Genomic DNA, 114,075 nt, shown 5'->3' with positions numbered 1-114,075 from the left:
GAAGTGAAACAGAAACTTTGAGATTCTTTTGATTCTTGTAAGAATTACTAGATTTATCGTTTGCCACCTTGTTTCTTTTCGTAGAACTAATATTTATGACGGTCCGTAACAAGGAAGATCTGAAAGCATTACGAAAGATAGGCAGGATCACTGCAGATACTTTAGTTCAGATGAGAGAAGCTGCTAAGCCTGGCATTAGCACTAAAGAATTGGATCAAATTGCGTATTCTTATTTTTCCAAGTTCGGAGCAAGAAGTGCTCCGCAACTCATGTATAAATTTCCCGGATATACTTGCATCAGTTTGAACACAGAGATTGCTCATGGTATCCCGAGCGATAGGATCTTGAAAGAAGGGGACCTTCTCAATTTGGATGTTTCTTTGGAGCTGAACGGATATTTTGCGGACACAGGTTTTACTCTGATTGTTGGAAAAGACGATAAAGGTTTAAGTAAACTTTTAGATGTTTCTTCAGAAGCGTTAAAGCTCGCTCTTTCCGGAGTGAGAACCGGACAAAAATTGAATTCGATCGGCAGAACGATTGAGAACACTGCAAAGAAGAATGGATACAAAGTGATTCGTACCTTATGCGGACATGGAGTAGGCAAGTCTCTTCATGAAGAACCATTCGATATTTGTAATTATTATGAACCTAGAGATAAGCGAATTTTAAAATCGGGACAGGTCATTGCGGTCGAAACCTTTGTTTCAACAGGAGCAGAAGACTTTGTAGAAGGATCGGACGGATGGACATTAAAGACTCCTGACGGTTCTTTTACGGCTCAGTTCGAACATTCAGTGGTTGTGACGGAGCTTGGACCGATCATTCTAACAGCGGCATAAAAACAAAAATGATAACTATAATTTTAAACGTTCTTCCTATTCTTATTTTCATTCTGGTATTCTTCTATTCTCTTTGGGATCGCAAGAAGAAGGAATCTTTTTCCGAATTCCATTTTCATACGTTTTTACCGACAATCCTTCGAGGTAAATTAGATCCTTCTTTGGATTTTAATCAGGTAGGTAAACTCTTGGAGAAGGCGGGTTACTCTGTCCAATTGAAAGAAAATAAATTGCTCTTTCAAAATGCTTCCACTTTGCCAAAGTATAGGAATTGGCTTTGGTCTTACGGAGTTGCAAAGAAGTCTTCGGATTCCATTCAATTCAAATTGTATGTGAATACCGGCGCGGCGATTACTGTTCCTGCTGCGTTATTGGTCGTCGGATTTTACGGTCTACTAGTGCAGAATAATCTGCCTGAAGAAAGAGTTTCAATTTATCCTTATTTCTTTTTAGGTTTTGCTTTCTTCTTTGCGATTGCGAGTTTCATCTCTCAAACGATCAAAGAGAGAACGTTCATTAAGAACGTCTTGAAATAAAATTAGAAAATGCTAATACGGACCCTTCTCATTCTTTTATCCTTATCTTCCATGCTCGGTCTGGGAATGAGGATCGAAAAGAAGGAGATCGGTTCCTGGACCAGATTTGCTCCTATCCTTGTATTTGCATTCTTTTGGAATTTCGGAGTACTACCGTTTTCGGCCTTTTATTTAGGCAAGGTTCTTTCTATCTCCGAGTTCGCGATGATCTCCATCTTTCTTTGTGCCGCTTCTCCTGGGGGCGCATCTGGCGGATTGTTCGTGTTGAGTGCTCAAGGAAATCCTGCTTTAGGCGGACTACTGATCGCGATCTTGAACGGAGCAAATACATTGCTCACTCCTCTTATCTTTTCGATCTACCAAGGTGGAAGCGGATTTAATTTCGATCTATTCCTCAAACTCTTTATGATCGGATTCTTTTTGCAGGGATTACCCTTGCTTATCGGTTTGGGATTCAGGTATTTCTTCTCAGGGATTGCGGACAATTCTTCCAAATGGGTAGAAAGGTTTAGCACATTTTGCTTGGTTGCCTCGATCTTAGTTTTGATCTTTCAATACGGGGAATTCGCTTTGAGCCTCGGACTTTTTATTTGGATCGGAGCTGTAGGAACCGTCTTAATCTCCCTTCTTCCGGGATTGTTTTTATTTAAAGAAGAAAGAGAAGCCAGGGCCTCTCTCTCCATGGTGTCCGGAATACGAAGTCTTTCTTTAGCCTTGCTTCTTGCAGAATTGCACGTAAAACAAAAGGAAACCTTACTCACGATCCTGATGTATGGACTAGTCATGTATGCCTTGGCTGCGCTCTTTTCTATGGTTTGGAAGGAAAGAAAGTCCGCTTAAAGTTTTGTTTGATTCACGGATGAAAAAATAATTTCCGAATTTTCGCAAGAAAGGATAGAATTCGGAGCAAGGGAAGGTCGGATTTTTATGCGCCGAAATCTTTTATACGTATTTATCGCGGGATTTATCTATACATCCTGCCAGTCGGTGCGAGTAGAATACCCGTATTTTGCCCAAACAAAAGAAGGCAGGGAGCTTAGGATCTTCTTGAAAGGAGTGCGAAATGTAGGCCTCGCAGTAGAGCCTCCTAAATCCGATGTCTGGGCGGAGGATTATGACGTTAGTCGTTCCTTTCTTGCTGTAGTGCCTGACAAGATCTTCGAAGCATTCTCGAATGATTCTTATTTCAAATTGATAGATTTGAGTAAGAGGGCAGACGTTTTAAATGAGCAAACATTTACTCTGACTGGGATCACTCAGAATAGGATCCAAGTAGGCAATCTTCTAGGCGCTGAGGCGATATTGTATATCTCAGTAGCAAGACCGGCTTCCGAATGTACAATAGAGATGAGAGCTGATTATTGGGCTATGGGAGTTCAGGTTCTTCAGGTTGCCGCAGCCGCAAATCAAAGCAGAAGGCATCGTTCTTATGGTGGCGGTGGATATGGGGGACAGCAGGCACAACCTGTAATGAGGCCAACTGGAGTACGAAGGATCCTTTTACCGATTGAGGCAAGTCTTGTGAGAGTAGACACTGGAGAAACGAAGAAGGCAGTCATCACTAAACCGGTCGTAGTAGATAGCGGAGCGGGAGATACAAATTGTTCTGCTATGTTAGAATCTCTTTCGAAAGCGTTAGACGAAACTATTCCAGAGATAGAGGCGAGACTTTCTCCGCGAGTCAAAACGGAAAGCGTCTCTATCTTTACCAAGGATGAAGATCCGGAGATAGAGTCTTTTTTAACAGACGGATACGAGGAGATCAAGGGAGAGACTCCTAGCTTTCAAAGAGCAAAAGCAGCTTGGGAAAAGGCGGATCAAAAAGCAAAGGGTAAGTCCTGGGCAGCAAAAGCAAACTTGGCTACGTATTATTTTTCCCAAGGAGACTTTGAGAAGGCCAGTGAATTGTATGACCAAGCAGCAAAATTAGGTGGCCCGGAAGAATCTTATTTGATCGATCTCCGGAAATTAACCGCTTCCGCAGCAGAAGCGATCGAATAAGTCAGAAAGGCCTTAGTATCTTTAGGCCGACAGTCTTCAAAAAAGGATTCTATTTTTAGAATATAGGTCGGGGTTATCCTCGACCTTTTTCTCCTCTTCTCAAGAACGCAGGAATATCATAATCTTCCTTCATATTTGCAGAAGGATTCTTTGCCTTCAAGGCTCTATAGGTTTCTGCCTCGTTGATCCTTTCCGGTTCAGACTTAAAGTTTTGGTATTGCTCTTCCATCTCCATTCCGACTGCTTTTCTTTGAGGTTGGATCTGTTGTTTCGGACTAGAACTTAATCCGGAAGTACGTTTGTGGAATCCGGTTGCGATTACAGTAATGCGGATCCTCTTTTCTAATTCTTCGTCTTCTGTTAAACCGATGATAATATTCGCATTCGGATCTACTTGAGAAGTGATGATCTGAGATACTTCGTTCCAATCGGAAATGGTTAGATCGTTTCCGCCAGTCACATTGATCAATAGAGAAGTCGCTCCTGCGATAGAGCGAGAATCCAACAGAGCGTTGTCGATGGCGAAGTTCACTGCTTGAGAGACCTTGTTCTCGCCGGAACCTTCTCCCACTCCCATGACTGCGTCTCCTGTATCTCTCATGATCGCTTTGACATCCGCAAAGTCCACGTTGATGATCCCAGGATTATTTACGATATCGCTGATCCCTCTAACCGCATTTAATAGAATATCATCTATCACTCTAAATGCTTGATCGATAGGAGTATCTCTCTCTACAACTTGAAAGATAGACTCATTGTTTACTAAGATCAAAGTGTCCACGTGGGATCTTAGCTGATCGATTCCGCGTTTTGCGAATTCCATTCTTCTTTTTCCTTCGAAGGAGAATGGAATGGTGACCACACCTACTACTAAACATTTCTGTTCTTTGGCGATTTTTGCCACGATAGGAGCTGCACCTGTTCCGGTACCTCCTCCCATTCCTGCAGTAACGAAGACCATATCTGCGCCTTGGATTACGGAAGTGATTCTCTCTCTATCTTCTTCAGCTGCCTTTGCGCCTAAGTCCGGATCTCCTCCGGCGCCCATTCCTCTCGTAGTCTTGGAACCTAGGGCGATCTTGTTTTCTATATTAGAACGTCTTAATACTTGCTCGTCAGTATTCATGATGACGTATTCCACTCCTCTCAGACTGGAATTTGCCATTCTGGCGACTGCGTTCATTCCGCCTCCGCCGATACCTAATACTTTAATGACTGCAGGACTTGATTTATCTTCTTCTTCGAAACGCAGCATGATTCACTCCTTAGAGGTTTTCCTCTATCCATCTCCGGATTTTTTTACCCCAGGTTTCACTTCTATCCTGGGATTTTCTTTCCATATCCCCTAATCGAGATGCGTATTTAATAAGTCCAACTGCGGTTGCAAATTCAGGAGAAGAGACTCTGTCCGCTAATCCGGATAATCCCGCCGGGCGAGCTCTAGTTACCGTTAGACGAAATACGTCTTCTGCTAGGCTTTCTATTCCTTCCAAAAGACTTCCGCCTCCGGTTAGGATCACTCCTCCAGCCAAGAAGGATTTCTTTCCGGATTTGACTAGCTCGGCATCCACCATCTCGAAGATCTCTCTCATTCTCGGCTCGATCACATGCACTAATTCTTCTCTAAGAACGGAACGCGCCGGCCTTCCGCTGATGGGCGGGATCTCTACGGTCTCAGTGGGATCTATCTCTTCTAAGGAACAATGACCGTATCTCTTCTTCACTAATTCTGCAGTTTCAATCGTGGTCTTCAATCCGATAGAAAGATCGGAGGTAACATTATATCCTCCGAAAGGAATCACTGCAGAATAAGAGATCCCTCCGTCTATGTAAACGATCAGATCGCAGATGCCTGCGCCTATATCCAATACAGCAGTGCCTAGATCCTTTTCACCGGAAGTCAAAACTGCATCAGAAGAGGCCAAGCTAGAAAGCACTCTGGTCTCTTCTGCCAGGCCTGCGGCTTCAATACATTTTTCTAAATTATGAAGTGCTGTTATACCTGCGGTTACAATATGTACCTCAGCTTCTAAGCGGACACCTGTCATTCCGATCGGGTCCTTGATAGAAGACTGATCGTCCACAGCGAATTCTTTGGATAGAACATGAAGGATTTCCTGGTCTGCAGGAACTCTTACCGCTTGAGCTGCTTCTATCACTCGGACTACATCAGGCTCGGTGACCGCTCTATCTCGATTCGTGATTGCAACAACTCCTTTCGAGTTGTCAGCCTTAACCGATTTGCCGGTTACATTCACCACAACGTAACCGATCTCTTGTCCGCACATGAGTTCCGCTTCGCTAACAGCTTCTATGATAGAGCGAGTGGTTGCTTCTATATTGACTATGGAACCGTTCTTGATCCCGGAAGAAGGAAAGACCCCTGTGCCTATGATCTCTGTTTCGTATTCGGAGACTGGACGTCCCACCACCACTTTTGTAAGGGAGGATCCTAAATCCAGAGCTACGATTGTTCTTTCTGAAGATTCCATATTCTTAATGGTAGACCGCGTCTTCTCCTCGTATATCCACGAGTTTGGGTCTGACTCTTTCTTTTTCAAGATATGCTAATACAGCGTATAGCTTTCGAACCTGTTCGGTTTGGAATAAGGTTCCCACTTGAACGCTTACTGAGTTTGGAGTGTCTGCATATACAAAGATCTCTCCATCTTCATGAAGGGAAACTTCTGAGATCCGATTTTTTAATGCAGGATAAGAACGAAATGCATTCTCTACGGAAGTGTGAAGGTCTTTGAAAGCGGCTCCCGCCATAGATCCTTTTTCTCTGGGGAAGGTTCCGGAAAGCAAAGTCAGGCCGGGAGTTCGGACATCATCCATGGAAAGGATCTTTAGTTCTGAATCTATTTCGAAAAGATGACCGTCTGAGTTCACGATATACGTAGGTTTTCTTTCCGTGATCTCTACCAATAACTGATCGTCGGTTTTTTTTTCCAGATGAGCGGCTTTGATTCTGGGATGAGAGGTCAGTCGGTGTTCCATTTGGCTCAGGTCGTAATTTTCGAAGGAGGTCCCCGGTTGGATTCCCATGATCTGAACTATTTCTTCGGTCTTGAGTGTCTCGTGTCCGGTCAGTATGAGCTTATTCAGCTCCTGGGGGAGAGATCCTCTCCGAACCCCCCATCCTAGCATACTGGCTAAAAGAAAGAGGAAGGCCAGAAGCCACCAACTCGTTCTTTTTTGAACGGATTCTTTCAAAAAGTCAATTATATTATGTCTCATGATGCCCTATATAGGGTTTTTTCTTCTTTCTATTTAAGTCTATCGGGAATTTGACCTTACTACTGTTCAATTTTCTTAAGAACCTAGGTTTTAGTTGATACGAATCGGGAGGAAGTGTATCTAAGAGTAGAAAGCATGAAGTTTCCGATCCCTTCTCCATTGCATCTAGGCATTGCCTTTTTCTGCGCCTTCTTCTTTCTTCTCTATCATTCTGTGATCGAGAGATCAGGATCGGAAGAGGACTATCCCTTTACTTTAAAGATTTATTATCCAAAGTCCCAGGGTATTCGGCCTGGAACTCCAGTCAGCATCTTGGGAGTGGAAAGAGGGATTGTAAGAGATGTGGACGTGGTTTCGATCGAAGAGGTCCCGGACAAACGATTCTTGGACAAGAATCGGACCAAGGCGGTTGAGCTTACGATCAGACTCGCCGAGCCGATCACTCTCTATTCGAATTATAATATTAGCTTTAAGACTGCATCCTTGCTAGCGGGTCGTACCATAGATATCGATCCTGGAAACGCAGAAGAAAATCCGAAGACTACATTCTTTAGACCCACCTACAAGGAAGAAGAAGGATTTCGTCCGGATTTCGCGCCTTCTGCCAGATACTATGATGATTTCTTTGCGGCTTCCACAGGTGTGATCCGGGAGAATCGGAATGATATCATTCTTCTATTCCAAAACATGGATGAGATCACGTACAAGTTAAAAGGAAACAGAGGCTCTATTCCTAGATTTATCAATGACGCGGATACCTATGATAATCTATCCGAGACTGTTTCGGATCTGAGAGTATTCGGAGACGATGCCAGAAGATATGTAGAAGGTTATAGAAAAATAGAGCGCAGTGCTCCGATTCCTTTCTCAATCAACCTGTATCGCAGAACGACCCTGATCGGAAACGTTTCCAGCGATTTCTACCTGAACCGACTCTAAGAAGTAAGTCTTTTCCCAGCTTCTCCTTTCGGAAAAGGCGGGGACAAACCAGGCAGTCCTGCCGATCCTAGCATTTATGAAAGTCGCAGTGATTCATGATTGGTTGAACGGAATGAGAGGAGGAGAAGTAGTCCTCGATTCTATTCTGAAAGTCTATCCGGAGGCAGATCTATTTACTCTATTTTATGAAAAGGGAAAGTTAAACGATAGAATAGAGAATCGAAAGATCGTAACTGCGTTCACCGATAGACTTCCTTTCAAATCCAAATACCGTTGGTATCTTCCTCTTTTTCCGACTGCGATAGAATCCTTGGACCTACGAGGATATGATCTTATTCTTTCTTCTTCTCATTGCGTAGCAAAGGGAGTCATCCCGGATCCAGATGCAATTCATATCAGTTATGTACATTCTCCCATGAGATATGTCTGGGATCTTTACTATGATTATTTTCCGAATCGAAGCGGATTGAAATTCTTCGCATTCGAAGCGGTTTCGAATTATCTCAGAACCTGGGATTCTGTTTCTGCAAATCGTGTGGATGAGTTTCTTTGCAACTCCGCATTTGTATCTCGCAGAATCCAAAAATTTTATAGAAGGAACGCAAAGGTAGTCTTCCCCCCTTGCTTGCCACAAGGCTTTAAGGTTCAGTCTTCTAAAAAAGAAAACTTCGATCTTATCGTTTCCGCATTTGCTCCTTATAAGAGGATAGACTTAGCGATCGAAGCATATCGCAAGAACGGAAGACCTCTGAAGATCTTAGGAAGCGGTCAGGAATATAAGAAATTAGTAAAAAATCTTCCTTCTAATGTGGAGATCCTTCCTCATAGACCTAGAAAAGAAGTAGAAGAGTATCTTTCCAAGGCCAAGACCTTTATCTTTCCTGGAATGGAAGATTTTGGGATCGCGCCGGTAGAAGCGCAAGGGCATTGTACTCCTGTGGTGGCATTTGCCAAGGGAGGAGCCCTCGAAACTGTGGTATCCGGCAAGACTGGGATCTTCTTCCAAGAGCAGACAGTGGACTCTTTGAATGAGGCCTTGGCCCAAGCGGATCGCAAAGATTGGAAATCTAAGGATTTTCAGGCCTCTGTAAACCGGTTTACGGAGGAAAAATTCATCATCCAAATCCGCAATACGGTCGAGACTATTAAAAAGAACTCTCACGGGAGGAGAGGCGGTTGATTACCTTACACCGATTGAAAGGGACGGAATTCGTTCTAAACGCCTCTCATATAGAATGTATCGAAGCGAATCCGGATACTACGATCACTCTGTCTAACGATAGAAAATATGTAGTTCAGGAAAGTATACCCCAGGTAATCGAAAAGATTATCGAGTTCAAAAAGCGCGTGTTGGTGTTTCCATTGGGTTCCGCGCCGGATCAATTTAAGAGGGCAGATTAAGCGATCATGGATATAGCAACAATCATCGGTTTTGGTTCTGCAGTAACGGTCTTCATTTTCGGGATTCTCTCCGCGGGTTTGAATCCCTTGGATATTGTGGATATTCCCTCCATCTTGATTACCTTCGGGGGAGCAACCGCTTGTACGGTAATGGCGGTCCCTTGGCAAAATACATTGGACCTGGGCAAGGTAACACGTAAGGCATTTCGCGAAGAAAAAAGCGATTTGATCGGACTCATTAAGACACTCGTTTCCTTCTCCGAGAAAGCAAGGAGAGAAGGACTACTCGCGTTAGAAGATGACGTGAACGAACTTCCGGAGGAATTCCTAAGAAAGGGAATTACTCTCGTGGTGGACGGAACAGATCCTGAGCTTGTTCGAAACATCATGGAAACGGAGATGAGTAATATTTCCTCTCGCCACAGTGCAGGAAAAGCATGGTGGGAAAACTGGGGAGCTCTCGCTCCCGCATTCGGGATGATCGGGACTCTGATCGGTCTCGTGCAGATGTTGAAGAACCTTGGATCCGGAGACGCGAGTGCGATCGGAACAGGGATGGCGGCTGCGTTGATTACCACACTGTACGGATCCATGGGTGCGAACATGGTCGCGATCCCGATCATGAAGAAGCTCATGCGTAAATCCGAAGACGAACTATTAGTAAGACAGATCATGATCGAAGGAACTCTTTCCATTCAGTCAGGAGATAACCCTCGTATTGTTAAGGATAAGCTCGCAAGTTATCTTCCTCCGGGAGAACGCGGAGTGCTCAAGGACGAGAACGATTAATTGAGGTTTTGGTAGAAGGTCATGGCTCAACAAAAATGTCCAGAATGTATCCAGAATATTCCCGAGTACATGCTTACGTACGGGGACATGGTGACCCTTCTTCTTTGCTTCTTCATCATGTTATATCGTACTGGTAAGACGAATGCGATCGAGATGCAGATCATTCTCTCCGCGTTCAAGACTACCACAGGTTTCTTTGATGGAGGCCAAACTCTTTCTAAAGGAAAGTTAGAAGAGATGGGAATGAATATAGAAAGTCTTCCTTCCATGACTACTGGGAAGGCTCTCTCTAAGTCCAAGAAAACTGCTACTGAATTATTCAAGCCTGAGATCGAAGCAGGAAAAGTAAGAGTCACCGAGGACGAAAGAGGTCTTGTGATCAGTCTTGTCGGTGCCGATTATTTTAATCCAGGGTCCGCGATCTTGCAGGAACCGATCAAGGGAACATTGAAAAAGGCCAGCGGACTCATCAAAGGACTCGAAAGATTCGTGAGGGTAGAAGGTCACTGCGACGCGGATGCTGTCTTGCCCGGAGCCAATCCGAATCGGGAAGAAAGAACGTATTTGAATAACTGGGATCTTGCAGGAGCCCGAGCGATCAACTCCACCGATTATATAGTGGGAGTAGGTAAATTGGATCCAAGTTGGTTCCAAGCAGTGAGCTTTGGATCTTATAGACCTTTGGTCGTAGAGAATCAAGGAACGCCCGAAGCAAAGGCATTCAATAGAAGAATAGACATTGTAATCTTAACGGAAAAATCCACCAAACGTAGTGAATACGAATCGAATTTCGGCCTGCCTAAGAGCAGAGTCCCCGGTTCGGAATCTTCCACTGATAGTGGACTGTAGAAGAGGAAAAGGAGAATACCCATGGGTGATCCCGAAATAGACGAGGAAGAAGGCGGTTTACCCGCGGCGGATGCCGGCGCCGGCTCGTCTCCCCTTATCAAATGGCTGATATATATAGCCGGTGCCGTATTTGGAATTATCATAGTCGTACTTGTTTCCATGTTCGTTGCGAAACAGGCTGCGACTAGCACGTTCAGAGAAATGAAGAACGTTGCCTTGGTAAAACCTCCTCCGCCATTGATGACTTTCCAGTTTCAGGATGAATTTAGGATCAATACCGCAGACAAAGGAGAGACTCACTTCGTAAAGATGAAGTTGTCCTTCGGGGTCGCGAGAGACGATGCTAAGATCACTGCAGAACTTGCGGAACGTATCGCTCAGATGAGAGACTTGGTGAACCTGATCATAGGAAGAAAGACCAAGGACGATCTAATCGATGTAGAAGATCAATTGGATCTAAGAGAAGAGATCAAGGCTCAGATCAATCATATTCTCACAGACGGAAAGATCCAAGAAGTCTACTTCACAGAATTCATTGTGAATTGATGACGGGACCCAAAGTACTCGGGGTTATTCCCGCAAGATTCGGAAGTTCTCGATTTCCAGGCAAACCGCTTGCGATGATCGGGAACCTTCCTATGATCGCTTGGACATATAAGAATTCTCTAAAGTCTTCCTTATTGACAGAAGTAGTTGTCGCAACCGACGACGAAAGGATACGAAAAGCAGTTTTAGACAACGGCGGAAAAGTAGCCATGACTTCTCCCGATCACCCGTCCGGAACCGATCGCATCCGAGAAGTTGCACTTCAGTATCCTGACTTCGGAACCATTATCAATGTACAGGGAGACGAGCCAGGAATAGAATCCGAGCTCATCGATGGAGTCGCCAAACTCAAGTTAGATCGAAAGGACTGGGCAATGAGCACCGCTGCGGTTCTTTTAGAAGAGAAAGAGATCACGGATCCGAATCGGGTCAAGGTGGTAATGGACAAGAACGGAAGAGCATTGTACTTCTCTCGTTCCCCCTTGCCTAGCCAATTTAAAAAGACAGTTCCTGCATACAGACATCTTGGGATCTACGGATATGATAGGGATTTTCTATTTGGATATCCTGAACTTCCTCCCAGCCCTTTAGAAGAGTCCGAATCCTTAGAACAATTAAGAGCGATGGAAGCTGGTCATTCAATCGGAGTGTATATCGCCGCAAAGGCCGCGTTAAGCGTGGATACACCCGAAGATCTGGATATTGTAATAGAAGATTTTAAGAAGAAGGGACTGATCTAAGAATGATCAGCTAAGAGCTTCTTGCAGGGTGTTGTGGATCAGAACGAAATCCGTTAGGCCCACAATATCCATCACCTTGCGGAAATGATCGTTTAACCCTGCAAATTCGATCTTGGAAGAAGACTCACTTGCTTTTGTGATCAAACTGATCAATGTAGCAAGCCCCGCCGAATTAATGTAAGACGTTCCATGGAAATTCAATATGACTCGGCTTCTGCGTTGTTCAGGAACCGATTGGTATTTTCCAATGATCTCATCATCCGCCTCGGAAGTGATTTCACCCGAAATATGGATCACAGGAACGTTGGGTTCTAAATCCACGATTATTTTGAATTCGTCAGACATCTGCCTTATTTAGCACAAAAGACATTCCTTACTAAAGACAGTCAATCCCGTTTCTGACCGGAAAAGAGACTATCAGGTCCTAGAAATGCGTTTATTAAACGTAGTGCTCTAATTCCTCCGGAGAAAGTCTATCAAAGGTTTGGCCGCATTTGGAGCATTGAAACGAAACGGAAGTAGGTTTAGACGAGATCCCAAAGGAAATCAAAAACCAAGCCCATTTGCCATACGTTTTCACTTCTCTCATTAAGGGGGAATTACGGTCGGTCCCACAAGAATCGCAATGTGGTAGGGATGAAGAGGATTTATTCATCACGTTTACTAGCTTGAAGTGAGCCCATAAAACTTCCAGAAGAAAAGAGGGAATTTGGGGTTTTTGAAGGATGGATTTTTCCGAGAGCCCAAATTGGACTCTCGGAAATAAAAGATCAGTTTTGGTTCAAATATACTACGTACTTAGCTACGAGTTTTAATTTCTCTTCGCCCAAATACTTGAATGCAACCATCACTTGTGGATTTCCTGGAATACCATTGTTCAGGGTCTTGAGAACTCCTGCTTCGGTAGGACCATTTTTCCATTGGTTTGCTGGTGCTTTATAATTTCTAGGTTTTGGATTTAGGCTCGCAGCTGCAACACCGTCTCCGGCGCCTTTTTCACCGTGGCAGGAAGCGCAGTTTTGCACAAAGATTTCTTTTCCTTGTTCTAGTTCAGGACTCAATGCGGAAGAGGCTGCTGCAGGTGCTGCTTCTTCTTTCGGCTTTTCTTTATCTCCACAGTTCAAAACGAAGAGGAGGGAGAGGATGGAAACGGATAGGGAAATCAGGATTGCCCGAGTTTTCATGAATAACTCCTTTGTAATGATCCAATTTTTCTTTTTCAGAAAGAGAATGCAAAGGATTTTTTTGTCACGGTATTGTCCGGCAGTCCAAGCAAGGGATGAGAAAAGTCAAGAAATTGGAATAGATCCATCTTTTGTTAGAGATGATTCTTAGTATCGTTTGGATAGGAGAAGGGAAGATGCGGGGAAAGAACTTCCCCGCAGAAGGAACGTTATGCGGACTTGAATATGAATCCTGTTTTTTCTTCCGTTCTTAGGAATTGCACAGGCATATCGATCGCAACCGATTCAGTGATAGGTTTACCTTGGTATTCTCCTTCGATAAGTCCCATGGTCTTAGCACCTTCTTCCAATTCGATAACCGCTAAAACGTAAGGAGCTCTCGAAGCAAGATGGCCGAATCCTACATGAACCACTGTGTAAGTGTAGACCTTTCCCTTGCCGGAAAAAGTCTTTGGTTCCACATCTTCCGAACCGCAACTAGTGCAGGAAACGACAGGATCGGTAGCTTCGAATCCGCAAGATTTGCATTTCTTTCCAGTGAGTGCGTTTAATTCTGCAGTTTGCATTCTTATTCTCCTCTCTGTAAGATATGAACGATGCTGACAGCGCCTGGGCCGCCCAATACATGGGTCAGCGCAGTGCGAGCGTTTTCGACCTGACGCTTATCGGATTGTCCTCTCAATTGAAAGGTCATCTCTACGACTTGGCCGACTCCGGTAGCTCCTACTGGATGTCCTTTTGCTTTTAAGCCTCCTGAAGTATTTACAGGAAGTTTTCCGCCAAGGCGAGTGTGACCGTCTTTAGTAAACTGTCCGCCTTTTCCTTTTTCTACGAAGCCTAGATCTTCGATATTGATGATCTCGGTGATGGTAAAGCAGTCATGGCACTCTAGAACGTCTATGTCCTTTCTTTCTACGCCTGCCATCTTAAATGCTTCGGTCGCCGCTTGTACGGATGCAGGGAAGCTGACGGAATCCTTTTTAAGAGCTACGTTGAAATAGTCGCCTCCGATCCCGGAACCTTTCACGACAACGTAATCTTTTCTGAGGGACTTGGCTTTTTCTTTAGTAGTGATCACAACCGCAGCGGATGCGTCGGTCACCAAAGAAACATCATGAAAACCGAATGGAGTAGTAACCATTCTCGCTCTCATAATATTATTGAAGGAAATTTCCTTTTGCTTATGAGCGAAAGGATTCAGGCTTCCGTGATAGTAGTTTTTCTCTGCGACTGTTGCGAGCATTTCTTTGGTAGTTCCGAACTCATGCATGTGACGGATCGCATTCAAAGCAAACCCGGAAGGTCCGGAGATGCAATAGCCTCCTTCTACATCCTGGTCTTGGCCTCTTGCTACGATCTCCATGGTGGTTTCAGGATCCAGGCCGTTCATTTTTTCCACACCTAGAACAAGAACCGTATCATACAGACCGGAAGCAACTGCTAAGACTCCTTGGCGCATTGCGATCCCTCCGGATGCGCAGGCTCCTTCGGTGCGGATTGCAGGTTTGTCACCTAATCCTAGTAAGTTGGCTGCATAAGATCCCATTGTATTTTGAGCGTTGAATTCATTCCCCGCATAATTTCCAACATACACCGCTTGGATCTCTTTTCTATCGATTCCAGAATCCTTGATCGCTCCGTTACCTGCTTCGGTAACCAGGTCTCTGAGAGTTCTGTCTTTTAGATTTCCGTGGACCGTTTCATAGGCCCCTATGATTGCTACTTCTCTCATGATACTTCCTCTTACATTCCTATACCGGCGCCGCCATCCACACGGAGGAATACGCCGGTGATATAGGAAGCCTTGTCGGATAAAAAGAATTCTACTGCGTTAGCGATCTCTTGTTGAGTTCCAGGTCTCTTAAGAGGAATGAACATAGGATCTGTGAGTTTTTTCTGTACTTCTTCCGGAAGAGAAGCAGTCATGTCTGTTTGCACATAGCCAGGGCAAACTGCGTTAACGAGGACTCCTCTACCGGAGAATTCTCTTGCTGCCACTTTGGTTAATGCGATCACAGCCGCTTTAGAAGAAGAGTAGTTCGCCTGACCTGGCTGTCCGCTCAATCCAGAAAGAGAAGAGATGTTTACGATCCTTCCGGATGGAGCCTTCAGAAGAAGTTTGGAAGCATATTTGGTCATTAAGAAGACGCCTTTCGCGTTCACGTCCATTACGAAGTCGAATTCTTGCTCGGTCATTCTAATGAAAAGATTGTCTTTTAAGACTCCGGCGTTATTCACTAAGAAATCCAGTTTACCGAAAGTATCTTTTACAGAAGAGATGACTGCATCGCAATCGTCAGGCTTGGTTACGTTAGCGGCAACTCCTAGCGTTTTTACTCCGAATTCTTTAGCGATCTCTGCAGCTGCTTGCTCGATATGTTCCTTGTTCAAGTCGACTACAACGATGTCTCCACCGTCTTTTGCGATCGTATTTGCGATCGCTCTTCCTAAACCTCTGGGGGAAGCGGCTCCAGTTACTAATGCGACTTTGCCTTCAAATTGTTTTGCCATTGGATTCCTCTGATTTCCTTAAATATAAAACTTTAGATATTGCGAATCGATCGTCTAGGATCCGGTTCGCTTTAAGCAGAACGATTGTTCTGGTAAAAGATGGATCCAGTAGGCATTCCCGACAAGGAAAAATTCCCCCATATAACAGAGCACAAAACAGTGTTCGGCTATATTGAACAATTGTTCTCAATATAGCTTAGGGGAAGAATGTTGAGATTTGCATCCTGAGAAACCTGTATGTATCGGCAATTTTGCTTTTATGCGCGGCCCATTTTATTCGTAAGCAAGGGGATCAGGTTTTGTAAGAACGGTAAAGTGTCTTTCTGTATAGAATCTTTTTCGTTGTGATAGATATATATTAAATTATAATAATGTGGTTTGGTTTTTGATTTGATAAATTTGGATTCAAAAGTATTTAGAATCAAGGCGATCCGTATCCCAAATAGAATATAGAAATTGTATTTTACAGTTTCTGAATGTATGAATTCGGAAAATATGTGGAACTTTTTGTCAAGAACCTGTCCGTCCTCTCCGGTTGCCAAGTATATAGATTAAAAATTCTAAATATGTTTTTGCGCAGAGGTTTGTTGCAAAAACGTCTGATGAGGAAATATGAAAAAAACCATATATATGTTGGGATTCTTGACCGCTCTCGCATTAGGAAATTGTGCTGTATTGGATCCGATCGGGATCTCTTCGAACAGAGTTAAAGGATCAGCTGCTAGAAAGCAGATCAAGGACGCTGTGACGCAAACGGATACATCCATACTGAGTTTTTCTGGAGCTCCTTCTTCTGTTGCTGCTCAAGTAGCACTATTGGATTCTACCATTGCAGCATCACTTGCTAAAGTAGATGATGGCAAATACTACAAGAAAGACGATGTAGATGGTTGTGTGAAAGAGATCAACACTGTCGGTTTCCTGTTTTTAGGCGCACTGAACACTGTCGTTTTGGATAGCAAATGTGATCTGAAGGCTGATGGAATCGTTATTTAAGTTTTAAGATTTTGCCTTTAAAAAGCAAGGTTCTTCGTAAATGAAGGAGGAAGCCTTGCTTTTTATATTTATAGAATCTACTGAGAAAAATTACTAAGCAATAAACCTTATTCTTTAAAATAAGAAGAGGACAATCTCATTCTCTTGTATTCTTACCAGCCAAAGAAAGGATTCGGAGCGATGATCCGATTGTAGATCCTGACTTCATCCACACTTCCTTGAAATAGAGCTCCTGAAAGATCCGAAAAGCCAATGTAAAAGCTTCCTCCGACGGCCCAAGGCCGAAAGCTTCCAATTGTACTTACCGTACTTGGATTTACGGTTTTCATTAATATTCCGTTAACAAAGAGTTGAGCGGTTAAATGAGGCATGTCCCAAATAAAAACCACATTATACCAGGCATCGTCTTTGCCATACGTGCAAGAAGTTGCTAGGTCGGCGTCGCCTGTTCCGCCATTGTTCGTAAAGACACGGATTGCATTCGTGCAGGCGGCACTGGAATTCGAATAGTATTGCATTCCATATCCACCGGCTTGCGCTATAAATATTTCCGTGCTTCCGGATGAGCCCTGTAGGAAGCTTCCTCTTACCCAGGCGCTGACGGTGAAGGAAGAGGTATCGCCAGCGAGGATTTGATCTCCGACTGCAGACGATGCGTGATAAGATTGACCATCTCCAGGATAATAGTATGCGCCTCCAGCAAGACCATGACGGTCACTTGTAAGGACTGGCCCTCCGCTTGCAATTAGATGCAGACCTCCCACTTTATCCTCAGCGTCTCCGTCTAACGGCCAGTAATGGATTAGACTCGCATTTGTAATCGTGAACATGTCTATGACTAAGCTATTGTATGTTTTGCTTTGGTTGTTCAGTTCTTCTAAATAGAGATACGTCCCACAGTTTTGAAAGAGAATAGAAAGTATAAATGAAAGAAGGATTCGATAATGAAGGAGACAAGTTTTCATTTCAGCTTAGAAACTTCTTACCAAACTTCAGATCTCTTTGTCGCCAATGCAATAAAATATTGCTTGTTTCGAATCTTCTCCTATCTTAAATAAAAAGAATTCGTAATATTCTTTGGAGCCTTTTTCCAAGGCTTGGCCTTCTTCGATATGGACTCGATTTTTTGCCGAATTATGGATTTGCCAATTTAGAACCCATTCTTTAAAAGGAATGTATGCCCAATGAAATCCCTTTAATCCAAATCGGACCTATAAAAGCTGCCTGCATTCCAGGAAATCCCGAGGGTCCATTCGTAATCTTCTTACATGGATATGGAGCGAACGCTTACGATCTTCTTCCCTTGTATTCTTATATGGATGTTCCGGAAGGCACGAATTTCATTTTTCCGGAAGGTATCTTAGAAGTTCCTATCATGCCAGGGTATAATGGAAGGGCCTGGTTCCCTATAGATATGGAAGCCTTGCAGAAGGCTATGGTTGCCGGCGGTTCTAGGGAGCTTTTTGAGCGTTATCCGGCAGGTCTTGAGGAAGCCAGAGAAAAAGTGGAAGCGATGATCCAAGCATTGAATGTGCCTATGGACCGGATCATTCTGGGTGGATTCTCTCAGGGCTCTATGCTTGCCATGGATCTAACGCTTAGGGCTAAAGAAAAGCCGAAGGGACTTGTCATTCTGTCTGGGACCTTGCTGGATGAAACGAATTGGTCCAAACTTGCCTCCGAAACTCCAGGCTATAAATTTTTTCAAAGTCATGGTAGAATGGATCCTGTTCTGGGTTACCCAGCCGCTAAACGATTAGAAACAGTGTTAAGAGAAGCGGGTTGGGTAGGGGAATTATTGGCATTTCCGGGTGGACATGAAATCCCTGAGGTAGTATTACACGGTATGAACCGCTATTTGCGAGAATCCTTTGCATGACTTATCTAATAGAAAAATACGTCGCCCTCAAGAATAAATATCGCAACTACGATACCAAGGAAGCGTTAAGAAGAATGCAAGCCTGTCGTATCGCTTTGAAAGAACTTGAGGACAAAGGGTTCAGAACCGGGGTGGAAATCCTAGGTTCGATCAATTTCGGGATCGTAGAACCTTCTTCAGATATTGATTGTATTCTATTACATTATTGTGATTTACATAAGGACCAGGAATGTCCTGAATACTGTCCTAATTTTTTATACGAATCCGAAGAGATCAAGGCTACTCTTCGTAGAAAACTGAAGAATGAAAATCTAAAAGTCGAATTCTTGGATTGTATTAACCTGAGAATGGTAGAAAAAGCCTTGGATTCCGGAAATTGGAAAGACCACGAAGTTCTTAGACGGCTTTTATTTTATCGAACGATCGGGCGCCCGGTCAATCGTCCTCTATTCATTCCATACGCAGAGAAGCTGGAGGAAAATGACGAATACATTCGGGACATTTTGGAATGGGGTTCCGAAGCATTGAGCGTTTACTTAGGAACTTCCCGTCATAGATTTTCATTCAGTAAATATAATGAAAGGATAGAGAGTTCCGGGTTGCAACTTCCTCATGGGTTAAAGGAAGAATTAGAAAGTTATTTAGAGCAAGGGGAAGGATCGGGGCCGACCTCTCCAGAACCTGCTCATTATAGAGAGTGAGGGTATTCCTTTGTTTCGTTCTTTTCTTGCATTGATCTTATTCGTTTCACTTGCCGCTTGTGCGATCAAAACTACAAATCCGGGTGATCCCTCTAGTGCCGATTTTTTTAAAAATGAGATCATTAGTTGTCTGATCGAGAGCTGCAATCAGGAGATACTTATTTCAGGCGGATCCATAGTTCCAGAAGAATCTTCTCTTACTCTTTCCATTTCTTTACCGAAAGCTCCTAGTAGTTCTGCAAGTTATAGTTTTAGCGTAAGCAATCCTTCTTTAGGATCTGTTTCTCCTAGTACCTTGATCTTTACTGCCGCCAATTTTAATATTCCTCAAACGATTACGATCCTAGGAGCCGCAGACGATACGGATACTGTGGATAATTTCTTTGTACTGGATATCTTGGATCCAGAGGATCAGAGCATTCATTATAGTCTGAAGCAGAAGGATAATGATAGATTTCTTTTCGCGACAAATCCTACGTATGCAGGAAATTTTTCTATAACGTTTGCAGATGCGATTTGTGCTGGAGAAGTTTCCGGTCATATTGGCTTACCTTCCGGGACGTATAAGGCTCTTGCAGTTTCAGGAACTTGGAGAAGGGCGTCTGCTCCTCAGATCAGTTGGGTTTTGAAGCCGAATATGCAATACTGGGACATTGGTAGTTCTTTGAAGGCATACGATACGGATGCGAGTTCTTATTTTATAGATTCTTCAGGGAATGGGATCTCTTCTGCGGGGAGCAATTTCTGGACAGGATTGAATGGAGACTGGACAACAGGAAGCGATTGTTTGGGTTGGAGTTCTGGTGCACCTACGGATCAGGGTAGTGCTGGAAATCCGAGCAATCCGACCCTAAGTGGTATTTCTTCAGGGCTCGTATATTGCAATAATGTACAGTCCTTGATCTGCGTGCAGCAGTGAACTATGTAATCTTAGTAGTCTTCTCGGTTACTTGAACCGGATCTGAAAGATGTCGTATATCCATTCCGGTGTTTAAGCGAACTAATTCTTCTGCAATGTTTACTGCATAGTCTCCGGCTCTTTCGATCCCGAGTATCATACGATATAGGTCGGCAAATTGATTCTTATCTAGCCGAGGATCCAATACAAATTTGAGAAAGGCAGCATGGCATAGATTGTTTAGCTCCTCTTCGACCGTATGAACAGAACCGTAGAAGCGGTTTTTCTCTTCTACCAAAGATTCTACTGCCATTCCGATGAGAGTTACGACCCTAGATAACATTTTGTCCAAAAGCTCTTCTTCTCTAAAGAAGCCTTTGGGTAAGAGTCCCCGTCGATAGCAAGTCGCACAGTTCACGATTTGATCGCCCATTCTCTCTAAGCTTCGATTGATTCGAATCGCAGAAAGGGCAAAGCGAAGTGGATCTCGTTTCAAGATCACCTCTCCATCGATCTGATCCATTCCTAATAGGTTTCTATTGGCAACGGCTTCTAAGATTGCATTTTGAGAAAGGTTGTCATTTTGCTTTTCTAAACTGTCGATCAGATCATCTCTTTCGATGACTTGTTTTGCGAGATCGGAGTTTTCTTGTTCGATTGCGTCATCTAAGATCAGGATCTGCTCCAGACAAAGCTCCGCCATAGCGTACAGATTTTTACGGAGATAATCGAACTTGGATGCCATTGAATTTCCTTCGAAGATTTACTTCAAATGTACGCTTTGGTCAAGAGGTTTTTTAATACACGGACTGAAGAAGGATCACAAGCATATAAGCGAAGCAGGCATATTGGATGAGAAATCCGGTAAATCTTACGTTTACGTTCCATTCTCCTCCTCCGCTTAGATGAGCGGTCGTTTGCAACACTCTTCCTCCGCATACGATCATGGACAGAACGTCGAAAAGATGGCTTTGATAACCGATATCTAATGCAATTAGCACCAAGACCGCAAATACCGGAAGACTCTCAATGCAGTTTACGTGGGCACGATGGATCCTCCAATAAAAATCACTGCCATGTTGGGTCCAAGCTGGGAATTCGTTGGATTTCTTTTTTCCCGCTAAGACTTGAGCCACTCTAAAACCTGCTACGACTAAGACGAGGATTATGGTCCAACCGGTGAAAAAGATAAGAGAGTAAAGGGAACTGATCATAGCCGGTTAGGAAAAAATGAAATTTTATCTTTAGCAAGGATTTTTTGCTGAGATTGAGAATTTGCGAAAAACGGAATGTTATTCAATCACAACCCGTCCTGGGGTTAGGACAGCTTTTATACTTCACCCGTCCTCATAGCAAGAAGGGCGAAGTATATTATTCTTTTGAAATGTTCTTTTAGTCTCCGTCGTTCGCAGAAGGAAGGTTTGGAACTCCTAAAGCGGAGAAAACATCCACAGTAAGCAGAGTTTTTAACGCTGTTGCAAGTTGCCAAACCGGTTTTACGTTATTCGTCACACTCGTTCCGCCTGCTGCTCCCCCATCCGCATCGATTTCCGCAAAAAGATCTCCGGAGGATTTCTTAGTATTCAAGGATGTTTTCAATGCGGTGATCGCATTCTGGATATCTGTATCCAAGCTTGGATTCTGGGCTTGGATCAGGGTGGAGATCGAATGAATTTCTGCATCCGCCGGATTCCCAAGGTATGCTAGTTCTATTCCTGAAAGATTATAGTACAGATCTGCATACGCATTTCGAGAATAGATCGTTTCCGTGGAGAATGCGTTGGAACTAGGAGAAGCCAAAGAGGTACAGGAATTACTTAAGCAGGCGGGAGTTCCTAGTTTTAACTCTTCCATTTGAACGGCCAAGTTTCCTACAGACTGCATATACGTATCAAAGGATTCAGCAGGACTACGGAAGTAGGTTCCTGTTCCGGCGATATAACTTTTTACAAAGTTACTCCCAGTAGGGGACCAAGTAGTATAGAGCGTTGTCGCATCTTGTGAGATCAGACCTGCAAGCGCTTGCAGATACGCCATTCTTCTCGTAGAACCGGTATTTGCAGTATTGATCAAGCTTAAACTTGTACTGGTTGTAGGATCTCCATCATTGTCGAAGATGAGCATCTCTAATGCCTCGAAGCCTTTGTATTTAAATGCACATAAGGAGAGAGCCGAGGTGTCTATCGTTCCGGTCGCACAAGGATTGGATCCTGGGTTTGTAATGACTTGGTTGACATTCGTCCAAAGAGGACGAGTGCTCGAACCCTTTTCGAAACCATCTAGCTTAGTATAGTAGCTTGCGCTAGATGGGAGAGAAGCCGGACCGAAATAGAAAGTTTCCGTTTTCTTTAAGGAAATGCGAGCTTGGATCCAAGCAGCTCGCAATGCATTGAGATTTGTGCCTGCATCTGGAGAGCCAGCATACGTATTCGCAGCTGTAGCCAATGCAGCACTGTCATCTTGCAAACTTTGAAGAGTAGGGATGATCAGATTCTCTCCCGAGTATTTTAGAAAATCCGTATATCCGGAACCGGATTGAAATAGAAGTGCGAGCCCAGACATATTCGAGCCTCCGCCGCCTCCGCAACTCACTCCTATAAGTAAGAGAGTGATCCCTAATAAAATTCTATCGATCTTGCTTTTTTGAATAATTGCATTCATTCTATTTTCCCCCTTATAAGGATTCCAAAAATTGAATTAACTGTTGCCTTTGGGTTGCGGTTAAGACTTGGAAATTCTGTCGAGCTGTTTGTGCTTCTCCTCCATGCCAGAGGATTGCTTCTTCTATTCCATTTGCTCTTCCATCATGAAGAAGCTTGGTATGTCCATTGACTGTTTGGATCAGACCGATTCCCCAGAGAGGAGCTGTTCTCCATTCTTGTCCGGTTGCATCGAAGTCTTGGCGACCGTCCGCAAGGCCGGGACCCATATCGTGCAATAGAAGATCTGTATAAGGTTTAATATATTGATAGGAAAGCTCCGGGAATCCGGAAACATATCCTGTTTGAACGAGAGTTTTATGGCAGCTATCACAGCCTACGCTGGAGAATAACGCCTTACCCGCTACTACATCCGGATCACTTACATTCCTTCTTGCCGGAACTCCTACTAATTTATTATAGAAGATGACTGCAGTCGCAAGACTTGCAGTTATCTCAGGATCCGGACTTCCACTCGAGGCTGCTAAGCAAGCGGTCTGCGCAGAAGGACAATTGTCCACAGGAAAGAGAGGACTGGTAATTCCAATATCCCCTTGAAATGCACCCTGGGTTTGTTGGAATAGAGTAGGCTCATTTGCCTTCCATCCGAAACGGCCGATCTTTTTAGCGTTAGCCGTAACATCCCAGACTTGGTTGATCTTTCCCGAAATACCATCTCCGTCTAGATCGCTCGGGTCGGCCCAACCTTGGATGATCGAATCTGGGATTGCTTCTAAAAGACCTAAACCAGGAATGATCTGAGCAGTCCTTGGAGAGAAATGAAATCCTTCTCCAGTGATGGTCGGATCTCCGAATAAACTGTTCCAAGTAAATGTATAAGAAGGTTGGCTTAAGGTTATATCGGTTCCTTCCGGATATGTATGACTTCCACTCGGATAATTCGGAGCCGCTATAGTAGAATAGGAAATTGAGACTGTGCCTTCTGGTGGAGTGAAGTTTGCTCCAGCCACGCTTCCCGATCCGGTATCACAATCGAAGTTTGCGCCAGTATATACAATCGGATTGCAACCGATTCCCTTATGATTCAGCTGAAGTCCGTAATTTGTAAGACCGACAGGTCCTCCCGTTGTAGGATTGGTTCCGTCTTTTGATAAGCGAAATAGAATTCCAGGAGTATTATTAGCAGTTCCGGAACTAGGAGGAGCTCCTCTTCCGTCATGTAAATGACAGTTTTGGCAAGAGTTGGTATTGAAGGTTGGTCCTAATCCGAAGGCAGCACTACTTCCTTCTGCGGCCCAGTTTCGATTGAAGAATGCATTGCCACTATTGAACTCGCTTGCTCCACCGTAACGTAGGTTGGCTGCACGCACGTCAAATGCACTTACATTCGTGATGAAATTGGTAGTAAAACCGCCCGAATAAACTTCACCCGGATCTGCAACATTAGCCGAAAGATTATTATTCAAGACCCCGATGAGAGCGGCAATTTCCTGATTTCCTTTAGATTGTTGGCAATCAGAAAGAAGAAGTCCGAATACGAGTAAGGGAATCGCCTGGACAAGACGATTCCCTTTTTTGTTTTGTAATGTTTTGGAATTTCTTCCGAAACCTTTGTTGGTATCACAGTTCATTTTTATTTCTTATATTATATTTTTTGAATTTATTACGGTGTCAGATCGACTCCCAATTTAGTTGCGGCAGAAGCGAAGTCTCTTGCTAAACGATCCGAGATCAGAGTTTGCAGATTCTCCAGAGCAGTATGCTGAGAATCAGAAGGATTGATAATGATCTGATCATAGCGATGAGTTATCGAACCGCTTGGACAATGAGTCGTATAATTCGGATCTGTGGTTTCGTCGTCTAAATTGATACAGAAAGTATCTCGAGCCTTGCTTGCATCCGAGAGAACGTTTACTCTGTTCTTAGCGCTAAGTAGATCGGAGAGCCCAGGACCTGTGCTGATGTTTACGTTTTTCTTAACGGAGTAATTTCCACTCCAAATATTCACGAATCCTTGTGCGTCGTAGTAGAAATCCGCTTTAGTAGTATCACTGAAGCAAGAGTGTTCGTCTTCTTGGGATTGGCTTGCGATACCTGCTAAACGATCTCCTCCCCATTCGGAAGCGACAAACTCTCCCATTCCCTTGAAAACATTCGATAGAGAAGTGCTTTCATTTCCTGAAGAAAGAAAAGTCACCGCTCTAAAGTTAGAAGCATCCGTGCTTACCCATTGGTCTCTGACTTGGGTTAAGTGGCCTATCAAACCTACTGTGACTTCTGAGAGGAATTTTAATCTCTTTGTTCCATTGGTAGCGTCTTGGAAATAGGAAGCAGTCCTCTGGCCTGGAACATTGTTAATTGCTCCTCCAGGTCCGGTGCCGCTATCGTCTTTTCCCCAAAGCAGATACTCGATCGAATGATATCCGGTCATTACGACTTTATCCGGATCTCCTTCGGAACCGGCAGCGAGAGTAGAGTCCCCGTTCTTAGAATAAATATTTGCGAATGTAATGGAACCGATTGCGGTAGCTCCGATATAATTATCGATTACATCTTCATCCAAAGGCCAAGAGTTCAGAGCGCCTTCGCATTCGTCAGTTCCTGAATAGGGAGCGGATCCACCGCAATAACCTGGATCTAAATCAATCGGTCCTTTGCTAAAACGGAAAGCTTCAGTTACCAAGTAGCTGGAACGAGCAACTACCCAAGCATTTTTAACCGCAGTTAAATTTGTATCATTGGGTGATCCGTTAAAGGTAGCAATCGCAGTTTGCAAGCTAGTTGCATCAGTAACTGCTTGGTTATAAGATTCGTATGCTAAATCCGCATAACGTGTTAACGCTTCCGTGGTCGTTGCAGAAGGGGGACTATCTGCCAAACCCATTAGGGCAAGGCCTGACATATCGGATCCGCCGGACCCGGAACATTGGTAGAAAGAGAACCCGAATAAAAGGCTAAAAAGAAGGCTGAAAACTTTTCGATGTAAGTTCCGCATGTAAAACTCCTTATCCACTGAAAAATCCCCGGTCCCAACGATTTCGTCGGACCGGGGCCAGAGATGAACTGTGGGGATGACTCCCTCCGGTGCCTGGGACAGGCATCGGCTTGATTCTGCAAGTGAGAATTATTCTCAAATATAGTCAAGAATGTTTCTAACACTGGAACCATTCATCTCGGCCCAAAATCAGAGAAATGCTTAGAAATCCCTGATTCCATATCGTTTATGCAGCCTTTCGTGAATTTTAATAAAGGCTATTTAAACGAAAATGAGGCTGACTCTCAAAATTCTTTAGGGTGGGAACTTGGTCAATTCGAAAAAGGTCGGGACCAAGACTTTATTTATCATACTTCGATCTTTAAACCGTGGGAAGAGTCTTCGGTTAAGATCTCGAAAGCGGCATTTCTGGACGCAACCAACCGGAGCGGGGAAGTCTCTCCCTTTCTTTGTACCAGAAGTTCAGCTCTCGCGATCTTACTGTTCAAACAGTATTTCCAACCTCCGGGAGGATTCGCATAACGTAAACAGGCAAAGTCTTTTTTATCTGCGTGGATCCTTCCTTGGATGCTTATCTCAGGAGAAGATGCCTGAAATTTCCAATCGAAATATTTGTACTCGGCTCTTTGAAAAGAGGAGAAGAGACTGTTTAGTAAAAATTCTTCTCCTTGAAGGCGAAATACAATGGGAGTGATTTCGGGGGTCCAAAAGGGGCCGATTTTCAGTTTTGCGCTGGCTAATTCTAAAAAGGAATCCTTGTCTCCATCGAATCCAGCCACTTGGCCCCAAGCATATTGGTCCGTATGTTTGGATCCCCAGTTATGATTCTGGCTACCAAGCCAATCTTTAATATCTACTTTATGATTTCCGAATTTTATAAATCCTTTAAGTTTTGCGGAAGGGTTTCCCACGAGCACTTTTGCCTTAGGGAATTTCGTTTCGTATAGATTTTCCGGAAAGAGGAAAAGAGGTTTGTCCCCGCCTGAAAATTCCAGATCCCATTCCATGGGAACAGATCCGGGCTTTGTGCCGCAACTTCCCTGGATCCTAGATTTAGTATAAACAGAGCTACCTATCTGGATATGGAACGGTTCAGATTGAAACTTACAGTCTTGGATGGGAAATTCGGATTTGGAAACATAATGTTTTCCTTCTTCTCCATCGAAATAGATGGCCCAGAGTTCACCTATTGAGTCTTGCGGAGAACCTTTCGGAGAGAATATTGTGTATCGTATCCAGAGTGCCTGAGCCTGGGTTGGATGATTTCCTCGTACGAACCAGCTTTCGTAATGCCCCGATTTGGATCTAGGATCGAATCTTGGAAAATCATAATCCGTTCTTATATTCATGCGGGAAGATATTCGGAGAAAGCCTTAGACGAAGCAACTAGAATCCGATCTTACACTAGCTAGAATGGAAGAAGGAGAGAAACTTCTACTTTTCTTCCTTAAAAATCCGCTTGGGAATATTTATAGAGTCGACGAGGCGGAGAAAAATCCATATCTTCGGAATATGGAAATTCCTACTTATTCTCCCTCGGAATGGAGAGCCGCGGTTTCTCGGTATGCGAATGAGATCCTTCGCATAGGACATGAAAAATCCCCTTTCTGGTTAGCGGTCCGTACTTTTGTCTCCGCTTCTTGCGAGTCGGATGATCCTGAGCCTTTTTATGATGACTTGGATTCCGGGTTTAAAAGAGAATTAACGGAAGAAGACGAAGAGCGTTTGGATCAGGTGCTCTCTTCTTTCTTGGATCATGCGACTGCGGTGCTGATTGCTATTTCCGAAGCCTATAGCGATGAGGACGAAGACAAAAGCGAGGAGATCACAGACGAAGCGATTTCCGGGCTTCTCTCCGGATTGAACGATGCAGGCGTTAAGACGATGTCCGACAACGAGCTATTAGAAATCGCCGTAATCGTCCTGAATACTCGATTAAATTTCCATAATGTTCCAGCAGAAGAGAAGTTCAGCCTTAAGACCTTGAACGCGATCCCTGATATGGAAGAGAGAAAGATCTTAGAGCCTTTTGCCACATTTCTTTTAGAAGACTACCAAGCAGTAGAAGATAGAGAGGAGAGATTCGCATTGTTGATGCAAATCTTATTCGATACTTTGTGGGCCTTGTTTTACTTAGGGTTAGAAGAAGACGAAGAAGAAAGTTAAACTCTTTCGACGGCTATCAAGCTGATATCGTCCTGAGGCTGAGCATTTCCGAGCCAGGTTTCAATGTCCCTGATCACCAAGTCGGGGATTTCCTCAATCGGCTCCTCGGCCAATTCGGAGAGGCGAGTTCTTAATCTTGTTTCGCCCCAAGCCTCTCTCTTAGAATTAAATTGTTCGAATACTCCATCCGAGAATAAGAACATCCTATCTCCACTCGAAAATACTTTCTCTACGTTCTCGTATGTTTTATTGTTTTTTAATCCTACAATTGCTCCGGTCCTTCTCAATGTAAGAACTTCGGAAGAAGTGAAAAGTACCTGATCTGGATGTCCTGCCGACGCATAGATCAATCGGTTCTCTCTCGCATAAATATCCACGATGATGGAAGAAAAGATCGTACCTAAAGAGGAGAATTTTCTTTGAAACTTGTCATCTAAAAGGTCCAAGCAAAAACCTGGGTCCTTGGCTCCGAATTTGATCCCCTCATACTCCGCTTTGATAGCCATGGTGACTAAAGCGGCTTGTACTCCGTGGCCGGTCGCATCCGCTAAGAAGATCCTATAAACTCCAGGTGATATTTCGAATATATCGTAGAAGTCGCCACCCACTTCGTCTCTGGGAAGATACTTTACTGCATATTTTAATTCTTTGTAAGACTCTGCATTCTCCGGAAAGAGTTTCATTTGGATCCTTTGAGCCACTAAGAGATCCTTTCTGATCCTTTCTAAAGAATGATTTAGTTCGGAAGTCTTTTCTCTCACTAAGACTTCTAGATTGTCTTTCAGTATGTTGAGAGCGCTATTTGTGATCTTTAAATTTTCACTCAAGACTTCAGATTTGCGAAACGCTCTGGCAATCCTTCTAGATAGAATCAAGGATTGGAACATCGTAAATATGAGAAGGCCATAAGGAGAGGTATTCATTCCTCGTATATTCAAACGATCCAAGAGAAGGTCCGTAACGACTGTGGAACCTAGAGAGAAGAAACCGGCTAAGAACAAGAAGGAATCTTCTCTCTTTCTCCAGACTCCCATACATGCAGTGACTAAAACATAGATTACCATGATCCCTGCTACGATCTGAAAGGGAGCAAGTATCGTGGTGAAGAAGGAAACGTTTAATAAAAGTGTAATATCATATCCGATCGCCAAAACCCAGGCACCATAAACCACTGCTCTATGAGTTTCTTTCGGAAAAAGAGATCGGTGGAATAATAGGAATACCGGAACGGAAGTGTAAAAGGAAAAGAATTCCAAACGAAAGAGTGATTCCCAAGGAAAATTCGGAAATAGTTCTAATACTAATCGGCTTCCTACTAAGACATTTCTGAGGGCTAAAAGAAATGCGAATAGTGCAAAATACAGTGCGGACTTTTCTCTTCTTCTGAATAGGAATAATCCTATATGATAGAGTCCGATCATCAAAAGTCCGCCGAATAGAAAGGCCTCTCTGATCTGAGTGATCAGTTTTTCCCGATTCATTACGGATAAGGTTCCTATCTTGGGAACTTGCCAGAAGCCTCCAAAATTATTGATCCAATTCGAACCGTGTAATACTAACTCCGCTTCTTCTCTTTCAATTCGTAAAGGGATATAGGCGGATTTGATCTTTGGAATTTCAGTCTCCGATTTGAAACTTGGAGTTCCCGAGGAGTATATTAATTTACCGTTATAATAGAGTTTGTATGCGGATGCGAAATCCGGAAGAAAAAGCTCTACATCTTTGCCGATATCTTCCTTGGGAAATTTAAGAACCAAGCGCAATGTAGCAGCCCCTTCTCTTGGAAGGATCTTATCTCGGCTCTGTCTGCCCTGCCACGATTGAGGGATGGGCAATATTTCCCAACGATTGAATTTAGAGGTATCCTTCGGTTCAACAAATTCGCCATACGCGAATTGCCAGTCTCCATCTAACGGAAACGCTTCCTGATTTTCCTCCAGTGACTTTTCGGAAACGGAAACCACTCCATTTTCAATAGGAGAAGCGGAAATAGAACTAACGCAAGCCCACGTTAGTAGAATGATGAGATATGTAAGAAGCCGCCCCACAGCCGGTAGCATAGAAAAGCAAATCGCGTTGTCGAATATTTTTTAGAATTGTCAGACAACTGCGTATCTTCTTTGTAAAAATGAACGAAGAAATTCCTTCGTAAAAACACAGGGAATTCAAACTTGAAATAGGGAATTTGGACTAAATCAGGGAGTCGAAGTCTCTTTTAAAACGGAGTTCAATCGATTCGGATAATCACTGATGATCCCGTCCACTCCCGCGCGGATCAATCTTCTCATTTCTTCCGCATCGTTTACAGTCCAAGGTATAACACGAATTCCTAATGAATGAGCCTTGGCTACGAAATCATGAGTCACATATAAGAAATACGGAGAAATGATATCCGCCTTCAATTCCTTAGTCTTATCTAATACCTCTAGCCTACGAGAATCTCCAAAACCTAGTTTCATTGCGGCACCTTGGGGATAGGTGAGAGAAAATAAGGCAGCGGTCTTGATCCTAGGATTCTTTTTCTTAGCCACACTCAATGCAGGAAGATAAAAAGACTGCACAGTACTTCTGTCGACCATTCCGGCTGCTTCGATCGCTTTTAAGAGAAGGTTTATATGAGCCTCCACAATCTCTGAAGAAATCGTAGAATCAGCATCATTCGGAAATTTGGTCTCTATATTGAACTTAGGAAGCTTCGGACGTTTTCCGGTTCTTTCCCAAGTCTTAATCTTATCGAAGAATTCGCTAAGAGTCAAAAGCTCAGTGCCAGGAACAGGGATCTGCTCTGGAAAATTAATATTCTTCTTGGATCCGCAATCTAAGTCCTTGAGCTCGGCTAAGGTAAGGTCATACAAAGACGTCGAAGAAATTTCCGAACCGTCCTTCTTTGTGCAGATTGCAGGATTGGTATTCGAATCATGGTGTATTATAATTTTATGATCCTTGGTTAATACCGTATCTAACTCGATAGTAGTCACACCGTGTTGCAAAGCCTCTTCGAATGCAGGCCAAGTGTTTTCCGGTTTTAAGCCTCTGGCGCCTCTATGTCCTTGGGAATCCAAGACGCCGTCTATCGGTTGGTTGCGGATCTGATCTCCTCCACAACTTAGAAAAAGAAAAGAGAGAAGTAGGCTAGATGCTTTAAAAAAGAAATGTTTCATGTGCTTTGTGACTATATTCGATCTTAGACTTTTTAGTATTACGGTTCGAAAAATACTTTGAGTAAAAATCCCCCTAAGGCTCCTCCTGCAAGGGGAGCCACGATAGGAAGCCAGGCGTATTGCCATCCAGAGGGACCTTTATTAGGGATCGGTAAAATAGAATGTGCAAGTCTAGGACCCAAATCTCTTGCCGGATTGATTGCATATCCAGTGGTCCCTCCCATAGAAAGTCCGATCGACCAGACTAAGATCCCTACAGAGAGAATCCCCATTGGAGTGGTAAGATCCGTTATTTGAGGAGAGAAGATGGAATAAACTCCGAGTACTAATACGAAGGTACCTAAGAACTCGCTGATAAAATTCGAGCTTTTATGTTCTATCGCAGGGTCTGTTGAAAAAACTGCGAGTATCTTGCCCCGATCCTTTGTTTCCTTCCAATGAGGAAGATAATGCAGATAGACTGCCGAGGCACCAAAAAAAGCTCCCAACAATTGAGCGGGAACGTATGTTAGAATTTTAGAATAATCTCCAGATTGTACCGCAAATGCTAAAGTGATTGCAGGATTTAGATGAGCGTCCGGGCTACCGAATGCCTTTGAGACGAAGATGCCCATGATTACCGCAAATGCCCAGGCAGAAGTGATCACCATCCAGCCTGAATCTTTTGCTTTAGATTTTTCTAATAATACTCCAGCGACTACACCGTCACCCAACAGGATCAATGTAAAAGTACCTAAAAATTCTCCGAAGAAAGGGGATAACATCTCTAACTCTACCTCGCGTTCTCTTTTATCTTAGATTCTTCGTGCACTAAGAGTTTGTTTCTTTCCTGCACCATGACGTTTACGGATTTTCGGACATAGTCCAGTATGATCTTGAGTTCGTCTGCCGTGTATTCGGACAATTGTTCCCACACGGATCTTCCGAGGCCTTCGAACAAGACACCGACTTTTTCCAGAAGATTCATATCCTGGGTCAGAAAGATCCTGACCTTTCTTCTATCATTCGGATCGTTTTTGCGTTCTACGAGACCCTTTTTTTCCAAGCGATCAATGAGGGAAGTCACCGCTCCGGTGCTCAAACCCATTGTCTTAGCGATCTCTCCTGCGGTTTGGGGTCCGTTCGTAAAGAGTAGATCCACGCATTTATGATCGGTTATATGCAGTCCCAGACGATCTGCAACGGTTTGGTGAAATAATATAGATACCGTTCCCAGGTTTCGGGACTCGTTTAAGATCGATTCTAAGAGTTCTGCCTTAGTTTTTGGAATTTTTTTGTCTTGCAATTATTTTAACCGTCGAATATCTCGATTATCAAGATAATTAATCATCGAGTTAATTAATCTTAGGAGAACAAATATGCAAGAAAATAGCAACTACGATTTACAGGACTTTCCTTGGTATTCCTGGGGTTCCCCCATCGGATTGGGTATAGCAGCCATATCTGCAGCAACCTCCCTGGCCATTTTGGCGTATTCCTTCGCTTACGTTCTTTCGGCTTGGAAAGGAATCGGAGGCTAGTATGGCCGGAAAGAGAGAAAGTTTCACAATCGCCGGCGCAGGAATCGCCGGCCCTGTTCTGGCTCTTTTTCTAAAGCGGGCAGGTTATGAGGTTCGTCTGATGGAGTCCTATCCTCGTCCGGCGGAAGACATTGGCGGTGCTTTACAAATAGCACCTAACGGTATGAAGGTGATCCGAGCTCTAGGTTTGGTAGAAGAATTACTGAAAATAGGGACTCCTTCCGACGAGATGATCTTTAGGAATCATAAGGGAAGGCTTCTCGGGATCATACCCAACGGCTCACCTGAAAAATTCGGAGAAGAAGCAATCGTAGTATCTAGATCTTCTTTTCATCTTCTGCTTTTAAACGCAGCCAAAAGAGAAGGGATTCCAACTGAGTATGGAAAAAGATTCCTATCAGCTGAATTTCCATTGGATGGAGGAGTAGTATCTAAGTTTGAGGACGGGACCTTGGCCTATAGCGATTATTTGCTAGGAGCGGACGGAACTCATTCGAAAGTTAGGAACTTCTTATTTCCGAACTTTCCACAACCTGAATATACTGGGATCGTGAATGCAGGAGGTTTTGTTTCTGCGGATGTGATTCCGGCGAAATATGCAAGAAGAGGGCCGATCCATTTTACTTTCGGACCGGAAGGATTCTTCGGATTTGCAGCTTGTGGAAAGACACGAGATACTTCCTGGATGTGGTGGAGCAATCTTCCGAGAGAAAAGGAATTCACGCGGGAAGAATTGGAGTCTATGGATCTGGAAGCCTGGAGAAACCATCTATTAGAATTACATAAAGGATGGTATGAGCCGATAGAGTCCATTATCAAAGCCAGTCATTCCATACTAAAAGGAAATGTTCACGATCTTAGGAGCCTGCCTAGTTGGGGAACAGAAAAGGTTCTTTTGGTAGGTGATGCTGCTCACGTAATGAGTCCTCATACAGGGCAAGGTGCATCGATGGCATTGGAGGATGCGCATAGTCTTTCCATTCTATTAGAACGTTCTAATACTGTTTCGGATGCGTTTCGCGAGTTCGAAAGAATTAGAAGGCCAAGGGTAGAGCGGATCATAGAACAATCTAGAAGGAACGGAAACCATAAGAAAAAACTGAGTCCGATCGGCTGTTGGATTCGGGATCGGATCTTGACTATCGTACTTCCTAAATTTGCAGTAAAAGGACAGGATTGGTTGTATCAATACGATGGTGTATGATCGGAACGAAACTGTCAGAAAGAGATTCACAAATTGAGAACTTCCTTTGGTCTGGGCCCGACCATCGGAAGTTTTCAGAGATCGGTTAAGCCTTAGCGCTTTTCCAACTCATTTGTGACAGAATGAGTAAGCCTAATAGAGAGATTGCAAACGAGGAGTAAGAACAAAGTAAGAAGAATAATTTATACGCGGTAAATATCCCGCTGATCGAAGCCAAACCTGAATTTAGATCCGGAAACGTATAAACATGGATCAACATACAAATATTTTCTAATATATCGAATAACAGAAAACCGAAAGGGATAAGACCCCAAGATTTTGAGATCCCGATCCGGCTGGCAAATAAAGAAACAGTCGCTCCTATCGCAAAAGCCAAAGGAGTAGGAAAGATCATATCGATCAAATCCATCCAGATATACAATTCCCTTCCTCTTTCGCCGTATGCAGAGAATACTGATTGCAGATCGGAAATGGACGAGAAGGGAAGAAAGTCCGGTTTTACAGGAAGCTTTGCTTCTTCTCCCATTGGGATGAATTTTTCTAAGACCTGCATGCAGATTGCACAGAACATCCCTAACATAAAAAGTGAGAGTATGCTTTTTGCGGAGCTAAAGCGGACTAGTTGTCGCTTCAGAGAATTCAGCCAAACATCTTGGCTTGCGTCTAAAAGCAGAAAGGTTACTAAGAGACTAATAGGCAAGATTGCCGCATGAGGAAGATACTTGAGTATCATCGTGGAACCGATCATGAGAATCGGAAGAATCAGAAAAGCTAAGCCGAGAGTTTTTCTTTCTCGAATGATCTTTCTTCCAATTAAGATTGCTACGATCAGTAAGATCAGAATAGAAGGCGCCTCTATCCAACGAAATCCTGCTGTTCTAAATCCTTCTCCTGCAAATCCGGCAACCCAATAAGCCAGGAAATTTCCGAAAGCTGCAATAGATAAGAATATAAAGAAAACCTTAAATTCCTTTTTGGCTTGTTCGGGAATTCTGCCTAGCTCTTTCAGTTCTTTGAGTCCGAATAAGATCCCCAGGTATACAGGTAAAAATAACCTGCCAAAAAAATAATAGTCCGAGCTCTCCGGAAAATTGGTCCTTCTGATATCCAAGATCCCTTGGATATTCGCTTGGATCTTCCATACCAAAGTAGGAGAATTTTCTGCATTCCAGATATAGGATTGGATCGGAGCCAGAAAAATACATAGAAGGCTCCCGAATAGACTGAGTAAATAGATCGGTTTCATAAGACCTCTTGGTTTAATTGATGTGAAGAATCTTGATATCAAGATATATGAGGCTTATATCCTTTAATTATCTTGACGTCAAGATAAAAATGGGGTTTCTTGCCTTGTATGGGACAAAAATCCGAAAAAGATCATTTGGATATGATCCGAGAACAGTGGGAAAAGGAAAGGCCCGACTTGGATTCTGAAGCGATCGCTACTGTTGGAAGAATCCATAGACTTTCTCAGAGTATCTTTTTTCAAATTCACAAACCACTCTTCGATCGGCATGATCTGATCCAACCTGACTTCGATGTGCTTGCTGCGCTTCTAAGAAGTGGGAAGCCCTATAGCAAATCTCCAGGGGATCTTCTTTCTACATTAATGATCACTTCGGGAACGATGACGAATCGTATAGACCGATTGGAGTCGGCAGGATTTGTCCAAAGAACTTCGGATCCGAATGATCGAAGAGGTGTGTTGATCCGTTTGACTTCGAAAGGAAAGGAGATTATCTCCAAGGCATTGGAGGATCATGTGAAAAGTGAAACAGAATTACTCAGCGTTCTGAATCCAAAAGAAAGAAGTGATCTTTCTAAGATCTTGAAAAAACTCTTGCTCAGTTTAGAAGGATGAGCCGCTCTGTTTTTAAGCTTTGCAGAGGATCATCTCTGATCGTTTTATTATGAAACTATACAAGACAGACAAACAAGAATCTCTCTCCACTTGGTGGCTGAGGTTTCGTTTAAATTATTGGCCTTGCATTTGGTGTACTGGAGGCAAGATTCAATTTCTTTCTTCCGATTACAAAGAGCTGCATGTAGGTTTGAAAAAGAATATTCGCTCTCTCAATCGGGTAGGCACAATTTATGGAGGCAGTATTTATAGCTCTGTCGATCCATACTTCATGCTTCTTATGATGTGGATACTCGGCCCTGAATACGTAGTGTGGGACAAGGCCGCAAAGGTAAAATTCGTAAAGCCTATCGTGGATAAGGTAAAAGCTAGATTTCTGATCACAGAAGAATTGATAGAGAAGACGAAGCAGGGAATATTAGAAAAAGGAGAAATAGTATTCGACCTTCCCGTAAAATACGAAGACGAAGACGGAACTGTCTATGCTACTTTTGAGAAGACTATCTACGCAGCTTCCAAGGAATTCTATGAGAAGAAGCTCGCTGCGAGAAACATGACTTCTTCCTTTAAGCCTTCTTAGTCGCCATCCATCCTCCCACATGAAAGGCCTGAAATTTTCTTTGTACTTTGAAGAAACCGGCCTCTTTAAATAATTCGAGATATCTGGACTCGGGGATTCTATGCAATTCGTAGAATCTTTTCAGATATTGGTTTAAGGCTTCTTCTTCCCAGCCTTTGAAATTTAAAAGATAAGATTTCACGTAAGAATAGAGAGTATCGTCTTCTTCCGGCATGGATTTGAAAAGATCAAATAGGATCAGATTTCCACCCGGTTGCAATCGATCATAGATTTCTTTGAGAAGAGATAATTTTTCTCCTTCATCGTTTAAGAAATGTAAAACCAAAAGTAGAGTGGCAGAATGAAACTTGGGTTCGAGAGGAAGTTGATCCACTGTCTTGCATTCGAAATGGATTTTGTCGTATTTTCGGATGGCTTGCTCGATCATCTCTGGAGAAGGATCTATTCCAGTAATTGAAAATCTTTCCGGAGCGATCTTTAAGAGATTTTTGAAATCTCCTCCGGTTCCACAACCTACTGAGAGAATATTTCCCGACTCAGGAGTGATCGCTAATAGCTCGGTTGCGACTAACTCCATGATTCCATCATAAAAGGGAATCATCTTGCCAATCCTTCTCTCGTAAATCTGAGCTCTTTCGCCTTCGAAACGTTCTACATGACCCATACTTCCATGAAGCATCTGGGATCTATTCGGTTAAATCAATTTTTCTAAAGTTTATATGAATCTAGAGACTAGATCCGAAAACGATTTTGTCCGAAAGAAAAAGATTTAAAGCTCGAACTCTCCTCTACTCGTAGAGACTACTCTGTTTCGTCCGGACTTTTTTGCTACGGAGAGAGCTGCTTGCGCTTCTTTCAAAAGATTATCCTGTGTGGCACCGTCATCCGGGAACATTGCAACTCCTACGGAGGCAGTGGCTTGGATCACTTTTGATTTTTCAGTGAGTGCAAATTCTGAAAACAATCTTCTGATCTTTTCCGCTCTTTCTAAGACTATGCTCCTACTTGCTCCCGGAAGAAGGAGTAAGAATTCTTCTCCTCCCACGCGAGAAGAAATATCGCTTCGTCTTGAATTTTCCAAAAGGATCTTGCCCATTGCTTTTAGAAAATCGTCGCCTTTGCTTGTGCCATACATTTCGTTGATCGCTTTCAATCGGTCTACATCAAAGTAAACGACTCCGATCTTTGTCTGGCTACGTTCAGCTCTATGAACTTCTGCCTGGAATGCCTCGATCGTATAAGTGCGATTGAATAGTCCTGTGAGTTTATCACGAATTTCTAATTCTTTTATTCTAAGTTCTCTTCGTCTGAAAAGAGACTCGAAGCGCTTTGCCTTTGCCTGATTCAATGTTTGATCGGTTAAGTCACGAAAATAGAAAGCCTTGGCAGGTTCCTTTTCGTCCACGAGGATAGAAATTGTCCTACATACGAATCTCTTCTTTCCTGCAGGAAGAGGGATCGTAAGATAAGAATGCTCCTTCGGATCCTGGTTTACAAGTTTGGAATACCAAAAACATTCTTTTAAGTTTTTCTTTTCTGGGACCAGACCTATGTTTTGTGCGGAGTGATTCGAATCTAAGACCTTTCCCTTAGCATCAGCTATGAGAATTGCATCTTCCATGTTTTCCAGGAAGTTAAGATTTCGGATCCAATAATTTTTCAGGGTCGAAGACATCTCTCAGGGATTAGAAGCAAACGCTTCGAGAAAGATTACCACGTGAATAAAATAAAATCACGCATCATTGGGGCGAAATCGTGTAAATTTGGATCTAAGAACGATAAATTTTGAGAATATCGTTCGCTCTTCGGATGATTGCCTCTCTCAATTCCGCTGGCTCGACTATATAAATGGATTCTCCAAAATGCATGATATGGCTTAAGGCCCATTCTTTGGTTTCCATATCGATATCTATTTCTGCAAAACCGTCACCTAATGTGCGTAACTCTTTGAATCGAACATAAGGAAGACTCTTGATTCTTTCCCCTTCGCTTTGGGAAACCCTGAGAGTGACAATGTATTTGGGGACCCTGGACTTGAATTCGGAAACCCATTGTTCCCAATATTTTGCCAGGTCGAATTTCTTAGGTCTTTCGAATCTGTCTGAGATCATTTCGGCTTCTCTGATCCGGGAGATCCGATACACTCTCATCTCTCTTCCTCTTTTTGCCACCACATACCAAGTCGTATCCATTGCGACTAATCCATAAGGCTCTATTGTCCTTGGTTCTCTCTTTCCTTCTTTTTCATAGATGATCTTTAGCTTTCTTTCTTCCCACACTGCGTCCTGCAATATTGGGAGAAGGGGCAATTCTCGGATGGCCCGATTCCAACCGGCTCCGTCTATATGGATCCTTTGTCGAACAGTCTCCGCGTCTTTTCTGTAAGCAGGGGGAAGGGCTGCGAGTAATTTTACGAATGCTGAATCGAAGTCCTTTTTCTTACCTAAGTCTTCTAATACTCTGGAAGAATGGACTAGCAGAAGAGAGATCACTTCTTCTTTTTTGAAGCCTGTTAGATTTGTTCGATAGCCTTCGCTAAGAGCCCAGCCTCCTCCGATTCCTCTTTCTGCGTAGATGGGGATACCCGCGCTGCAGAGTGCTTCCATATCGCGATGAACCGTACGTTCGGAAATTTCTAATTTCTTGGAAAGTTCTTTGGCAGTGGTCCTTCCCTTAGCTTGTAAATGAAGAAGAATATTTAAAAGCCGATCCGCTCTCATGATTCGAATATAATCTATAAATATGACAGATCTTGTCATGTATAATCCATTACACTGTTTTTTATGCATCAAAAAAGATTAGAAGGCAAGGTGGCTTTGGTAGCAGGCGGAACTCGGGGAGCGGGTCGGGGAATCGCCATCGCCTTGGGTGGGGAAGGGGCGAAGGTCTATGTGACAGGCAGAAGTTCCAACGGAACATTCTCCGAAATGGAAAGAAAGGAAACGATAGAAGGAACTGCGGCCCTCGTCAATCAAGCGGGAGGTGTAGGCATTTCCGTTCGTACGGATCATACGGACCAAGAGCAGGTGCGCAGTCTGGTACAAAAAATATCCGAAGAGAACGATGGAAAACTAGACATTCTAATCAATGATGTCTGGGGTGGAGATCACCTAATGCAATGGGGAAATAAATTCTGGGAACAGGATCTCCAAAAAGCATTAAGAATGTTTAATAATTGTCTGCAATCCCATCTCATCACCGCATATTATGCTTCGCCACTTCTAGTAAAGAACGGCTCGGGACTACTGGTAGAAATCACCGACGGAATAGACTATCGCTATCGTGGAGATCTGGCGTATAGCCTTACCAAATCTTCTGTCATCAATTTGGCTGTTTGCCTTTCCGAAGAATTGAAGTCGAGTGGAGTTGCCGCCTTGGCGTTGACTCCCGGATTTTTGAGATCGGAAGCCATGTTGGATTATTTCGGAGTCACTGAAGAAAACTGGAAAGACGGAGCGAAGAAAGATGAACATTTCATCGCGTCAGAGACACCTGCATTCGTGGGCAAGGCAGTGGCATGTCTCGCTTCTGATCCGAATATTCTGCAAAAAACGGGAAAGGCCTGGAGCAGTTGGAAATTATCAGACGAGTACGGATTTACCGATTCTGACGGAACAAGACCTCATTGGGGAAATTACTTTAAGGAAAAGTTCGGAGAGGATCTGAACTAAAATATATTAGGAGTTTATTATATGATTACATTGGCAACTTCCACATTCGGCATCATCCTTTGCAAGGGAGATATACTCAGCAAATCCGTTCAGGGTCCTTCCGGAAAAATATTCTTCAAGGACGAGGGGAATGGAAATCTTCCTATTGTGTTCGTACATTCCTTTGCGGGGAATGCCTCTCATTGGGAAGAAGCAAAGAATTTTCTAGCCCAAAAAAGAAGAGTGATCCGTATCGAGTTGAGAGGGCATGGAGATTCGGAGTCTCCTAAAGATACTGACTATAGAATTTCCTCGATGGCAAAAGATATTGCCGCGGTGGTTGATTCTCTTCGTCTTCCGAAATTCGTGTTGGTCGGGCATAGCATGGGAGGAAGCGTAGCTCTGCAGTATGCGGGAGAAAATCCGGATCGTGTGGCAGGTCTTGTTTTAGTAGATACAAACGGGGACCCGAGAGAAGTTCCTGAGACCATTCGAAATCAGATCAAAGAAGCACTTAATTCCAGCGCGTATCGAGAGACCGTAGACGGATATTGGGATCAGTTACTCGCTCATTCCTTTCCCAAAGTCAAAAGAAGGATCTTGGAAGATCTGCATAAGGCTCCAAAGGAAGCTGTGATACGGATCACCAGCGAATTACTGGATTATGATCCGAATCCTTCTCTTAAAAGATATATGGGACCGAAGCTCGCGATCGTAATCTCCGAGAATGAGGATAAGTTTTCTTTGCATAGGCTGCAAGGAGGCTTTCCATTCCATCTGGTTCGGGAAGCGGGGCATTGGTTATATATGGATCAGCCCTTAGAATTCAATCATACCTTGGAGACTTTCCTGAAAAAGCTCTGAAATTTTTTTACGAAATTCTTGGGGTCGGATAAATTTCTGATTTTTTCATAAAGGAAATTTCAATAATATTGCTTCCTGCTTTGTAAAAAGCCCAAGCCGAAACACGTTTCGGAGAGGAAGAAATTAGAATGTTACTTCGTCCAATTCCCCATCGAATCCGTATGAATCGCAGTTTGCTTTTTTCCGTTTTGTTTCTTTCCATTCTTCCGTTGCTTTCTTGCGGAACGAGAGTGTATCCTAAGATCTCGCCTAGAGCGGAGAAAGGAGTTCTGGATCTAAGAGATTGGAATTTCTCAGAAGATGGGATCGTGCAATTGGACGGAGAGTGGAAGTTTCAGTGGATGAGATTGCCCATCTCTCGTCCTGAAACGGATGGAAAATCCGAAGAGCCGATCCTCGTTCAAGTTCCTGGGAATTGGAATCAGATCCCTCATCTTTCCGGAATGAATCCGTTGATGGCATTCGGTTACGGGACTTATACATTAAAGATCCTTCCCCGCAAAAATACGGGACGATTGATGATCCATTTCCAAGCGGCTGGGACAGCGGCATCTATTTACTTAGATGGAAAGAAGATCGGTGGCAACGGTGTCGTCGGAACCGATCCGAATTCTTCCCGCCCGCAATACCTTCCTTTGTACATACCGATCGGAGAACCGAATCGGGAGATGACCATTCAAGTTGAGGTCTCCAACTTCAATCATTATAAGGGAGGGCTCTGGGAATCTCTTCGGATCGGCACAGAGAATGATTTGCTCAATTTCAGGGACGGAAGGGTATCCAATGAAATGTTCCTGTTCGGAAGCATTATCATCATGGCATTATATCATTTCGGTTTGTTCTCCTTGAGAAGAAGGGACCTTACCGGATTATTCTTCGGTGCCTTTTGTGCGAGTATCTGCCTTAGGATTTTTGTTACCGGCGAAAGATTTCTGATCCAAAAATTTCCAGACCTTCCTTGGGAATTCTTTAATAAATTGGAATATTTGTCCTTCTATATGGCGGTTCCATTCTTTATTTATTATTTGGATGCGTTATACCCTCATTCCTTCTCCATAAGGATCAAGAAATTCTGTTTATGGTTTAACTTGGTGGTTTCCGGGATTGTGGCGGTAACACCTGCGAGTATTTATTCCCACACTTTGATCCCTTTTCAGATCGTATTGCTATTCGTTATTGTTTGGTTCTTTATTGTTCTCATCCGTTTAGTGAGGGCAAGAGCGGAAGGATCCTTGATGGCGTTGGGAGGAGTCTTAGCTCTGACTGCCGCGGCAGTGAACGATAGCCTTTATGCGCAAGCGGTCATCAATACCGGATACTATCTTCCGGTTGGGTTGTTCGTATTTATTTTTGTGCAATCCTATCTCTTGTCGTTCAGATTTTCCCAAGCGTTCTTATACATCGAGAGATTGTCGGATAACTTACTGGAAGTCAACAAGGCCTATAGTCGTTTCGTTCCATTGGCGTTCTTGAAATTCCTAAACAAGAATGATATCACTGAGATCGGGCTGGGTGATCAAATACAGAGAGAGATGACGATCCTATTTTCCGATATCCGTTCTTTTACTCAGCTTTCGGAGAAGATGACTCCAAAGGATAATTTCGATTTCTTGAATTCTTATATGAGAAGAATGGGGCCGATCATCCGTAAACACGGAGGCTTTATCGATAAGTATTTAGGTGATGGGATCATGGCACTGTTTCCGAATGTTCCGGACCAAGCCTTGGAAGCTGCAATGGAAATGTTAAGGGAATTAGAGGCTTTGAATGAGTCTAGAGCGGATCGAAATTATGAACCGATCAAGATCGGAATCGGTCTGCATACAGGAACTCTAATGCTTGGAACGATCGGAGAGGAAGAGAGAATGGACGGAACTGTGATCTCGGACGCAGTCAATCTTGCATCCAGGATCGAAGGTCTTACGAAAGAATTTCATGCAAATCTTCTTCTGAGTGAGAATACGTACAGAAAATTGAAGAACCGAAAAAAATATTCCTTCAAGAAGCTCGGAAAGGTAAAAGTAAAAGGAAAAACAAATTCGAGCGAAGTTTACGAGGTCGTGGGTTAGCCCAAGACCTCATTTTCATTGCGCCTAATCCGTTTTTAGAGTAAGCGGATGCTCTTCTTATCGCGGGTTTCTTTTGAATATTATTTCTTCGGATACTTTTCTTTATAAAAATCTAATGCTTTTAGAATGAGTTCCTTTGCGACCTCTGGACCTTCGGGCTCTTCTACTCTGACTTCTTTTCTTTCTAATTGTTTATAAACGGAGAAGAAATGAGTCAGCTCTGCACGAAAGGAAGCCGGCAGTTGCGAAACATGTTCGATCCCGTCGAAACTTCTATCGCCCGATGCGACTGCCAATATCTTCTCGTCGCCTTCTCCTCTATCTATCATTCGCATGACCCCAACCACTCTTGCAGGAACCAGGCAAAGGGGAGGAACTCCTTGGGAACAAAGGACCAAAATGTCTAACGGATCCTTATCATCTCCTAATGTCTGAGGAATAAAACCGTAATGTGCCGGGTAATGCACCGAAGCGAATACGACCCGATCCAATTTGATCAGACCGGATTCTTTATCGACTTCGAACTTGGCCTTGCTGCCTGAGGGAATTTCGATCAATGCGTGGATCTCGTGAGGAGGATTCGGGCCGGGGCTCGCTTCATGCCAAGGATGCTGTATCATAATAAGCAGATTTTGTTCTGAATGCCTAAGTTTACAAGGTGCAAAATTAGGAAAAAATTCACATTTATCTGTTTAAAAATATGTTGACTGGTCTATTTATTTTTTGTCTAAAGAGAGTATGGGTCAAAAAGGGGAAATCGCAAAGGAAAAGATGGTCCGAGCCATGGCAGATCGTTTGGAGCTAGGCGGCTACGCAGGCACAGGCTTAAACGATATCGTCGAGGACGCAAAGGCACCTAAGGGTTCTATCTATTTTCATTTTCCGGGAGGGAAGGAAGAGCTGGCCGCTCAAGCCTTGCTTCTTGCAGGAAAGGAATTAGCCTCTCAGTTGGAAGGAGTCCTAGGTTCTTCTAAATCGGTGAGCGCAGGAATCCAAAAGGTCTTCTTGGCCTTAGAATCCAGATTGGTATCCTCGAATTTTTCTAAGGGTTGTCCCATTTCAACGACTGCGTCCGAGACCGCATCGGAACCTTCTCTTGTGAATTCTACCTGTGCAGGAATTTATCAGGATTGGACTTCGATCTTCGACTCCTTCTTCCAAAAGAATGGAATAGACAAGACTAGATCTTTTGCATTGGCCATAAGCATTCTCTCTCTTTTGGAAGGGTCTATCCTGATTTCCAGAACGAATCGAAATACGGACGCGATCCGATCCGCAGCGAAAACCGCAAAAATCCTGGTTTCTTTGGAGAAACAATCATCATGAAACTTAAAGTATCCATTCTCGCCGTACTGGCGATCGTAGTTTTCTTTCTATTGAATGCATTAGGAATTCCTAAATTAACAATAGAAGAAGTTTCCGAATTCAAGATCTTAAAGAAAGATTCTAGACTGGAAGAACCGAGTAAACTTCCTAAGCTCAAATTTACTCTTTTTAAAACGGGAGAGAAGAAGGCATCTGCGGCGTTTATCTTCGAAGGAGGTCCTTTACTCCACCGAAAACAGATCTATCATACGGTTGTCCTAGTCGAACATCCTAAAGGAACTCTCTTATTCGACTCTGGACTCGGAACTCAAATAGAAGAGCAATATAAAGATCATAGATTCTATGTGAAACCGATGGTAGCTTATCAGAATGCAAATCCGATCGTAAACCAATTGAGGAATGTGGGGATCGATCCGAAGCAAGTCAACGATATCGTTCTGTCTCACTTGCATTGGGACCACGCAGGAGGAGTGGAGGATTTTCCTTGGGCAAAAATATGGTCTACGCAAGCAGGAAGGGAACATCTAAAAGAGTTTGGAGTGGAGAAGGGCTATCTTCCTACTCAACTGGATTCAAAAGAAATTATATGGAAAGATCTGAACTTCGCTTCTAAGCCTTATGAAAATTATTCTGCCAGCTTGGATTGGTTCGGAGACGGCTCTCTTGTTTTTGTTCCAATGGAAGGTCATACTGCAGGTGATGTGGGAATGTTTTTGAATCTGCCTTCTGGAAAGAGATTCTTTTTTACGGGAGATATCACTTGGGCAAGAGAAGGATTCGAACTTCCTTCTCATAGGACCAAGCTCTTGAGAAGAATAGTGGATCGAGATGCGACTGTATTAGGAAGGGAGATCTATCGAGTTCATTCCTTACTTCAAGCGTATCCGAATTTGGAAGTGGTCCCAGCTCACGATGGGGAAGTGATCGATAAGATAGGAATGTTCCCAAAATGGACTGAGTAGTCTGGAACGGAAGTTCGGTTCCGCGCACCGTTGCAAGTAAAGCGCGCCCCCACCCTTTGTTTTGGGTGGGGGGAGTGGCCCGTAGGAGAGCCCTGGCGGTATATCATAAAAACTTGATCTTTGCAACAGAAAAAAATCCGCCATTTTTCTGTGGGAACTGTTAGATAATCGGAACTCTTCTGTGCTTTAATGCAGGGATTTTCTTTCTTACCTTCTCCACTTCTTCTAAATCGATCTCTGCGAAGACTACCTTCTCTCCTTCTTTTCCGTCGGCGAGTATTTCTCCCCATGGATTGACGATTAGAGAATGGCCGTATGTCTCTCTTCCTTTACTATGGGTTCCTGTTTGAGCAGGCGCGAGTATAAAGCATTGGTTTTCGATCGCCCTTGCTCTCAATAGTATTTCCCAATGAGCCTGCCCAGTGATCTTTGTGAATGCGGAAGGAACAAAGATGATCTCAGCATTTTGGTCGGCAAGTTTTCGGAATAATTCTGGAAATCTTAGATCATAGCAAATAACGCTAGAGATATTTCCAAGCTCCAAGCTATGGTAGACTTCTGCGGGAGAGTCACCTGCTTCTACTGTTTTAGATTCTCTATATTCTACTCCGTCTCCAGGATCCGTATCGAATAGATGGATCTTATGATAGCGGATCTTCTCCACGCCTTCCGGACTATAAAGAGAGGCAGTATTATAGACCTTTCCATTGATAGAAGGATTCGGATATCCTCCTGCTAAGATATATACATTATGCTTTTGGGAAACTCGATGCAGGAATTCTCTTGTCTTCTCTTCAATCTCATGAGCTCTTTCCAGTTTTTCCTTCTCGGAACCGAAATAAGAAAAGTTTTCTGGAAGACCAATCAGTTTCGCTCCGCCTTCGGAAGCTTCTCGAACCAATGCCTCGCATCGATTTAGATTATGATCGGGATCGGAATTGCTATTTAATTGAATGAGAGCGGCTCGAAATCGTGGCATAAAGAAAGGTTCTCAGAATTCTAGGAAATTGCAAAATGAATTATTCCTAGCATTCTGCTTGTCTCCTCGTTTTAGACCGGAATTTTTGTAAGACATGTCCTTCGCATTAAAAGAATTTAAATCCATTCAATCCTTCTACCAGTCTTTGGATCACAAGGAAAACTCCTGGGCCTTGGTATATCTTTTATTGAGATTCTTAAGTAGCGGGGAAGGGGCCATACAGGCCGTTCAGAAAGCGTGGCTCCAAGGATTGCCGGAAGATCTTTCGGAGGAGAAGAAGAAGGAAGCTTCTGAGAAAGTCTTGGAACTCGCAGACTTGGTCTTAGATTCTTTACGAGGTTGGAGAGATCTTGCAGACGAAGACGGCTCCGAAGCAGTTATGGAAGACGTTTTGGAATTGGGTCAGACAGTTCTTATGGAAACCAGAGAAATGGGAGAGTTCTCGTCTCTGATCAAAGAAGAATCCTTAGACATTATCTCAGATCTTTGCACTGCTTGCGGAGTAGAGATCCCGAAGGCCGGCTATAAGAAGATAGATCTTTCTCGATTCGACGATTCCGAGATCGCGGAAGAAGTAGAAGAATGGACCATTGCACTTTCTTCTTTTGAAAAAGCAGAAGAAGCTTCTGACTTGGAAGACGGATTTCTTGTGCTATTCGTTAAGATCTTTTTGTTTTATATTTTCTTTAAGTAGAAGGTTCTAAGGGAAGTTGGAATCTTCCCTCTAGAATTCCCTGCACAGTCAAGTCCTCATCTAGGTTTTCCCAACGAAGAGCATATCCGTTTAGAGTTAGCTGAACTTCTTTCAATTCCGATTCAGAAGCTGCTTTTAAAAGTTTGAATCTATCTGCAGGAAATCCTAATATTCTACCATCATTTAATTCTAGATAGATCATACGATTTTCTGCCCAAACCTTGATGGCTGGCACATTTGATATTAGATTATTGCCGGCTGTGGAACTCATAATAGGCCTTTAAAAATCTCTCTCTATATTCAAATACGAGTCTTTCGATCTCTCGAAGTTCATGGTTTCGAAATCCGTTATTCTCGGCTAATGATATAGTATTTAACCAGAATTTGCATTCCCAATTTTCTTTTCGACAATGAATATGTGGGGGCTCATTTCCTTCATTCGAATAGAAGTGAAAACGATATCCGAGTATTCTTAAGACTGTAGGCATTGAATTTCGTCATTTGTTTCTCAGGCAAATGCAAAACCAATTGAATCATTGAAGGAATCCCGGAATATTGATTCCAACTTCTTTAAGTAGAAATCTTCTTTTATAGATCCGAGAAGATCCCTTTCACTGCTGTCACAACATCTTCTATATCAGAATCAGTCATTCCAGCGAATAAAGGAAGAGAGAGAGTCTTCTTATACATTGCGTCTGCGTTCGGATAGTTCTTACGATCAAATCCAAATCTTTGATAGAATGGATGCTCATAGAGAGGAATGAAGTGTAAGCTTGAACCGATGTTTCTCTTGTGCAATTCCGCACTTAAGATATCTCTGTTCATCCTTTCTTGAACGGTATCCACTTCTACTCTAAATAAATGCCAAGAATGATCTCCATCTTTTGCGGGCAATGGTAGATGTAGGAAAGGCAACTGCGCAAATTCGGAGCGATAGATGTCGGCAATCTCGATCCTTCTTCTCCATAAATCCTCTGCTTCGGATAATTGTACGATTCCGATCGCAGCAGCGATATCATTCATATTGTATTTGAATCCCGGAGAAACCACTTCGTAGTACCAACCAGGACGTCCATAGGTCTCTCGGTTGATGCCATGCAGTCTCATCAATTTCATGCGTTCTGCAAAATGAGCGTGGCGGGTGGTAACCATTCCACCTTCTCCAGTAGTAATTCCTTTGGTTGCATAGAAACTGAAGACAGTAAAGTCTCCGTGAGTTCCTATTTTTCTTCCCTTATGTGTTGCAGGGAAGGCATGAGCAGAATCTTCTATTACGTAAAGATGATATTCTCTTGCGAGAGAGTTGAGTGCGTCCATATCACAGACGGCACCGGCCAAGTGGACAGGCATTAATGCTCTGACTGTCTTTCCGGTTTTCTTATGGACCAGATTTCCTTTGGAGAATACGCACTCTCTTTCGATGGTTTCCTTTAAGGTCTCCACAGTCATGAGATTATAGATCGGATCCACATCTGTGAGAATCGGCTCAGCGCCAAAATAGCAAACCGTCTCAGCAGTGGCTGTGAATGTTACTGCAGGAACAAGTACTGCGTCTTCCGAACAGAGGCCGATGGATTCTAACGCGAGGTGTAGGCCGGCAGTTGCGGAGTTCATTGCGAGCGCGAAATCCGCTCCGCAATATCTTGCGAACTCTTCTTCGAATTCTTTTACCTTGGGCCCAGCCGTGATCCAGCCCGAACGCAGTACCGCCGCCACTTCTTCTATTGCCTTTTCGGAAATTAAGGGGAGTGCGAATGGTAAAAACGTTTTTCTTGCTGTGATCATGCGACAAAATCCTCCGACGCTTCTTTTAGGATCGGCTGAATTCCGGAAAAGATAAGGGGAAAACCGTCGGAATCTTTTTAGGAATTGAAATCCGAAGGGGTTTTACTTACCCTGCTCCCGTGGGTTTGTCCTTCGCGGAAATTTTAGAAAGAATTCGGATCCTGGATCGGGATGTCTCTGAATTAAACCGTCTCAAGAGCAGATTGCCCGCCGACAGGCCGTACTCTTCTTCCCTTCAAATCTCATTCGACAAACAGATCAATAATCTTCTGAACGAAAGGATCCGTCTCTTGGAACTGGAGATCGCGGATCCTCCCCGCTGGCTCTTGGGAGATACCGACGCTTACGAGTCAGGTCGTCAAACTGCTTCTTCTCTCTTAGAACCCGCAGATCTTTCTTCTAAGAAGCTGCAAGACCAGGACGTTATTAATCTAATCAGAGAATTGCCTAAGACAGAAATCCATCTTCACCTCGAAGCTTGTGTAAACAAGGATACGATGAAGAAGTTGATGGCAAAGAACGGCATTCAACTCAGTGAAGAAGAGTTCGAGGCAAAATTCAATTTCAAGGATCTGAACGGATTCATTCAGGTATTCTTCTTTATCCAAAGCTTGGTCAAAGAGCCTGCAGATTTATATCACTTTGTGGGAAGTCTCGCAGAGTACATGCGTGCGAATCATATTCTATATACTGAAGTTTTCTTTGCTCCTTCTAAGTTCATTCAGAATGGTCTCGATTTCGAAGAGATGGTCAATCAACTTGTGGAAGGTATTCGAGAAGAGAAGGCCAAAGACGGTATAGAGATCAAGATTCTTGTCGACGTTTCTCGTTCCTTCGGTCCGGAGAATGCGATGAACAATCTCAATCGTGTTCTCAAGCTCAAACAAAAAGAAGTGATTGGGATAGGTCTTGGTGGCGCCGAGTTGATGGGCCCAGCCAGAGATTATGCCGAAGTCTTCAAAAAAGCGAGAGAAGCTGGCTTAAGAACTGTCGCTCACTCGGGAGAAGACGACGGTCCTTGGGCGATCTGGGAAGCTGTGGAATTATGCAAGGCAGAAAGGATCGGTCATGGTACTTCTGCCATCCAAGATCCGGAACTAGTCAATTATCTAAGAGAGAACAAGATCCCGATAGAGATATGTGTTACGTCTAACGTGTTTACCGGAAAATATGTTCGTAAGGAACAAAACCATCCGGTTCGATATTATTATGACCAGGGTCTTCCTCTTTGCATCAATACAGATGATCCTGAAATATTCAACGTGAACTTGACCTACGAGTATTTCAAGCTTTGGAGATTTTTGGATTTCTCCTTAGATGAGATCGTCGACCTGATCCGTCAGGGTGTATATTCCACCTTCCATCCTCAAAAAGAATCCCTTTGGAAGGATATGGAAACTAAGATCAAAAAAGTAAAAGAGAAGTACGGTCTCCTCGAGCCAAGTCTGAAATAATTCTCTCACAAAACCGTTTACAAAGCGGTCAAAATCTTTCTTGCAATCGGTATCCACATTCGTTTAAAATTCCCTTCCGGAGTTTGAAATGAAGTTAAAAATTTTTCTAGGTGCAATTGCGTTCTTACTGGTTTCTGGGTTTGGTTATCTCTATTACTTGGGAGCGTTCGATACCATTCAAGTAAAGGAAGAAACATTAGGACCCTTCTATGTTTTATCTCATGATCGTGTCGGGAATTACAGACATGTAGGTGATACCTTTGAATCTATTCAAAAGGAATTTCCGGCAAAGGGAATTAAGAATTATAAACTCTTTGGGATCTATAAAGATAACCCGAATACTGTCGCCGAGGAAAAACTGAGATGCGAAGTAGGAGCTTTGTTTTCGGAACCATTGACCGAGATCCCTTCTGGATTTTCTCTTCCCTTAAAATATAGAACCATCGAAAGGAAAAAATACATAACCGTCGATTTCCCTTTGAAGAGTTTTGTTTCTATCTTTGTAGGGATTTACAAGGTCTATCCGGAATTAACAAAAACCTGCATAGAAAAAGGCTGCGATATGAATGGAAAGGCTTCTATGGAGATCTATGAGCCTCTCGTAGAAAAAACGTCCAAGTATATGATGTCTTTGGATTAAGTAGGAACTATTTGCTATGGAGCTATTTAAACGAATTAAAGATTTCTTAAGTGTATCGGTTCCGATAGATCGTAAGAAGTTTTTTATTACGGGAGTCATTTTATTCACTGTAAAATACAATATAGATCGCTTCATAGCTTACTACTTCTTTGACCGTTTATGGTGGATAGCCGAGTATTTTAAAGATCCTGGAAAGATACTTCTGGGAAATTTTCCTCCGGAGCAGGCTGGGTTTTATTATACATTACTCGCGATCTCTTTGCCCTTCATTTATCTAGGAACCATATTTTGCATTAAGAGATTGCGCAGCATCGGTTTAAGTTCGTTCTGGGCTCTTTTATTCTTCGTTCCGTTTCTGAACTTTCTAATGTTCTTTCTGTTGTCGGTGCTTCCTGAGAATCTTTATCCTAGTTCCGATGGAGAATCTTCTGCAAAATTCTTTCCAAAGTCGAAGCTGATCGTTTCTATTTGGTCCATACTTTTTACAGCTAGTATAACCTTAGTGTTCAGTCTTTTTTCTACCAATATCCTGAAAGCTTACGGGGCAAGTTTGTTCGTGGGCGGGCCTTTCCTGATAGGATTTACTTCAGTCGTTTTGTATTCAACGTCAGAACCGGTGAATTTGAGGCAGACAATACTGATCTCTTTCGTAGCGATCTCTCTTGCAGGAATTATTACCCTGATCATTGCGTTAGAAGGGGTTATCTGTCTTTTAATGGCTGCTCCTTTGGCCTATTGTCTGGGGTTCTTGGGAGGAGGAGTTGCCTATCTTCTTCAATCCAAATCGAAATTAGTCTCTTCTGTTTTACCTTTTCTATTCTTAATCCTTCCTTCTACCGCCTATCTGGAAGCTCACTTGGATCAGAAATTGGAGTGGTATATGGTAGAAACCAGCTTGAAAATCTCCGCTCCAAAAGAGAGAGTTTGGAAGGGTCTATTCGAGTTTTCTGATATACCTGAACCTCAAGAAATTATCTTTAACGCTGGTATCTCTTATCCGATTCGCGCCAGAGTAGAAGGAAAAGGGATTGGTGCGATTCGATACTGCGAGTTCAATAACGGAGTGTTCGTAGAGGCAATTACTAAATGGGATGAAAATTCTTCTTTAGCATTCGATGTGGTCCGTCAGCCGGATGCGATGAAAGAATTGAGTCCGTATAAAAATCTCAGACCGACTCATCTGGACGGTTACTTTGCTTCTAAGAAGGGAAGTTTCGAACTTATTCCTATAGGAAAGAATGAGACCCTTCTGATCGGAAGGACCTGGTTCTTAAACAAATTCGGTCCTACCTCCTATTGGAATGTTTGGATCCATTGGATCCTGCACAAGATCCATTATAGGGTTTTAGATCATATCCGAAATACTGTGGAAGCTTCTTCATAAGATAGTGGATTTTAAATTTTGTCCGTTTAGATAAATAGGGATTTCCAATATCCGAAAAATCCTACGGAATTGTCGCCTATGAGCTTTTTCAGAACCTTGTTTCACTATTGCCGGATCCCTAAACGGATTTGGAAGAAACTTCTCTCTATCGGGACCGAAGGAGCATCCGAGGCAAGATATATAGTCGCCACCAATGCAGTGGTCTTGATCAGCGCATTATTCAGTTTTTTATATTATATTCTTTTTACATTCATCGGGCTCATGTTTCCGATCTGGTTTTATTCTCTGTGGTCCCTAAACACTCTCGGTTATATCCTAGTGCTCTTCTTTAATATGAATGGTCGGCATAAAACTGCTAGGGTACTTCTTTCTGTAACCGGGACCATGCAGCTTTTTATGATCTCTCGGATCCTTCCTCAGAGTGCAGGCTTGGATCTGTATATACTCGCAAGTTTTGCGCTTCCTTTCTATATTTTTCCTCCAGAAGAGAAGAAGTTTCTATATATCATGGAGGGAGTATTAGCTCTACTATTCGTTTCCGTCCATATCATTCCCTATTTTTATAGTCCTATCTTTAATCTGAATCCTAAGTACCAAAACTATTTTTATTTCACGAGCTTGGTATTGGTCGTAGCCTGGTTTTCCTTTATAGGAAAGGAATTGGCAAACGCCGCCTGGAATGCGGACCAATCCTTAAAAGAAGAGAAAGAAAAAACAGAATTACTTTTACTGAATATTCTTCCCAAGGAAACAGCAGAGGAATTGAAGAAGAAGGGAAGCTCCGAACCTAGATTTATTTCTCAGGCAACAGTTCTATTTACCGATTTTTACGGATTTACTTCTATCGCAGAAACTCTAACTCCTAACGATCTTGTAATGGAACTGGACTTTTGCTTTCGCCATTTCGATTCGGTGAGCGAAACACATCACTTGGAAAAATTAAAGACGATAGGTGATGCATACATGTGTGTCGCAGGAGTTCCTTCGTATCGATCTTCTCATGCAATAGACAGTCTGCTCGCAGCCCTCGAAATGTTGGAACGTTTAGAGGAGCTATCCGAATTAAAGAAGAAGGGACCTGCCTGGAAGGCAAGAATTGGAGTGCATTCGGGACCTTTGGTTGCCGGAGTGATCGGGGCTCGAAAATTTTCTTATGATGTTTGGGGCGACACTGTGAATCTGGCGAGTCGCATGGAATCGAATAGCGAACCAGGTAGAGTGAATGTGACCCAATCGGTGGTGAATTTAACCAAGGACTTCTTTCAGTTCAAGTCTCGAGGAAAACTCCCGGTCAAGAATAAGGAAAAGACTGCTATGTTTTTCTTGTTGGGATTGAAACCAGAATACAGAGACAAAAAAAATCCTAGAAATCCAAATGCCAAGTTTTGGGAGGAATATGGCAAACGTTTCGGAAGAAGAGAGCCGGTTCTTATATATTAAATTTCTCTAATAATTTTCTGGGAGCTATTAGTTTGTAAGCTTCCTTGACGTGAAAACTCACTTCTTCATCCGAATTCTTATCCAGATGGAGTCCGATCCAACCTCTTGGCCCAACGTATGCAGGTTTGAAGAAACGGATCGGATCGAATTCTAATAAAGCTTCTTGTTGATCGAAAGTCGACTTTAGCCAGAGTCCCAATCTACCGTCTCCATGATGGTCTTCCCGATACATGGCAAACATTTTCGATCTGATCCGAAATGTAGGAGCTCCCCAAGCCCCTACTTCCGTGACTTCAGGAAGGGAAAAGCAGATCTTTCGAACTCTGGCAAGTTGGTCGACTTTCTTAGGCATCGTAGGGTGGATTAGGCTTTTGCTGCTTCCAACTTTCTCCAAAGAACATAAGAAACCGAGCATAAGATGAGAGAGACAAACGGAGTAGGATAATTCGGATCTCCTGCCAATAGGTGAGAAAGTCCAGCACCTAACACGTTGAATGTGATTCCTGCATACGCCCATTCTTTCAATCTTGGGAATTTAGGAAATAGAAGAGCAAGTGCGCTCAGTCCCTTCGCAGGCCCTAAAATGTAAGTGATATATCCTGGGTAACCAAGATGTCCGAGGCCTTCTAAGACCTGAGGGTTTTGGCTAGTATATGCGTATGCACCGAATAGATTTCCTGCAATGATCGGAGCAGTGAAGATCCAATACAATATTTGATTTGTCTTTTTACTCATGGAGTAGTTCCTCTTTTTTTCCAGATTCGATCTGTTAGGCGCTAAATGTCGAGTATGAACCTGTTCTGGTATATATGACAAAATGGCATTTTTAGATGTAAACTAAAATACAATAAAATAGTTTACTTTGTTAAATTCCTTCCGTCTGAATAGAAGAAGGACGGTGAATATGAATTTTCCAGAGAGACTTACTAAATGGATCCAATGGATCAAGAGCAAACCCAAGTTCTTAGTTCCGATCTTGGTTCCTGTTCTTCTTCTCTCGGTAGTTTTACTTTGGAAGAGTAATAGTTCCAACAAGGATGTTTCAGAGATCATCCAAGGTTCTATCATCGAATCTGTTTACGGACTTGCAACGGTGACTTCTTCGGATGTGTATCATCTCAGGGTGGCTGTGCCTTCTGCCATTCGTAAGATCTATGTTGAAGAAGGAGATCAAGTAAAGGAAGGAACTCCTCTTGTGGAGTTTGATAGTTTCGGTACCATGCGCTCTCCTCTGGACGGTGTGGTTACAAAGGTTGCTTACGAGACAAAGGAGACTGTCGTTCCTCAAACTCCGGTAGTGACCGTTATGGATCTTCGAAAAAGATATTTGATCGTTTCTTTAGAAGAGAAGGGCGCTGTCAAGGTGCAGAAGGGCCAAAAGGTCCGCGTGCGATTTGAGGCACTCGGAGATAAGAATTTCAGTGGAGAAGTGAAATCGGTCTATCCTGCGGACGGCCAATTCCAAGTGCATATTACTCCGGAGAATATTCCTCCTCAGATCCTTCCCGGAATGACTGCTGATGTTGCGATCGAAACTTCGAGCAAGGAAAATGTAGTTCTCGTCCCGATCAAAGGAATCCGTTCCGGGAAAATTAAAATATTAGAAAATGGTAAAATACAAACGAAAGAGATCCAAACCGGGATCGCGAACTCGGAATACGCAGAGCTCTTATCAGGCGAAGTAAGAATAGGGGACAAGGTTCTATTACAGGGGGACAACTGATGTTCTTCATTGCCTTAAGACAAATGTCTGCTCGAAAAAAGCAGACTCTTTTAACCTTGCTCGGGATCGTTTTGGGAGCCACAGCTTACATCGTGATTTCAGGGATCCTATTAGGTTTGCGGGAATATCTCATCGATCAGTTAGTGAACAACGACGCTCACATTCGTATATCTTCTCAGGTTAAGATCATCGGAGAGAAAGATCTAGATACGATCCTATTTCGTTCGAAGGAAATTCCTTTTTGGTCCGTTCCTCCTTCTGGAAGAAGGGACAGCGAAGAGATAGAAAATCAAGCAGGTTGGCAAAAGAAGGTCAGCTCTGATCCTGAAGTAGAGGCGAGTTCTTCTCAATTACAGATCAAAGTGATCTATAGAAAGGGAAAGATCGCCGAAGCAGGAAGGATTATCGGTGTAAAACCGGATGCTCAGTCCAAAGTAGCTCGGATCAAAGAAAATATTATCCAAGGAGATTTTTCAGAGATCCGAGAGAGCGGAAATAAACTCGTGATCGGAGAAGGCTTACGACTTCTTTTAGGAGCAAGGATCTCTGATACGGTTTATATAAGCACAGGCAAATCTGATCCGATTCCCTTCAAGATTGTTGCCGCTTTTCAAATGGGGAATAAGGCCGTAGACGACGGCTCCGCATACGCGAATCTCGCGGATGTTCAAAATCTAAACCAAACTCCGAATCGGATCAGTGATATCGTAGTCCGATTGAAAGAATTGTCCAGAGCCACTCCCAAGGCAAGAGAATGGGGGAGAGAAGGGGACGTTAAAGTCCAGAGTTGGGAGGATGTGAATGCTACTTTCATTTCCTTATTCAAGATGCAGGATGCAATTCGTTATGCTCTCGTCGGGACGATTCTCTTGGTGGCAGGATTCGGGATTTATAATATTCTAAATATAGTCATAGGGCAAAAAAGAAGAGAGATCGCCATTCTCAGATCGATCGGATATGAGCCCGTGGATATCCTAAAGATCTTTCTGATACAGGGCTTGCTTCTGGGAGTCGCAGGAGGGGTTTTCGGAATGTTACTCGGTTATCTGATCTGTAGAAGATTGGAACATGTGTCTTTCTCGAACCCTCTCATGCAAACTAAGTCAGGAATGATGATGGTTTCCTTCGAGGCTCCTATTTATCTTCAGGCATTTTTGCTAGCTTTTATCGCGACCTTGATCGCTAGCATTTTTCCGGCAAGATCCGCGAGTAAATTATCTCCGATCGAGATTATCAGGGGGGAATGATGAGCATACTAATCGAAGAAGTTCGAAAGAGTTTCGGTAAACCTCCTACAGATGTCATCAAAGGAATTAGCATGGAAATCAAGGCCGGTGAATTCGTTTCCTTAACTGGAAAGTCCGGCTCAGGAAAAAGCACTCTTCTCTATCTGATCAGCAGTTTAGATGATCCGACGGATGGAAAGGTTAGTATAGATGGAAAAGACATACACTTTCTTGGCCAGAAAGAATTGCATGCATTCCGAAATCGTCACATGGGTTTTGTTTTCCAATTTCATTATCTTTTGCCTGAGTTTACCGCTTTGGAGAATGTACTCATGCCTGCGTTAAAAGCTGGAGAGCTTACTGAGAAAAGAAAAGAGGCAATCCGTTTGTTAGAAAGATTCGATCTGGGAGATAAATTGAATCATCTTCCTTCTCAGCTTTCCGGAGGACAGATGCAAAGAGTTTCCATCGCAAGATCACTTGTGATGAGGCCCAGATATCTTTTTGCGGATGAGCCGACAGGAGCCTTGGATTCGAATAATGCAAAGATCGTAATGGATATTTTCAAGGATATCAATCATTCGGATGGAACCACTGTGATCATGGTGACCCACGATCCTGACTTTGCCAAATCTGCCAAGAGGCAGATCAAGCTGGTGGATGGTAAGATCTCCAACGGAAAAGAAAAATGATAGATAGGATCCTGGAGAGAACCTTTCTTCTTTTTCTTTCTTCCGGATTTGCAAAGACAAATACGGATCAGATAGCAAAACATATAGGGATCAGCAAGAGAACATTATATAAATATTATGATACCAAAGATAAGCTGATCGATTCTGTATTCGAATTAATGAGGTCCAAAGTGCAGGCAAAATTCGATAGCGTATTGCTGGATAAAACTAGGGATCCTATCGAAAGACTCAAGGAGATACTTTTCTTTATCTCGGACTTGGGTTCCAAGATTTCCAAAACATTTGCAAAGGATATAGAGACTGTCCGCCCGGATTTATTTGATACGATGAAGGAGTTCAGAAGACAAAGAATATTGAGCCTCTCCGATCTTTTGAGAGAAGGACAAAAAGCAGGGCAGATCCGAAAGGATATAACTCCTGAACTGACTATTGATATACTACTAGCGGCAGTGGATGGCGTTCTGAATCCGACTTATCTTTTCCAAAGCCCTTATTCGAATACGACCGCTTTTGAGGCGATCGTAAATATTTTCTTAGAAGGAGTGCAGGAAAAAAATCAGTCGGCTTGAATATTATAAAGTTTTTAAGTAAGCCATGATGAACGGTTCTATATCCCCGTCCATAACTGCTTGCACGTTCCCAGTTTCATGATCCGTGCGATGATCCTTGACCATATTATAAGGATGGAATACGTAAGAACGGATCTGGTTTCCCCAGGCTATGTCCTTCTTCTCTCCCGATTTCTTTTCTAGATCATCTTTCAGCCTTTCTTGCTCTAGCTCGTACAATCTGGCCTTTAGCATTTTGAACGCAGTGTCCCTGTTCTTGATCTGGGATCTTTCATTTTGGCACGCTACAACTATTCCGGAAGGAATATGAGTGATCCGTACGGCAGAGTCTGTAGTGTTAACGTGCTGACCGCCTGCACCGGAAGAACGATACACATCCACTCTGATATCCTTATCTTCTATCTTGATATCGATATCATCATCCAATTCAGGACTCACATGAACGGATACAAAGGAAGTATGTCTACGCTTGTTCGCGTCGAAAGGAGAAATACGCACGAGTCTATGAACTCCATTCTCGCATTTCATGAATCCGTATGCGAAATCACCGATTACATGAATGGTCGCATTCTTGATCCCGGCTCCGTCGCCTTCTTGAAAGTCAACTACGCTGTATTGGTATCCTTTCTTATCGAAGTACTTCATGTACATACGGAAGAGCATCTCTGCCCAGTCTTGGCTTTCGGTTCCGCCTGCTCCTGGATGGATATTTAAGAAGGCAGGCTTCATATCTTCGGGCTCGTTTAGAGCTCCCAAGAGTTCTAGTCTCTCGAATTCGGTTTTTAATCTTTGGTATTCGGTGCTGAGCTCGTCTACTCCAGCTTCTCCTTTCTCATCAAAGGTAAGCTCTACTAGATCAGGAAAGTCTAATATATCTCGACGAATAGAGATCCAAGGATCTAATTTTCTTTCGAGTTCAGTCTTTCTTTGGCTGATGGATTTTGCTTGGTCCGGATTATCCCAGAAGCTTGGTTCCGCGATACGATCGTTAAAGGATTTAAGTTGGTCCTGATCCTTATCAAGATTGAGGAGTTTCCATCGATTTAAAAAGTTCTCTTGTAATTCTTTGGAGAGGCGCTTCAGTTCCTTGGCGTTTCTGACTTCCATAGCGGGATAATATAGGATCCTTTAATTTCTAAATTCGGAATGCGCCGAAGTCGGATCGCAATGCAGCGGGATTAAATGCGGCGCTTTAAGTTTTTACGGGAAAATCGTTATCGAAAGAGAAAGTCTTCGCTTTGCTCTCTTGCTTCTTCCCAGCTGAAAACCGTATCTCTAAGTTGAGGGGTGTTCCCTTCGACAGTGGATACGAGCTGGTAATCTTCCCTTTTGCCAAATTCCTCTGGTAGTCGTTTTAGGACAAGTTTTCCGGAACGAATCAGGTCCAAAACATGTAGCAGAAACGGATCTCTTTCTGTGCGTTGGAGTTCCTTCATGGAGGAATAGAAGGGAAGAATGCCTTTATAGAACCAATCCACAGTCTCATTTTTGCCGGCAGCCCAGAGTTGCTCCAATCGAATGGATTCCTCTTGGACAAGACTCTTGCCTTGGAAAGGTTTTTGCAAATGCCTGCACTGATAATATAACTCGTGATTGATCTCTCTCGGAAAGGTCCGTCCGTAACCTGCGCCGATCCATTCCAACCAAGCTTTCTTTTCTCTGCTAGGCAATGCGGGAATTAATGCAAATAGATAGTTCTGGTTCCTAAACACTCTGGATTGAGCCAGATAATCCAACACTTCGTACGGGATCATGAAATGTCCTTTTTGCCATTCGATAATGACAGGTACATTTTCTACATCCAGATATTCCTGAGGAGTTTCTCCTTGGACCACGTCTCCGAACTGAGTAAGTATATAAATAAAAGATAATAGTTCTTTTCTGGTCATTGCTCGGACTAAAGTGTCCGAATCCAATCTTTGCTTTAAAGAGTTGCGAATCAAATTGTATTGTTCTAGAGGATATTGATGAGAAGATAGAATAATGCCTAGATGCTTTTCGAGCTTACGAAGGCTAGGACGATCTACTAAATCAATATTTCCGGATACTAAAAAGGGCATGACTACAGGGCTTTTTTTGCAATGTCCTTACGGAAGAAGGTCTTAGAGATTTGGAAGCTGTTTAGATAAGCATAAGCCTTATCCACAGAATCTTTTAAGTCATTTCCGTAGGAAGAGATTCCTAGAATTCTTCCACCTGTTGATACTAAGTTTCCATCCTTTTTTGAAGTGCCTGCATGAAAAACTACTAGATCTTTATTTTCGGATTTAGGAAGATTTAGAGGAATATTCTTTGCGTAAGAATCGGGATAACCTTCAGCGGCCAAAACGACTACGGTAGAAGCTCCGGAGCGCAAACCTGTTTTTACCCCTTTCAATGTCCCTTTGGCAGATGCCATAAAGATCTCCAATAGGTCTCCTTCTAACATAGGTAATACGCATTGGGTTTCAGGATCTCCGAATCTACAATTGAACTCTACAACCTTGGGTTCTCCCTTAGAGTCGATCATTAATCCTGCATATAGAAGGCCTTTATAAGGATGTCCTTTCTTGCGGAATGCTTCGAACATGGGCTGAAAGACTCGTGTATTCACTTTTTGTAATACTTCTTCGCTTGCGATCGGAGCTGGGCAGTATGCTCCCATTCCTCCGGTATTCGGTCCCAGGTCTCCGTCATACGCTCTTTTATGATCTTGGGCCGCAGGAAGAGTGAAATAAGTCTCTCCATCGCTGATCGCAAAGATGGAAGCCTCTTGGCCGTCCATGAATTCTTCGATAACTACTCTGGAACCACTCTTACCGAATTTATGATCCAAGAAAATTTCTTTTAATGCTTGCTCTGCTTGAGAAAGTTCCGTGCAGACAGTGACTCCCTTTCCTGCAGCGAGCCCGTCCGCTTTTACTACAATAGGAGCGCCTTCTTTTCTTACGTAAGCAAGAGAAGAATCATAATCAGTAAAGGAAGCATACTTTGCAGTAGGCACTCCGGCCTCTATCATTAAGGCTTTTGCAAATTCTTTGGAACCTTCGATCTGAGCGCAATAGGCGGAAGGTCCGAATACTGGAATTCCTATCTCCGCTAGCCAGTCTCCGATCCCGTCCACAAGAGGATCTTCAGGACCGACTACCACTAAATCATATTCATTTTTTTGAATGAAGCTCTGGACCGAGGATTTGTCCTTGAGATCGAAAGAATTCGCTGCCAAGATCTCATTATCCGGAAAACCTCCGTTTCCAGGGAAAACATGTAGAGAGGTCAATTTAGAGGATTGGCGGAGTTTGAATGCGATAGCGCTCTCCCTTCCTCCTGAACCGATTAGAAGAATCTTAGACATAATAATACTCTGTTCTTATCCTAGTTTTTCCAGACCTTTCTGGAGGACGTCCTTCTTCTCTTGGAGGAGTTTGAGTTTTTCCTTCTCCTTTTCTACGACGTCCGGGTTTGCCTTTGCTAAGAAGTTTTCATTTCCGAGCTTAGAAGCGAGTTTCTCTTCTTCTTGTCTAACTTTCTCGAGTTCCTTCGTGATCCTTGCTTTTTCTTTTTCGAAGTCTATCATTCCCGCCAAAGGAAGAATGACTTCTCCGAATCGGAAAGCTCCGACCGAGTCTGTTTTCTCTCCCGCATATTCGGCCGCGACTTCTATACTTTCTAAGCGCGCTAACTGAAGGATGGAAAATTCGAAGTCCTGCACTGCTGATTTAACAAGAGGATGAGAAGATTTCAATACTACCTTGCATTTCTTATCCAAAGGGACTCCGTTTTCGGCTCTTTGAACGCGAATTTGTGTAACAGCTTCTTGTAATATATTGGTCTTGAGAACTCCCTCGTCTTCTTCAGCAACGGAATAAGATGTGGGGAAGGGGGATTGTATTAGGAAATCACCTTCGCTAAATACTTCGTAAATCTCTTCGGTGAGGAAAGGCATGAAAGGATGCAATAATCCTAATGCTTTTACGAGAATGCTCGCCAAGACTTGCTTAGCGACTGTCTGGGATTCTTCTCCCAGCTTTCCGTAGATACGAGGTTTGACTAATTCGATATACCAGTCACAGAAATCTCCCCAGACAAAATCATAGATCTGAGAAGCCATTTCGAAAAACAGAAATTTGGAATATGCTTTTTCGTAGGCTGCAAGAGTCTCGTTGAACTTATGAAGGATCCATTTATCCATCGGTTCTAATTTAGAACCGTATTTGGATTCTAAATCTTCTAACTTCCAGTTTTCTTCTAAGTTCATTAGAATGAAACGACTGGAGTTCCAGATCTTATTGCAGAAGGAACGATAACCGTCCAAGCGGCTCTCGTCGAATAGAACGTCTCTCGCTTCTGGAAGAGTTGCAGCCAAGAAGAATCGGAAAGAGTCCGTTCCATACTTGCTCATCATGTCCAAAGGATCTACAACGTTCCCGACAGACTTGGAGAACTTCTTACCTTCTTTATCTCGTACTAATCCGTGAATGATTACTTTGGAGAATGGAGCCTTGCCAGTGAACTTCTTGCCCATCATGATCATTCTAGCAACCCAGAAGAAGATGATATCGAAGCCTGTAACTAGTACTGATGTAGGATAAAACTTTTGCAAGTCAGGAGTATTCTCCGGCCAACCTAAAGTAGAGAAAGGCCAAAGTTGAGAAGAGAACCAAGTATCCAAAACATCAGTGTCTTGCTCTACTTCTTTGGAACCACATTTAGGACAAGAGGTAACCGCAGTTTCTGAAACTTCAATATGCTTACAGGACTTGCAATGATAGGCAGGAATTCTGTGACCCCACCATAATTGTCTAGAGATACACCAGTCCCGAATATTATTCATCCATTCGAAGAATGTCTTCTCCCAAAGTTTAGGAACGAACTCAGTCTCTCCGGATTGAACAGCTTCAACTGCAAGATCAGCAAGAGATCTCATTTTACAAAACCATTGAGTGGAAAGATAAGGTTCAATGATCTCTCCGCCTCTTGAGTTATGACCTACGGAGTGTGTATGCTCTTCGATCTTCTCTACAAGATCCAATGCTTGTAGGTCTTCGATGACCTTTTTGCGCGCTACGAATCTTTCAGTGCCGGCATACTTGCCTGCATTCTCATTGAGAGTTGCATTCGGATTCATGACCAGAAGAGGCTTGAGTCCAAGACGTTGTCCCGCTTCGAAGTCGTTTGGATCGTGAGCAGGAGTGATCTTAACGAGTCCGGATCCAAATTCCTTATCTACAAAAGAATCAAATAGTAGAGGGATCTTTCGGCCAGTTAAAGGCAGTTCTAGTTCGGCGCCTTGGAGGGACTTGTATCTTTCATCATCCGGATGGGCCGCAACTGCAACGTCACCGAACATTGTCTCCGGTCTCGTAGTCGCTACTACTACGTATTTCCCTTTTTGTCCGACGATAGGATATCTAAGATGATAGAGCTTTCCTTTCACCTCTCTGTATTCCACTTCCAGATCGGAGATCGCAGTAAGAGTCTTAGGACACCAGTTGATGATCCTTTCTCCGCGATAAATTAAACCCTCGTCATAAAGAGTTTTAAAAACTTTGAATACAGCTTTGGAAAGTCCTTCGTCCATAGTGAATCTGGAACGGGACCAGTCCACGGATTCTCCCAGAAGTCTCTGTTGGTTTTGGATCATTCCACCTGAGTGCTCTTTCCATTCCCAAACCTTGGCTTCGAAACCTTCTCTAGTAAAATCGGTCCTCTTCTTTCCCTCTTTTAAGAGTTCTCTCTCTACTACCATTTGAGTCGCAATACCTGCGTGGTCAGTGCCCGGAACCCAAAGAGCCGACTTACCTTTTTTACGTTCGATCCGGATGAGAATGTCTTGGATAGTATGATTGAGTGCGTGACCGATATGAAGGCTTCCGGTTACATTGGGAGGAGGGATCACGATCGAATAGGATTCCTTCCCGTTTAGGTCGGGTTGGAAACTTTTTTGAGTCTCCCAGAGGGAGATCCACTTTGGTTCCACGCTTGTAGGTTCGTAACGATCGCTGATTTGCTTCTTCATGGCCTTCGTTCGGATAGAATTTTCTGTGAAAGGAAGAGGTCAAGTCGTACTGGCCTCAGTATTCTGTCCGATCCGCTGGGAATGAAATAAAAAGGCCGTATAAACATACGGCCTTACCCAATACGAGTCATAAGAAGGAACAGAGACTTAGCGGGTCTTTGCTCTTTGTTGTAAGGTTTTCTTTAGTAAGGTTTTTAAATAAGTCCCAGGGAACTTGTCCTTATCTCTGAGAAAGACACAGTTCTTACCAGTCTCAGCCTCAGGGAATTTGGATCGAAACGCCCGAACATACGATTCCTCGCAGAAATAGACGGATAGATGATTCTTATGGTTAGAGAATGCAATCCATCGCCCATTTCTTTCAAAAGTAGGCATTCCGTACTTCAAGCCTTCTCTTAAATCCTCGAATTCTTCCTTAAGAGATCCAATTAGATCCCGGATATTTTCTCTCCTCGAGAGAGGAGCTTGGTTTATATAATTCTCCACGTCCGGATTGGATTCGAATTCCAATCGCGGTAGAGTGGGAACGAGAGCATAAAGTAGCATAGACTTTTTCCCTTAGGGCGGGGCCCTTTACGTTAACCTGCGTTCGCAACCAGCTGAAGAGGCTCTTCGATAGGAGAAGGAGTTTTCTCGCCTTTGAAGAGACGAGCAAGTTCGCTCCACTCTTCTCTGCTGAAATAATCCAGTCCTCCTGCCGGGCTTCCTAATAGATCTTCAATGGTAGTATGATAAGAAACCATCAACTCGTAGATCTCAGCTTCCGAATCCTTACTTCTTCCTAAGAGATGAAAGGCTACTTTCTCGCCTAAAGCATCACTCAGATCGAAAATGATGGAAGTTAAATGATCTGCTCTCAAATTGCTTTTGAGAGAACCGTCTTTCTGACCTTCTACGATCAAAGAAGCGAATAGAGGAAAGCTAAGACCTACAGATTTGCGTCGGATCTTATCTCTCAATTGCAGGTTGCTCGCGGAGAAGAGGGATTCGAGTAGGAATCGAATCTCTTCGGATTTGCCTTTTTTCCAGTTATGAGCCACGACGAGCGCCTTGCGGATTTTTTCCAAACCGGTGCCTTCGTTTCCGAGGTCGCCGATCTCATTCAGCATTGCTGCGTGTGCTTCTTTGGAGAATTGCACTGCAATTTCTTCTAAAAGCTCTTCTTTGGATTGAAAATGGTGATAAAACGTTCCTTTGGCTATGTCCAAAGCGGATAAGATGTCCTGGATCGAGGTGGTTTCGTACCCCTTTTCGAAGAATAGCCTTCTGGATTCGTTTAGAATTCTTTCTTTTGTAGAGATTTTCGCTGGGATCATTAGATTCCTCCTGCTTAAACCGACGGTCGGTATAGACTAACAGTCGGTTTTATGTTCGCTCCGAATAGGAGTCGGTCAAACTAATTTCAGAACAAAGGGAAAAAAAATCAACAAAGGAAACAAATAAAATGAAAAATGTTTCCTGACTTTCTGGCGGAAAATCCGACGGTCGGTCGAGACCGGAGTATTGTCCGTTTTGGATATACTCAGAAAGTCGATTCGTTTAATAAAATGCGTTAGTTTTGCTTTTATTTAGAGGGAATCGATTTGATCTAAAAGTAATCGGTAGCCGCTCCCATCCGGAAAACGGGAACTTAAAAGAAATTTTTGGTCGGAGGAATTATTTCTCGGGTCGGCAAAAGGAATATTATATTTTTCTAATAATTTTGAAAGGTCCGAATGAACTGGAGAAATGGAAAAGCTGGCGCTCGGTATTTTCAAATAGATTGCTTCAAATAAACTTTGCCCGAAGTATCCTAAAAACCTTTTAGAGGATCTTAAAAACTCTAAGTATGCGAACCTAGAAAGTCTAGGATGATATTCCAGTTTGGATTTTGCCTGGTCTTTAGGCGAATGGCCTCCCACTCTCAACAATTTTTTTGTGTCGGGAATCGAGAGAAGAAAGGAATCCAATTCCTCCGTTTCTGATTCTCCAAGACTCCCGGCATAACAGAATAGATCGAAGGAGGCTTCTTCTTTGTCTAGGGATCTTAAAGAGGAATTTCTAAGATTGGGAGGGAGTAAGATCTGATCCCAATTGAATTCGGCATTATTTTGCGGATGAGGGAGAAGATCCCAATACGGATATTTTTTTCTATCTTCTCCAAAATGATCTAAGAGAAGTACTTTGGTCTTTTTGTATTCGATGGGAATAAGTACATCCCTATAATCTATTAACAAAATATCATATTCCCCATCTTTAGGAAATTCAGTAAGCCAAAAGCTTTCCCAGTTTCTATAAGGCAGAATGGAGTGAAGGATAGAACAACGAGAGAAGTGACCGGAGCCGTAGTCCTTAGCCGGCGCGACTAACAGTCCTATTCTTTTCTGATAGCTTTTGACCGGATTCGGAAGAGGAAATCGCACCTGAGGAACATCTTGATTTCCTTTGAAAAGAGAAGGTTGCTCCTTTTCCCATTCTAGTAGTTTGGAGGCTCCCAAGTCGCTGAGAGAATCGGGGAGCTTATCCTTTAAAATGTTGGAGAGGGTTTGAAAATCTTCCGGAGTATCTATGGTTAATCTGAGATTCCCGATACGAGAGCTTTCTTCTGGAGTGAGAAGACTTGCGATAGGAACGATCTTAAAACGATCCGGTTCTTCCTTGATATGAATGCTTACATGTTCTCTATATCTTTCTTCGAGTCCTTGGGGAGGAGAGGCTACTAACGCGCTAGTACGAAATAGTTCTCCTCCCATTCCTAAGGGAAGTCCTTTAAAATAAGCAAGATCGGCCTCTTCTTCCAGGAAAGATTGGATGAGAAGATCCAAATGAGTCGTATCATAGAACGGGTTGTCTCCCGTTAATCTCAGGATCGCATCAGCTCCGAACTTCTCCGCAGCTAGAATATATCTTTGCCTTACATCTTCTAAAGGTCCTTTGAAATACCTCATTCCTTTGCGAGAAAGGAATTCTTCTAATTCGGTATCTCCCTCAGGGATTAGATACACGATACGAGAAGGGGGAAGGATCTTGCTCATTCTAAAATGGATATGATCCAGGATTGTATGTCCTGATTTTGGAGGAAGCTCCGTGATCACTTTCTTAGGAAATCTTGTTGAGCCAGTCCTTGCTTGCACGAATGCAAACAGAGAACGGACAGGCTCTCTATGCGTTGAATGTATACCACTCATCACAGGAAAGGCAGGGTGCAGGAATCTCTCCGTGTTTTCCTTCTGCGGAAAGAGAAAAGATCGGATTTCCTTTTTTCCATATCTCAGCCAAGGATTCGGATTTTAGATCTCCCAATGGTTTCTGGGAGGAAGAGGGAGTCTGTTTGCATACGGAAACTTCTCCGTTTGCATTGATGTACAAGTCTCTAGAAAGATGCCAGCAAAACTCTCGGCCGAGAGGAGTGAGATCCGAGGCCCTTCTTTGAGGCAATTTGTCGGAATAAGAATTATATTTTTGTAATATGATTTCGTAGCCTGCTTTCTGTGTTCCCTCATACCAAGAATCCAATTCCGGATCTACTTCTTGGATCTTTAGAAATTGCAGATAGATAGAGAATTTAGGAAGGATTTGTGAAATCGACTCCAGGTTTTTCAAAACCTCTTCGAGATTGTCCTTTCCATAGAGTTTGGCGTAGTTTCTTTTGTCACGCGTAGTAAGATTCACTACCAGGCTGATCTTTTTCTTCTCTTCTTCCGAAAGAGAAGAAATCCCTTTTTTGAGCCCTTCCAAGTTGCCATACAAAGCGGACTCTATATACAGCTCTTTCAAATTCGGAGAAGAAATCGTTCTCTGCAATAATTCTGCAAACTTAGGATGAAGAGTCGGTTCTCCCATTCCTCCAAAGCAAACACTGTAAGAAGATTCGAACTCCTTCTCCGCTTGAGAAAGAATAGAATCTAAAAGAGCAGGGTCCAAGGATAGATTGTCCTCTTCTGGTTTTAATAGAGTTTGTCTCGGGCAGAACACGCATTCGTATTCGCAGCCTCTGTGCAGTTCTATTTCATAATAGCTGGGTGCAGATCGAAATACTGCAGGGTGAGAAACCAAGAAAGATTGGAATTCTTCATATTTCCAATCCTGTTTTTCTTTTAAGAAGGAAGAGATCAATCTATTGGAGCGAGGATCGGAGGCTGAGAAATCCAATCTCCATTGTCTCAGATCGGGAGAAGAATAGAATATCTCCGTATCGTAATGGTTGATATTCTTTGCGAGGAATTCTTGCGTTCCTCCTTCATAATTCTGAGGAAGACTTCTTACGAATTCCCTGGAAAGAATTCTAGGAACGATTCCAGAGGGAAGATTCTCGGAATAAGAATACTGAGCTAGATATTTGTCATGACGTCTAAGTAGTTCGCTTGTTAAAGAAGGATCCAAAAGAGGAGCCATTCCGTCGAAAACTAAAAAGCTTGTTTCGTCCCATTCTGGATCTCCGGTTCTGGAAGCAGGCAATCCTTCTGCGATTCGGGAGAAAAGTTCGGGCTCGGAGTTTGACTTTAAGATCTGAAAGGAAGAGTAACCTTCTTCTTTGGAAATTCTTTCTCCTTCTTCATGAGGGCCGAACCAAAGATTGGAATAGACCGGAATTCCCTTGAGTATACCTGATAATTTTTTAAGAGTTCCCGCAAAGTATGTTAAGAATTCTTGATGTGTTAGGAATCCTTTTTCGGAGACCTGATTTTCTTTTAGATAGAAGACGACTGCTTGAGGAGGGAACTTCATTATGAGGATTTCGCTTTCGGTCTTAGATACGAAACTTAATCTAGAATAAAAGTCTCGTGGTGTTCCGGGATCTTATTTTCCTTTTTATAAGCATCGTCAAAAATCTGGATGGGAACACTAGATCTTTGGTCTTTTACCCATTTTTGGAAATTATCCTCTTCTTTTTCTCTCATGAGAAGGTTTCCGATCCCCTGTCTTACGTTTTCTAAGGGAGTTGGTCTCTTGCCTTCTACCTTCAGGACGCAGTATCTTTTTCTTTCGTCTCGGAATACTTCGGAAACTCCACCTACAGGAACTGCGGAAACTGCTGCGGCTACGGAGCGACTTGTCTTGAATAATTCGAAGGAGGAGACCCAATCTATGAGTCCCTTTCTGGCTCTCAAGGTTGAATCCGTATTTCTTGGGGAACCGGCGACTAAGCTAAAAGAAGCAGGATCTGCTTGTACGGTCTTTCTAATATCGGCAGCTTCTTTATGAATTCTGGATTCTTCTGAAATGGAATCGTTTGCGGGAGCGATTGCGATTTGTCTGAATTGGATCTCGAATCCGACTTTATCCCTGTTTTGGTTGTACCAGGCTCTGATATCTTTTTCGGTCGGGGGAATATTCGGAACCTTGTACTGCATGAGCTGGGTTCTCTTGATCTGATAGGGAAGCTCGGAATACCAAAGATCGTAGGTCATTCCGGAACTTCCTTCGATTGCCTTTTCGAACTGTTTGCGGGAGCTGATCCCCATCATTTCCATTCTCTTATCGATCTCGCTTTCTAAGCGCTTCTCATTTACTTGAATGGATTCTTCTTCAGAGATCGAGTCTACGACTGCGCGGTCGATCAGAAAGTCTATGATTCTACTGCGAAGAGTCTTGCGAGTATCCTCATTCTTTAAGAAGCGGGAAAGCTTCATGTATTTGTCTTGTGCGTCGTCGTAATCCAACTCGCTGATGGATTGGCTTCCCACTGTGGCAATGATGCGATTGATGCTTTCCGCAGAATATACGGAACGTGGAGCGGAGATGATTCCTAGAAAGAGAGCGCTCGCAAATACGAGTAGCTTAGACAAAAGTCTAAATGGATTCGAGCAGGGGAAAATTCCGAACACAAGGAAAGGGTTCCCCTCTCGGGTCCGTAGTTCAACCGTTTTTCGAGAGTCCGAACGTCTCGTGAATGCGGTTTACGGCGGTTTCTGCATGAGATCTTGGGATCACACAAGAGATCTTGATCTCAGAAGTAGAGATCATCTCAATATTGATCTCCTTCTCCGCTAGAGCCTGGAACATTTGAGCCGCGACTCCTACATGGGATTTCATCCCGATTCCTACTGCAGAAACGATGGAGATTTCTTCGTTAATGTCCGGCTTCTTTGCTCCTTGAGAATTTGAGAAGGATTCTAGGATAGGAAGTGCTTGGACCAGATCTTTTTTAGGAACCGTAAATGATATAGTGTTCCTTCCGTTATAAGGAGAAGATTGTACGATCACATCCACCAGAATATCTTTGGAACTTAATTCTCCAAAAAGGACGGCCGCTAATCCAGGTTTGTCCGGAACATCAGCGATTGTAATACGAGCTTGGTCGTTCTTTGCGGTAACTCCGCTTACTTTTAATTTTTCCATGATCTTTTCCTCGTTCACAACCAATGTTCCGGGGTTATCGTTGAAGCTAGAGCGGACATGGATCACCACATCGTAATTCATTCCTAATTCCACGCTTCTAGAATGAAGGACTCCAGCGCCTAGGCTTGCGAGTTCTAACATTTCTTCGTAAGTAATTTGAGTATGTTTGCTGGCTTGGGGAACCACTCTAGGGTCAGCGGTATAAACTCCGTCCACGTCGGTATAGATCTCGCATTCTTTTGCGCCTAAAACAGCGGCTAACGCTACCGCAGAAGTATCCGAACCACCTCTTCCCAAAGTGGTGATATTCTCGTCTTGGTCTATCCCTTGGAAGCCTGCAACGATAACAACATTCTTGTCGTTTAGCGCTCTATCGATTCTGTCTCGATCTACACTTTGGATCTTAGCATTGGAGAAATTGCCGTCCGTGATCATTCGGACCTGAGATCCTGTAAAGGATTTGGCCGGGACCCCGATATCCCAAAGTGCCATTGCGAGTAATGAAATAGAAACCTGTTCTCCGGTAGAAAGGAGCATGTCCATTTCTCTCTTAGGAGGATTTTTCGTGATCTTGTCTGCGAGATCTACGAGTTCATCGGTCGTGTGGCCCATTGCGGACACAACTACAACCACATGATCTCCTTGGTCATGATAACGTTTAATTCTACGGGCTACGTTTTGGATGCGTTCCGGAGTGCCTACGGACGTGCCGCCGTATTTTTGGACGATGATGTTTGCCATGTCTCGCAACCATCTTTCTGCGGTGAGATCGGGGATCAAGAGAAATCAAAACAGGGGAAAGGAAAGAATCCTTGTTTTCAGGCCAAGTGCGCCGATCTTTATGGAGAGTTCTCCCAAGGGGAGAAGGGGGCCGCCATTTTTTCTCTGATCGACTGGATACTCATCCTTGCTTACATTCTATTTGCTTTCTCTACGGGGATCCTTCTTTCCTCCAAGGCGGGAGAAAGCCTGAGTTCCTACTTCGTTGCGGATAGAAAACTTCCTTGGTGGTGGCTCGGTACATCCATGGTGGCAACCACATTCGCCGCAGACACTCCCTTGGTCATCACTGGAATGGTGGCACAGGATGGAGTAAGTGGGAACTGGCTCTGGTGGAGTTGGGCGATCGGATATCTGATCATCACAGTCTTCTTTGCAGCTTCTTGGAGAAAGGCCGAAGTCCTTACCGACGTAGAGTTCGTAGAGCTAAGATACTCTGGAAAAGGTGCAGCAATCCTTCGAGCGGCCAAGGCATTTTTCTTAAGTATCTTATTCAATTCGATCATTTTGGGCTGGGTTTTCAAGGCAATGTCCAAGATCACTGCTCCTTTCTTGGATTGGAGTTCTCTATTAGGAGAAGCTACATTTCACTCTATACAATCCTTGTGGCCCGACTTTCTTTTATTAGGAGATTTGAATACAACTCTCACAGTGTTCGTTCTATTCTCCGTCGTTGTTTTTTATAGTAGTATGGGAGGGATCCAAGGAGTCATTCTTACCGATCTATTCCAATTTGCCTTGGGAATTGCAGGTGCAGTCGTATTCTCTATATTCGCCATCCAATACGTAGGTGGATTAGAAGGTCTATATTCTAAATTGGAATCCATCTATCCAGGAAGAGCAGAGTCTATCGTATCCTTTTGGCCAAGATTCGGAGAAGGGGATCAGGGATTACCAATTCAAGTATTTCTAATATTTATCGGAGTGCAATGGTGGATCCAGTATCATTCCGACGGTTCCGGGTATCTGGCTCAAAGAATGCATACTGCAAAGACTCCTAAGGATGCGGAACTAGGATCTCTTTGGTTTAATATAGCTAATTTTATTTTAAGAACTTGGCCTTGGGTTTTAACAGGGCTTGTTTGCCTGGTCGTATTTCCTTTAGATAAAGCAGATCTATTTCGCCCAGAAGGAATATTAGTACAATCTGATAGAGAGATTGCGTATCCGGTTCTTATGAAAGTGGTTCTACCTGCAGGAGTGCTTGGTCTTGTATTTGTAAGCTTAATGGCAGCATTCATGTCCACTGCGGACACTCATATCAACTGGGGAGCCAGCTACCTAGTCAATGACCTCTATCTTAGATTCATAAAACCGAATGCAGAGAACAAAGAGACTGTTCTTGCGGGAAGGATCGCCGTTGTTCTCATGGCTGCGATCGCAGTACTCGTCGCTGCTCAAATGCAATCCATAGGCTCCGCTTGGAAATTCTTCTTAGCAATGGCATCCGGGCTAGGGTTGCCTCAGATCCTAAGATGGATCTGGTGGAGAGCGAATGCATGGACCGAATTATCCGGAATGGCTACAGCTCTCATTCTTTCTTTGCTACTATATCCGAGTTTTCCGGAAGTGAGATCCGATTATCTTCTCTTCTGGACTGCTTTGGGAAGTGTGATTGTCTCTATATTGGTAACTTTTCTAACTCCTCCTGTTTCGGATAACGTTCTAGATTCTTTCGTAAAAAGACTGCATCCTTTCGGCTTCTGGGGAAAATGGGGAGGGGAAGTGGCGAGAACCGCATTTTACCAAAGGGTAAAGATCTGGCTCGTTTCCATTCTATCTTTGTACTCTGGTCTCTTTGGGATCGGTTACCTTCTTCGTTTGGACTTTGTGCAAGGATTTGTCTATCTATTCGTAGGACTATTCTCCGGGATCTATGTTTGGCATCTATGGAAGAAGAAAGATTCACCTGCCTCTTAAAAAAATGCTTTGCTTTGAAAAAGCTTAGATCAAATTACACTGCGAAATTTTGAAAGAACAGAAGAGGATTGTAATTCCTTTCTTCTTCGAACTAATTTCGAGATAGATAATAAAACAGGTGTTATATTAAGGAGAAGCAAATGCAATTCGGTGTGGTAGAAAAAGCATTATTACCTACTCTCTTAGCCATCGTCATGCTGGGAATGGGTTTCGGCCTGGCGATTTCTGATTTCAAAAGGATCTTTACGACACCGTTGCAAACGTTAGTCGGAACTCTTGGCCATTTTGTCATTATGCCTTTGGCTGCTTACGCAGTGGTCCTTCTTCTTGGATTGGAATATGAATTGGCCTTAGGAGTGATCTTGGTCGGCTCTTGTCCGAGCGGAACAACTTCGAATCTGATCAATTATCTTGCCAAAGGAGATGTTGCTCTTGCGGTAGTGATCACTTCTCTTTCTACTTTGCTTTGTCCGATCCTTACTCCTATCATAGTCACTTTCTTCGGTTCTCTTTTGGATTCTTCCGGAGGGAAGGTAATGGAGATCTCCTTTTTGGAAATGCTAAAGACTGTGATCGTCATCATAGTAGTCCCGATTACGATTGGAATGAGTGTGAAACGCAAATTTCCTCGATTTGCCGAGATGATAGAAAAGCCTTATAAGATCTTTTCTATTCTATTCTTGGTCTTCGTAGTAGTATTCGTTACCTATAAAAATCGTGACGAATTCTGGAACATGGTCACCCTCGTGGGACTCGCGGTGATCTTACATAATACTTTCGGGTTCGCAGTCGGTTATCTGCTTCCTAAACTTCTTCGCTTAGGAGAAAGACAGTCCCGCACGATCTCTATAGAAGTCGCGATTCAGAATACCACTTTGGGAATGACATTAGCGATTCAATTCTTCGGTCCAAAGGTCGCTCTTCCTTCTGCGATCTTTAGCATTTGGATGTACATTACAGGACTCGTGATGGCCTTGGTTTGGTCGAGGGTGCTGCCTTTGCCTGAGGAAAAGACCGCTTAAGAATATCAAATTTCTATTATATTTTATTTTAGAAAAGAAGGGCGGCTGGTTAGGCCGCCCTTTTTGTTAGAGAAGAAGGTTAACTAATGCGAACCAGAAATCGGTCACATTTGCGTCGTCAGGGTTCACAGCTTCAAAGAAGCTTTGGAAGGTGGAACTTCCTAATAGGTAATCCGATATGAATGTACCTAATGTAATTCCAGTGTTTCCGATTTCCGTTCCAGTAAATTCCACGATAGAAGTGCAATGACTTTCATTGATACTTCTATAATATGGAATGAAATACTTCAGGTTCGGATATCGATCGTACTGAGCCTTCAAATTCTCTATGTCCTGAGCCCATAGAGTGGAGATAATGTATTCCTTGTCTGCCGGGTTGTTTTCATCCAAGCCGTAGAATCTTGCGTACGAATACATAGAATAATTGGCATCCCTTCGGAAGAGAGTGATCGACAACTTATCCTTAGGATATTTCTGAGCTAAGGCTTCGCTGATCTTTCCGTAATCGGATTTGATATCGATACCTGAAAAATCTGCCTGAGCCTTGTTCACGAAATAGTCCGTATTCCAAGCGTCTCTGATCTTTTGTTGCAAAGGCCATTGATTGCCATATCCAGGCGCAGGGAAGATCGGTCCAGAGTCGTTCAATAGATAACTCATGCTAGGACTTAAAGCTTTTCTAATGAAGTGATAATTGATCAGAGATCCGGTTCCTCCGGCGCTACAACCAGAAACCATCATCTCCTTAGGCTTGTTGAAGTTTGCCTTTAACCAATTGATCACAAGTTCCATGTTGGGTGCACCCACATGTCTGTATGTAACAGGAGGGTTCTGCCCCGTAGGATCCGTATAAGTCACCACTTTATTTCCAGAATATACGTCTCCGGTGCAGTAAGGAATAAAGACCTTATTCCATGAAGAGGTCTTCACATTCTGGCCGGTCGGGTTATTCTTTAATACGATTGGAGAGATAGCGGCGTTCGGACTTCCACCAGGTTTATTTGGATCTATGAAATCTCCGAAATTCATATAATTGTCCGGAATACCGTTTGGATTTGCGGCTCCTCTAATCCCAGTCTGTCCAGTGCAACTTGCATAGTCCCAGCAAGCTCCTCCAGGCTCGAAGTAAACGAGAAGTCTACTCGAATTACCTAGGATCCAATCTAGGATACCGTCGGCTCGATCCACGAAGATCTTATATGGAGACCCGTTGCTACAAACTGCTCCGGGAATATACACAACATCATAAGATCCGTAGACTAAGCTTGTAAGATCGTCTAACGCGTTTTGCGCTTTCATTTCTCCGGCACCGCTAGCGGCCTCGGAGAATCTTGGCTCTTTCTGATCGACTAAGCCGGACAATAAGGCCAGCTCTTCGTTACTATTCGTTTGGCGATCCGGCGCACAAGCCCAAGCGATGAACAATAACGCTAAGACCGATGCACGGAACCAAATTCTCTTCACATCTTGCATTTTATTTGCCTCCAATTCTAAATCCCTATTTCGCTTTTGATTGCGGGAATTCTAGAAGTACCCGAGCCCCTTCCGTGCGATCGGAGTTGCTCAGTCGGATTCGGATCCCCATCCGATCCAATAGTTTTTTCGCAAGAGCCAGGCCGATCCCACTGGAGGATTCGGGACCGGTTGGCTTCGCTGAGAGAATTGAAAATTCTCTGAACATGTCTTTTTCGTCTTGGGGTTGGAATCCTGGGCCGGAGTCTTCTATATATATTAGTAAAACATTTTCTTCTAAAGTTTCTCTGAGTTTGCTGGAGAGAAGAATACGGGAGCCGGGAGGAGAGAATTTGGCCGCATTGCTTAGGATATTGTCGAATACTCTATATAGAATCTGAGGATTCGCATAGAATGCAAAAGGAAAACCGGAAAGTTCGTCTTCTATCCTGATATGTTTGGAGGAAAAAAGGAAATCTAGATTAGAAGCGACAGAGCGAAGTAGTAGCTCCGGATTGAGATTTTGACTCTTTCCTTCAATGGTTTCACTTTCGAGAGAAGAGCTTGCCAGAAACAAAATATCTTCTATCGATTCCAGAATCTTTCTGGAAGTCCTATCGATATGATCCAACACTTCAGGAGGTTCTACATAAGATTTTCCTAAATGATCCAAGGACAAAGCAGGACTCGGCTCTCTCGTATATAAACCGACTAAGCTTAAGATTCCAGTGACCGGGCTTTTCAGATCGTGGATCGCTATCCTTAGGATCTCGGATTTTTTTACGGATTCCATTACAAGCTTTCTGTTTAACTCACGAATGGATTGCTCCTTATGAAATGAGTTCACCTTTGTTAGAAAACTGATCCTGTCCATAAGGACAGTCATGATCAGCATAAAGGAAAAATTTTGGATGAGAAAGGAAGAAGCCCGATCCAAATAGAACAAGCAGAACAAAAAGACTGCATAGTTCAGCATATAGATGAGAGTCTTGGTCATATCTGGATAACGAAGAAGAACAGCGATCCCGAGTTGTGTGAATGCAAATAGAGAAAGGTCCGTCCCAAACTTAAAAATGATCAAGTTCATCGCGGTTCCGCTGAATGTTAGGAAGGTTGTTGCGGCAACGGCGACCCATTTTCTGGTCTTGAAATCGTTTCCTAAAATTGGAAAATTCAGAAGGATCGTAAAGAGCAAACATCCAGGAAGGAAAATAGAATTATAGATCATCAAGGGAAGATTAGTATAATCCTGTAAAAAATCTCTCCAATCAAGGAGTGCAAAGGGAATATAAGCGATACATAAGAAGGGGAAAAGATATCTAAATATCAAATATACTTCAAAGTATGCCGAGCGAACGAACTCTTCATTCTTCTTGAGCTCCTCCAAGATCTGAAAATGCTTTCTCATGAATAAGAGAAAGCTCTTGGAACGGGACCTGAAGGTGATGCAAAGATTCTTCATGGCAGACCGAGAACCTTATTATTCGAATTTTTGAATATAGAAAGAAGTCTCGGTCCTTGGGATCTGCTAACAGGAATGCTATGATCTGTGGCTAAGAGCAATCGATAGGAAGAAGGGCCGTTGAATAGTATCTTTCTTACTCCGTCTAAACGAACTAGATAACTTCGATGAGCTCGATAAAAACCGTGGATCTCCAATTCTTTTTGAAGTTGATCTAGAGTTTTGCGAACCTTCTCCACTTTTCCGTTCTTAGTAAAGATCCGAGTGTAATTTCTCTCGGATCTAGCAAATAGGATCTCTTCCGGTTCGATGAGATCTATTCCTTCTTCTTTTTTAAGAATAATCCCCTTTGGTAAGAATGAATTAGATGAAAAGGAGAGAAATCTTTCCATAGCGATCCTAAATCTTTCTCTTGTGATTGGCTTAGGTAAAAAATCCAAAGCGGAGAATTCGAATGCCTTTACTGCATTGTCTCTTTCGGAAGATACTATGATGGTTTGGAAGAAGCTTTTGCTCTCTGACTCCAAGAGTTGAAATCCCATTTTTCCCTGCAGATTGATGTCCAGGAAAAGAAGATCTAAAGAATTTTCTCGGATGAATGATTTAGCAATCTCAAGATCTTGGATGCAAGAGATAGAAGGATCTCTTTCGCCTAAGAATTCTTTAACTAATATCTCTAAGCAACGGGCAGATAAAAGGTCGTCTTCTACAATTAGGATCCGCATGGCCGAGGAGTGTAACCTAATCAAAGATAGCCGTCAACGAACAAGGGACCAAGAGAAAAATCCAAGGGACGAATGGATGGTTTTATGTAAAACGAGTGTTATTAATAACACATGCAAGTTTTATAAAATATGATAAAAATTCCTTTTAATCATTCAAAATAACGTTATGCGAAATATGTAAATTGATCTTCTCTCGGGTTGGAAGAATGGAAATGACTAAAAAATAGAATTTGTCACTTTTATCCGGATATTTGTCTGACTAAAAGCATTCCTTCTTCCTTGGAAATTTATTATTTTAAAGAAGAATACTAGTAACTGAAGAAAGAGAACGCCGATCGCATTTTTTAACTAGAGAGCGAGCTCTATGTATAAGTAAAAGATTCGGCTTCTTCTGCCAATCGGAGGGCATGGCCCAGGCTCAAAAAGGATTGGACAGCTAGGAAAAACAGGGTTTTGTTGAAAAAGCGGGACCAGTTCCCACATTCGATCTCATAGATTCCTATAATCCAATTGAAAGCTAGAATAAAGGGGAAATCCGATGTCCGGTCATAGTAAATGGGCAACGATTAAACGCAAAAAAGACGCGATCGATTCTAAAAGAGGCGCGATTTTTACTAAGGTAGTTAAAGAAATCACTGTTGCAGCGCGAATGGGCGGGGGCGACGTAAACACGAACCCAAGGCTCCGACTCGCAGTCCTGAAAGCGAAGGCTTCGAATATGCCCAAAGACAATATCGAAAGGGCAGTCAAGAAAGGGACTGGAGAATTAGAAGGCGTAGTCTACGAAGAATGTTTGTACGAATGCTTTGGTCCAGGTGGAACCGCAATCATGGTAGAAGCGGTGACCGACAAAAAGTCTAGAACCACTCCCGAGATCAAAAGCATTTTAACGAAACTAGGTGGTTCTCTCGCAACCACAGGTAGCGTTAGTCGCCTTTTTGAAAGAAAAGGTGTGATCGTAATCCCTTCCGGCCAAATTTCGGAAGAGTCACTCTTTGAACTGGCAGTAGGCGCAGGCGCCGAGGATGTTCAGAACGAGGGTGACGTTTTTAGGATCGTTACTGCTCCAGACGACTATGAAGCGGTTCAGACTGCTTTGAACGAAAAAGATGTTAAGGCAGAAGAGTCCGAAATTAAGTTCGTTGCGCTTGCGAGCACCGAAGTTTCCGACAAAGAAACCGCAGAGAAGGTCATGAAGTTGATCGATAATTTGGAAACTCATGATGATGTCCAAAGCGTAAACTCCAACTTTGAACTTTCTCCTGAGTTGGAGAAGGAATTCGGATAAGAGTTCCCACACGGTGGGAACTCCGGAAATTCTCACTTGAAAGAATGCCGAGTTTGTGGTATAGAGGGCGCGTGCGTCCCACGGGCCACTCCCCCCACCCAAGTACAGGGTGGGGGCGCCGTTTCGCTGATCCCAAGAGTTCCCACATTAGGCTCCTCTGAATGAAAATTTTAGGTATAGATCCAGGCTCTCATCGTTTAGGCTATGCCGTCCTCCAAAAGGAAAAATCCCATATCAAGGTTCTGACTTACGGAACCATAGAAGTTCCTCCTGGCACAAAGAGTCCTGTCAACCTGATCGCTATTCGAAGACAATTGGATGCGATCTTGGATGAATATCATCCGGATCTTGCCTCCGTTGAGGAATTATTCTTCGCTAAGAATAGGACCACTGCGGCCAAAGTCTACGAGTCGAGAGGAGTTGTTCTTCTTACATTAGGAGAACATAATGTTCCTGTGGTAGAGCCTACAGCGTCCCAGATCAAGAAGGGAACGACAGGCAGCGGTACTGCGGACAAGAAAGGTATAAAATCCGCTTTAAAATTATTGCTCGGGCTCGCGGATCTAACTGGCCATGACGATTCTTGGGACGCGATCGCGTCTGCGTATGTTGGCATAGCTATGAGCGGTTCTTTCGGAAAGAGATGAAATTAAGTGAGATATATGATGAATATGCGATTTTCTTTATTTATAGTTCTGGTTTTCGGTTCGATCTTAGGAGGCTGTTCCAAAAACGAACCGCTGGTCTCCTTTCAGGAGAACGATTTGTACGGTTACAAGGATAAGAACGGAAGAATAAAGATCCAGGCCCAGTATCAGCAGGCCTACGATTTTAATGAAAATGGAGTCGGTTTTTCCTTTGGTAAGGAAGGATGGGTTTGCATCGATCCGGAAAATCGTATCCTACTGCATCCTTTTCCTTTCGAAAACGGACCTGACTATTTTTCCGAAGGTTTGGCGAGGTTTGTAGAAGGAAACAAATTCGGTTTCTTTGATCCTTCCTGTAAGAAAGTAATTTCAGCCTCTTATGATTTCGCGCATTCCATCCAACAAGGTTTTGCGATCGTATGTAACGGTTGCTCCTTAGTAAAAGAAGAAGAGCATTCTCGGATCCAAGGCGGGAAGTACGGGCTTATCGATACGACAGGTAAAGCGGTAATTCCATTGGAGTATGATTCTATTTCCGAAGTCGATCCGAGTTCGGGAACAGTTCAGGCGACCCAAGGGAAATTGAAAAAAGAGATCAAACTTCCTTAGTTTTCTTTTTCTAAAGTTTACTCAGTATCTTAAGGCTCTATGCGGCAGTGATGCGTAGCGCTTTAGTCCGGGCTTTGCCCGGATGAGCGTGAGCGAACGCGAAGCAGCACGGCTCCCACTTGTGGGAGGCCGCCCAAGCTTATTTGGTTAGATATGCTCCGAAGAAGACTGCAACCAAACAAAGGACCAAGCTCATTATTGTATATAATGAAAATTGAATGTAATTTGCGGCTTCGAGCGCTTTCAGATTTTCTAGAGCGAATGTGGAGAAGGTAGTGAATCCTCCGCAAAAACCGACAGTTGCAAAGAGTCGGATTTCTTCTCCTATCTTGTTTTGGCTGAGTCCATAAAAAAGACCGATCAACAAGGATCCTAAAACATTGACTAGCAATGTAGAAATCGGAAAAGCACCGGATTCTTTAGCAAGCCAGAGATGGATCAGGTATCGAGCGACCGAACCTAAAAATCCTCCCAAGCCAACGTAAACTAAATTCATTTCGCGTTTTCTTCGTAAAGGATCTGCAATCCTCTTAATGTGAGTAATGGTTCTATCTTATCGAATATCTTAGGATTCGCAGCATGAATTGTCGTAACTAATCCGCCTGTGCCGATTACAATATAATCTTTTCCGTAAGCAGCGCGTATCTCTCGGATGATTCCTTCAAGCAATCCAATCCAACCAAAGAAGAAGCCTGCTTGGATAGACTCGATCGTTGAATCTCCTAAGATCTTTGAGGGAGCTTGGAACACGATAGGAGGAAGTTGAGCAGTATTTCTAGTGAGAGCATCCATGGATCCTTTTAATCCGGGAGCAATCACTCCTCCGAGATAATTCGGAGTATCGTCTACCACGCAGAATGTGGTCGCGGTCCCGAGATCTATGATGATGGATTTTCCTGGATGATCTTTTACTGCTGCGGCAGCATTTACGAGTCTGTCCGCTCCGATTTCAAACGGCCTAGGATATACAATACCGAAGGGAAGGTTCATTTGGTATTGAACTCGGATTGGTTCTATTCGGAACCAATCGTGGATCATTCTTTCTAAGATCGGATTTAATTGGGGAACGACTGAGGAATAGATCCCGCCTACAATATGAGAACTATCGATTTCAAATTCTCTTAGGAAACCTTTCAAATACAGTCCCATCTCATCGGAGGTTCTGTCCCTTCTTGTAACTGTGCGTCTGTGAAAGATAGGTTCTTTGGAACCATTTTCATAGATCCCGAAAACGGTGTTCGTATTTCCAACGTCGATTACTAAAATCATTCCTATCCCAGGGACCTAAAATCCTCAGGACTGTCAATGAATTCGATCGTATTTCCGACCGGCGTTCGAACCAATAATTTTCCTTCTTCGTTGATACCTAATAGAGTGCCAGTCTGCGGAGAACCGTTTTCATTCCAGGCGATCGCTTCTCCTTTCCAGAGTAATCTATCGTTGATGAATTTGATCCTGTCTTCTCCATCCGATAATGCCAATGCGGAATCGTTTAGGTTTGGAAGAAGTGCTTCTAGGAATTTCTTTCTTCTTCCTTGTTCGGAAGGCTCACCGCTTACGAAGCCTGCTTCCGAAAGATAATCGGGGATTTCTTTTCCGAATAGGTTGATCCCAATTCCTACAATCCAATCCCAATCGTTTCCTTCTTTCTCGGTCTCGATGAGTATGCCGCAAACTTTCTTGTCATCTACATAAATATCGTTGGGCCATTTGATCTTGGCATCTCTCTTACTGACTGAAGGATAAACATTCAGTATTGTTTTCAAGACGGCAACTCCCACAAATAGGGAGAATAGACTGGGGGAAGATAAGGCCTCAGTAGAGCGGAACTTTCCTGAGAAAATAAAGGGCTCTTCTCCCAGGATTGACCAGGTTCTACCCTTTCTTCCCCGCCCAGCGGATTGAAATTCGGCGAGCACCCAGGTCCCTGGGGGATATTCTTTTCCTTTTAGGAGGGTATTTGTGGAATTTGCTTCCGAGAGATATATCCCTCTGTCGGGTTCAAGGAGTCGAAAAGACATGGGCTTTTAGTATCGGTTCATTTTCGTCGGACAAGAAAAATTCTGGCACCCGACAGAAAAAGCAAGGTCCTAAGAACCAGTTTGATATTCTTCTCCTCATAAAAATATATAGAACGTAAGAGGTCTACCTTGAAGCTTTCCGAGGTTTCTATTCGCAATCCCATATTCGCCTGGATGATGATGCTCGCAATTATCCTTTTGGGCAGTATCGGCTTCTCCCGTATGGGCCTTTCCCAAATGCCCGATGTGGATTTTCCAGTTGTTAACGTTACTCTCACCTTAACTGGAGCCAATGCTCAGGTAATGGAGACTGACGTTGTGGATCCGATCGAAGAAGTTCTAATGACTGTACAAGGAGTCGTAGAAGTTCGCTCCGTTTCTACCGACGGCTCCGCGACCATCACTGTTGAATTGGAATTGAAGCGAGACGTGGATGTCGCTGTCCAAGAGATCCAAACAAAGATCGCTCAGGTGAACAATAAGCTTCCGGACGGTTTGGATCCGGCAGTCATCATGAAATCCAATCCGGATGACCAACCCATTGTCTGGGTGGCTCTTACTGCTCCGAATCGAAGCGACCAAGAAAAGATGGTCTATGTCAAGACCCATCTCAAGGATAAATTCCAAGAGATTCCGGGAGTGGGTGAGATCGTTCTAGGCGGTTATGTGGATCGCACGATCAATGTGTTCTTGGATCCGATCCGACTACTTCGGACAGAGTTTACTGTAACAGATATCATTAATACTCTTACGGAACAGAACATAGAAGTTCCTTCCGGAAGAGTGCAGAATAAAATGTCGGAAGTTTCTCTTCGCGCAGTGGGAGATGTTCCAACTGTAGAACAATTTTCTAATATATATCTAAACTCTCGAAGTGGAGCTGCGATGTTCCGTCCGATTCGCTTGAGAGAAGTGGCCAAGGTAGAAGATGGTTTGGACGAGATCAGAAGGATTTCCAGATTCAATGGAGTCTCTGCAGTCGGCTTGGGGATCAAGAAGATCAAGGGATCGAATGCGGTGCAGGTCGGAGATCTGATCAAGGCGAAGGCAGAAGAGTTGCGTCCTTCTCTTCCTCAAGGGTTTGAGCTGAATGTATCCAATGACAATACCACGTTCATCAAAGACTCTGTTCATGAACTTGTTTTTACTCTTATTCTTTCTGCGATGTTAACCGGACTAGTGTGTAGGCTCTTTCTCGGGAACTGGAGTAGTACTTGGAACGTTCTTCTGGCGATTCCTACGTCTGTAATGGGAACATTCCTCATTCTATACTTTGCCGGATTCACTCTGAATACGTTTACTCTCTTGGGATTGTCTTTGGCCACGGGGATCGTTGTGGACGATGCCATCATGGTTTTAGAGAATATCAGCAGGCATAGGGAATCCGGTAAGACCTGGTTCGACGCAGCCTTGGACGGAGCCTCCGAGATTCGATTTGCCGCGTTAGCCGCAACACTCGCGATCATTGCAATCTTTCTTCCTGTCGCATTCATGTCCGGTATCATAGGACGCTACTTCTTAGAATTCGGTGTGACAGTTTCCGTTGCAGTCGCTCTTTCTTTGTTCGAAGCATTGAGCTTCACTCCTATGAGAGCTTCTCGTTATAGGGAAAAACTTGCGGCCGCGCAAAATCAAAAGAAACAGAAATCCAAAGCAATTCCGGTCTTTCCTATCCCGGCACAAGAGGGAAGGTTCCAAGCGATCGTTTCCAAATTAAAGACAGCTTCGGAACGTTATTCCTTCTTCAAGAGAATGGACCCGGTGATCGAAACGTTCCTCCAATTCTCCGAGAGAGTTTATGGAAGAGTATTGGAATTCGTGATCCGTAGACCAGTTTTCGTGCTCGCGGCTTCTACTTTGTTCTTTGTAATGTCTCTGATTTTCTTAGGTCTGTTGAAGAAGGAGTTCATTCCTCCCCAAGATATGGGAAGGTTCGTGCTTAGAGCCAAAATGCCTATCGGTTCTTCTATCATTCGAACTGACGAAGCTATGAAGAAGGTGGAGAATTATCTGACTGCCAAGCCGATTGTTGAGAAATACATGAGCAATATCGGAGGCTTCGGAGGAACAGAAGCGAATACTGCGATGTTCTTTGTTACGATGAAGGATATGGGAAGCCGTCCAAAGAGCAAGAAGACTGGAAGAGAGATCACTCAGTTTGAAGTGTTTGCAGAACTTCGTAAGGAGCTGAAAGAATTGGTTCCCGAAGCCAAGTTTTCCGTTCAGGATCTTTCTCAAAGAGGATTCAGTGCGGGCCGAGGCTATCCAGTGGAGTTGGTTCTTACCGGTCCAGACTGGGCAACTCTCGCAAAACTTTCGGATGCGATCAGAGAGAAGCTGGATTCAACTAAAACAATCTTAGACATAGATACGGATTACGTTTCCGGACAGCCGGAAGTGAAGATTCTTCCGAACCGAGAAGCCGCTGCTCTTCGCGGAGTGAGTATGGCAAATATAGGGAACACGATTGGTCCTCTTATGGGAGGACGTTATGTGAGTCGCTTTACTGAAAACGGAAGAAGCTTCGATGTTCGGGTCAAGATAGATAAGGATAAGGGAGAGAGCGCGGATATCATTCCGAACATTGGAGTACGGAATACGTATGGAGAAATCGTAAGATTGAAGGATGTATTAGTCCTTCAGGCTACTAATACACTTAAGAATATCACTCGGGTGAATCGAGATAGATCCATTAAGATCTTTGGAAACCCTCCTAAGGAGAAGGGACAGAACTGGGCTACGGATCAATCCTTGAAGATAGGAAGAGAGATGCTTCCGGAAGGATATCATATGGAAGTAACCGGTTCTGCTAAGACTGCTGCTGAGTCCGGTTCTAGTTTGGGCTGGGCGCTTACACTCGGGATCATCATGTCCTTTATGATCCTCGCGAGTCAGTTCAATAGTTTAAAGCAACCCTTCTATATTCTTCTCTCGATGCCTTTCAGTTTTTCGGGAGCCTTGATTGCTCTTTTCATAGCAGGACAATCCTTTAATATGTATAGTTTTATCGGACTAATCCTTCTCTTGGGTCTCGTGAAGAAGAACTCCATCCTTCTTGTTGAATTCGTGAACCATGTGAGAAAGGAAGGCAAGAATATCCCGGATGCGATCCGTCTCGGATGCCCTGTGCGTTTAAGGCCAGTATTAATGACTACCTTCTCTTCTATTGCGGCAGCAATTCCTCCCGCATTAGCATTGGGGCCGGGGGCAGAAACAAGGATCCCGATGGCGATTACCATTTTAGGCGGACTTATAGTTTCCACTCTGATTACTTTAGTGGTCGTTCCAGCCGCTTATTATTTGATGGAAAAAGAAACGAATGAATCATATAAACTTTCAAAATAAATATTATAAATACGTTATTTTACCTCTTACTACATTCTTTGTGTTTGCTTCCTGCTCTTCGACTCCAGATGTGAAGGTGGCCGATGGAGTGGTCGAGGAAAGCTTGAAGACAATCACTGGAGTTACTACCCAAGATGTGGAAAAGGTAAGTTCGAAGGAATCGTACGATCTGGATGATCTTTATGTTCTCGCAGTAGAAAGAACGGAAAGGATCGCCTTAAAGAACGAAGCTACTGAACAAGCCTTGGCTCAAAAAGACAAGGCGTTTGCTGGATTTCTTCCTACACTATCTTACGTATTCAACAAATTCTATGCGGTTCCTGGTCACACTGCCCAGCCGACTCTATTACAGAATTATAAAACATACCAAGCGATCCAAAAAGGGGATTGGACTTCTCTCATCCCTTCCAGTAGTTCCAGTAGCTTACCGCCTACTGTGGGCGCCGGTTCTCGTCTATTGCTCTCGGTTCCGATCACAGCTGCCTTTTCTTCTTACCAAGATTATAAAGCCGGCAGGAATCTTGCCGAGCAGAGAAGATTAGAAGCTAAGCACGAAGCAGGAAGAATGTATTTGGAACTTGCTCAGGCATATTTCAATTTTCTGCAACTCCAAGAGAGTGTGAAATATTCGCAAGAGTCCTTTGACTTGAACAAGGACGCCTTGGACGAGCGTAAAAGAATGTATTCGGTGGGAAGGATCATGAGATCCGATCTACTTAACTCGGAGACAAGTCTTTCTAATGCGGAAGCAGTTTTAGCGGATGCGAAATTCCAATTGGAGCAGGTGCGTATCACTCTTTCCACTATGGTGGGAATAGATAAGCCGATCTCTATTGCAAACTTCCTTTCGGATCTTCCTGCGGTTCCAATAGGTGTTGGAGTGGATGAATTTCTATCTAAAAGATATGATATTCTTGCTGCAGATCAAAGCGTGAAAGTTGCAGAGGCTCAGAAAAGCAAGGCCTGGGTAGCGTTTGCTCCTACAATCGCATTAAACAATTATTATTCTCTTCCTTATCCGGGAACGACTACCAGTAAAGATATCACGGCTCAGTTGCAGATCACTATGCCTTTGACTCCTCTCTCACAGATGGCGGACTTGAAGACTGCGGAGTCTGCGAGAAAGCAGGCAAAACTAACTGCATCTCAAACTAGAAGGACCGCCACACAAGAGATCAGAAACGCATTTGAGAGTTATAAGAATTCGGAGAATATTCTCTCTATATATCAGAAAGCTTTTGCCTCCGCTAGAGAAACTTCGCAAAGCCAAACTGCAGGATATCGTTCCGGAAGAAATAGCAGGATAGAGGCGATTTCTTCACGGATAGGCATGATCAGTGCGGAGATGACTTACAGAAGAATGTTCCACCAGCATGCGTTGAATCGCGTCGCACTTGGAGTTTCCATCGGAGAACTTCCTCATTTGCCTGGAGAGAAAAAGGAAAAAGATTAAGATAAGAAGAAGTGGGGAAGCAGCCGGCTCTCGCCGACTGCTTTGTGATCTTAAACGGCTGCTGCTTGACGAGAAGCTCTTTCTAATCGCACAAGATTTCCTTCTGCAATCGCAAGAGAATCCACGTTATACGCAACAGAGTGTTCCGCTCTGGAATTTTTCTGGCTCGAGTCAACTCTAGTCAGTGATTTTTCAAAAAGCATTCCTGCGACGAAGCGAGCCGCGATCTCTACAGTTTCAAAGGCGAACTCATCCTTGGTTTTTCCGTCTCCAATTCCTTTGTAGAGTTGGACTGCATGCTCCAATTTTTCCCAAAGGCTTTTCAGATCGGAAGAGGCGGAGAATTTAGACATCTCTTCTTCGGCGTACGCTCTTAGATGACCAGAAGGAGCCATACCGGAAACCACGCCTCCAATTGCAGCCACTACTTGCAATTGAGTGGTTCCTTCGTAGATAGTAGTGATCCTACTGTCCCGATAGATTCTCGCTACATCATAATCTTCAGTGTAGCCGCTTCCTCCATGGATCTGAATTGCGTCAGAAGCGATCGCAACACAACCTTCGGAGGCGTAGTATTTACTCATAGGAGTGAATAGATCGGCGAGTTTTTCCCAGCGACGAATTCCTTCGTCTTGGCTTACATCTCTCTCGCTCTTTCCTTCTTCTTTGAGCATTCTTTCTTTTTTCCAATGATAGAGATCGATTGCTCTTCCTGTTTCAGTAACAAGACATCTTGTGGCGAGTATCTCTCTTTCCATCTTATCAAGGATCTTACGAACTGCAGGGATCTGCTCGATCGGTTTTCCGAATTGTATTCTTTCGGAAGCATACTTCTTCGCTTCGAAATAAGCTGCGGTGCCTATTCCCAAGGATTGAGTTGCGATCGTAAGTCTTGCAGCATTCATCATTCCCATAGAATACTTCACAAGACCGTAACCTGTTTTTCCGATTAGAATTCCCGGAGAATTCTCAAAGACTACTTCGCAAGTAGGAGAACAATGAAGTCCTAACTTATGTTCGATTCCCGCAACATGTACGTCCTTACCTTGCACTAAGAAGAAGGAAAGACCTCTAGCTCCGCTCTCCGGACTTCCTGTTCTTGCTAACGTAAGAATGATAGAAGGAGAATCAATATAGCCGCATGCATGAGTGATAAATCTTTTAGCTCCGTTGATCTTCCATGTGCCGTCCGCATCCTGAGTCGCTCTGGTTTGCACATTCGGAAGATCCGATCCGTAATTCGGTTCGGTCAAAGCCATGGCAGCGCTGAATTTTCCGGAAGCGATCTGAGGCAACCATTCGTTGCACATTTCGTCCGAAGCGAATCTCTCCATGATCTCAACAATATTAATATTTCCGTATGCAAGGCAGAATGCTGCATCTGCTCTGGCCGCGATCTCGCACATAACGGATTGCACAGTAGCAGGAAGACCTAAGCCGCCGTATTTTCTAGAAATAGAAATAGGCATCAGCCCGGAATCTTTTAGAGTTTTATAACATTCTTCCTGAGCTTTCGGAAATGTAACTTTGCCGCTATCGTATTTCAAACCGATCTGGTCCATCTCCTTGCTTCTAGGAGCCACGAAATCTCCCATGATCTCGCCTAAGGAATCCACAATAGATTTATAATAATCCACTGCTTCTTGCGTACTCGAAGGAGCATAAGCGTATCGTTCGTCGTTGGTTGCCTTATACTTGGCCGAATCTTCGAAATTGTGTTCGTATGCGGTGACTAATTCATTCCAATCAATGATATGATCGAAATGGGTTTGTAGGTCGGAATTATCCTGGAAATAGTTGCCTTGGATCATTGGCGTTCTCCCTGTCGCTTAGAGCATTAGATGTACTTCCTTCAGAAGAAAGTGTCAAGCCTTACCCGAAGATATAGCGTTGACGTGGATGCTTTCGTTTGTTATACGAACTGTGGATTGGCCGAACCACTGTTCGGCAAAGCGGACATATCTAGGCTGAACTCGGGTCGAAAAACATATAATAGAATGCGTAACCTTTTCTAAAAAGAGTCGAACCAATATCGGAGGACCAACTTATGAAAAGCTTCAGTATTCTATTCGGATTGGGACTTTTTCTAACGAGCCTGATCTCGAACTGTACGGATTATATGGGCGCTCCGAAGGATAAGTCAGGAGGAAAAATGAATTTCGAAGTGCAAAAATCCGAAGATGATTGGAAGAAAACTCTCAGTTCGGAGCAGTACCGAATCTTAAGAGAGAAAGGAACCGAAAGAGCTTTTACCGGCGAATATTATTATAATAAGGAAAAAGGAAAGTATTACTGCGCTGCTTGCGGAGCGGAGTTATTCGATTCCAATACAAAGTATGAATCCGGAAGCGGATGGCCTTCTTTTTTCAAACCTGCTTCTGATAAGGCCGTTCATTCTGAAACAGATACAAGTCATGGCATGACAAGAACAGAAGTTGTATGCGCAAGATGCGGAGGACATTTGGGACATGTATTCTCTGATGGTCCTGCGCCTACTGGATTGCGTTATTGTATCAATTCTGTCTCTCTCAAGTTTAAGAAAGACTGAGTTACGGAAACCCAGAGCGAACGGATAAAATTCTGTTTGCGCCTCGAAGCTAAGAATGGATTCTACCGTAGGGCGGGTTTTCCGCTCGCGGCAGCATCCGAATGAAGAAAGATCATCTTACCTACCTTCCAGAAAAAGGCGATATTCGTCCTGTATTCGTTCAGCATCTCTTCGAGATCTATCATCATATCTATTATTTTATCTGTCATGTTCTGGGGATCTTCATCGATATTCCTCATCATACCGAAGGATACAAAAGACCGATCGTTTGTGTTTCCGGATTTTTAGGTAGAAGTTTGACTTGGGCTGCGATGCGTAAGCATCTCATCTCTCTCGGACATCCTGTATATGTGGTGCCCCTAGGTTTCCAAGTCGGCAATATTAGAAAGAAGAGCAAGATTCTCGAAAATTTCCTGATCGAAAACGATATCAAGGACTGCTATCTTTTCTGTCATTCCATGGGTGGACTGATTGCTGCAGGACTTAGCTATAAAGGAAGGGACAGAGTCCGCAAGATCTTCGTGATCGGATCTCCTTTAAGCGGTACGTATATGGCGTATCTCGCTCCTATTTTTCCTTGTACTTGGCAAATGATGCCAGGTTCCAAACTTACCAAAGAAGTGGTCGAAACTTATTCAAAATTTCATAATGTACAAGCAGTATTTACCAAGGGAGACGGGATCGTTCGTCCTTGGGAAAACTCACGCCTTGGACATTTCGACGATGTGGAAATTCCCGAATACGGACATTTGAATTTATATCTTGGTTCTCTAGGAATCGAGTGCATGGGATCTCTTGTAACTTCCGAAGAGAAGAAGGATCCACTACCTATCAAACAAAAGCCGGTTGCTAAAGAAGAGTCCAAAAAAGAAATTTCGACTCCTTCTTCCAAAACGACCGCGAAAAAGAAGACGGCGGCTGCTAAAAAACCGGCTTCCTCTCCTAAGAAAAAAGCTTCACCTAAGAAGGTAAAACCGAAGAAGAAGCGTTAAGATTCTTGTATTCTTTTTAAGAATGTGAGAGACTCTTCCATCTTTATGGGACCCATTCCGAGCTATAATTTTATCTTTTATCGGATCCGTTTTCCTTTCAGACGGATCGCAATTTATTTCCTATTACTCTGGGGATTGCACGGTTGTAGTAGTCCTCAAGTTTCCACCTACGAAGAACATAACGACCATTCGGAATTCATACCTAGCTGTTTGAATTTCCTGGCCGGAGAGGATTCTTATATCACTCTCGCGGATCATAAGGCCTTGGATGAACTAAAACATTCTGCCGAAGACCACGCTTCCAATAGCGTTATTATCGGGGAGCTGTACTATGATCTGAGTGCAAGGGAAGGAAGGCATTTCCATTTGGATCCAGACGACCTAATCACCTACTATAAGCCTAGAACGGTCATATTGGGCGGCTGGGAGATGATCCAGCATCTTTGTGCGAGACATATTCGACACGAAATTGAAAGAGGATTCCTTCGGTCCGGTCTGATTGTTAGAAAAGATGCAGCTTCTATCCGAGAGGCAGAGAATATTGCGAATGAGAATCTGGCTCTTTACTTAAAGTTTGCAGAAGTTGCAAAAGGAAAACCGAGTCATGTGCGAAATTTTCTGTTTATTCCAATATCAAAATTAGTTAAGCGAAAAGATAAGACCTATTTTCCTTCCTGCAATCTATTAGAAAGATTAGGTACTCCTATCGTAAACGGTTTACAGGGAAATAAAAAGGATAGAGGCGCAATGACTGCTTGGACAGAAATGATGCTAGCGGTTACGAATTATTCCATCACCCACCAGCAAGAGTGCAAGGTGACTGTTCGAACCCCTCTTAGATCCTTTCATAAATCAGAGGAATCTGAATTTAAGAATCCGTCTCAGAGTTCCTCGAAATCGAAACGCACAGTTTCCAAGACAAGGTACACAGCTCGAAAGAGAAGATAAAGATTATCTGGCGGTATAGTCTTCGAAGATTTCTCGAAGACTATCTTCCATCTCTCTGATATAACGCAGATCCTTAGTCATTCTCCAGAGAGTGATAGAACCATGATAAGCCATGAGCACTCTTCTGGAAACATATTGGATATCCATATTGCGAGTGAATTGTCCGGATGCTACTGCTCTGCTAAGATAATCCCGGATCATCTTCATCCATTTTTCCGCGATCCCTTTCAAGAACTCGGTGTATTCCGGATCGGAATCCATAACCTGATTTGCGAAGCCCGCAAACGGATCTCCAAAGAATTCGTAATGTCGGATCTGTCTTTCTTTTAAGATGACCCAGGCTCTTAGGAACTCTTGCACCTCAGGATATCTTTCCATCAAAGAACCTAGATCGGAGAGAGTCTTCTCTTCTTGGCGTGCAAGATAAGCGATCCCTAATTCTTTTTTAGAAGGAAAATGATCATAAAGACTAGCGGCGACTGAACCGGATTCCTGGATAATCTGTCTCATTCCGGTATTGGAAAAGCCCTGTTTATAGAAAAGTTCGGTAGCAGTATCGAGGATCCTTTCCCTGACACTGGCCCCAGAATCTCTTTTTTTTCTCTGCGCGGTCATTTGAATTAATACGTTATTTTTCCAGTATGGGGCTGAAAACACCGTTTCGTCAATAGAATTTGAGTTTAGCGTAAGAAAAACCAGAACGAACGTTCTGTATTTTTTTATTGCTCCGATTTCCCAGGTGTCTAAGCTAGTGTCAGGAAGGTTCAAAATGGCGGTTACGGAAGAACAGCATGTGAGAACCAGATTTTCGGATCTAGACACACAGAGACATACAACCAGCAGGACGTATGAGGATTCTTGTCTGGGCGAGAGATACAAATTGTTAGAAGGTGCCGGTTATTCTTGGAAGAGAATGATAGAAGAATCGGTTCGACTTCAAACAATTGGTGCTGACATTCGTTTTCTAGCCCAACAAATGGAAAACACGAACTTATCGGTCCGTACTTCCTTGAGTTCCGGCGCCGATGGCTTTTTGGTCTTCACTCAAGAAGTCGTAGATCCAAGCGGCAAGGTGGCGGCTGAGATCCGCACTCTTGCAAGAACCGAAAAAGAAGGAAAACCATTCCCGATCTTTCCTGTCCAAGAAAGCGCAGAGGCCCTAGTTTCCTCATTCGAATCGGTAACTCCTTTTTCAGGACGATGCGAAAGAGCGAGCGTGAACAGGGATCTATTCTTCTGCGAAAGAAATCCATTCGGCGAATACAATCCTTCTCATTACTGGAGACTTCTCGAAGAAGGGAGATGGAATTTTACCGCAGAGTGCGGGTTGAGCCTAGACGATTTGGTCGCTATGGACACCACCTTATTCTACATGGGTGGAAAGATACGTTATCATAAACCTCTGGTCGCAGGACAGAAAGCGACCGTTAAGACTTGGATCCGAAGCTTTGAAAAGATTTGGAGCCGTATGCGCCAAGAGATCACTGACTCCGAAACCGGTGAAGTATTAGCCGAGTCCTTGGATGATCTGCTCGTGGTCTCCGTAAGCAAGTCTCGTCCTAAGAAAGCGGGAGAAGACATGTTGAAAGTCTTCTCGAAAGTCACCGAGTTCCCTGAAGGAGAAGGTGAAAAATGAAGTATTATCTTACCTTGATAAACGAACCAAAACAAAGGTCTGGAGAAAGACAATGAAACTCGAAAAGAAATTGGCAATATGTACGCCACGTAGAACTCCCTTCGCTCAAATTGCGAAAGCTTTAGGACCCTATCCCGGCCATCATCTCGGTCGCATAGTGGCTGAAGACATTATCGCAAGAAGCGGAGTGAAGAAAGAACAAATCGACGGAATCGTAGTTGGAGAAGGTTTCTCTAACGCTCCTAACTCCGCTCGTGTAATCGCTAACCTGATCGGACTCAGAGACGAAGTTCCTTCGATCACTGTTTCTAATAACTGCGTATCCGGAATCGAAGCTCTTTCAGAAGCTGCTCGCCGCATCGTTTTAGGAGAAGGAGAATTATACTTAGTTATCGGTGAAGAGTCTCAGACTTCTATGCCTTTCGTTGTTAAGAATGCTCGCTTGAATAAGAAAGCTGGATCCTTAGACAAATTGAAAAAACTTCTTCCTGACAATCTTCCTGAAGGAGTCGAGTTGAGAGACACTCTTGAAGACGGACTCGGAGACGGAGAGACTTCTTACGGAATGCAAGTGACTGCAGAAATCCTCGCTCAAAACTACGAGCTTTCTCGCGAGATCACAGACAAACTCGCATTCGAATCTTTCAAAAGAGCATTAGAAGCTTCTAAAGCAGGAAAATACGCTCCATTCATCATCCCTATGAAAGATGAGGACGGAACCGAGCTGACTATCGATGAGGCAGTAGGTCTTCGTGAAGGTTTGGTAGAAAACCCAAGCCGTATGGGAAGAGCAATGCTTCTTTTCGACAACCCTCAAATGAAATTCGACGAGTTCAAAACCAAGTACGCTAAGTATCTGGAAAAATCTCATGGACCAACCGTTTCCATCTTTAACGCGAGCCCTCGTTCTGATGGTGCTGCAGGTGTGATCCTTACTACTGTTGAAAAAGCTAAAGAACTCGGCCTTAAAATCGAAGCAGTTCTTTCCGGTTGGAGAATGAAAGGAGTTGATCCTAACTTAATGGGAATCGGACAAGCATACGCTACCGAATCTCTTCTCAAAGACACCGGAGTTAAGATCGAAGACGTAGACTACGTTGAGATCCATGAGGCATTTGCTGCGACTGCAGTTGCCGCTCTAGTTCAGATCGAGAAAGATACCGGCTGGAAATGGGAGCAAAAATTCGACGAGAAAAAGATCAATCCTAACGGAGGATCTATCGCGATCGGTCACCCATTCGGAGCGACTGGAATTCGTCTCGTGAACAATGCGATCATGGACCTTCAAGAAGATTCCAAAGCTAAGAAAGTTGTGATCACTGCTTGTGCTCACGGCGGTATCGCAGGAGCTATGCTCATCGAAAGATTCGAAGGTTAATCTAAGATTTAACTTTTATCTTTTGTGCCGAACCTCGGGAGGAAACTCCCGGGGTTTTTTATTAAAAATCCGAAGACAAACTAAAATATTTCTTTCTTTCCGTATTAAAGCGTCTAATATGTGTATATGCACTATTTGAGTGCAGGTTCGACGGCTTCTCCGAAAGACTTGGAGTTCAAGCAAGTGGGGAAGAGTCCGCCGAGGGAGAGTAAGAAAATGAAACTCGAACAAAAGCTGGCGATATGCACGCCTCGTAGAACCCCATTCGCACAGATTGCAAAAGGCCTGGGAGCTTATCCCGCTCATCATTTAGGTCAGATTGTTGCGGAAGATATTATCTCTCATAGCGGGATCAAGAAGGAAGATATAGATGGGATCATCGTTGGAGAAGGATTTCCCAGTTCTCCGAACCCTGCAAGAGTGATCGCGAATCTAATCGGCTTAAGAGACGAGATGCCTTCTATTACATTATCTAATAATTGCGTATCAGGTTTAGAAGCTGTCTCCGAGGCTGCTCGCCGTATCATCTTGGGAGAAGGTGAACTATTTCTAGTCATTGGAGAAGAGTCCCAAACAGACATGCCATTTATCGTAAAGAACGCGCGCCTAAATAAGAAGGCAGGCTCTCTGGAGAAATTGAAAAAGTTACTTCCCGACAATCTTCCGGAAGGAGTGGAGCTAAGAGATACATTAGAAGATGGGCTCGACGATGGAGAAAATTCTTACGGGATGCAAGTAACTGCAGAGATACTCGCACAGAATTATAATCTATCCAGAGAGATTACGGATAAGGTTGCCTTCGAATCTTTCAAACGAACTTACGATGCTTCTATGGCAGGCAAGTACGAACCGTTTATCATTCCTATGAAGGATGAGGAAGGAAATGATCTGAAAATTGATGAGGCAGTGATACTGCGCAAAGGCCTCGTAGAAAATCCAAGCCGAATGAGTCGAGCAATGCTTCTATTCGATAATCCTCAAAGCAAATTCGAGGACTTTCTGAAGAAGTATGGAAAGGATATAACTAGATCGCACGGACCAACTGTTTCTATCTTTAACGCAAGTCCTCGTTCTGATGGTGCTGCAGGAGTAATCATAACCACTGTAGAAAAGGCAAAGGCACTCGGTCTGAAAATAGAAGGAGTTCTTTCCGGATGGAGAATGAAAGGAGTGCATCCGAATTTAATGGGACTCGGACAAGCAGTCGCTACCGAAGGATTGTTAGAAGATCTAAATCTTAAGATCCAAGATATGGATTATGTAGAGATCCATGAGGCATACGGAGCAACTGCTGTTGCTGCGATGGAGCAATTGAAAACGGATACCGGTTGGGATTGGGAGAAGATGTTCGATGAGAAAAAGATCAATCCTAACGGAGGATCTATTGCGATCGGACATCCGTTTGGAGCCACAGGAGTTCGTTTGGTCAACAATGCTGTAATGGATCTACAAGAAGATCCTAGTGCAAACAAGATACTGATCACAGCTTGTGCTCACGGAGGAATTGCCGGTTCCATGTTGATAGAAAGATACAAGGCTTAGTAACTGATAGCACCTTATTTACATGCCTCGGAAGGGAACTCTTCCGAGGCTTTTTCTTTTCTTGGTCCTTAACAAACAGAAAAACAAAATCTGAAAGTTCCTAAAAGGACTCTTTCTCTAAAAACTCCGCTGTCCGAAAGTTCGCTTCTCAAACGAATGATTGAATAATTACAGATCCTTCTTTCTTTTTCATTTGATGTAAAACGGTTTGATTTCGCATCTTGGAGATATGACAGAGAAATTCGACGTTCTATCTATTCCTTTCAATGTGCACATTCAACTCTCCAGACCTAAAACCGGAGAAGATGCTCTTCTAGTGATGGAAGATAAACCTATTTATAAAAATCATGTCGGCTCAGGACATGCAGCTGCGTTATTCGCATTGGCCGAGGGAAGTGGAGGAGAGTTTCTTCTCTCTCGCATTGCATCCTTGCCTTATGAGATCATTCCTGTTGTTCGTAAATCGGAAGTAAAATACAAGAAGCCCGCACAAGGAAGAGTGATCTCTAAAGGAATTATCAACGAAGAAGAGTGGTCTTCATTCCTTGCTCAACTAGATAAGAAAGGAAGAGCAGGACTTACTGTAGGTGTTGAATTGTTTGACGAGACACAAGCGAATGTTGCGAGCTTCAGTTTCGATTGGTTTATCGCTAAAAAATAAGATCAATACTACTCTTTCATTTGAAATGACCGCAGGGCCTATCTTATAAGATGCTGCGGTCTTTTTGTAGATGCTTGTTCTACAATACTTACACAAAAGAATCTTTCACTTATATTCCGATTATAAAATCACTCTTTCCTTTCTTCAAAGTTGTTTTAAATAAATTCAAAAGTTGTAATGTTTATTTCGAACGACATCGCATTAGATTGCGTTTTTCAAAAATTGTTTGACCTTCTTTGAAATTCGGATAAGCCAGTTGCCTACAACCCGTAGGTGGTAGGGAGAATATGAAAAAGTTGAACTGGAATCTCGCGTGTGCCTTCGCCATGATCCTCGTCTTCATAGGATGTTCCGATAAATCGTCGGAAAAATCGGAGAGTGATAACTTACTCGCTCTTGTTAACTCGTCTTCAAACTCGGCCTCTAATCAAGGCTCTACATTGACCAGTCTTGCAACATTGCCGACTTCCACACCAACGGATGTGTTTTTAGTCGGAGCAGCGAAGACAGATATTACAGGTCCTTTTGTTCAGTCTAGTACTGGATATAATAGCCCGGGAGATGAAATGTCCGGATTGGCCATGAGGCTTTTTTCCAGAGCATTCGTGGTAGAACGCCCCGGAGGCTCGAGGGTGGCCATCGTAACCAATGATATGCTCCACATGTACCAGAGCGTTAAGATCGGAGTAGTTAAGAAACTCCAAGCCGACGGATACGGTTCCGCGTTCAATAATGACAACGTTGTGATCTTTGCAACTCACGATCACTCTGCTCCTTCTAATATTTCTTGGTATACCTTGTTCAACTTATTCAATGGTGTGATCGGTTTCGATAAGGTTCACTATAATATCGTAGTGAACGGTACTGCCAGTGCGATCGAAGCCGCATACAATGCAAGAAAGCAGGCAAGGATCAAATTCGCTACAGGTACCTTGTCTGGCGCGACCAATAACAGATCGAGCGCAGCATATAACTGGAATATTGATAAAGACAGTTTCGCAAAGAATACGGACGAAACAGTTAGTTTGATCCGCTTCGAAGGAACTGACGGAAGCCCGATCGGTTTGATCAACTGGTTCGGTGTTCATGGAACTTCTCTCGGAATCACAAACCGTCGTGCTCACGGAGATAACAAGGGATACGCTTCCTATTTGGTGGAAACCACTAAGGGCAACGGTTTTATCGCTGCTTTTCCTCAGACAGCAGTTGGAGATGTGAGCCCGAACCAACCTAATCCTACAGATATCACCAAAGCGTTTCTTAGACCAAATGATCTGGATCCTAGTTTAGATCCTTTGGAAAATCCTATCGTTCATGGAACGAAACAAGGAAATAAAGCATTAGAGATCTATGATTCTGCTTCTACTGTATTAACTGGAAGCATCGGTTATAGACATTCTCATGTGGTTTGGAATAATAAGATTGCTGTGGACCAAGGCTATATCGGTTCTTATTCCATGCCTTGGGATACAAATAGCGGGAACACAACTTGCGTCGCTACGATCGGTGGTGGATTTCTTGCAGGTGACGAAGAAGGAGCTCCTGTCGATTTTGCGAAAGAAGGAGACATCCGAAATAATTTCGTACTTCAGGACGGAGTCTGGGTAAAACAAAATTATAGCCTTACCAATGCAAGCGGCGCTGCGCAGATCTTAGGATACCTCTGGCCTTTAGCTCAGATCGCACTAAACTCTTCCAAGTATGAAGGTTGTGATAAGGAAAAATTCACTCTTCTTCCTGTAGGAGAAGTGGATAGCTTCTGGTTCCCAAATCCTCAGGTTCCTTTCGTGCCTGTGGTTCTTCCATTGCAAGTACTTACGATCGGAAATGCAGCGATCTTAACCTTCCCATTCGAGTTAACCACTATGGCTAGCAGAAGATTGAGAGCAAAAGTGGGAGCGACTCTTGCTACAGGAGGATATTCCAACGTAGTGATTGCCGGTATGGCAAACGCTTATGCACAATATTTGGCAACGAGAGAAGAATATTCCGCTCAAAACTTTGAAGGAGGCTTTACTGCTTACGGTCCTTGGTCGAACGCAGCATTGATCCAAGAGTTTGATCGAATTGCAGGAGATATCGTTGCAGGAAGAACTACGAACGCGGGACCTACACCGCCGGATCTTTCTAACCAACAGTTTATTCAAACCTGGCTTTCTCAAAATGGGATCGTGAACGATGGAGGAAATTTTGGTACTGTTCTTACGGATGCAAATGCTTCCTATAGCAAGACCAAGGATACTGTTTCCGTTAGATTCCAAGGTTCTCATCCTAGAGTCGTGCAAGATAAGAAACTAGACGGATCACTTTCTTCTTACTATGATCCGAACAATTATACGTATCTTGAGATCCAAAAGAAGAATGGAAGTTCTTGGACTACTATCGCTACGGATAATAATCCTTATACAGCTTACGACTGGGTAAGAACCGGAGGAGATCTATCTGCAACTTCTGAAGTTACGATCACTTGGTTGATCCGTAACCAACAACCAGGAACATACAGGGTCGTATACAACGGTTTGGCGAAACAGTTCTGGGTATTCTTCTGGACGTATGCCAAGTTCACAGGAATATCCAAGGAATTCGTTTTGCAATAAAACGAAAAGATCTGCGATTCAAATCAAAAAACGGATCTATTCCATAGTAGATCCCCCGGAAACAGGTAGACCTGTTTCCGGGTTTTGCGTATGATTCAATCTATGGTTCTCAAATCTCTTTCAGTTTCTCTTCTTCTTTTATTACTTCCTCTCTCTATGGTCTTTTCTCAGCCGAAAGGAGTCTATGATTTCACTGTGAAAGATATCAAGGGTAAGGATGTGTCTATGTCCAAATACAAAGGCAAGACTCTTCTGATCGTGAATGTTGCCTCTAAATGCGGATACACGTACCAATATGAAAATTTGGAAAAAGTATATCGCAAGTATAAGGACAAAGGCTTTCAAATCGTTGGCTTTCCTGCGAATAATTTTCTATTTCAAGAGCCAGGCTCTAACGAAGAGATAGAACAATTCTGCAGAGTGAAAAAGGGAGCAACCTTCGACATGATGTCTAAGATCTCCGTGAAAGGAGATGACCAAGCTCCTTTGTATACGTATCTGACTGCAAGTGCTCCAGAAACCGGCGATATCAAATGGAATTTCGAAAAATTTTTGATCTCTCCCGCTGGAAAGATAGTGGCTCGCTATAGATCCGGAACGGAACCGGATAGCAAAGAAGTCATGGATGAAATTGAGAAAAATCTAAAGTAGTAATATAGATTTTCTTGCAATCACAAAGTCGCGAGCTTCTGAGATAGGGCCGCGACTTTTTCTTTCTTATACATATTCTTTCAAAAAAGCTAATGTCATTGCCCAGGCTTGGTCTGCGGAAGATTTGTGATAGGCTCCTCTGGCATCGCAAAAGAAGCCATGTTCTGCTTCTGAGAAAACGAGCTCCGTAAAATTTTTATCGGCTGCTCTTAAGGAATCCGATACTGTTCGGATCTGATCCGGTTTACTTCCTTTGTCTTTTCCTGCCCAAACTAATAATAAGGGTGCTCTTTGCAAAGAAGAGTAGTCGGTACTTTGGATGATCCTGGTTCCGTAATACGAAACGGCGGCCTTCAAGGAGAACATCGCATTTGCTAGAAAGGAAGCTCTTCCTCCCAGACAATATCCTATACTTGCGATCCGATCAGATTCTACATTCGGATTCGAATGCAGCCATTCCAGCACTGATTTAAGATCAGAGCCTATATTCTCCGGAGTGAGTTGGCTAAAATGAGGCTGAAGAGATAGAAAATCATCATAAGATCCTACAAAACCGGGAGGAGCAGTCCTATAAAAAAGTTCAGGAGCTATAGCTACGTAACCTTGTTTGGAGAATCGGATCGCTACATCCTTAATATGATCGTTGACTCCGAAAGCTTCTTGCAGAACTAAAATACATGGAGAAGGAGAAGAGTCCGGATAAGCCACGAATGCTTGCATGGTCCCATGCGCAGTGGTAATTTGAACAGTTTCCAATTTCGTTGTATTATGATTTTGAGACATACGGTTCCAGCCGGTAAATTAGAAATATGGAAATTTATTGACTTTTGTCCAGTCTTTCCTCGGATTTTTGGTCTGATTAAATTCTTTTCTTTTTATTCTTTTTCCTTAATCTGGAAAAATGTCTTTTTATAAGTATTTTGGAATTCTAATCTTTCTACCAATCTCTCTGTTCGCAGAATCGGTTACGTCTCCTTCTCCCGAGATCTATGATACGAAGACCAAATCCAAGGTTTCTTGGTCGGAGATTGAAGAAAAAGCAAAGGATGCAGATGTAATCATCTTTGGAGAGGAGCATAACGATAAGATAGGTCATTCTTGGAAATTGGAGGCGTTAAAAAATTTATCTCTTAAATTTCCTTTGATACTTTCGCTGGAAATGTTAGAAAGGGATCAGCAAAGATCCTTGGACGAGTATGCAAGAGGGGAGATCACCGAAAAAGGTTTTTTAAGTTCCGGAAAGTTTTGGCCTAATTACGTTAGTGATTATCATCCTTTGGTTTCTTATGCTAAAGAAAAATCTATTCCTATACTTGCTTCTAACTCACCTCGAAAATATGTAAACCTGGTATCGAGCCAAGGTTTGGATGCCTTATATAAGATCCGCTCTCCTTTTCTTCCACCCAGGTACTTATATAATCTACATAGACAAAATGAATACGAAGAGGCAGTTGCATCCGTTCTGGGAGAGCACGGTTCCGGTCATGATAAGCAAAAATTTATAGATGCCCAGCATGTTTGGGATGCAAGCATGGCAGACTCGATTACTGAATCTTATTATTTATTAAAACGAAAAATAGTACAGGTCAACGGAAGATTTCATTCGGACAGAGGGCTTGGGCTTACATATCGACTCAGACAAATGGGTCTAAAAGTTTTGGTACTCAGCATTTTCCCAACAGAAGAGGGCAAATCCTTCATGGATGCCGATTGGGGACTCGCAGATTTCCTTGTGATTACAGAAAGAAAACCTGTGCCTTAACACTTTCGTGCTTGTAGGAGAAATCGGATCCTCCGACATTAATAGTGATGTTGGAGACTAAGGTCCGCACTCTTACTGAAACCAAGTTCGAATGCCTTTCTTGTGGAACGATTTCCAGGCTGCCTGAAGGAGTTCCTACCGGGACAGTCTTCAAGTTGACCTGTTATCGCTGCGGGAACAAAGCCCTAGTCAAATACATGTCTCCAATTCCGGAGCCGGAAACGGACAGACCGAATCGGCAATCCGAGATTCCTGTCTTAACTCCTCCAAAGCCTCCGGTTTCTTATACACCTTCTCCAGCTCCACTTCCTAAAGAAGAGAAGAAGGTTTCGAGCCCGGGTCTCTTAGAGACTCTTTGTACTAAATTCGAAGATTGGAAGAAGGGTTGGTCTCAAGGTTCCGAAGAACGTCCTTGGTTCCAAAAGATCAGAACTGCTACCGAAGGTCCTACAGCATTCCATCGACCCGTAAAGACTCTCGCAGAAAGATTATTAGATAGAAGTAAAAAGTTCAAACTTCCTAAGATCAAAATGAATTTTTGGTTTTGGGTCCTTCCGCTTCCTCTTGCGTTAGTCTTCCTTATTTTTTTCTGGCTTGGTGTCATTCAGAGAGAAGGAGAGGTCGAGAGTCTATTAAGTATTTTTTATATTCATCAACCCACTGTTATATATGATAGGGACAGCAAGAAAGTCTCAGAGATCTTCGGAAAGAAAACGAGCAACTTGGAATGGGACGCGTATCCTGAGAATTTGAGAAAGATGGTCCTTCTAGTGGAAGATAGAAGTTTCTTCTCGCATGGAGGGATCCATTATTCTTCCGTTCTAAGAGCATTCTTCGTAAACATAGTAAGTTTTCGTTTTAAACAAGGCGCCTCTACGATTACGCAGCAGTTGGCGCGGATCATGATGAACGACCGAGAAAAGAGTCTCGGCAGAAAATGGAAAGAGGCTCAGCTTGCTTATGCGCTTGAGTCCGCTCTAGATAAAGAAAAGATCCTTCTTCATTACATGAATAATGTATATTTGGGTCATGGCGCTTTTGGCTTTGCGAGTGCTTCTGAATTTTATTTCGGAAAGAAGCCAAAGGATCTGAGTATTTCAGAGATGATCGTGTTGGCTTCCTTGGCATCCGCTCCCAATAGATATTCTCCTTTGAAAAATCCTGACCTTTCTCTCGGAAGAGTAGAAGCCATCTTAAAGTCTTTAGAGAATGACGGCGCTTTAAAAGAAGATCTTCGTCCATCCATGATGGAGATCTACCAAGCCTTTAATACTCGTTCGCCTGGAGAAACAGTCTATGGAAATCGCAAAGACGATTCTCCTTACGTAACGGAACATGTAAGAAAATTTCTGCAAACTTTGTATCCTGATTCGAATATCTATGAGAGCGGAGGATTTTCCGTTTATACCACTATCTCTCAGCCGGTTCAGGCGGAATTGCAAAGAGTGGTCAAGTCTCATGTGGAAAATCTTCTACGCAGCGGACAAGTTAGACGAAATAGGCTGACCGATATCGGAAAGAACGCCGATGTGAACCCGTTTCGAAATTTGATGTCAGATGTTTCTCCGGCCTTGGAATTATTCATAGATACGGATCGGTTTGCGACTACGGGAGATAGTGGTTTGCAGGCGGCTGTAGTGGCAGTGGATCCTCAATCGGGAGATATACTTCTTCTTCATGGAGGAACCGAGTTTAAGGCGGACAATCAATTCTCTCGAGCCACCGGGATGTATCGCCAAACAGGTTCGACTATTAAGCCTATCTTATATTCGGAAGCGATCGATTCCGGGATTGCGACTCCTGCGACCCATATTTTGGATGCGCCTTTGATTTATAGGAATGCTGTCTCGAACTGGATGCCGGAGAATATCGGAAATCAATATGATGGAGATATTTCTCTTAGAGTAGCTCTCGCAAAATCCAAAAATACTGCCGCCGTGCAGATCGCCGAAAAACTAGGGTTAGGCGAAATCTCGGATGCGTTTCAGAGGTTCTTCTTTCCGGAAGATAAAGTATTAAAGACTAGATTCAGAAGAGACCTTTCCTTGGCCTTGGGCTCTTTGGAACTTTCTCCTTTAGAGATGGCCTCTGCTTATTCTGCTTTTGCAAATGATGGGAATGTGGTTCGTCCTCATCTGATAGAAAAGGTAGTAGATAGAGCGGGGAATGTTGTATTTCAGAGAAAAGATCAGGACGAGTTCAATCTGAAATGGCCGGGAACGCGCAAGGTCCTCTCTCCTCCGACTGCAGAGATCATGATAGATCTATTGCACGGAAGTGCGAATCATGCAGGAGTTCGTAACACAGGATATAGGGGCGAAGTTGCCGGAAAGACGGGGACTACGAACGATCACAGGGATGCTTGGTTCGTAGGAGTTCGACCTGGGATCTCCATGGCAGTTTGGTTAGGATATGATTCTCCTAGTTTCGGAATGGGAACGTCTGCGTTAGGCGGAACAGTGGCGGCTCCTCTTTGGGGAACAATTGCTAAACTATTCGATTCCGCAGAAGCGGGAGACAAAGACGAAAGAAGAAAATACCAGTACTCCCAAAGAGCGGTGACCCTCGCGATCTGTCCTGAATCAGGAAAGCTTCCAGGGCCGGATTGTCCTAAAAAAGAAAATGAAATGTTCCATCCTTCTCATGTGCCGACTGAGGTTTGCCCTCTCACTCATAAATCGGACGCGAAGCAGGAGCTTCTGAAGAATGTATTCTAAGAGACGAGCAGGAGTCTTGGCCCTTCTGTTCGTATTCGGGTTCTCAAAACTCGGAGCAGTTTCTTATGAAGAAGCATACGAGCTCGAAAAGGAAGCTCCCATCTTTGCCATTCCTTTATACGAAGAAGTTGTTAAGACTGCTCCAGTTGCAGATGTGAGAAAGACTGCTTCTTCTCGCCTTTATTTTTTATATGAGAAATTCAATAAGTATGTCCCTGCTCTACAGTATCAGATCAGGGCAGGAACTCTCAAAAACAAAAAAGGTGAATGGTCTCCCTTAGTTAAAAATCTTGCCGACGGATTAGGGGTTAGCGCTTTTTCTTTATTAGGAATCTTGAATGCTTGTTCTAAAGAAACTTCCGCCTGGATTCCACCGGAACCCACAATAAATCCGGATACAGGAGAGTTGGTCCAACCTGTTCCTCCCGAACCATATCGAATTCTTTCTAAAAAGGAAAACTTTCCTCTCATCCGTTTCTGCTATTCTTTAAAGATGAAGAATCGAGATTATGAAGGTTGGGATCATATCTTCTTTTATCTTTTTGAAAAGGAATTGCTTGCTAAAGACGGTGCACTTCCTCTCTGGGTTGGATCTTCTATTCAATCTGGAAAAGGAACTCCCTATCGAAGGATTTTTTTGTCCGGTAGATTTAAGGATCTGAGTAATGATTCAAAGTCGGACATTCTATTTTTATACGCTAAGTTTCTACGCCATAAGGGAAAATTCGAATCTAGTACTCGATACTTTTTGATGAGCGGGAATTACTCTTCTGCTAAGCGAGCAAAATGGGAAACCGCAAAGAACCTTCTTCTCATGGATAGAAAGAAGGAAGCCTGCACTTATATAGGAGACTCTTTCTATTCAGGAGATGAATCCGAAATCTTGATGAAGAAAATATGCCAATCAGGTTCAGGCGATTGGCTTTCGGATTATCTTCCTTCTATCAAGATATTAATGAGAGAGAATCCTGATCCAGTCTTTGCATACGCGTTGGAAGGTGGAGGAAGAGACGCGCAGGAATTCTTCACAAAGCAAGTTGGATTGAAATCATCCGACAAGGATGATGATGCGGAAGAAGATTCCGAATCTGCAGAGATCCTTGCCAAATTAGTTCCTACAGAAAGTCGTTTGAAATTTCCTTTTTGGGACGCGAGAGATAAGGAAGCGGATCTAATTGTTCCAGACCGCGCAAAATATTTATGCAAGGTGATTCGAAGGCCTTTCTTTGGAACTCCTTCCATTCAGCCTCAGTTTTGCAAAGAAGTCTCACCAGGAAGTTTAGAAACACTTCTTTCCATAGTAGGAGAAGAGGAAGAAGAAACTAGTTTCGCATTTGCAGACCCAGCATATCTTCCTCTTTCCGTGAAATGGCAATGGAAAGATATTTCTAATCTAGAAACGAATTCGGATGGAACTCCTTCTAAACCATCCAAGGGACCTTATTCTGAAGCTGGACCCTGGAGCTTGGAGTATATCGTCTATCGTAAAGTTCTAAATCGTGCGTACGCCGAAATACGGTTGGGCAAAGATCAATATTACGTTGTTTCCGTGAAACCTTCTTACGTGATCTGGAATAAGAATTAAGAGAGAGCGTTTAACTCTTACTGTTGCACACCTGCACGCCAGACTTTGTCGATAGACAAAGTATCCGAAATATTTTGAAGGGGATTCCCTTCTATCAATAACAGATCTGCTCTTGCTCCTGGAAAAATTCGACCACGATCGTTTAAGCTAAATCTTCGTGCAGGAACAGAAGTGGCAGCACGTAATGCCTCTATAGGTTTAAATCCGGCAGCGACTAATAATTGCAACTCATGATGAAGACTTGCGCCATGAGCCAAACCTCCAAGATCCGCAATTGGTTCGGAGACATCACTTCCCGCCAGTATATCCACACCTGCATTATGAAGAGCCATTACGCTTTCGAAGGAGTCTTCTAATTTTCCTTTGGGATAAACATTCATGTTTTTGGAAAGAGCTTCTAACCATTCTTTGCTAAGCTTAGAACTAACACGTTTGTCTTCGAGTAATGTTCGAGGACTGTTTCCAAACGCAGTAGATAGTGTAGTCAATGTGGGAACAATGAAAGCACCCGAAGATTTAATGGAAGCGATCAATTCTTTGTCCGGTTTCTCATCAAAGAATAAATGCGCCAATCCATCTATTCCCGCAGAAATTGCCCTTCTTCCTCCTGCAATAGAAGTAACATGAGCGATTGCTAACTTTCCCTTGCGATGAGCCTCATTCACGGAAGCAACTAATGTTTCATCGTCGATTACCGGAAGTCCCGGAGTGCCGACAGTCTCTCCATCTTCTATGATGATCTTAATGAAGTCGGAACCTTCTTCTACTTGTTTATCTACGAATCGGATTGCTTCTTCCGGAGTGGAAACGAACGGGTAGCGATAGAATAATTTCAAGAACCAATTGCTGCTTAACTTCATGTATTGGGTAGGATGTCCCCCAGGCGGAGTGATTCCCATACCGGCAGAACGCATATCTGCGATGTCATTTCGATTTGCAATTTGCCAACGTTCCCAAAACATCCATTGGCCTGTCATTTCAAGTTCAGTAGTAATCCCGAACAAGAGCGCATCACGTAGGCCGTCTATATCCGTATGAACATGAGAGTCTATTAGACCGGGCATTAATGTGCCGCCTTTCGCATCTACGACGATAGCTCCTTCAGGAATATCTTTGCCGATAGAATCAATGCGAGCTCCTTTAATGATCAAAGTATGATCTGGGATCAGTTCTTCTCCATCAAATATGTTAGCGTTAATAATCGCGATCGTCTGGTCTTCCGGAGCTCCCGATTTTTTGCAGCCGATCCAGAAACTAGCTGCAGTCATCACAATCACTACGATTGCAGTTTTCAGAACGTAATGTTTATAAGTTTTGCTCTGTATATTGAAATTCATGTCCACTCTCACTTCAGAATCAGTTCTACAATTTCTTCAGGAGATTTTTTATTTTGAATGCTGACTTCTTCTAAGGATTTAGAAGGATCATCTATGACGATATGATTCTGTTTTAGAATTTCTATTGCGTCTTGATAGTTTCCATTTAATAATTTAAAGGAATCTGATACTGGCGTTCTTAATACTTTCTCCAAAATATCATGCTCAAGATTTCCATGCAGTTTTCCGCCGACAATAAATGCGATCGAAAGAACAAGAATGACTATGCTCGGTAGAAGAAGCTGCCGTTTCTTTGCATAATTTTTGATATTACTCCAATTCATTCGAATATGAAAAATCGCGAAAACAACAAAGCTTAAGCCTAAAAATTCATGAACGACGGTAGTATACTCATCAAGGACATGAAAGAACATTAAAATGCCCGTCGACCCGATGATTAGAAAAATAAAGATTAGATAAGGCGTAACGTTCTCTTTTTTGATTTTCATTGATTGGAATACTCTTGTGTCCATGGGATCGTATCTTGCGACACAGGTTCCCAAAAGATTCATTCAAAGCTCGTTGCAAATTGGAAAAGAAAACAGTTCCCACATGCTAAGTTTCTGCTTGCGGCTTGGAGTTTTTTGTGATAGAGGAAAACTTGCTAACCCACGGGCCACTCCCCCCAATCCCGAGATGGGTGGGGGCCGCCCTCAGCTTTCTCGCTCGAAAGCTTCGAACCCTTCCGGATTTTTCAGTATATTAGGATTTTGTTTTAGGTAAGGAGAACAATCTTGGGCAGGGAAGGATTCGCCTCCCCATCGCTCGGCACTCCTGCCTCGCTCGCGTAGGCTCGTCGTTATGCTTGTTCGACATCCTGTCTCACATCGCTTCCTATGGGTCGCAAACGCATAACTCTATTCGAATCTTTTAAATTTACTTTGATCGGGGGATTTTATTGTGAAGAAGGAGAACAATCTTGGGCAGGGAAGGATTCGAACCTTCGAAGGCTTGGCCAGCAGATTTACAGTCTGCCCTCGTTGACCGCTTGAGTACCTACCCGTTGTTCAAAGCCATTATTTTTGCTTGGGGTGGTCGGTCAATCTTATTCGAAAAAGGAGAACGAGCTGCCTATAGGAATCGAACCCACAACCGGCTGATTACAAATCAGCTGCTCTACCAATTGAGCTAAGGCAGCGTTCAGAGACAGTTTTAGATTCTATTTTGTCGGGTCAATCGATTAAAAAGGATTTTCTCGAGTTGGCTCTTCGTGCTATTTGGACAGATGCCTCTATTTTTGATCAACACGGGAATGACGATCTCCATTCTTCTTTTCTATGCGGGTTACTGGTTTCGATTCCGCAACAATCGTCTGCATCGATTTCTAAATTCAGGAGGCATCCTTTTTAATTTAGCTACTGCAGTTTATCTTCTCTCATTGAAATATTTGGGTGAGGGAATCGAGCAGTCCGGCGTTATTCCGAACGTCGAAAGGCTATACATCGATATACATAGAGCCATTGCCGCTCTTACTTTAATTTTAATGCTTCTCATGGGATGGTCCGGCTTTGCGGGAAAAAAAAGGTTCCATAGGAAGCTTCACTTTATTTTTCTACCATTATACACTCTCGTTTATCTCTCGGGACTCTTTCTGTTCCGTTCGAGCAATTAGTATTCGGAGCCGTCGCCCTCATGGAAGACACCAAGGACATCAAAGTATTCGCCAATAATATTCGTAAGAATGTGATCAAAATGGTCACTGCTGCTAAATCTGGACACCCTGGTGGGCCTCTCGGTCTCGCGGATATTTACGCTGTTCTTTATAAGAAGGTCTTAAATCACAAGCCCTCCGATCCGGATTGGGAAGATAGAGATAGATTGATTCTTTCCAATGGTCACGTATGCGCTGTGCGTTATGCGGCTATGGCTCAAGCAGGATTTTTTCCTGAGTCTGAGCTTCTTACTTTCAGAAATATTAACTCCAAACTACAAGGTCACCCTTCTACTCGTTATTTAAAGGGAATAGAAAGCTCATCCGGTTCTTTGGGCCAGGGACTTTCCGTTTCAGTTGGGATTGCTCTCGGCGCAAGACTCGCAAAGAAGAATTACAAGGTCTATGCTTGTATCTCTGACGGAGAATGCGGAGAGGGAATGACTTGGGAAGCTGCTCAATCTGCTGCTCACTACAAGACGGATAATTTAGTCGCATTCATGGACAAGAATGGTATCCAGATCGATGGATTCACTAAAGACGTGATGAATCTGGAACCATTAAATAAGAAGTTTGCAGCCTTCGGTTGGAATGTGATCGAAGCAAATGGTCACGATGTAGATGCAATCCTTTCTGCTTTTGAGAAAGCGAACGCACATAAAGGATCTCCAACCATTATTCTTTTTGAAACTGTTCTTGGAAAAGGAGTTTCATTCATGGAAAATAATCCTGGATGGCATGGAACTCCTCCGAATGCAGAGCAAGAGAAAAAGGCTCTTGAAGAATTAGAGCAACTTGTTCTATAAAAAGTAAGACATAGTAAGTTTATAACGCACATCCTTTTTTTGTAGTTACAAGTCAGTTCCGAATTGACTTTCGTTTTCTTAGTCGGAGGTTATTGATATGCAATCCTCCGATTCTTCTTTCGGTACTGTTCCATTCCCTCCGGATAAGATAGAGGATAAATTCTACCAACTTGAATTTTCCTCGTTAGAGGATAAGTCTCGCATCATCAAAGAGATAGCGGGAATGATTCCTTGGCAAGTTCGCATCCAAGAAGTTGCAGACGAATTAAAAGATCCTACCTTAAGAGTCTTTGCGCGTTCCGTAAGTCCTGCAGTTCATTCCGAAAGAATCAGTTATCGTTATTCCTTATTAGCGGAGAAGGGACATCCGAATCATTATGATGATCTAGAAGAAGGTGTGTTCCTACTTTCTACAGTGATCGATCCGGATCTTTCTTATCTTGAGTTTAGAACCTACTTGGATCGGATCGCATTGAGGGTAGAGGAGCTAGTGGATCTGAACGAAGATCTTGCTTCTGATGAGGTCAAGGTGCATTTTCTGACCAGAGTTCTTTCTCAAGAAGAAGGCTTCGGAGGAAATCACGACCAATATGAGGATCCGAATAACTCTTATCTCCATAAGGTTTTTGTAAGTAAGAAGGGGATCCCGATCTCACTTTCCGTAATATATCTTTTAGTGGCTCATAGACTCCAGCTTCCTTTGTATGGAGTCAATATGCCTCTTCATTTTCTATTGCATTTCGAATCTTCCGAGTTCCAAACCTATATAGATTCCTATCATGGTGGGGTTATGTTGGATAGGTCCACTTGCATCCGTTTTTTGAAGGCAAACGGTTTCCAGGCTCATGAAAGATACTTCACTCATGCGAGCAGTCTTACCATTCTAAAAAGAATGTTCCGAAATCTGATCCATATCTATCGTAAAAAAGAAGATCGCGACATGGAAAAGATTCTGTCCAGGCATCTTCTCGCTTTGGACAATAAGTGGAAACCTTGAGATTTTACACCTTCCAGAAGGGTCCCTTTTCTCTCTTTCCTGCTTGAGTCCGAAATTCCATTCTAAATACTGTCGAAACAGGAAAACCGTGTGAAAAGGAATGGATTGAAGGATCTCTTAGTCCGTAAGTTCGACAAGAAATTAAAAGAAATCATAGACGAAGACCTTAAGATCCTGGCCGAGATCAAAGAATATACGATCCGGTCCGGGGGTAAAAGGATCCGTCCGATCCTGCACTATTGCTTATGCAGGATCTTGGGCTATAAAGGGGAAAAATACGCAGACGTAGGGGCGATCGCAGAGTTAATCCATTCTGCGAGCCTATTGCATGATGATGTAGTGGATGAGGCACAAACCAGAAGAGGAATGCCTAGCGTTCCTTCTCAATTTGGAAATAAGACCTCCATCCTTGCTGGAGATTATCTTCTCGCCTGCGGGATTGATCACCTGAACGGACTCGGGTCTCCCGATCTAATGGATCTTTTCACTACAGTGATCAAGGATCTTTCCGTCAGTGAGCTCATTCAGATGCAATGGGAAAAGAACCCTAAAATCACTTTAGATATTTATAATAAAGTTGTGTATGGTAAGACTGCATCTTTATTCGGTGCGGTTTCGGAAGGTGCAGGGATATTGGCCGATGTTCCGAAAAAGACCCGAAAGAAACTGCATGAGTTCGGGATAAGACTCGGATTCCTCTTTCAAAAGCAGGATGATGCGATCGATTATTTCCAAGCGGGAGACCAAACAGGAAAGATCCCTCTCAAGGATTTTAGGAATGGACTTTATACTTATCCTGTCTTAAGACTTCTTGCGATAGCGGATAAGAACGACAAGAAGTTGGCTCATTCCCTCTTTGCAAAGGACGAAAGAAATTCTCAGGATGATTTGGTAATTCTCTCTCTATTAAATCGTTATAATATTCGTAAGAGTTTAAACGAAGAATTCGTAGCAGATGTGGAAGAGCTTCTCGGATTCCTGAAATCTTATCCGGAATCTAACGAAGGCAATTTAGTCCAAGAGCAATTCAGAAAGCTGACAGAAGTTTGATTGTTTCACTCTAACTTCTTCTTAAAATAAAAAAAGCCGCAAAATCTTGCGGCTTTTTCTTTGTTTGGCCTTTAACTAACTCTTATTGAGAAGTAGTCGAAGAGGATCCGGAAGGGATCGAATTACTTGTACAGTTAATATCGCCTTTGATCGTTACTGTCGGTCCCGAAGCGGTATTTGTGTTATAACAGTTAATACCGTCTTGCGTATAACACATACTGGAAGAAGTCGCAGAAGTACAGTGGATAAAGTCTGTAGTATAACACTGAGACAAAGCGAGTCCCGCAGAACCGCTGGTAACCTTATTTCCTACCAAGTTTAAGGTGACCGTTAAGTAAGAAAGCGCCTGAGTTCCTGAATTTCCGGTATCGACTGGAACTCCACTTCCTCCCCAAAAGATTTTTCCGAAGTTTGCTACAACTGCAGGTTCGTTCAACAAAGGAAGACCGGAGAAGGAGAATCCTTGTTGTGAATCTACAGATCCTTGGTTCTGAGTGGAATCATAAAGGAACTTGAGAGTGATAAAAGCCCCAGTCGTAAAATACATACGGGAGTTTACTGTAAATAGACTGTTTGTGCTTCCTGAGGAAGTAGTCGTAGTAGTAGTGGTCGTTCCTGTAGTAGTGCTTCCTGAATAAGGAGAAGCGGTCCCACAATTCGAAGTATTCGTTTTATCGATCTCACCGGTAATATTGAACTGGGTTCCGTCAGCGCCGGTCGCGGTCAGGTCCACTTTGTTGATATTATTATTATTGCAGGAAATAAGGAACGCACTTGCGATCAAAGCCGCTGTCGCGACTGGCAATAATTTGGAAAAAACCATCTTCTTAGATGCCATAATTCTACTATCTATCTTCGGAAAGTGAGGGTCAAGAATGAAATCACCCGGAGATAAAACTCGCAGGCGCAAAGGATTGGACCGGATCCTTTCCAAAAGGTTCCCATTCGCCACCAAACTCTCAAAAGATCTTAGCGTTTTATAGAATGAGATCCGTCGTTTATTCCCATTCTTTTTAGATTTTGGGAACCGTATGCAATTGTCTGAACCGGATTATGTCGAAGGAATTACTTCGTATCCCAAATTGCAGGTGGAAATTTAGAAGCTTGCCTGGAAAGGACTCGCCTGTTTTCCTAGAAGACAAGGCGCCCGGGAGATACCCGGAGAATTTTGCAAGCGAGGCCTATCTTGAAAATTCATCATTACGACTCCATCCCCGACGTAGTCGATATAGGAGACGGAATCTTTAAGACCGAAATCCCTCAGCCGTTTTACGCACCGAATAATATTTATATTCTTCCCGATGGAGAACCTACTCTGATCGATTCGGGTTATCTGGCAAATCTAGGAATGCTCCAAAGGGCTCTTAGAAAAGTCGATCTGAGCTTGAGTAAGATCAAACATATCTTTTACACTCACAATCATTTGGATCATTTGAGTGCAGTGCTTACGATCCGTTATTATACGGACGCAAAACTATATGCGATGAAGGGAATGGCTTCCGGCATAGGTAACTATCTGGAGCATATCGAAATGTTCAATCGAGCTTCTCGTCGTTTGGTGTATAAGGGGCATAGAAATCCCGAAGCCAGAAAGAAAGAATTAACAAGGATAGAAGAAGGAAATCTTAACTTAAAGAATACATTAAGTAGAGGATCTCGCATCCAACCTGATTTGCGTTTCGATATAGAATTGGTAGAAGGGGACGTGATCCATGCAGGAGGAAGGGATATCGGTTTCTTGCATACTCCCGGTCATAATCTTTGGCATCTAACTCCCTATATCTTGGAAGAGAATATATTCTTCACAGGTGATTTGGTCCTACAAAATATATCTTCTATTTATGCCGAGGTAGACGGGAACTTAGAGGATTATTATCATTCCTTAGAAAGAATCGCTAAGATGAGTATCCGAAGACTGTTGCCAGCTCATGGTCCCGAGCCGGAATCTCCTCAGAAAGCGATCAAACTTCTTCATAAAACATTGCAGATCCTAGAGCGTGGGATCATACGTAGATTAAAGGAAAAGGAATACGATCTATCCGCCTTAACTCTGGAGGCTATGGGAGAGAAGGTCGCTAATTCAGGATATTATAATACTGCGATGGCGATTCTTCATTCTATGGTTCGAAAATTCATAGATAAAGGCTGGGTAGAAATTTTGGAAACTGAGCCTCCCTATGAGACTTATAGATGGATTGGGAGCAGGGAATAGTTCCCACGTGATTTTCGCTTAAATTTTGAGTTTGCGAAAGAAGGACTTTTCTGATATAGGGAAACCGAGCCTCTCCCACTGAGGACCCACCTCCACCACCCGATGAGGGCGGGGGCCGCCTTCGTTCAGCTCTCCGAAATCACTTCGCCGAAGAATCGGGTTTCTTTGATTTTCAGATTATAGGCTTTGATAAACAAGAGTTCTAGATTGATCACATCTTCTCGATTGTATTTTAAGAGAAGGTCCAAAGCGTCTTGGTCGTCATAC

The 114,075-nt window shown here is 43.3% G+C and carries 112 protein-coding genes and 2 tRNA genes (2 of these 114 running past the window's edge); 59 read left to right on the top strand and 55 right to left on the bottom strand.

The window, feature by feature from the left end; translation table 11 throughout:
* From EHO59_RS01205 to EHO59_RS01185, 5 genes are all read left to right on the top strand, one after another.
* Positions 1–21, top strand: partial view of an arsenate reductase/protein-tyrosine-phosphatase family protein gene (locus EHO59_RS01205; RefSeq protein WP_135583970.1) — the 3' portion only. 612 nt of this gene lie to the left of the window's left edge; 21 of the gene's 633 nt are visible here — the last part of the coding sequence; its start codon lies beyond the left edge, outside the window; its stop codon occupies positions 19–21.
* Between the two features lie 74 nt (positions 22–95).
* Positions 96–842, top strand: a complete 747-nt coding sequence (gene map / locus EHO59_RS01200) for a type I methionyl aminopeptidase (RefSeq protein ID WP_135583968.1) — start codon at positions 96–98, stop codon at positions 840–842.
* Positions 843–850: 8 nt separating this feature from the next.
* Positions 851–1,378, top strand: coding sequence for a hypothetical protein (locus EHO59_RS01195; RefSeq protein WP_135583966.1), 528 nt, complete (start codon positions 851–853; stop codon positions 1,376–1,378).
* Between the two features lie 9 nt (positions 1,379–1,387).
* On the top strand, positions 1,388–2,218 hold the full coding sequence (locus tag EHO59_RS01190) for a bile acid:sodium symporter family protein (protein WP_135583964.1): 831 nt from the start codon (positions 1,388–1,390) through the stop codon (positions 2,216–2,218).
* An 87-nt stretch (positions 2,219–2,305) separates the two neighbouring features.
* Positions 2,306–3,379 carry a lipoprotein LipL41 gene (locus EHO59_RS01185; RefSeq protein WP_135583962.1) on the top strand — a complete coding sequence of 358 codons (1,074 nt, stop codon included), beginning with the start codon at positions 2,306–2,308 and terminating at the stop codon, positions 3,377–3,379.
* Positions 3,380–3,452: 73 nt separating this feature from the next.
* Here the strand turns inward: EHO59_RS01185 and ftsZ are convergent, their stop codons facing one another.
* The 3 genes from ftsZ to EHO59_RS01170 are packed head-to-tail and all read right to left on the bottom strand — an operon-like array spanning position 3,453 to position 6,619.
* Entirely contained in the window at positions 3,453–4,634 is a 1,182-nt protein-coding gene (ftsZ, locus tag EHO59_RS01180) for a cell division protein FtsZ (protein ID WP_135583959.1), read from the bottom strand.
* A gap of 10 nt (positions 4,635–4,644) precedes the next feature.
* Complete coding sequence (ftsA, locus tag EHO59_RS01175; protein ID WP_135583957.1) at positions 4,645–5,871, bottom strand: cell division protein FtsA; 1,227 nt, start codon at positions 5,869–5,871, stop codon at positions 4,645–4,647.
* 4 nt (positions 5,872–5,875) lie between these two features.
* Entirely contained in the window at positions 5,876–6,619 is a 744-nt protein-coding gene (locus tag EHO59_RS01170; RefSeq protein WP_135583955.1) for a cell division protein FtsQ/DivIB, read from the bottom strand.
* 135 nt (positions 6,620–6,754) lie between these two features.
* Here EHO59_RS01170 and EHO59_RS01165 point away from each other — a divergent pair, with 135 nt between their 5' ends.
* The 7 genes from EHO59_RS01165 (at position 6,755) to kdsB (ending at position 11,883) form a co-directional block, all read left to right on the top strand.
* Positions 6,755–7,558, top strand: a complete 804-nt coding sequence (locus EHO59_RS01165) for an MlaD family protein (RefSeq protein ID WP_135583953.1) — start codon at positions 6,755–6,757, stop codon at positions 7,556–7,558.
* Positions 7,559–7,634: 76 nt separating this feature from the next.
* The gene (locus EHO59_RS01160; RefSeq protein ID WP_167882043.1) at positions 7,635–8,738 is read left to right on the top strand and encodes a glycosyltransferase; all 1,104 of its coding nucleotides are present in this window, start codon (positions 7,635–7,637) and stop codon (positions 8,736–8,738) included.
* Positions 8,735–8,959: a flagellar FlbD family protein gene (locus EHO59_RS01155; RefSeq protein ID WP_135583949.1), complete on the top strand. Its 225-nt coding sequence runs from the start codon at positions 8,735–8,737 to the stop codon at positions 8,957–8,959. Before EHO59_RS01160 ends, EHO59_RS01155 begins: the two co-directional genes overlap by 4 nt.
* 6 nt (positions 8,960–8,965) lie before the next feature.
* On the top strand, positions 8,966–9,748 hold the full coding sequence (locus EHO59_RS01150; protein WP_135583947.1) for a motility protein A: 783 nt from the start codon (positions 8,966–8,968) through the stop codon (positions 9,746–9,748).
* A 21-nt stretch (positions 9,749–9,769) separates the two neighbouring features.
* Positions 9,770–10,597: a flagellar motor protein MotB gene (motB, locus tag EHO59_RS01145; RefSeq protein ID WP_135583945.1), complete on the top strand. Its 828-nt coding sequence runs from the start codon at positions 9,770–9,772 to the stop codon at positions 10,595–10,597.
* 21 nt (positions 10,598–10,618) lie between these two features.
* Entirely contained in the window at positions 10,619–11,143 is a 525-nt protein-coding gene (locus tag EHO59_RS01140; RefSeq protein ID WP_135583943.1) for a flagellar basal body-associated FliL family protein, read from the top strand.
* The gene (gene kdsB / locus EHO59_RS01135; RefSeq protein ID WP_135583941.1) at positions 11,143–11,883 is read left to right on the top strand and encodes a 3-deoxy-manno-octulosonate cytidylyltransferase; all 741 of its coding nucleotides are present in this window, start codon (positions 11,143–11,145) and stop codon (positions 11,881–11,883) included. Before EHO59_RS01140 ends, kdsB begins: the two co-directional genes overlap by 1 nt.
* A 6-nt stretch (positions 11,884–11,889) precedes the next feature.
* Here the strand turns inward: kdsB and EHO59_RS01130 are convergent, their stop codons facing one another.
* The 5 genes from EHO59_RS01130 to EHO59_RS01105 all read right to left on the bottom strand — a co-directional run bounded on the left by EHO59_RS01130 (position 11,890) and on the right by EHO59_RS01105 (position 15,578).
* Positions 11,890–12,228: an STAS domain-containing protein gene (locus EHO59_RS01130; RefSeq protein ID WP_135583939.1), complete on the bottom strand. Its 339-nt coding sequence runs from the start codon at positions 12,226–12,228 to the stop codon at positions 11,890–11,892.
* Between the two features lie 425 nt (positions 12,229–12,653).
* Entirely contained in the window at positions 12,654–13,067 is a 414-nt protein-coding gene (locus EHO59_RS01120) for a c-type cytochrome (protein ID WP_135583935.1), read from the bottom strand.
* A 209-nt stretch (positions 13,068–13,276) separates the two neighbouring features.
* Positions 13,277–13,633 carry a Zn-ribbon domain-containing OB-fold protein gene (locus tag EHO59_RS01115; RefSeq protein ID WP_135583933.1) on the bottom strand — a complete coding sequence of 119 codons (357 nt, stop codon included), beginning with the start codon at positions 13,631–13,633 and terminating at the stop codon, positions 13,277–13,279.
* A gap of 2 nt (positions 13,634–13,635) precedes the next feature.
* Positions 13,636–14,799: a thiolase domain-containing protein gene (locus EHO59_RS01110; protein WP_135583931.1), complete on the bottom strand. Its 1,164-nt coding sequence runs from the start codon at positions 14,797–14,799 to the stop codon at positions 13,636–13,638.
* Positions 14,800–14,810: 11 nt separating this feature from the next.
* A complete protein-coding gene (locus EHO59_RS01105; protein WP_135583929.1) occupies positions 14,811–15,578 on the bottom strand; it encodes a glucose 1-dehydrogenase in 768 nt (255 codons plus the stop codon).
* Positions 15,579–16,190: 612 nt separating this feature from the next.
* On the opposite strand from EHO59_RS01105, the gene EHO59_RS01100 reads away from it, so the two are divergent.
* Positions 16,191–16,574 (top strand): TIGR04452 family lipoprotein, encoded by a 384-nt coding sequence (locus EHO59_RS01100; RefSeq protein WP_135583927.1) that lies wholly within the window; start codon positions 16,191–16,193, stop codon positions 16,572–16,574.
* 152 nt (positions 16,575–16,726) lie between these two features.
* On the opposite strand, the gene EHO59_RS01095 is transcribed toward EHO59_RS01100, so the two are convergent.
* On the bottom strand, positions 16,727–17,539 hold the full coding sequence (locus EHO59_RS01095) for a LamG domain-containing protein (RefSeq protein ID WP_135583925.1): 813 nt from the start codon (positions 17,537–17,539) through the stop codon (positions 16,727–16,729).
* A gap of 212 nt (positions 17,540–17,751) precedes the next feature.
* On the opposite strand from EHO59_RS01095, the gene EHO59_RS01090 reads away from it, so the two are divergent.
* From EHO59_RS01090 to EHO59_RS01080, 3 genes are read left to right on the top strand one after another with little or no spacing between them, the layout of a single operon-like run.
* Positions 17,752–18,453: an alpha/beta hydrolase gene (locus EHO59_RS01090; protein WP_135583922.1), complete on the top strand. Its 702-nt coding sequence runs from the start codon at positions 17,752–17,754 to the stop codon at positions 18,451–18,453.
* Positions 18,450–19,154, top strand: coding sequence for a hypothetical protein (locus tag EHO59_RS01085; RefSeq protein ID WP_135583920.1), 705 nt, complete (start codon positions 18,450–18,452; stop codon positions 19,152–19,154). The genes EHO59_RS01090 and EHO59_RS01085 overlap by 4 nt, the downstream gene beginning before the upstream one ends.
* A 10-nt stretch (positions 19,155–19,164) precedes the next feature.
* Positions 19,165–20,073, top strand: coding sequence for a DUF1554 domain-containing protein (locus EHO59_RS01080; protein WP_246052577.1), 909 nt, complete (start codon positions 19,165–19,167; stop codon positions 20,071–20,073).
* 1 nt (position 20,074) lies between these two features.
* Here the strand turns inward: EHO59_RS01080 and EHO59_RS01075 are convergent, their stop codons facing one another.
* The 6 genes from EHO59_RS01075 to EHO59_RS01050 all read right to left on the bottom strand — a co-directional run bounded on the left by EHO59_RS01075 (position 20,075) and on the right by EHO59_RS01050 (position 27,056).
* A complete protein-coding gene (locus tag EHO59_RS01075; RefSeq protein WP_135583917.1) occupies positions 20,075–20,797 on the bottom strand; it encodes a phosphate signaling complex PhoU family protein in 723 nt (240 codons plus the stop codon).
* A gap of 52 nt (positions 20,798–20,849) precedes the next feature.
* Positions 20,850–21,266 carry an MAPEG family protein gene (locus EHO59_RS01070; RefSeq protein WP_135583915.1) on the bottom strand — a complete coding sequence of 139 codons (417 nt, stop codon included), beginning with the start codon at positions 21,264–21,266 and terminating at the stop codon, positions 20,850–20,852.
* Between the two features lie 178 nt (positions 21,267–21,444).
* Positions 21,445–22,713 (bottom strand): imelysin family protein, encoded by a 1,269-nt coding sequence (locus tag EHO59_RS01065; RefSeq protein WP_246052575.1) that lies wholly within the window; start codon positions 22,711–22,713, stop codon positions 21,445–21,447.
* A gap of 13 nt (positions 22,714–22,726) precedes the next feature.
* Complete coding sequence (locus tag EHO59_RS01060) at positions 22,727–24,343, bottom strand: di-heme oxidoreductase family protein (protein ID WP_135583913.1); 1,617 nt, start codon at positions 24,341–24,343, stop codon at positions 22,727–22,729.
* 32 nt (positions 24,344–24,375) lie between these two features.
* Entirely contained in the window at positions 24,376–25,707 is a 1,332-nt protein-coding gene (locus EHO59_RS01055) for an imelysin family protein (RefSeq protein WP_135583911.1), read from the bottom strand.
* Between the two features lie 347 nt (positions 25,708–26,054).
* Positions 26,055–27,056, bottom strand: a complete 1,002-nt coding sequence (locus EHO59_RS01050) for a hypothetical protein (RefSeq protein ID WP_135583909.1) — start codon at positions 27,054–27,056, stop codon at positions 26,055–26,057.
* A gap of 163 nt (positions 27,057–27,219) precedes the next feature.
* On the opposite strand from EHO59_RS01050, the gene EHO59_RS01045 reads away from it, so the two are divergent.
* A complete protein-coding gene (locus EHO59_RS01045) occupies positions 27,220–27,873 on the top strand; it encodes a hypothetical protein (RefSeq protein WP_135583907.1) in 654 nt (217 codons plus the stop codon).
* Here EHO59_RS01045 and EHO59_RS01040 read toward each other — a convergent pair.
* From EHO59_RS01040 to EHO59_RS01025, 4 genes are all read right to left on the bottom strand, one after another.
* Positions 27,870–29,933, bottom strand: a complete 2,064-nt coding sequence (locus EHO59_RS01040; protein ID WP_135583905.1) for a PP2C family protein-serine/threonine phosphatase — start codon at positions 29,931–29,933, stop codon at positions 27,870–27,872. The genes EHO59_RS01045 and EHO59_RS01040 overlap by 4 nt on opposite strands.
* A gap of 135 nt (positions 29,934–30,068) precedes the next feature.
* Positions 30,069–31,034: a glycerophosphodiester phosphodiesterase gene (locus EHO59_RS01035; protein WP_135583903.1), complete on the bottom strand. Its 966-nt coding sequence runs from the start codon at positions 31,032–31,034 to the stop codon at positions 30,069–30,071.
* Positions 31,035–31,072: 38 nt separating this feature from the next.
* Positions 31,073–31,798 (bottom strand): MIP/aquaporin family protein, encoded by a 726-nt coding sequence (locus EHO59_RS01030; protein WP_135583901.1) that lies wholly within the window; start codon positions 31,796–31,798, stop codon positions 31,073–31,075.
* An 8-nt stretch (positions 31,799–31,806) separates the two neighbouring features.
* A complete protein-coding gene (locus EHO59_RS01025) occupies positions 31,807–32,319 on the bottom strand; it encodes a MarR family winged helix-turn-helix transcriptional regulator (RefSeq protein WP_135583898.1) in 513 nt (170 codons plus the stop codon).
* A gap of 73 nt (positions 32,320–32,392) precedes the next feature.
* Here EHO59_RS01025 and EHO59_RS18135 point away from each other — a divergent pair, with 73 nt between their 5' ends.
* Together EHO59_RS18135 and EHO59_RS01020 are read left to right on the top strand one after the other, a co-directional pair.
* Complete coding sequence (locus EHO59_RS18135) at positions 32,393–32,554, top strand: hypothetical protein (protein ID WP_167882042.1); 162 nt, start codon at positions 32,393–32,395, stop codon at positions 32,552–32,554.
* A 1-nt stretch (position 32,555) separates the two neighbouring features.
* Positions 32,556–33,758 (top strand): FAD-dependent oxidoreductase, encoded by a 1,203-nt coding sequence (locus tag EHO59_RS01020; protein WP_135583896.1) that lies wholly within the window; start codon positions 32,556–32,558, stop codon positions 33,756–33,758.
* Positions 33,759–33,843: 85 nt separating this feature from the next.
* Here the strand turns inward: EHO59_RS01020 and EHO59_RS01015 are convergent, their stop codons facing one another.
* On the bottom strand, positions 33,844–35,004 hold the full coding sequence (locus EHO59_RS01015) for a hypothetical protein (RefSeq protein ID WP_135583893.1): 1,161 nt from the start codon (positions 35,002–35,004) through the stop codon (positions 33,844–33,846).
* A gap of 108 nt (positions 35,005–35,112) precedes the next feature.
* On the opposite strand from EHO59_RS01015, the gene EHO59_RS01010 reads away from it, so the two are divergent.
* Both EHO59_RS01010 and EHO59_RS01005 read left to right on the top strand, forming a co-directional pair.
* Positions 35,113–35,619 carry a MarR family winged helix-turn-helix transcriptional regulator gene (locus EHO59_RS01010; protein ID WP_135583891.1) on the top strand — a complete coding sequence of 169 codons (507 nt, stop codon included), beginning with the start codon at positions 35,113–35,115 and terminating at the stop codon, positions 35,617–35,619.
* A 49-nt stretch (positions 35,620–35,668) separates the two neighbouring features.
* Positions 35,669–36,199 (top strand): DUF4442 domain-containing protein, encoded by a 531-nt coding sequence (locus tag EHO59_RS01005; protein WP_135583889.1) that lies wholly within the window; start codon positions 35,669–35,671, stop codon positions 36,197–36,199.
* On the opposite strand, the gene EHO59_RS01000 is transcribed toward EHO59_RS01005, so the two are convergent.
* The 3 genes from EHO59_RS01000 to EHO59_RS00990 all read right to left on the bottom strand — a co-directional run bounded on the left by EHO59_RS01000 (position 36,186) and on the right by EHO59_RS00990 (position 38,919).
* Positions 36,186–36,878: a class I SAM-dependent methyltransferase gene (locus EHO59_RS01000; protein ID WP_342776286.1), complete on the bottom strand. Its 693-nt coding sequence runs from the start codon at positions 36,876–36,878 to the stop codon at positions 36,186–36,188. The genes EHO59_RS01005 and EHO59_RS01000 overlap by 14 nt on opposite strands.
* 90 nt (positions 36,879–36,968) lie before the next feature.
* Positions 36,969–37,820 carry a GGDEF domain-containing protein gene (locus EHO59_RS00995; protein ID WP_246052573.1) on the bottom strand — a complete coding sequence of 284 codons (852 nt, stop codon included), beginning with the start codon at positions 37,818–37,820 and terminating at the stop codon, positions 36,969–36,971.
* 148 nt (positions 37,821–37,968) lie between these two features.
* Positions 37,969–38,919, bottom strand: a complete 951-nt coding sequence (locus tag EHO59_RS00990; protein ID WP_135586376.1) for a helix-turn-helix transcriptional regulator — start codon at positions 38,917–38,919, stop codon at positions 37,969–37,971.
* A gap of 63 nt (positions 38,920–38,982) precedes the next feature.
* Between EHO59_RS00990 and EHO59_RS00985 the strand changes: the two genes are divergently transcribed.
* From EHO59_RS00985 to EHO59_RS00975, 3 genes are all read left to right on the top strand, one after another.
* Entirely contained in the window at positions 38,983–39,870 is an 888-nt protein-coding gene (locus EHO59_RS00985) for an SDR family oxidoreductase (protein ID WP_135583885.1), read from the top strand.
* A gap of 21 nt (positions 39,871–39,891) precedes the next feature.
* Positions 39,892–40,713, top strand: coding sequence for an alpha/beta fold hydrolase (locus EHO59_RS00980; RefSeq protein ID WP_135583883.1), 822 nt, complete (start codon positions 39,892–39,894; stop codon positions 40,711–40,713).
* A 128-nt stretch (positions 40,714–40,841) separates the two neighbouring features.
* Positions 40,842–42,782: an adenylate/guanylate cyclase domain-containing protein gene (locus tag EHO59_RS00975; protein ID WP_246052571.1), complete on the top strand. Its 1,941-nt coding sequence runs from the start codon at positions 40,842–40,844 to the stop codon at positions 42,780–42,782.
* Positions 42,783–42,862: 80 nt separating this feature from the next.
* Here EHO59_RS00975 and EHO59_RS00970 read toward each other — a convergent pair whose 3' ends face one another.
* Positions 42,863–43,399 (bottom strand): inorganic diphosphatase, encoded by a 537-nt coding sequence (locus tag EHO59_RS00970; protein WP_210413037.1) that lies wholly within the window; start codon positions 43,397–43,399, stop codon positions 42,863–42,865.
* A 121-nt stretch (positions 43,400–43,520) separates the two neighbouring features.
* Here EHO59_RS00970 and EHO59_RS00965 point away from each other — a divergent pair, with 121 nt between their 5' ends.
* Together EHO59_RS00965 and EHO59_RS00960 are read left to right on the top strand one after the other, a co-directional pair.
* Positions 43,521–44,108, top strand: coding sequence for a TetR/AcrR family transcriptional regulator (locus EHO59_RS00965; RefSeq protein WP_135583879.1), 588 nt, complete (start codon positions 43,521–43,523; stop codon positions 44,106–44,108).
* Positions 44,105–45,070, top strand: a complete 966-nt coding sequence (locus EHO59_RS00960) for an MBL fold metallo-hydrolase (RefSeq protein ID WP_135583877.1) — start codon at positions 44,105–44,107, stop codon at positions 45,068–45,070. Before EHO59_RS00965 ends, EHO59_RS00960 begins: the two co-directional genes overlap by 4 nt.
* A 160-nt stretch (positions 45,071–45,230) precedes the next feature.
* Here the strand turns inward: EHO59_RS00960 and EHO59_RS00955 are convergent, their stop codons facing one another.
* Positions 45,231–46,049 carry a carbon-nitrogen hydrolase family protein gene (locus EHO59_RS00955; RefSeq protein ID WP_135583875.1) on the bottom strand — a complete coding sequence of 273 codons (819 nt, stop codon included), beginning with the start codon at positions 46,047–46,049 and terminating at the stop codon, positions 45,231–45,233.
* A gap of 94 nt (positions 46,050–46,143) precedes the next feature.
* On the opposite strand from EHO59_RS00955, the gene EHO59_RS00950 reads away from it, so the two are divergent.
* A complete protein-coding gene (locus EHO59_RS00950) occupies positions 46,144–46,743 on the top strand; it encodes a hypothetical protein (RefSeq protein ID WP_135583873.1) in 600 nt (199 codons plus the stop codon).
* On the opposite strand, the gene EHO59_RS00945 is transcribed toward EHO59_RS00950, so the two are convergent.
* From EHO59_RS00945 to EHO59_RS00935, 3 genes are all read right to left on the bottom strand, one after another.
* Positions 46,736–47,014, bottom strand: a complete 279-nt coding sequence (locus EHO59_RS00945) for a DUF2442 domain-containing protein (protein WP_135583871.1) — start codon at positions 47,012–47,014, stop codon at positions 46,736–46,738. The two genes, EHO59_RS00950 and EHO59_RS00945, sit on opposite strands and share 8 nt — an antisense overlap.
* Positions 46,992–47,231, bottom strand: a complete 240-nt coding sequence (locus tag EHO59_RS00940; protein ID WP_135583869.1) for a DUF4160 domain-containing protein — start codon at positions 47,229–47,231, stop codon at positions 46,992–46,994. Before EHO59_RS00940 ends, EHO59_RS00945 begins: the two co-directional genes overlap by 23 nt.
* Positions 47,232–47,331: 100 nt before the next feature.
* The gene (locus EHO59_RS00935) at positions 47,332–48,528 is read right to left on the bottom strand and encodes a DegT/DnrJ/EryC1/StrS family aminotransferase (RefSeq protein ID WP_135583867.1); all 1,197 of its coding nucleotides are present in this window, start codon (positions 48,526–48,528) and stop codon (positions 47,332–47,334) included.
* A 119-nt stretch (positions 48,529–48,647) separates the two neighbouring features.
* Here EHO59_RS00935 and add point away from each other — a divergent pair, with 119 nt between their 5' ends.
* The 4 genes from add (at position 48,648) to EHO59_RS00915 (ending at position 53,446) form a co-directional block, all read left to right on the top strand.
* Positions 48,648–49,982, top strand: a complete 1,335-nt coding sequence (gene add, locus EHO59_RS00930) for an adenosine deaminase (RefSeq protein WP_135583865.1) — start codon at positions 48,648–48,650, stop codon at positions 49,980–49,982.
* An 88-nt stretch (positions 49,983–50,070) separates the two neighbouring features.
* The gene (locus tag EHO59_RS00925; RefSeq protein ID WP_135583863.1) at positions 50,071–50,622 is read left to right on the top strand and encodes a GyrI-like domain-containing protein; all 552 of its coding nucleotides are present in this window, start codon (positions 50,071–50,073) and stop codon (positions 50,620–50,622) included.
* Between the two features lie 16 nt (positions 50,623–50,638).
* Positions 50,639–52,006, top strand: a complete 1,368-nt coding sequence (locus EHO59_RS00920) for an SRPBCC family protein (protein ID WP_135583861.1) — start codon at positions 50,639–50,641, stop codon at positions 52,004–52,006.
* Positions 52,007–52,084: 78 nt separating this feature from the next.
* On the top strand, positions 52,085–53,446 hold the full coding sequence (locus EHO59_RS00915) for an adenylate/guanylate cyclase domain-containing protein (protein WP_135583859.1): 1,362 nt from the start codon (positions 52,085–52,087) through the stop codon (positions 53,444–53,446).
* Here the strand turns inward: EHO59_RS00915 and EHO59_RS00910 are convergent.
* Both EHO59_RS00910 and EHO59_RS00905 read right to left on the bottom strand, forming a co-directional pair.
* A complete protein-coding gene (locus tag EHO59_RS00910; RefSeq protein WP_167882041.1) occupies positions 53,436–53,798 on the bottom strand; it encodes an MmcQ/YjbR family DNA-binding protein in 363 nt (120 codons plus the stop codon). The two genes, EHO59_RS00915 and EHO59_RS00910, sit on opposite strands and share 11 nt — an antisense overlap.
* A gap of 11 nt (positions 53,799–53,809) precedes the next feature.
* A complete protein-coding gene (locus EHO59_RS00905; RefSeq protein ID WP_135583855.1) occupies positions 53,810–54,181 on the bottom strand; it encodes a DoxX family protein in 372 nt (123 codons plus the stop codon).
* Positions 54,182–54,350: 169 nt separating this feature from the next.
* Here EHO59_RS00905 and EHO59_RS00900 point away from each other — a divergent pair, with 169 nt between their 5' ends.
* The 4 genes from EHO59_RS00900 to EHO59_RS00885 are packed head-to-tail and all read left to right on the top strand — an operon-like array spanning position 54,351 to position 57,656.
* Positions 54,351–55,169 (top strand): efflux RND transporter periplasmic adaptor subunit, encoded by an 819-nt coding sequence (locus EHO59_RS00900; RefSeq protein ID WP_135583853.1) that lies wholly within the window; start codon positions 54,351–54,353, stop codon positions 55,167–55,169.
* A complete protein-coding gene (locus EHO59_RS00895) occupies positions 55,169–56,416 on the top strand; it encodes an ABC transporter permease (protein ID WP_135583851.1) in 1,248 nt (415 codons plus the stop codon). The genes EHO59_RS00900 and EHO59_RS00895 overlap by 1 nt, the downstream gene beginning before the upstream one ends.
* Complete coding sequence (locus tag EHO59_RS00890; protein ID WP_135586372.1) at positions 56,416–57,087, top strand: ABC transporter ATP-binding protein; 672 nt, start codon at positions 56,416–56,418, stop codon at positions 57,085–57,087. The genes EHO59_RS00895 and EHO59_RS00890 overlap by 1 nt, the downstream gene beginning before the upstream one ends.
* On the top strand, positions 57,084–57,656 hold the full coding sequence (locus EHO59_RS00885; RefSeq protein WP_135583849.1) for a TetR/AcrR family transcriptional regulator: 573 nt from the start codon (positions 57,084–57,086) through the stop codon (positions 57,654–57,656). The genes EHO59_RS00890 and EHO59_RS00885 overlap by 4 nt, the downstream gene beginning before the upstream one ends.
* Before the next feature lie 3 nt (positions 57,657–57,659).
* On the opposite strand, the gene prfB is transcribed toward EHO59_RS00885, so the two are convergent.
* The 10 genes from prfB to EHO59_RS00835 form a co-directional block, all read right to left on the bottom strand.
* Positions 57,660–58,763, bottom strand: a complete 1,104-nt coding sequence (gene prfB, locus EHO59_RS00880) for a peptide chain release factor 2 (protein ID WP_135583846.1) — start codon at positions 58,761–58,763, stop codon at positions 57,660–57,662.
* Positions 58,764–58,870: 107 nt separating this feature from the next.
* Positions 58,871–59,716: a hypothetical protein gene (locus tag EHO59_RS00875; RefSeq protein WP_135583844.1), complete on the bottom strand. Its 846-nt coding sequence runs from the start codon at positions 59,714–59,716 to the stop codon at positions 58,871–58,873.
* A 2-nt stretch (positions 59,717–59,718) separates the two neighbouring features.
* Positions 59,719–60,990 (bottom strand): phosphoribosylamine--glycine ligase, encoded by a 1,272-nt coding sequence (gene purD / locus EHO59_RS00870; RefSeq protein WP_135583842.1) that lies wholly within the window; start codon positions 60,988–60,990, stop codon positions 59,719–59,721.
* 15 nt (positions 60,991–61,005) lie between these two features.
* Positions 61,006–63,654: a valine--tRNA ligase gene (locus tag EHO59_RS00865; protein ID WP_135583840.1), complete on the bottom strand. Its 2,649-nt coding sequence runs from the start codon at positions 63,652–63,654 to the stop codon at positions 61,006–61,008.
* Positions 63,655–63,801: 147 nt separating this feature from the next.
* Positions 63,802–64,200 (bottom strand): iron chaperone, encoded by a 399-nt coding sequence (locus tag EHO59_RS00860; RefSeq protein WP_135583838.1) that lies wholly within the window; start codon positions 64,198–64,200, stop codon positions 63,802–63,804.
* Between the two features lie 32 nt (positions 64,201–64,232).
* The gene (locus EHO59_RS00855; RefSeq protein WP_135583835.1) at positions 64,233–64,970 is read right to left on the bottom strand and encodes a TetR/AcrR family transcriptional regulator; all 738 of its coding nucleotides are present in this window, start codon (positions 64,968–64,970) and stop codon (positions 64,233–64,235) included.
* A 252-nt stretch (positions 64,971–65,222) separates the two neighbouring features.
* On the bottom strand, positions 65,223–66,821 hold the full coding sequence (locus EHO59_RS00850; protein WP_135583834.1) for a cytidylyltransferase domain-containing protein: 1,599 nt from the start codon (positions 66,819–66,821) through the stop codon (positions 65,223–65,225).
* Positions 66,796–68,361 (bottom strand): spiro-SPASM protein, encoded by a 1,566-nt coding sequence (locus EHO59_RS00845; protein ID WP_135583832.1) that lies wholly within the window; start codon positions 68,359–68,361, stop codon positions 66,796–66,798. Before EHO59_RS00845 ends, EHO59_RS00850 begins: the two co-directional genes overlap by 26 nt.
* 35 nt (positions 68,362–68,396) lie before the next feature.
* Positions 68,397–69,422 carry a putative peptidyl-prolyl cis-trans isomerase gene (locus tag EHO59_RS00840; protein WP_425460195.1) on the bottom strand — a complete coding sequence of 342 codons (1,026 nt, stop codon included), beginning with the start codon at positions 69,420–69,422 and terminating at the stop codon, positions 68,397–68,399.
* 70 nt (positions 69,423–69,492) lie between these two features.
* Positions 69,493–70,716: an aspartate kinase gene (locus EHO59_RS00835; protein WP_135583828.1), complete on the bottom strand. Its 1,224-nt coding sequence runs from the start codon at positions 70,714–70,716 to the stop codon at positions 69,493–69,495.
* A gap of 135 nt (positions 70,717–70,851) precedes the next feature.
* Here EHO59_RS00835 and EHO59_RS00830 point away from each other — a divergent pair, with 135 nt between their 5' ends.
* Complete coding sequence (locus EHO59_RS00830) at positions 70,852–72,675, top strand: sodium:solute symporter family protein (RefSeq protein WP_135586371.1); 1,824 nt, start codon at positions 70,852–70,854, stop codon at positions 72,673–72,675.
* 140 nt (positions 72,676–72,815) lie between these two features.
* A complete protein-coding gene (locus EHO59_RS00825; RefSeq protein ID WP_135583827.1) occupies positions 72,816–73,697 on the top strand; it encodes a bile acid:sodium symporter family protein in 882 nt (293 codons plus the stop codon).
* A gap of 66 nt (positions 73,698–73,763) precedes the next feature.
* Here EHO59_RS00825 and EHO59_RS00820 read toward each other — a convergent pair whose 3' ends face one another.
* The 3 genes from EHO59_RS00820 to EHO59_RS00810 are packed head-to-tail and all read right to left on the bottom strand — an operon-like array spanning position 73,764 to position 77,336.
* Positions 73,764–75,170, bottom strand: a complete 1,407-nt coding sequence (locus EHO59_RS00820) for a pectin acetylesterase-family hydrolase (protein ID WP_135583825.1) — start codon at positions 75,168–75,170, stop codon at positions 73,764–73,766.
* 25 nt (positions 75,171–75,195) lie between these two features.
* Positions 75,196–76,557 (bottom strand): sensor histidine kinase, encoded by a 1,362-nt coding sequence (locus tag EHO59_RS00815; RefSeq protein ID WP_246052569.1) that lies wholly within the window; start codon positions 76,555–76,557, stop codon positions 75,196–75,198.
* A 50-nt stretch (positions 76,558–76,607) separates the two neighbouring features.
* Positions 76,608–77,336, bottom strand: a complete 729-nt coding sequence (locus EHO59_RS00810; protein ID WP_135583821.1) for a LytR/AlgR family response regulator transcription factor — start codon at positions 77,334–77,336, stop codon at positions 76,608–76,610.
* Between the two features lie 538 nt (positions 77,337–77,874).
* Between EHO59_RS00810 and EHO59_RS00805 the strand changes: the two genes are divergently transcribed.
* The 3 genes from EHO59_RS00805 to EHO59_RS00795 all read left to right on the top strand — a co-directional run bounded on the left by EHO59_RS00805 (position 77,875) and on the right by EHO59_RS00795 (position 79,880).
* On the top strand, positions 77,875–78,624 hold the full coding sequence (locus EHO59_RS00805) for a YebC/PmpR family DNA-binding transcriptional regulator (protein ID WP_135583819.1): 750 nt from the start codon (positions 77,875–77,877) through the stop codon (positions 78,622–78,624).
* Between the two features lie 161 nt (positions 78,625–78,785).
* The gene (locus tag EHO59_RS00800; RefSeq protein WP_135583817.1) at positions 78,786–79,271 is read left to right on the top strand and encodes a crossover junction endodeoxyribonuclease RuvC; all 486 of its coding nucleotides are present in this window, start codon (positions 78,786–78,788) and stop codon (positions 79,269–79,271) included.
* Between the two features lie 24 nt (positions 79,272–79,295).
* Positions 79,296–79,880: a WG repeat-containing protein gene (locus tag EHO59_RS00795; protein WP_246052567.1), complete on the top strand. Its 585-nt coding sequence runs from the start codon at positions 79,296–79,298 to the stop codon at positions 79,878–79,880.
* 139 nt (positions 79,881–80,019) lie between these two features.
* Here the strand turns inward: EHO59_RS00795 and crcB are convergent, their stop codons facing one another.
* The 3 genes from crcB to EHO59_RS00780 are packed head-to-tail and all read right to left on the bottom strand — an operon-like array spanning position 80,020 to position 81,901.
* On the bottom strand, positions 80,020–80,376 hold the full coding sequence (crcB, locus tag EHO59_RS00790) for a fluoride efflux transporter CrcB (protein WP_135583814.1): 357 nt from the start codon (positions 80,374–80,376) through the stop codon (positions 80,020–80,022).
* Positions 80,373–81,149, bottom strand: a complete 777-nt coding sequence (locus EHO59_RS00785; protein WP_135583812.1) for a type III pantothenate kinase — start codon at positions 81,147–81,149, stop codon at positions 80,373–80,375. The genes crcB and EHO59_RS00785 overlap by 4 nt, the downstream gene beginning before the upstream one ends.
* Positions 81,150–81,151: 2 nt before the next feature.
* Positions 81,152–81,901 (bottom strand): biotin--[acetyl-CoA-carboxylase] ligase, encoded by a 750-nt coding sequence (locus EHO59_RS00780; protein ID WP_135583810.1) that lies wholly within the window; start codon positions 81,899–81,901, stop codon positions 81,152–81,154.
* A 174-nt stretch (positions 81,902–82,075) separates the two neighbouring features.
* On the opposite strand from EHO59_RS00780, the gene EHO59_RS00775 reads away from it, so the two are divergent.
* Both EHO59_RS00775 and EHO59_RS00770 read left to right on the top strand, forming a co-directional pair.
* Entirely contained in the window at positions 82,076–85,246 is a 3,171-nt protein-coding gene (locus EHO59_RS00775) for an efflux RND transporter permease subunit (protein WP_246052702.1), read from the top strand.
* Positions 85,221–86,699 carry a TolC family protein gene (locus EHO59_RS00770; RefSeq protein WP_135583806.1) on the top strand — a complete coding sequence of 493 codons (1,479 nt, stop codon included), beginning with the start codon at positions 85,221–85,223 and terminating at the stop codon, positions 86,697–86,699. Before EHO59_RS00775 ends, EHO59_RS00770 begins: the two co-directional genes overlap by 26 nt.
* Positions 86,700–86,749: 50 nt before the next feature.
* On the opposite strand, the gene EHO59_RS00765 is transcribed toward EHO59_RS00770, so the two are convergent.
* Entirely contained in the window at positions 86,750–88,510 is a 1,761-nt protein-coding gene (locus tag EHO59_RS00765; RefSeq protein WP_135583804.1) for an acyl-CoA dehydrogenase family protein, read from the bottom strand.
* A gap of 341 nt (positions 88,511–88,851) precedes the next feature.
* Between EHO59_RS00765 and msrB the strand changes: the two genes are divergently transcribed.
* From msrB to EHO59_RS00750, 3 genes are all read left to right on the top strand, one after another.
* Positions 88,852–89,247: a peptide-methionine (R)-S-oxide reductase MsrB gene (msrB, locus tag EHO59_RS00760; protein ID WP_210413036.1), complete on the top strand. Its 396-nt coding sequence runs from the start codon at positions 88,852–88,854 to the stop codon at positions 89,245–89,247.
* 101 nt (positions 89,248–89,348) lie between these two features.
* Positions 89,349–90,239, top strand: coding sequence for an esterase/lipase family protein (locus EHO59_RS00755; RefSeq protein WP_135583800.1), 891 nt, complete (start codon positions 89,349–89,351; stop codon positions 90,237–90,239).
* A 45-nt stretch (positions 90,240–90,284) separates the two neighbouring features.
* A complete protein-coding gene (locus tag EHO59_RS00750) occupies positions 90,285–91,187 on the top strand; it encodes a hypothetical protein (protein WP_135583798.1) in 903 nt (300 codons plus the stop codon).
* Between the two features lie 3 nt (positions 91,188–91,190).
* On the opposite strand, the gene EHO59_RS00745 is transcribed toward EHO59_RS00750, so the two are convergent.
* Complete coding sequence (locus tag EHO59_RS00745) at positions 91,191–91,802, bottom strand: TetR/AcrR family transcriptional regulator (RefSeq protein ID WP_135583796.1); 612 nt, start codon at positions 91,800–91,802, stop codon at positions 91,191–91,193.
* 154 nt (positions 91,803–91,956) lie between these two features.
* Here EHO59_RS00745 and EHO59_RS00740 point away from each other — a divergent pair, with 154 nt between their 5' ends.
* The 6 genes from EHO59_RS00740 (at position 91,957) to EHO59_RS00715 (ending at position 99,652) form a co-directional block, all read left to right on the top strand.
* Positions 91,957–92,823: a thioesterase family protein gene (locus EHO59_RS00740; protein ID WP_135586367.1), complete on the top strand. Its 867-nt coding sequence runs from the start codon at positions 91,957–91,959 to the stop codon at positions 92,821–92,823.
* Positions 92,824–92,875: 52 nt separating this feature from the next.
* Entirely contained in the window at positions 92,876–94,201 is a 1,326-nt protein-coding gene (locus EHO59_RS00735; protein WP_135583794.1) for a thiolase family protein, read from the top strand.
* 216 nt (positions 94,202–94,417) lie between these two features.
* On the top strand, positions 94,418–95,743 hold the full coding sequence (locus tag EHO59_RS00730; RefSeq protein WP_135583792.1) for a thiolase family protein: 1,326 nt from the start codon (positions 94,418–94,420) through the stop codon (positions 95,741–95,743).
* A gap of 229 nt (positions 95,744–95,972) precedes the next feature.
* Entirely contained in the window at positions 95,973–96,404 is a 432-nt protein-coding gene (locus EHO59_RS00725) for a YiiD C-terminal domain-containing protein (protein ID WP_135583790.1), read from the top strand.
* 287 nt (positions 96,405–96,691) lie between these two features.
* Positions 96,692–99,001 carry a neutral/alkaline non-lysosomal ceramidase N-terminal domain-containing protein gene (locus EHO59_RS00720; RefSeq protein WP_135583788.1) on the top strand — a complete coding sequence of 770 codons (2,310 nt, stop codon included), beginning with the start codon at positions 96,692–96,694 and terminating at the stop codon, positions 98,999–99,001.
* Between the two features lie 102 nt (positions 99,002–99,103).
* The gene (locus EHO59_RS00715; RefSeq protein ID WP_135586365.1) at positions 99,104–99,652 is read left to right on the top strand and encodes a glutathione peroxidase; all 549 of its coding nucleotides are present in this window, start codon (positions 99,104–99,106) and stop codon (positions 99,650–99,652) included.
* Positions 99,653–99,718: 66 nt separating this feature from the next.
* On the opposite strand, the gene EHO59_RS00710 is transcribed toward EHO59_RS00715, so the two are convergent.
* The gene (locus tag EHO59_RS00710; RefSeq protein ID WP_135583786.1) at positions 99,719–100,435 is read right to left on the bottom strand and encodes a dienelactone hydrolase family protein; all 717 of its coding nucleotides are present in this window, start codon (positions 100,433–100,435) and stop codon (positions 99,719–99,721) included.
* Between the two features lie 118 nt (positions 100,436–100,553).
* On the opposite strand from EHO59_RS00710, the gene EHO59_RS00705 reads away from it, so the two are divergent.
* Genes EHO59_RS00705 through EHO59_RS00695 form a run of 3 tightly spaced genes read left to right on the top strand, consistent with a single transcriptional unit; the run spans position 100,554 to position 105,716 of the window.
* Positions 100,554–101,414, top strand: coding sequence for a ChaN family lipoprotein (locus tag EHO59_RS00705; RefSeq protein WP_135583784.1), 861 nt, complete (start codon positions 100,554–100,556; stop codon positions 101,412–101,414).
* A gap of 41 nt (positions 101,415–101,455) precedes the next feature.
* A complete protein-coding gene (locus EHO59_RS00700) occupies positions 101,456–104,131 on the top strand; it encodes a transglycosylase domain-containing protein (protein ID WP_167882070.1) in 2,676 nt (891 codons plus the stop codon).
* Positions 104,121–105,716 carry a hypothetical protein gene (locus EHO59_RS00695; RefSeq protein ID WP_135583782.1) on the top strand — a complete coding sequence of 532 codons (1,596 nt, stop codon included), beginning with the start codon at positions 104,121–104,123 and terminating at the stop codon, positions 105,714–105,716. The genes EHO59_RS00700 and EHO59_RS00695 overlap by 11 nt, the downstream gene beginning before the upstream one ends.
* Before the next feature lie 17 nt (positions 105,717–105,733).
* Here the strand turns inward: EHO59_RS00695 and EHO59_RS00690 are convergent, their stop codons facing one another.
* The 4 genes from EHO59_RS00690 to EHO59_RS00675 all read right to left on the bottom strand — a co-directional run bounded on the left by EHO59_RS00690 (position 105,734) and on the right by EHO59_RS00675 (position 108,230).
* On the bottom strand, positions 105,734–107,053 hold the full coding sequence (locus tag EHO59_RS00690) for an amidohydrolase family protein (protein ID WP_135583780.1): 1,320 nt from the start codon (positions 107,051–107,053) through the stop codon (positions 105,734–105,736).
* A gap of 8 nt (positions 107,054–107,061) precedes the next feature.
* The gene (locus EHO59_RS00685; RefSeq protein WP_167882040.1) at positions 107,062–107,541 is read right to left on the bottom strand and encodes a DUF4405 domain-containing protein; all 480 of its coding nucleotides are present in this window, start codon (positions 107,539–107,541) and stop codon (positions 107,062–107,064) included.
* Positions 107,542–108,012: 471 nt separating this feature from the next.
* A tRNA-Tyr gene (locus tag EHO59_RS00680) sits at positions 108,013–108,094 on the bottom strand.
* 63 nt (positions 108,095–108,157) lie between these two features.
* Positions 108,158–108,230, bottom strand: a tRNA-Thr gene (locus EHO59_RS00675).
* 87 nt (positions 108,231–108,317) lie between these two features.
* Here EHO59_RS00675 and EHO59_RS00670 point away from each other — a divergent pair.
* From EHO59_RS00670 to EHO59_RS00655, 4 genes are all read left to right on the top strand, one after another.
* Complete coding sequence (locus EHO59_RS00670) at positions 108,318–108,704, top strand: hypothetical protein (RefSeq protein ID WP_135583776.1); 387 nt, start codon at positions 108,318–108,320, stop codon at positions 108,702–108,704.
* Positions 108,705–108,724: 20 nt separating this feature from the next.
* On the top strand, positions 108,725–109,549 hold the full coding sequence (locus EHO59_RS00665) for a transketolase (RefSeq protein ID WP_135583774.1): 825 nt from the start codon (positions 108,725–108,727) through the stop codon (positions 109,547–109,549).
* A 97-nt stretch (positions 109,550–109,646) separates the two neighbouring features.
* Positions 109,647–110,546 (top strand): transglutaminase-like domain-containing protein, encoded by a 900-nt coding sequence (locus tag EHO59_RS00660; protein WP_135583772.1) that lies wholly within the window; start codon positions 109,647–109,649, stop codon positions 110,544–110,546.
* A 90-nt stretch (positions 110,547–110,636) separates the two neighbouring features.
* The gene (locus EHO59_RS00655; RefSeq protein ID WP_135583770.1) at positions 110,637–111,596 is read left to right on the top strand and encodes a polyprenyl synthetase family protein; all 960 of its coding nucleotides are present in this window, start codon (positions 110,637–110,639) and stop codon (positions 111,594–111,596) included.
* Positions 111,597–111,678: 82 nt separating this feature from the next.
* On the opposite strand, the gene EHO59_RS00650 is transcribed toward EHO59_RS00655, so the two are convergent.
* Complete coding sequence (locus tag EHO59_RS00650) at positions 111,679–112,434, bottom strand: LIC10920 family plasminogen-binding lipoprotein (RefSeq protein ID WP_135583768.1); 756 nt, start codon at positions 112,432–112,434, stop codon at positions 111,679–111,681.
* 348 nt (positions 112,435–112,782) lie between these two features.
* Here EHO59_RS00650 and EHO59_RS00645 point away from each other — a divergent pair, with 348 nt between their 5' ends.
* Entirely contained in the window at positions 112,783–113,808 is a 1,026-nt protein-coding gene (locus tag EHO59_RS00645) for an MBL fold metallo-hydrolase (RefSeq protein ID WP_135583766.1), read from the top strand.
* A 125-nt stretch (positions 113,809–113,933) separates the two neighbouring features.
* Here EHO59_RS00645 and EHO59_RS00640 read toward each other — a convergent pair whose 3' ends face one another.
* On the bottom strand, positions 113,934–114,075 hold the end of the coding sequence (locus tag EHO59_RS00640; protein ID WP_135583764.1) for a ribonuclease H-like domain-containing protein. Its footprint extends 629 nt past the window's final position; only the last 142 of its 771 coding nucleotides appear in the window; its start codon lies off the right edge, out of view — the gene reads right to left on this strand; the stop codon is at positions 113,934–113,936.

The sequence above is a fragment of the Leptospira semungkisensis genome, from assembly GCF_004770055.1.
GTDB lineage: Bacteria > Spirochaetota > Leptospiria > Leptospirales > Leptospiraceae > Leptospira_B > Leptospira_B semungkisensis.
Note: the sequence above shows the minus strand (reverse complement) of the source record. Positions and strands in the feature narration are given on the sequence as shown.

Excerpts from the sequence above, each read along its gene's own strand:
- map (WP_135583968.1), top strand. The coding sequence starts at position 96 with ATGACGGTCCGTAACAAGGAAGATCTGAAAGCATTACGAAAGATAGGC.
- EHO59_RS01195 (WP_135583966.1), top strand. The coding sequence starts at position 851 with ATGATAACTATAATTTTAAACGTTCTTCCTATTCTTATTTTCATTCTG.
- EHO59_RS01190 (WP_135583964.1), top strand. The coding sequence starts at position 1,388 with ATGCTAATACGGACCCTTCTCATTCTTTTATCCTTATCTTCCATGCTC.
- EHO59_RS01185 (WP_135583962.1), top strand. The coding sequence starts at position 2,306 with ATGCGCCGAAATCTTTTATACGTATTTATCGCGGGATTTATCTATACA.
- ftsZ (WP_135583959.1), bottom strand. The coding sequence starts at position 4,634 with ATGCTGCGTTTCGAAGAAGAAGATAAATCAAGTCCTGCAGTCATTAAA.
- ftsA (WP_135583957.1), bottom strand. The coding sequence starts at position 5,871 with ATGGAATCTTCAGAAAGAACAATCGTAGCTCTGGATTTAGGATCCTCC.
- EHO59_RS01170 (WP_135583955.1), bottom strand. The coding sequence starts at position 6,619 with ATGAGACATAATATAATTGACTTTTTGAAAGAATCCGTTCAAAAAAGA.
- EHO59_RS01165 (WP_135583953.1), top strand. The coding sequence starts at position 6,755 with ATGAAGTTTCCGATCCCTTCTCCATTGCATCTAGGCATTGCCTTTTTC.
- EHO59_RS01160 (WP_167882043.1), top strand. The coding sequence starts at position 7,635 with ATGAAAGTCGCAGTGATTCATGATTGGTTGAACGGAATGAGAGGAGGA.
- EHO59_RS01150 (WP_135583947.1), top strand. The coding sequence starts at position 8,966 with ATGGATATAGCAACAATCATCGGTTTTGGTTCTGCAGTAACGGTCTTC.
- motB (WP_135583945.1), top strand. The coding sequence starts at position 9,770 with ATGGCTCAACAAAAATGTCCAGAATGTATCCAGAATATTCCCGAGTAC.
- EHO59_RS01140 (WP_135583943.1), top strand. The coding sequence starts at position 10,619 with ATGGGTGATCCCGAAATAGACGAGGAAGAAGGCGGTTTACCCGCGGCG.
- kdsB (WP_135583941.1), top strand. The coding sequence starts at position 11,143 with ATGACGGGACCCAAAGTACTCGGGGTTATTCCCGCAAGATTCGGAAGT.
- EHO59_RS01130 (WP_135583939.1), bottom strand. The coding sequence starts at position 12,228 with ATGTCTGACGAATTCAAAATAATCGTGGATTTAGAACCCAACGTTCCT.
- EHO59_RS01120 (WP_135583935.1), bottom strand. The coding sequence starts at position 13,067 with ATGAAAACTCGGGCAATCCTGATTTCCCTATCCGTTTCCATCCTCTCC.
- EHO59_RS01115 (WP_135583933.1), bottom strand. The coding sequence starts at position 13,633 with ATGCAAACTGCAGAATTAAACGCACTCACTGGAAAGAAATGCAAATCT.
- EHO59_RS01110 (WP_135583931.1), bottom strand. The coding sequence starts at position 14,799 with ATGAGAGAAGTAGCAATCATAGGGGCCTATGAAACGGTCCACGGAAAT.
- EHO59_RS01105 (WP_135583929.1), bottom strand. The coding sequence starts at position 15,578 with ATGGCAAAACAATTTGAAGGCAAAGTCGCATTAGTAACTGGAGCCGCT.
- EHO59_RS01100 (WP_135583927.1), top strand. The coding sequence starts at position 16,191 with ATGAAAAAAACCATATATATGTTGGGATTCTTGACCGCTCTCGCATTA.
- EHO59_RS01095 (WP_135583925.1), bottom strand. The coding sequence starts at position 17,539 with ATGAAAACTTGTCTCCTTCATTATCGAATCCTTCTTTCATTTATACTT.
- EHO59_RS01090 (WP_135583922.1), top strand. The coding sequence starts at position 17,752 with ATGCCCAATGAAATCCCTTTAATCCAAATCGGACCTATAAAAGCTGCC.
- EHO59_RS01085 (WP_135583920.1), top strand. The coding sequence starts at position 18,450 with ATGACTTATCTAATAGAAAAATACGTCGCCCTCAAGAATAAATATCGC.
- EHO59_RS01075 (WP_135583917.1), bottom strand. The coding sequence starts at position 20,797 with ATGGCATCCAAGTTCGATTATCTCCGTAAAAATCTGTACGCTATGGCG.
- EHO59_RS01070 (WP_135583915.1), bottom strand. The coding sequence starts at position 21,266 with ATGATCAGTTCCCTTTACTCTCTTATCTTTTTCACCGGTTGGACCATA.
- EHO59_RS01065 (WP_246052575.1), bottom strand. The coding sequence starts at position 22,713 with ATGAATGCAATTATTCAAAAAAGCAAGATCGATAGAATTTTATTAGGG.
- EHO59_RS01060 (WP_135583913.1), bottom strand. The coding sequence starts at position 24,343 with ATGAACTGTGATACCAACAAAGGTTTCGGAAGAAATTCCAAAACATTA.
- EHO59_RS01055 (WP_135583911.1), bottom strand. The coding sequence starts at position 25,707 with ATGCGGAACTTACATCGAAAAGTTTTCAGCCTTCTTTTTAGCCTTTTA.
- EHO59_RS01050 (WP_135583909.1), bottom strand. The coding sequence starts at position 27,056 with ATGAATATAAGAACGGATTATGATTTTCCAAGATTCGATCCTAGATCC.
- EHO59_RS01045 (WP_135583907.1), top strand. The coding sequence starts at position 27,220 with ATGGAAATTCCTACTTATTCTCCCTCGGAATGGAGAGCCGCGGTTTCT.
- EHO59_RS01040 (WP_135583905.1), bottom strand. The coding sequence starts at position 29,933 with ATGCTACCGGCTGTGGGGCGGCTTCTTACATATCTCATCATTCTACTA.
- EHO59_RS01035 (WP_135583903.1), bottom strand. The coding sequence starts at position 31,034 with ATGAAACATTTCTTTTTTAAAGCATCTAGCCTACTTCTCTCTTTTCTT.
- EHO59_RS01030 (WP_135583901.1), bottom strand. The coding sequence starts at position 31,798 with ATGTTATCCCCTTTCTTCGGAGAATTTTTAGGTACTTTTACATTGATC.
- EHO59_RS18135 (WP_167882042.1), top strand. The coding sequence starts at position 32,393 with ATGCAAGAAAATAGCAACTACGATTTACAGGACTTTCCTTGGTATTCC.
- EHO59_RS01020 (WP_135583896.1), top strand. The coding sequence starts at position 32,556 with ATGGCCGGAAAGAGAGAAAGTTTCACAATCGCCGGCGCAGGAATCGCC.
- EHO59_RS01015 (WP_135583893.1), bottom strand. The coding sequence starts at position 35,004 with ATGAAACCGATCTATTTACTCAGTCTATTCGGGAGCCTTCTATGTATT.
- EHO59_RS01010 (WP_135583891.1), top strand. The coding sequence starts at position 35,113 with ATGGGACAAAAATCCGAAAAAGATCATTTGGATATGATCCGAGAACAG.
- EHO59_RS01005 (WP_135583889.1), top strand. The coding sequence starts at position 35,669 with ATGAAACTATACAAGACAGACAAACAAGAATCTCTCTCCACTTGGTGG.
- EHO59_RS01000 (WP_342776286.1), bottom strand. The coding sequence starts at position 36,878 with ATGCTTCATGGAAGTATGGGTCATGTAGAACGTTTCGAAGGCGAAAGA.
- EHO59_RS00995 (WP_246052573.1), bottom strand. The coding sequence starts at position 37,820 with ATGGAAGATGCAATTCTCATAGCTGATGCTAAGGGAAAGGTCTTAGAT.
- EHO59_RS00990 (WP_135586376.1), bottom strand. The coding sequence starts at position 38,919 with ATGAGAGCGGATCGGCTTTTAAATATTCTTCTTCATTTACAAGCTAAG.
- EHO59_RS00985 (WP_135583885.1), top strand. The coding sequence starts at position 38,983 with ATGCATCAAAAAAGATTAGAAGGCAAGGTGGCTTTGGTAGCAGGCGGA.
- EHO59_RS00980 (WP_135583883.1), top strand. The coding sequence starts at position 39,892 with ATGATTACATTGGCAACTTCCACATTCGGCATCATCCTTTGCAAGGGA.
- EHO59_RS00975 (WP_246052571.1), top strand. The coding sequence starts at position 40,842 with ATGTTACTTCGTCCAATTCCCCATCGAATCCGTATGAATCGCAGTTTG.
- EHO59_RS00965 (WP_135583879.1), top strand. The coding sequence starts at position 43,521 with ATGGGTCAAAAAGGGGAAATCGCAAAGGAAAAGATGGTCCGAGCCATG.
- EHO59_RS00960 (WP_135583877.1), top strand. The coding sequence starts at position 44,105 with ATGAAACTTAAAGTATCCATTCTCGCCGTACTGGCGATCGTAGTTTTC.
- EHO59_RS00955 (WP_135583875.1), bottom strand. The coding sequence starts at position 46,049 with ATGCCACGATTTCGAGCCGCTCTCATTCAATTAAATAGCAATTCCGAT.
- EHO59_RS00950 (WP_135583873.1), top strand. The coding sequence starts at position 46,144 with ATGTCCTTCGCATTAAAAGAATTTAAATCCATTCAATCCTTCTACCAG.
- EHO59_RS00945 (WP_135583871.1), bottom strand. The coding sequence starts at position 47,014 with ATGAGTTCCACAGCCGGCAATAATCTAATATCAAATGTGCCAGCCATC.
- EHO59_RS00940 (WP_135583869.1), bottom strand. The coding sequence starts at position 47,231 with ATGCCTACAGTCTTAAGAATACTCGGATATCGTTTTCACTTCTATTCG.
- EHO59_RS00935 (WP_135583867.1), bottom strand. The coding sequence starts at position 48,528 with ATGATCACAGCAAGAAAAACGTTTTTACCATTCGCACTCCCCTTAATT.
- EHO59_RS00925 (WP_135583863.1), top strand. The coding sequence starts at position 50,071 with ATGAAGTTAAAAATTTTTCTAGGTGCAATTGCGTTCTTACTGGTTTCT.
- EHO59_RS00920 (WP_135583861.1), top strand. The coding sequence starts at position 50,639 with ATGGAGCTATTTAAACGAATTAAAGATTTCTTAAGTGTATCGGTTCCG.
- EHO59_RS00915 (WP_135583859.1), top strand. The coding sequence starts at position 52,085 with ATGAGCTTTTTCAGAACCTTGTTTCACTATTGCCGGATCCCTAAACGG.
- EHO59_RS00910 (WP_167882041.1), bottom strand. The coding sequence starts at position 53,798 with ATGCCTAAGAAAGTCGACCAACTTGCCAGAGTTCGAAAGATCTGCTTT.
- EHO59_RS00905 (WP_135583855.1), bottom strand. The coding sequence starts at position 54,181 with ATGAGTAAAAAGACAAATCAAATATTGTATTGGATCTTCACTGCTCCG.
- EHO59_RS00900 (WP_135583853.1), top strand. The coding sequence starts at position 54,351 with ATGAATTTTCCAGAGAGACTTACTAAATGGATCCAATGGATCAAGAGC.
- EHO59_RS00895 (WP_135583851.1), top strand. The coding sequence starts at position 55,169 with ATGTTCTTCATTGCCTTAAGACAAATGTCTGCTCGAAAAAAGCAGACT.
- EHO59_RS00890 (WP_135586372.1), top strand. The coding sequence starts at position 56,416 with ATGAGCATACTAATCGAAGAAGTTCGAAAGAGTTTCGGTAAACCTCCT.
- EHO59_RS00885 (WP_135583849.1), top strand. The coding sequence starts at position 57,084 with ATGATAGATAGGATCCTGGAGAGAACCTTTCTTCTTTTTCTTTCTTCC.
- prfB (WP_135583846.1), bottom strand. The coding sequence starts at position 58,763 with ATGGAAGTCAGAAACGCCAAGGAACTGAAGCGCCTCTCCAAAGAATTA.
- EHO59_RS00875 (WP_135583844.1), bottom strand. The coding sequence starts at position 59,716 with ATGCCCTTTTTAGTATCCGGAAATATTGATTTAGTAGATCGTCCTAGC.
- purD (WP_135583842.1), bottom strand. The coding sequence starts at position 60,990 with ATGTCTAAGATTCTTCTAATCGGTTCAGGAGGAAGGGAGAGCGCTATC.
- EHO59_RS00865 (WP_135583840.1), bottom strand. The coding sequence starts at position 63,654 with ATGAAGAAGCAAATCAGCGATCGTTACGAACCTACAAGCGTGGAACCA.
- EHO59_RS00860 (WP_135583838.1), bottom strand. The coding sequence starts at position 64,200 with ATGCTACTTTATGCTCTCGTTCCCACTCTACCGCGATTGGAATTCGAA.
- EHO59_RS00855 (WP_135583835.1), bottom strand. The coding sequence starts at position 64,970 with ATGATCCCAGCGAAAATCTCTACAAAAGAAAGAATTCTAAACGAATCC.
- EHO59_RS00850 (WP_135583834.1), bottom strand. The coding sequence starts at position 66,821 with ATGAGTGGTATACATTCAACGCATAGAGAGCCTGTCCGTTCTCTGTTT.
- EHO59_RS00845 (WP_135583832.1), bottom strand. The coding sequence starts at position 68,361 with ATGAAGTTCCCTCCTCAAGCAGTCGTCTTCTATCTAAAAGAAAATCAG.
- EHO59_RS00835 (WP_135583828.1), bottom strand. The coding sequence starts at position 70,716 with ATGGCAAACATCATCGTCCAAAAATACGGCGGCACGTCCGTAGGCACT.
- EHO59_RS00825 (WP_135583827.1), top strand. The coding sequence starts at position 72,816 with ATGCAATTCGGTGTGGTAGAAAAAGCATTATTACCTACTCTCTTAGCC.
- EHO59_RS00820 (WP_135583825.1), bottom strand. The coding sequence starts at position 75,170 with ATGCAAGATGTGAAGAGAATTTGGTTCCGTGCATCGGTCTTAGCGTTA.
- EHO59_RS00815 (WP_246052569.1), bottom strand. The coding sequence starts at position 76,557 with ATGAGAAAGCATTTTCAGATCTTGGAGGAGCTCAAGAAGAATGAAGAG.
- EHO59_RS00810 (WP_135583821.1), bottom strand. The coding sequence starts at position 77,336 with ATGCGGATCCTAATTGTAGAAGACGACCTTTTATCTGCCCGTTGCTTA.
- EHO59_RS00805 (WP_135583819.1), top strand. The coding sequence starts at position 77,875 with ATGTCCGGTCATAGTAAATGGGCAACGATTAAACGCAAAAAAGACGCG.
- EHO59_RS00800 (WP_135583817.1), top strand. The coding sequence starts at position 78,786 with ATGAAAATTTTAGGTATAGATCCAGGCTCTCATCGTTTAGGCTATGCC.
- EHO59_RS00795 (WP_246052567.1), top strand. The coding sequence starts at position 79,296 with ATGCGATTTTCTTTATTTATAGTTCTGGTTTTCGGTTCGATCTTAGGA.
- crcB (WP_135583814.1), bottom strand. The coding sequence starts at position 80,376 with ATGAATTTAGTTTACGTTGGCTTGGGAGGATTTTTAGGTTCGGTCGCT.
- EHO59_RS00785 (WP_135583812.1), bottom strand. The coding sequence starts at position 81,149 with ATGATTTTAGTAATCGACGTTGGAAATACGAACACCGTTTTCGGGATC.
- EHO59_RS00780 (WP_135583810.1), bottom strand. The coding sequence starts at position 81,901 with ATGTCTTTTCGACTCCTTGAACCCGACAGAGGGATATATCTCTCGGAA.
- EHO59_RS00775 (WP_246052702.1), top strand. The coding sequence starts at position 82,076 with ATGATGATGCTCGCAATTATCCTTTTGGGCAGTATCGGCTTCTCCCGT.
- EHO59_RS00770 (WP_135583806.1), top strand. The coding sequence starts at position 85,221 with ATGAATCATATAAACTTTCAAAATAAATATTATAAATACGTTATTTTA.
- EHO59_RS00765 (WP_135583804.1), bottom strand. The coding sequence starts at position 88,510 with ATGATCCAAGGCAACTATTTCCAGGATAATTCCGACCTACAAACCCAT.
- msrB (WP_210413036.1), top strand. The coding sequence starts at position 88,852 with ATGAATTTCGAAGTGCAAAAATCCGAAGATGATTGGAAGAAAACTCTC.
- EHO59_RS00755 (WP_135583800.1), top strand. The coding sequence starts at position 89,349 with ATGAAGAAAGATCATCTTACCTACCTTCCAGAAAAAGGCGATATTCGT.
- EHO59_RS00750 (WP_135583798.1), top strand. The coding sequence starts at position 90,285 with ATGGGACCCATTCCGAGCTATAATTTTATCTTTTATCGGATCCGTTTT.
- EHO59_RS00745 (WP_135583796.1), bottom strand. The coding sequence starts at position 91,802 with ATGACCGCGCAGAGAAAAAAAAGAGATTCTGGGGCCAGTGTCAGGGAA.
- EHO59_RS00740 (WP_135586367.1), top strand. The coding sequence starts at position 91,957 with ATGGCGGTTACGGAAGAACAGCATGTGAGAACCAGATTTTCGGATCTA.
- EHO59_RS00735 (WP_135583794.1), top strand. The coding sequence starts at position 92,876 with ATGAAACTCGAAAAGAAATTGGCAATATGTACGCCACGTAGAACTCCC.
- EHO59_RS00730 (WP_135583792.1), top strand. The coding sequence starts at position 94,418 with ATGAAACTCGAACAAAAGCTGGCGATATGCACGCCTCGTAGAACCCCA.
- EHO59_RS00725 (WP_135583790.1), top strand. The coding sequence starts at position 95,973 with ATGACAGAGAAATTCGACGTTCTATCTATTCCTTTCAATGTGCACATT.
- EHO59_RS00720 (WP_135583788.1), top strand. The coding sequence starts at position 96,692 with ATGAAAAAGTTGAACTGGAATCTCGCGTGTGCCTTCGCCATGATCCTC.
- EHO59_RS00715 (WP_135586365.1), top strand. The coding sequence starts at position 99,104 with ATGGTTCTCAAATCTCTTTCAGTTTCTCTTCTTCTTTTATTACTTCCT.
- EHO59_RS00710 (WP_135583786.1), bottom strand. The coding sequence starts at position 100,435 with ATGTCTCAAAATCATAATACAACGAAATTGGAAACTGTTCAAATTACC.
- EHO59_RS00705 (WP_135583784.1), top strand. The coding sequence starts at position 100,554 with ATGTCTTTTTATAAGTATTTTGGAATTCTAATCTTTCTACCAATCTCT.
- EHO59_RS00695 (WP_135583782.1), top strand. The coding sequence starts at position 104,121 with ATGTATTCTAAGAGACGAGCAGGAGTCTTGGCCCTTCTGTTCGTATTC.
- EHO59_RS00690 (WP_135583780.1), bottom strand. The coding sequence starts at position 107,053 with ATGAATTTCAATATACAGAGCAAAACTTATAAACATTACGTTCTGAAA.
- EHO59_RS00685 (WP_167882040.1), bottom strand. The coding sequence starts at position 107,541 with ATGAAAATCAAAAAAGAGAACGTTACGCCTTATCTAATCTTTATTTTT.
- EHO59_RS00670 (WP_135583776.1), top strand. The coding sequence starts at position 108,318 with ATGCCTCTATTTTTGATCAACACGGGAATGACGATCTCCATTCTTCTT.
- EHO59_RS00665 (WP_135583774.1), top strand. The coding sequence starts at position 108,725 with ATGGAAGACACCAAGGACATCAAAGTATTCGCCAATAATATTCGTAAG.
- EHO59_RS00660 (WP_135583772.1), top strand. The coding sequence starts at position 109,647 with ATGCAATCCTCCGATTCTTCTTTCGGTACTGTTCCATTCCCTCCGGAT.
- EHO59_RS00650 (WP_135583768.1), bottom strand. The coding sequence starts at position 112,434 with ATGGCATCTAAGAAGATGGTTTTTTCCAAATTATTGCCAGTCGCGACA.